At 72.2% G+C, this 107,631-nt stretch carries 109 protein-coding genes (1 of these 109 only partly in view); 57 read left to right on the top strand and 52 right to left on the bottom strand.

Translation table 11 applies throughout. The features are described 5' to 3' along the window. Positions 1-262, bottom strand: partial view of a serine hydrolase domain-containing protein gene (locus ACIBST_RS44975; RefSeq protein ID WP_397179604.1) — the 5' end (the start) only. Its footprint begins 998 nt before the window's first position; 262 of the gene's 1,260 nt are visible here — the first part of the coding sequence; it begins with the start codon at positions 260-262; its stop codon lies off the left edge, out of view. Between the two features lie 29 nt (positions 263-291). Here ACIBST_RS44975 and ACIBST_RS44980 point away from each other — a divergent pair, with 29 nt between their 5' ends. After that, positions 292-1,200: a cyclase family protein gene (locus ACIBST_RS44980; RefSeq protein WP_397179605.1), complete on the top strand. Its 909-nt coding sequence runs from the start codon at positions 292-294 to the stop codon at positions 1,198-1,200. A 4-nt stretch (positions 1,201-1,204) separates the two neighbouring features. Here the strand turns inward: ACIBST_RS44980 and ACIBST_RS44985 are convergent, their stop codons facing one another. Further along, positions 1,205-2,338 carry a cytochrome P450 gene (locus tag ACIBST_RS44985; RefSeq protein ID WP_397179606.1) on the bottom strand — a complete coding sequence of 378 codons (1,134 nt, stop codon included), beginning with the start codon at positions 2,336-2,338 and terminating at the stop codon, positions 1,205-1,207. Between the two features lie 87 nt (positions 2,339-2,425). Between ACIBST_RS44985 and ACIBST_RS44990 the strand changes: the two genes are divergently transcribed. Beyond that, entirely contained in the window at positions 2,426-3,028 is a 603-nt protein-coding gene (locus tag ACIBST_RS44990; RefSeq protein ID WP_397179607.1) for a TetR/AcrR family transcriptional regulator, read from the top strand. 38 nt (positions 3,029-3,066) lie between these two features. Here the strand turns inward: ACIBST_RS44990 and ACIBST_RS44995 are convergent, their stop codons facing one another. The 3 genes from ACIBST_RS44995 to ACIBST_RS45005 are packed head-to-tail and all read right to left on the bottom strand — an operon-like array spanning position 3,067 to position 6,834. Then, complete coding sequence (locus ACIBST_RS44995) at positions 3,067-4,554, bottom strand: AMP-binding protein (protein ID WP_397179608.1); 1,488 nt, start codon at positions 4,552-4,554, stop codon at positions 3,067-3,069. 2 nt (positions 4,555-4,556) lie between these two features. Beyond that, on the bottom strand, positions 4,557-5,624 hold the full coding sequence (locus ACIBST_RS45000; RefSeq protein ID WP_397179609.1) for an LLM class flavin-dependent oxidoreductase: 1,068 nt from the start codon (positions 5,622-5,624) through the stop codon (positions 4,557-4,559). Positions 5,625-5,670: 46 nt separating this feature from the next. Next, on the bottom strand, positions 5,671-6,834 hold the full coding sequence (locus ACIBST_RS45005; RefSeq protein ID WP_397179610.1) for an MFS transporter: 1,164 nt from the start codon (positions 6,832-6,834) through the stop codon (positions 5,671-5,673). A gap of 74 nt (positions 6,835-6,908) precedes the next feature. Between ACIBST_RS45005 and ACIBST_RS45010 the strand changes: the two genes are divergently transcribed. Next, positions 6,909-7,910, top strand: a complete 1,002-nt coding sequence (locus ACIBST_RS45010; RefSeq protein ID WP_397179611.1) for an ROK family protein — start codon at positions 6,909-6,911, stop codon at positions 7,908-7,910. 31 nt (positions 7,911-7,941) lie between these two features. Here ACIBST_RS45010 and ACIBST_RS45015 read toward each other — a convergent pair whose 3' ends face one another. Both ACIBST_RS45015 and ACIBST_RS45020 read right to left on the bottom strand, forming a co-directional pair. After that, positions 7,942-9,381 carry an ATP-binding protein gene (locus ACIBST_RS45015; protein WP_397179612.1) on the bottom strand — a complete coding sequence of 480 codons (1,440 nt, stop codon included), beginning with the start codon at positions 9,379-9,381 and terminating at the stop codon, positions 7,942-7,944. After that, positions 9,378-11,027 (bottom strand): FAD-dependent oxidoreductase, encoded by a 1,650-nt coding sequence (locus tag ACIBST_RS45020; protein WP_397179613.1) that lies wholly within the window; start codon positions 11,025-11,027, stop codon positions 9,378-9,380. Before ACIBST_RS45020 ends, ACIBST_RS45015 begins: the two co-directional genes overlap by 4 nt. Positions 11,028-11,111: 84 nt before the next feature. Between ACIBST_RS45020 and ACIBST_RS45025 the strand changes: the two genes are divergently transcribed. Continuing rightward, positions 11,112-11,684, top strand: coding sequence for a TetR/AcrR family transcriptional regulator (locus ACIBST_RS45025; RefSeq protein ID WP_397179614.1), 573 nt, complete (start codon positions 11,112-11,114; stop codon positions 11,682-11,684). Here ACIBST_RS45025 and ACIBST_RS45030 read toward each other — a convergent pair. Then, on the bottom strand, positions 11,674-12,435 hold the full coding sequence (locus ACIBST_RS45030; protein WP_397179615.1) for an SDR family oxidoreductase: 762 nt from the start codon (positions 12,433-12,435) through the stop codon (positions 11,674-11,676). The genes ACIBST_RS45025 and ACIBST_RS45030 overlap by 11 nt on opposite strands. Before the next feature lie 24 nt (positions 12,436-12,459). Beyond that, positions 12,460-13,314: an RNA polymerase sigma-70 factor gene (locus ACIBST_RS45035; RefSeq protein WP_397179704.1), complete on the bottom strand. Its 855-nt coding sequence runs from the start codon at positions 13,312-13,314 to the stop codon at positions 12,460-12,462. 115 nt (positions 13,315-13,429) lie between these two features. On the opposite strand from ACIBST_RS45035, the gene ACIBST_RS45040 reads away from it, so the two are divergent. Continuing rightward, complete coding sequence (locus ACIBST_RS45040) at positions 13,430-14,107, top strand: ThuA domain-containing protein (RefSeq protein WP_397179616.1); 678 nt, start codon at positions 13,430-13,432, stop codon at positions 14,105-14,107. A gap of 51 nt (positions 14,108-14,158) precedes the next feature. Then, positions 14,159-15,046, top strand: coding sequence for a hypothetical protein (locus ACIBST_RS45045; protein ID WP_397179617.1), 888 nt, complete (start codon positions 14,159-14,161; stop codon positions 15,044-15,046). 13 nt (positions 15,047-15,059) lie between these two features. Here the strand turns inward: ACIBST_RS45045 and ACIBST_RS45050 are convergent, their stop codons facing one another. Both ACIBST_RS45050 and ACIBST_RS45055 read right to left on the bottom strand, forming a co-directional pair. Beyond that, positions 15,060-15,689: a MerR family transcriptional regulator gene (locus ACIBST_RS45050; RefSeq protein ID WP_397179618.1), complete on the bottom strand. Its 630-nt coding sequence runs from the start codon at positions 15,687-15,689 to the stop codon at positions 15,060-15,062. Between the two features lie 15 nt (positions 15,690-15,704). Beyond that, the gene (locus ACIBST_RS45055; RefSeq protein ID WP_397179619.1) at positions 15,705-16,553 is read right to left on the bottom strand and encodes a LysR family transcriptional regulator; all 849 of its coding nucleotides are present in this window, start codon (positions 16,551-16,553) and stop codon (positions 15,705-15,707) included. A 277-nt stretch (positions 16,554-16,830) separates the two neighbouring features. On the opposite strand from ACIBST_RS45055, the gene ACIBST_RS45060 reads away from it, so the two are divergent. Next, positions 16,831-17,901, top strand: coding sequence for a thiolase C-terminal domain-containing protein (locus ACIBST_RS45060; RefSeq protein ID WP_397179620.1), 1,071 nt, complete (start codon positions 16,831-16,833; stop codon positions 17,899-17,901). Between the two features lie 3 nt (positions 17,902-17,904). Here ACIBST_RS45060 and ACIBST_RS45065 read toward each other — a convergent pair whose 3' ends face one another. After that, positions 17,905-18,855, bottom strand: coding sequence for an N-acetylglucosamine kinase (locus ACIBST_RS45065; protein WP_397179621.1), 951 nt, complete (start codon positions 18,853-18,855; stop codon positions 17,905-17,907). 79 nt (positions 18,856-18,934) lie between these two features. Between ACIBST_RS45065 and ACIBST_RS45070 the strand changes: the two genes are divergently transcribed. From ACIBST_RS45070 to ACIBST_RS45090, 5 genes are read left to right on the top strand one after another with little or no spacing between them, the layout of a single operon-like run. Then, positions 18,935-19,804: a MurR/RpiR family transcriptional regulator gene (locus ACIBST_RS45070; RefSeq protein WP_358298526.1), complete on the top strand. Its 870-nt coding sequence runs from the start codon at positions 18,935-18,937 to the stop codon at positions 19,802-19,804. Position 19,805: 1 nt separating this feature from the next. Beyond that, positions 19,806-20,540, top strand: a complete 735-nt coding sequence (locus ACIBST_RS45075) for a sugar isomerase domain-containing protein (RefSeq protein ID WP_397179622.1) — start codon at positions 19,806-19,808, stop codon at positions 20,538-20,540. 17 nt (positions 20,541-20,557) lie between these two features. Continuing rightward, complete coding sequence (ngcE, locus tag ACIBST_RS45080) at positions 20,558-21,970, top strand: N-acetylglucosamine/diacetylchitobiose ABC transporter substrate-binding protein (RefSeq protein ID WP_397179623.1); 1,413 nt, start codon at positions 20,558-20,560, stop codon at positions 21,968-21,970. Continuing rightward, on the top strand, positions 21,970-22,881 hold the full coding sequence (locus ACIBST_RS45085; RefSeq protein ID WP_397179624.1) for a carbohydrate ABC transporter permease: 912 nt from the start codon (positions 21,970-21,972) through the stop codon (positions 22,879-22,881). The genes ngcE and ACIBST_RS45085 overlap by 1 nt, the downstream gene beginning before the upstream one ends. Further along, positions 22,882-23,799, top strand: coding sequence for a carbohydrate ABC transporter permease (locus tag ACIBST_RS45090; protein WP_352363084.1), 918 nt, complete (start codon positions 22,882-22,884; stop codon positions 23,797-23,799). A 397-nt stretch (positions 23,800-24,196) separates the two neighbouring features. Here ACIBST_RS45090 and ACIBST_RS45095 read toward each other — a convergent pair whose 3' ends face one another. Further along, entirely contained in the window at positions 24,197-24,664 is a 468-nt protein-coding gene (locus tag ACIBST_RS45095) for an NUDIX domain-containing protein (protein ID WP_397179625.1), read from the bottom strand. A gap of 13 nt (positions 24,665-24,677) precedes the next feature. Then, entirely contained in the window at positions 24,678-25,433 is a 756-nt protein-coding gene (locus tag ACIBST_RS45100) for an XRE family transcriptional regulator (protein WP_397179626.1), read from the bottom strand. 423 nt (positions 25,434-25,856) lie between these two features. Between ACIBST_RS45100 and ACIBST_RS45105 the strand changes: the two genes are divergently transcribed. After that, on the top strand, positions 25,857-26,069 hold the full coding sequence (locus ACIBST_RS45105) for a hypothetical protein (RefSeq protein ID WP_397179627.1): 213 nt from the start codon (positions 25,857-25,859) through the stop codon (positions 26,067-26,069). A gap of 277 nt (positions 26,070-26,346) precedes the next feature. Here the strand turns inward: ACIBST_RS45105 and ACIBST_RS45110 are convergent, their stop codons facing one another. Continuing rightward, positions 26,347-26,553 carry a hypothetical protein gene (locus ACIBST_RS45110; protein WP_397179628.1) on the bottom strand — a complete coding sequence of 69 codons (207 nt, stop codon included), beginning with the start codon at positions 26,551-26,553 and terminating at the stop codon, positions 26,347-26,349. Positions 26,554-26,563: 10 nt separating this feature from the next. Continuing rightward, positions 26,564-26,920, bottom strand: coding sequence for a MarR family transcriptional regulator (locus tag ACIBST_RS45115; protein ID WP_397179629.1), 357 nt, complete (start codon positions 26,918-26,920; stop codon positions 26,564-26,566). Between ACIBST_RS45115 and ACIBST_RS45120 the strand changes: the two genes are divergently transcribed. The 3 genes from ACIBST_RS45120 (at position 26,889) to ACIBST_RS45130 (ending at position 28,739) form a co-directional block, all read left to right on the top strand. After that, positions 26,889-27,113 (top strand): alpha/beta fold hydrolase, encoded by a 225-nt coding sequence (locus ACIBST_RS45120; protein ID WP_397179630.1) that lies wholly within the window; start codon positions 26,889-26,891, stop codon positions 27,111-27,113. The two genes, ACIBST_RS45115 and ACIBST_RS45120, sit on opposite strands and share 32 nt — an antisense overlap. Before the next feature lie 107 nt (positions 27,114-27,220). Further along, entirely contained in the window at positions 27,221-28,135 is a 915-nt protein-coding gene (locus ACIBST_RS45125; protein WP_397179631.1) for an ABC transporter permease, read from the top strand. Positions 28,136-28,187: 52 nt separating this feature from the next. Continuing rightward, positions 28,188-28,739: a GNAT family N-acetyltransferase gene (locus ACIBST_RS45130; protein ID WP_397179632.1), complete on the top strand. Its 552-nt coding sequence runs from the start codon at positions 28,188-28,190 to the stop codon at positions 28,737-28,739. A gap of 30 nt (positions 28,740-28,769) precedes the next feature. Here the strand turns inward: ACIBST_RS45130 and metE are convergent, their stop codons facing one another. Beyond that, entirely contained in the window at positions 28,770-30,929 is a 2,160-nt protein-coding gene (gene metE / locus ACIBST_RS45135; protein WP_397179633.1) for a 5-methyltetrahydropteroyltriglutamate--homocysteine S-methyltransferase, read from the bottom strand. An 82-nt stretch (positions 30,930-31,011) separates the two neighbouring features. On the opposite strand from metE, the gene ACIBST_RS45140 reads away from it, so the two are divergent. Further along, on the top strand, positions 31,012-31,851 hold the full coding sequence (locus tag ACIBST_RS45140) for a LysR family transcriptional regulator (RefSeq protein ID WP_397179705.1): 840 nt from the start codon (positions 31,012-31,014) through the stop codon (positions 31,849-31,851). A 5-nt stretch (positions 31,852-31,856) separates the two neighbouring features. Here the strand turns inward: ACIBST_RS45140 and ACIBST_RS45145 are convergent, their stop codons facing one another. Both ACIBST_RS45145 and ACIBST_RS45150 read right to left on the bottom strand, forming a co-directional pair. Next, complete coding sequence (locus tag ACIBST_RS45145) at positions 31,857-32,537, bottom strand: DNA alkylation repair protein (RefSeq protein ID WP_397179634.1); 681 nt, start codon at positions 32,535-32,537, stop codon at positions 31,857-31,859. After that, on the bottom strand, positions 32,534-33,205 hold the full coding sequence (locus tag ACIBST_RS45150) for a TetR/AcrR family transcriptional regulator (RefSeq protein ID WP_397179635.1): 672 nt from the start codon (positions 33,203-33,205) through the stop codon (positions 32,534-32,536). The genes ACIBST_RS45145 and ACIBST_RS45150 overlap by 4 nt, the downstream gene beginning before the upstream one ends. A 98-nt stretch (positions 33,206-33,303) precedes the next feature. Here ACIBST_RS45150 and ACIBST_RS45155 point away from each other — a divergent pair, with 98 nt between their 5' ends. The 3 genes from ACIBST_RS45155 to ACIBST_RS45165 all read left to right on the top strand — a co-directional run bounded on the left by ACIBST_RS45155 (position 33,304) and on the right by ACIBST_RS45165 (position 36,730). Beyond that, positions 33,304-34,458 (top strand): acetyl-CoA C-acetyltransferase, encoded by a 1,155-nt coding sequence (locus tag ACIBST_RS45155; RefSeq protein WP_397179636.1) that lies wholly within the window; start codon positions 33,304-33,306, stop codon positions 34,456-34,458. Positions 34,459-34,581: 123 nt separating this feature from the next. Continuing rightward, positions 34,582-36,060, top strand: a complete 1,479-nt coding sequence (locus ACIBST_RS45160) for a glycoside hydrolase family 3 protein (RefSeq protein ID WP_397179637.1) — start codon at positions 34,582-34,584, stop codon at positions 36,058-36,060. A gap of 4 nt (positions 36,061-36,064) precedes the next feature. Continuing rightward, a complete protein-coding gene (locus ACIBST_RS45165; RefSeq protein ID WP_397179638.1) occupies positions 36,065-36,730 on the top strand; it encodes a pentapeptide repeat-containing protein in 666 nt (221 codons plus the stop codon). Positions 36,731-36,833: 103 nt separating this feature from the next. On the opposite strand, the gene ACIBST_RS45170 is transcribed toward ACIBST_RS45165, so the two are convergent. Genes ACIBST_RS45170 through ACIBST_RS45185 form a run of 4 tightly spaced genes read right to left on the bottom strand, consistent with a single transcriptional unit; the run spans position 36,834 to position 40,075 of the window. Continuing rightward, complete coding sequence (locus ACIBST_RS45170) at positions 36,834-37,856, bottom strand: NAD(P)H-dependent flavin oxidoreductase (RefSeq protein ID WP_397179639.1); 1,023 nt, start codon at positions 37,854-37,856, stop codon at positions 36,834-36,836. Next, on the bottom strand, positions 37,853-38,587 hold the full coding sequence (locus ACIBST_RS45175) for a CoA-transferase subunit beta (RefSeq protein WP_397179640.1): 735 nt from the start codon (positions 38,585-38,587) through the stop codon (positions 37,853-37,855). Before ACIBST_RS45175 ends, ACIBST_RS45170 begins: the two co-directional genes overlap by 4 nt. Beyond that, positions 38,574-39,350 carry a CoA transferase subunit A gene (locus tag ACIBST_RS45180; protein ID WP_397179641.1) on the bottom strand — a complete coding sequence of 259 codons (777 nt, stop codon included), beginning with the start codon at positions 39,348-39,350 and terminating at the stop codon, positions 38,574-38,576. Before ACIBST_RS45180 ends, ACIBST_RS45175 begins: the two co-directional genes overlap by 14 nt. Then, entirely contained in the window at positions 39,347-40,075 is a 729-nt protein-coding gene (locus ACIBST_RS45185; protein ID WP_397179642.1) for an enoyl-CoA hydratase family protein, read from the bottom strand. The genes ACIBST_RS45180 and ACIBST_RS45185 overlap by 4 nt, the downstream gene beginning before the upstream one ends. Positions 40,076-40,121: 46 nt before the next feature. Between ACIBST_RS45185 and ACIBST_RS45190 the strand changes: the two genes are divergently transcribed. Together ACIBST_RS45190 and ACIBST_RS45195 are read left to right on the top strand one after the other, a co-directional pair. Continuing rightward, positions 40,122-40,850 (top strand): SDR family oxidoreductase, encoded by a 729-nt coding sequence (locus tag ACIBST_RS45190; protein WP_397179643.1) that lies wholly within the window; start codon positions 40,122-40,124, stop codon positions 40,848-40,850. Positions 40,851-40,859: 9 nt separating this feature from the next. Further along, entirely contained in the window at positions 40,860-41,789 is a 930-nt protein-coding gene (locus ACIBST_RS45195; protein WP_397179644.1) for an SDR family oxidoreductase, read from the top strand. A gap of 10 nt (positions 41,790-41,799) precedes the next feature. Here ACIBST_RS45195 and ACIBST_RS45200 read toward each other — a convergent pair whose 3' ends face one another. From ACIBST_RS45200 to ACIBST_RS45210, 3 genes are read right to left on the bottom strand one after another with little or no spacing between them, the layout of a single operon-like run. Continuing rightward, positions 41,800-42,870 carry a hypothetical protein gene (locus ACIBST_RS45200; RefSeq protein ID WP_397179645.1) on the bottom strand — a complete coding sequence of 357 codons (1,071 nt, stop codon included), beginning with the start codon at positions 42,868-42,870 and terminating at the stop codon, positions 41,800-41,802. Next, positions 42,867-43,355, bottom strand: a complete 489-nt coding sequence (locus ACIBST_RS45205; protein ID WP_397179646.1) for a SigE family RNA polymerase sigma factor — start codon at positions 43,353-43,355, stop codon at positions 42,867-42,869. The genes ACIBST_RS45200 and ACIBST_RS45205 overlap by 4 nt, the downstream gene beginning before the upstream one ends. A 45-nt stretch (positions 43,356-43,400) precedes the next feature. After that, complete coding sequence (locus tag ACIBST_RS45210) at positions 43,401-44,054, bottom strand: NIPSNAP family protein (RefSeq protein WP_397179647.1); 654 nt, start codon at positions 44,052-44,054, stop codon at positions 43,401-43,403. 215 nt (positions 44,055-44,269) lie between these two features. Between ACIBST_RS45210 and ACIBST_RS45215 the strand changes: the two genes are divergently transcribed. The 3 genes from ACIBST_RS45215 to ACIBST_RS45225 all read left to right on the top strand — a co-directional run bounded on the left by ACIBST_RS45215 (position 44,270) and on the right by ACIBST_RS45225 (position 45,723). After that, positions 44,270-44,527, top strand: a complete 258-nt coding sequence (locus tag ACIBST_RS45215; protein ID WP_358298478.1) for a hypothetical protein — start codon at positions 44,270-44,272, stop codon at positions 44,525-44,527. Positions 44,528-44,559: 32 nt separating this feature from the next. Further along, complete coding sequence (locus ACIBST_RS45220) at positions 44,560-44,817, top strand: hypothetical protein (protein WP_358298476.1); 258 nt, start codon at positions 44,560-44,562, stop codon at positions 44,815-44,817. Positions 44,818-44,907: 90 nt separating this feature from the next. Next, complete coding sequence (locus ACIBST_RS45225) at positions 44,908-45,723, top strand: RimK family alpha-L-glutamate ligase (RefSeq protein ID WP_397179648.1); 816 nt, start codon at positions 44,908-44,910, stop codon at positions 45,721-45,723. On the opposite strand, the gene ACIBST_RS45230 is transcribed toward ACIBST_RS45225, so the two are convergent. The 6 genes from ACIBST_RS45230 to ACIBST_RS45255 all read right to left on the bottom strand — a co-directional run bounded on the left by ACIBST_RS45230 (position 45,724) and on the right by ACIBST_RS45255 (position 51,605). Beyond that, positions 45,724-46,470, bottom strand: coding sequence for an SDR family oxidoreductase (locus ACIBST_RS45230; RefSeq protein ID WP_397179649.1), 747 nt, complete (start codon positions 46,468-46,470; stop codon positions 45,724-45,726). Positions 46,471-46,504: 34 nt separating this feature from the next. Then, entirely contained in the window at positions 46,505-47,710 is a 1,206-nt protein-coding gene (locus ACIBST_RS45235) for a hypothetical protein (protein WP_397179650.1), read from the bottom strand. Between the two features lie 28 nt (positions 47,711-47,738). Continuing rightward, positions 47,739-49,034: a DUF2252 domain-containing protein gene (locus ACIBST_RS45240; RefSeq protein ID WP_397179651.1), complete on the bottom strand. Its 1,296-nt coding sequence runs from the start codon at positions 49,032-49,034 to the stop codon at positions 47,739-47,741. 63 nt (positions 49,035-49,097) lie between these two features. Further along, positions 49,098-49,871, bottom strand: a complete 774-nt coding sequence (locus tag ACIBST_RS45245; RefSeq protein ID WP_397179652.1) for an SDR family oxidoreductase — start codon at positions 49,869-49,871, stop codon at positions 49,098-49,100. Between the two features lie 11 nt (positions 49,872-49,882). Further along, on the bottom strand, positions 49,883-51,004 hold the full coding sequence (locus tag ACIBST_RS45250; protein WP_397179653.1) for an acyl-CoA dehydrogenase family protein: 1,122 nt from the start codon (positions 51,002-51,004) through the stop codon (positions 49,883-49,885). Then, the gene (locus tag ACIBST_RS45255) at positions 50,991-51,605 is read right to left on the bottom strand and encodes a flavin reductase family protein (RefSeq protein WP_397179654.1); all 615 of its coding nucleotides are present in this window, start codon (positions 51,603-51,605) and stop codon (positions 50,991-50,993) included. Before ACIBST_RS45255 ends, ACIBST_RS45250 begins: the two co-directional genes overlap by 14 nt. 221 nt (positions 51,606-51,826) lie before the next feature. Here ACIBST_RS45255 and ACIBST_RS45260 point away from each other — a divergent pair, with 221 nt between their 5' ends. The 5 genes from ACIBST_RS45260 to ACIBST_RS45280 all read left to right on the top strand — a co-directional run bounded on the left by ACIBST_RS45260 (position 51,827) and on the right by ACIBST_RS45280 (position 56,675). Beyond that, entirely contained in the window at positions 51,827-52,987 is a 1,161-nt protein-coding gene (locus ACIBST_RS45260; RefSeq protein ID WP_397179706.1) for a thiolase C-terminal domain-containing protein, read from the top strand. Between the two features lie 3 nt (positions 52,988-52,990). Beyond that, entirely contained in the window at positions 52,991-53,434 is a 444-nt protein-coding gene (locus tag ACIBST_RS45265; RefSeq protein WP_397179655.1) for a Zn-ribbon domain-containing OB-fold protein, read from the top strand. Positions 53,435-54,283: 849 nt separating this feature from the next. Further along, positions 54,284-55,024 (top strand): GntR family transcriptional regulator, encoded by a 741-nt coding sequence (locus ACIBST_RS45270; protein ID WP_352363150.1) that lies wholly within the window; start codon positions 54,284-54,286, stop codon positions 55,022-55,024. A 265-nt stretch (positions 55,025-55,289) separates the two neighbouring features. Beyond that, complete coding sequence (locus ACIBST_RS45275) at positions 55,290-55,826, top strand: GNAT family N-acetyltransferase (protein ID WP_397179656.1); 537 nt, start codon at positions 55,290-55,292, stop codon at positions 55,824-55,826. Positions 55,827-55,994: 168 nt separating this feature from the next. Then, positions 55,995-56,675: a copper homeostasis protein CutC gene (locus ACIBST_RS45280; protein ID WP_397179657.1), complete on the top strand. Its 681-nt coding sequence runs from the start codon at positions 55,995-55,997 to the stop codon at positions 56,673-56,675. A 27-nt stretch (positions 56,676-56,702) separates the two neighbouring features. Here the strand turns inward: ACIBST_RS45280 and ACIBST_RS45285 are convergent, their stop codons facing one another. The 5 genes from ACIBST_RS45285 to ACIBST_RS45305 form a co-directional block, all read right to left on the bottom strand. Beyond that, positions 56,703-57,815, bottom strand: coding sequence for a DUF6986 family protein (locus ACIBST_RS45285; protein ID WP_397179658.1), 1,113 nt, complete (start codon positions 57,813-57,815; stop codon positions 56,703-56,705). 8 nt (positions 57,816-57,823) lie between these two features. Further along, positions 57,824-59,146, bottom strand: coding sequence for an FAD-dependent oxidoreductase (locus tag ACIBST_RS45290; RefSeq protein WP_397179659.1), 1,323 nt, complete (start codon positions 59,144-59,146; stop codon positions 57,824-57,826). A gap of 173 nt (positions 59,147-59,319) precedes the next feature. Next, the gene (locus ACIBST_RS45295) at positions 59,320-60,837 is read right to left on the bottom strand and encodes an AMP-binding protein (protein WP_397179660.1); all 1,518 of its coding nucleotides are present in this window, start codon (positions 60,835-60,837) and stop codon (positions 59,320-59,322) included. Between the two features lie 16 nt (positions 60,838-60,853). Then, positions 60,854-61,921, bottom strand: coding sequence for a hypothetical protein (locus ACIBST_RS45300; RefSeq protein ID WP_397179661.1), 1,068 nt, complete (start codon positions 61,919-61,921; stop codon positions 60,854-60,856). Further along, the gene (locus tag ACIBST_RS45305; RefSeq protein WP_397179662.1) at positions 61,918-62,985 is read right to left on the bottom strand and encodes an LLM class flavin-dependent oxidoreductase; all 1,068 of its coding nucleotides are present in this window, start codon (positions 62,983-62,985) and stop codon (positions 61,918-61,920) included. The genes ACIBST_RS45300 and ACIBST_RS45305 overlap by 4 nt, the downstream gene beginning before the upstream one ends. A gap of 101 nt (positions 62,986-63,086) precedes the next feature. Here ACIBST_RS45305 and ACIBST_RS45310 point away from each other — a divergent pair, with 101 nt between their 5' ends. Continuing rightward, positions 63,087-63,560 (top strand): hypothetical protein, encoded by a 474-nt coding sequence (locus ACIBST_RS45310; RefSeq protein WP_397179663.1) that lies wholly within the window; start codon positions 63,087-63,089, stop codon positions 63,558-63,560. A gap of 6 nt (positions 63,561-63,566) precedes the next feature. Here the strand turns inward: ACIBST_RS45310 and ACIBST_RS45315 are convergent, their stop codons facing one another. Continuing rightward, entirely contained in the window at positions 63,567-64,559 is a 993-nt protein-coding gene (locus ACIBST_RS45315; protein ID WP_397179664.1) for an acyl-CoA dehydrogenase family protein, read from the bottom strand. Between the two features lie 133 nt (positions 64,560-64,692). Here ACIBST_RS45315 and ACIBST_RS45320 point away from each other — a divergent pair, with 133 nt between their 5' ends. Together ACIBST_RS45320 and ACIBST_RS45325 are read left to right on the top strand one after the other, a co-directional pair. Then, complete coding sequence (locus ACIBST_RS45320) at positions 64,693-65,364, top strand: hypothetical protein (protein ID WP_397179665.1); 672 nt, start codon at positions 64,693-64,695, stop codon at positions 65,362-65,364. A 130-nt stretch (positions 65,365-65,494) separates the two neighbouring features. Further along, positions 65,495-67,237 (top strand): proline--tRNA ligase, encoded by a 1,743-nt coding sequence (locus ACIBST_RS45325; RefSeq protein WP_397179666.1) that lies wholly within the window; start codon positions 65,495-65,497, stop codon positions 67,235-67,237. A 173-nt stretch (positions 67,238-67,410) separates the two neighbouring features. Here the strand turns inward: ACIBST_RS45325 and ACIBST_RS45330 are convergent, their stop codons facing one another. Then, positions 67,411-67,917, bottom strand: coding sequence for a ferritin-like domain-containing protein (locus tag ACIBST_RS45330; protein ID WP_397179667.1), 507 nt, complete (start codon positions 67,915-67,917; stop codon positions 67,411-67,413). Between the two features lie 11 nt (positions 67,918-67,928). Beyond that, on the bottom strand, positions 67,929-68,444 hold the full coding sequence (locus ACIBST_RS45335; RefSeq protein WP_397179668.1) for a hypothetical protein: 516 nt from the start codon (positions 68,442-68,444) through the stop codon (positions 67,929-67,931). Between the two features lie 284 nt (positions 68,445-68,728). Here ACIBST_RS45335 and rimP point away from each other — a divergent pair, with 284 nt between their 5' ends. The 8 genes from rimP (at position 68,729) to truB (ending at position 76,722) form a co-directional block, all read left to right on the top strand. Then, positions 68,729-69,223 (top strand): ribosome maturation factor RimP, encoded by a 495-nt coding sequence (gene rimP, locus ACIBST_RS45340; protein WP_397179669.1) that lies wholly within the window; start codon positions 68,729-68,731, stop codon positions 69,221-69,223. 12 nt (positions 69,224-69,235) lie between these two features. Then, positions 69,236-70,240, top strand: coding sequence for a transcription termination factor NusA (gene nusA / locus ACIBST_RS45345; RefSeq protein WP_397179670.1), 1,005 nt, complete (start codon positions 69,236-69,238; stop codon positions 70,238-70,240). Beyond that, complete coding sequence (locus tag ACIBST_RS45350; RefSeq protein ID WP_352365338.1) at positions 70,224-70,523, top strand: YlxR family protein; 300 nt, start codon at positions 70,224-70,226, stop codon at positions 70,521-70,523. Before nusA ends, ACIBST_RS45350 begins: the two co-directional genes overlap by 17 nt. A 125-nt stretch (positions 70,524-70,648) precedes the next feature. Then, positions 70,649-73,777, top strand: a complete 3,129-nt coding sequence (gene infB, locus ACIBST_RS45355) for a translation initiation factor IF-2 (RefSeq protein ID WP_397179671.1) — start codon at positions 70,649-70,651, stop codon at positions 73,775-73,777. Positions 73,778-74,057: 280 nt separating this feature from the next. After that, positions 74,058-74,354 carry a DUF503 domain-containing protein gene (locus tag ACIBST_RS45360; RefSeq protein ID WP_352320823.1) on the top strand — a complete coding sequence of 99 codons (297 nt, stop codon included), beginning with the start codon at positions 74,058-74,060 and terminating at the stop codon, positions 74,352-74,354. A 39-nt stretch (positions 74,355-74,393) separates the two neighbouring features. Further along, on the top strand, positions 74,394-74,834 hold the full coding sequence (gene rbfA, locus ACIBST_RS45365; protein ID WP_397179672.1) for a 30S ribosome-binding factor RbfA: 441 nt from the start codon (positions 74,394-74,396) through the stop codon (positions 74,832-74,834). After that, a complete protein-coding gene (locus ACIBST_RS45370) occupies positions 74,831-75,868 on the top strand; it encodes a bifunctional oligoribonuclease/PAP phosphatase NrnA (RefSeq protein ID WP_397179673.1) in 1,038 nt (345 codons plus the stop codon). Before rbfA ends, ACIBST_RS45370 begins: the two co-directional genes overlap by 4 nt. Continuing rightward, positions 75,850-76,722 (top strand): tRNA pseudouridine(55) synthase TruB, encoded by an 873-nt coding sequence (truB, locus tag ACIBST_RS45375; RefSeq protein WP_397179674.1) that lies wholly within the window; start codon positions 75,850-75,852, stop codon positions 76,720-76,722. Before ACIBST_RS45370 ends, truB begins: the two co-directional genes overlap by 19 nt. A gap of 17 nt (positions 76,723-76,739) precedes the next feature. Here the strand turns inward: truB and ACIBST_RS45380 are convergent, their stop codons facing one another. Then, on the bottom strand, positions 76,740-77,759 hold the full coding sequence (locus ACIBST_RS45380; protein WP_397179675.1) for a TRM11 family SAM-dependent methyltransferase: 1,020 nt from the start codon (positions 77,757-77,759) through the stop codon (positions 76,740-76,742). Positions 77,760-77,861: 102 nt separating this feature from the next. Here ACIBST_RS45380 and ACIBST_RS45385 point away from each other — a divergent pair, with 102 nt between their 5' ends. From ACIBST_RS45385 to ACIBST_RS45420, 8 genes are all read left to right on the top strand, one after another. Next, on the top strand, positions 77,862-78,788 hold the full coding sequence (locus tag ACIBST_RS45385) for a bifunctional riboflavin kinase/FAD synthetase (RefSeq protein WP_397179676.1): 927 nt from the start codon (positions 77,862-77,864) through the stop codon (positions 78,786-78,788). A gap of 190 nt (positions 78,789-78,978) precedes the next feature. After that, positions 78,979-79,248 carry a 30S ribosomal protein S15 gene (gene rpsO, locus ACIBST_RS45390; RefSeq protein ID WP_090945762.1) on the top strand — a complete coding sequence of 90 codons (270 nt, stop codon included), beginning with the start codon at positions 78,979-78,981 and terminating at the stop codon, positions 79,246-79,248. A gap of 395 nt (positions 79,249-79,643) precedes the next feature. Next, positions 79,644-81,983 carry a polyribonucleotide nucleotidyltransferase gene (locus tag ACIBST_RS45395; RefSeq protein WP_397179677.1) on the top strand — a complete coding sequence of 780 codons (2,340 nt, stop codon included), beginning with the start codon at positions 79,644-79,646 and terminating at the stop codon, positions 81,981-81,983. Between the two features lie 46 nt (positions 81,984-82,029). Beyond that, a complete protein-coding gene (locus tag ACIBST_RS45400; RefSeq protein WP_397179678.1) occupies positions 82,030-83,337 on the top strand; it encodes a M16 family metallopeptidase in 1,308 nt (435 codons plus the stop codon). 117 nt (positions 83,338-83,454) lie between these two features. After that, positions 83,455-84,192 (top strand): 4-hydroxy-tetrahydrodipicolinate reductase, encoded by a 738-nt coding sequence (dapB, locus tag ACIBST_RS45405; protein WP_397179679.1) that lies wholly within the window; start codon positions 83,455-83,457, stop codon positions 84,190-84,192. Positions 84,193-84,338: 146 nt separating this feature from the next. After that, on the top strand, positions 84,339-84,812 hold the full coding sequence (locus tag ACIBST_RS45410; RefSeq protein WP_397179680.1) for a GNAT family N-acetyltransferase: 474 nt from the start codon (positions 84,339-84,341) through the stop codon (positions 84,810-84,812). Between the two features lie 9 nt (positions 84,813-84,821). Next, entirely contained in the window at positions 84,822-85,484 is a 663-nt protein-coding gene (locus ACIBST_RS45415) for a TenA family protein (RefSeq protein WP_387682064.1), read from the top strand. Further along, the gene (locus ACIBST_RS45420; protein WP_397179681.1) at positions 85,475-87,010 is read left to right on the top strand and encodes a PucR family transcriptional regulator; all 1,536 of its coding nucleotides are present in this window, start codon (positions 85,475-85,477) and stop codon (positions 87,008-87,010) included. Before ACIBST_RS45415 ends, ACIBST_RS45420 begins: the two co-directional genes overlap by 10 nt. On the opposite strand, the gene ACIBST_RS45425 is transcribed toward ACIBST_RS45420, so the two are convergent. After that, a complete protein-coding gene (locus ACIBST_RS45425) occupies positions 86,997-87,233 on the bottom strand; it encodes a glutaredoxin domain-containing protein (protein ID WP_397179682.1) in 237 nt (78 codons plus the stop codon). The genes ACIBST_RS45420 and ACIBST_RS45425 overlap by 14 nt on opposite strands. 129 nt (positions 87,234-87,362) lie before the next feature. On the opposite strand from ACIBST_RS45425, the gene ACIBST_RS45430 reads away from it, so the two are divergent. Genes ACIBST_RS45430 through ACIBST_RS45450 form a run of 5 tightly spaced genes read left to right on the top strand, consistent with a single transcriptional unit; the run spans position 87,363 to position 94,360 of the window. Next, positions 87,363-88,985, top strand: coding sequence for an ABC transporter substrate-binding protein (locus ACIBST_RS45430; RefSeq protein ID WP_397179683.1), 1,623 nt, complete (start codon positions 87,363-87,365; stop codon positions 88,983-88,985). Further along, complete coding sequence (locus ACIBST_RS45435; RefSeq protein WP_397179684.1) at positions 88,985-90,817, top strand: prolyl oligopeptidase family serine peptidase; 1,833 nt, start codon at positions 88,985-88,987, stop codon at positions 90,815-90,817. The genes ACIBST_RS45430 and ACIBST_RS45435 overlap by 1 nt, the downstream gene beginning before the upstream one ends. Further along, positions 90,817-91,770 (top strand): ABC transporter permease, encoded by a 954-nt coding sequence (locus ACIBST_RS45440; protein ID WP_397179685.1) that lies wholly within the window; start codon positions 90,817-90,819, stop codon positions 91,768-91,770. The genes ACIBST_RS45435 and ACIBST_RS45440 overlap by 1 nt, the downstream gene beginning before the upstream one ends. After that, entirely contained in the window at positions 91,767-92,609 is an 843-nt protein-coding gene (locus tag ACIBST_RS45445; RefSeq protein ID WP_397179686.1) for an ABC transporter permease, read from the top strand. The genes ACIBST_RS45440 and ACIBST_RS45445 overlap by 4 nt, the downstream gene beginning before the upstream one ends. Before the next feature lie 2 nt (positions 92,610-92,611). Continuing rightward, positions 92,612-94,360: an ABC transporter ATP-binding protein gene (locus ACIBST_RS45450; RefSeq protein ID WP_397179707.1), complete on the top strand. Its 1,749-nt coding sequence runs from the start codon at positions 92,612-92,614 to the stop codon at positions 94,358-94,360. On the opposite strand, the gene ACIBST_RS45455 is transcribed toward ACIBST_RS45450, so the two are convergent. The 10 genes from ACIBST_RS45455 to ACIBST_RS45500 form a co-directional block, all read right to left on the bottom strand. Further along, complete coding sequence (locus ACIBST_RS45455; RefSeq protein WP_397179687.1) at positions 94,357-94,932, bottom strand: helix-turn-helix domain-containing protein; 576 nt, start codon at positions 94,930-94,932, stop codon at positions 94,357-94,359. The genes ACIBST_RS45450 and ACIBST_RS45455 overlap by 4 nt on opposite strands. 35 nt (positions 94,933-94,967) lie before the next feature. Further along, entirely contained in the window at positions 94,968-95,813 is an 846-nt protein-coding gene (locus tag ACIBST_RS45460; RefSeq protein WP_397179688.1) for an alpha/beta fold hydrolase, read from the bottom strand. 7 nt (positions 95,814-95,820) lie between these two features. Continuing rightward, the gene (locus ACIBST_RS45465) at positions 95,821-96,543 is read right to left on the bottom strand and encodes a GAF and ANTAR domain-containing protein (protein ID WP_397179689.1); all 723 of its coding nucleotides are present in this window, start codon (positions 96,541-96,543) and stop codon (positions 95,821-95,823) included. Between the two features lie 101 nt (positions 96,544-96,644). Continuing rightward, positions 96,645-97,643 carry an adenosine deaminase gene (locus tag ACIBST_RS45470; RefSeq protein ID WP_387682093.1) on the bottom strand — a complete coding sequence of 333 codons (999 nt, stop codon included), beginning with the start codon at positions 97,641-97,643 and terminating at the stop codon, positions 96,645-96,647. A gap of 2 nt (positions 97,644-97,645) precedes the next feature. Beyond that, positions 97,646-99,385, bottom strand: coding sequence for an adenine deaminase (locus ACIBST_RS45475; protein WP_397179690.1), 1,740 nt, complete (start codon positions 99,383-99,385; stop codon positions 97,646-97,648). Beyond that, on the bottom strand, positions 99,382-100,731 hold the full coding sequence (locus tag ACIBST_RS45480; protein WP_397179691.1) for a purine-cytosine permease family protein: 1,350 nt from the start codon (positions 100,729-100,731) through the stop codon (positions 99,382-99,384). The genes ACIBST_RS45475 and ACIBST_RS45480 overlap by 4 nt, the downstream gene beginning before the upstream one ends. A 187-nt stretch (positions 100,732-100,918) precedes the next feature. Continuing rightward, complete coding sequence (locus tag ACIBST_RS45485; RefSeq protein ID WP_352320764.1) at positions 100,919-101,794, bottom strand: 1,4-dihydroxy-2-naphthoate polyprenyltransferase; 876 nt, start codon at positions 101,792-101,794, stop codon at positions 100,919-100,921. Between the two features lie 12 nt (positions 101,795-101,806). Beyond that, positions 101,807-102,295: a GNAT family N-acetyltransferase gene (locus ACIBST_RS45490; protein WP_358298391.1), complete on the bottom strand. Its 489-nt coding sequence runs from the start codon at positions 102,293-102,295 to the stop codon at positions 101,807-101,809. 164 nt (positions 102,296-102,459) lie between these two features. Continuing rightward, positions 102,460-102,633 (bottom strand): CGNR zinc finger domain-containing protein, encoded by a 174-nt coding sequence (locus ACIBST_RS45495; RefSeq protein ID WP_397179692.1) that lies wholly within the window; start codon positions 102,631-102,633, stop codon positions 102,460-102,462. A 610-nt stretch (positions 102,634-103,243) separates the two neighbouring features. After that, positions 103,244-104,647 (bottom strand): PLP-dependent aminotransferase family protein, encoded by a 1,404-nt coding sequence (locus ACIBST_RS45500; RefSeq protein WP_397179693.1) that lies wholly within the window; start codon positions 104,645-104,647, stop codon positions 103,244-103,246. Positions 104,648-104,804: 157 nt separating this feature from the next. Here ACIBST_RS45500 and ACIBST_RS45505 point away from each other — a divergent pair, with 157 nt between their 5' ends. The 3 genes from ACIBST_RS45505 to ACIBST_RS45515 all read left to right on the top strand — a co-directional run bounded on the left by ACIBST_RS45505 (position 104,805) and on the right by ACIBST_RS45515 (position 107,178). Then, positions 104,805-105,650 carry a DMT family transporter gene (locus tag ACIBST_RS45505; RefSeq protein WP_397179694.1) on the top strand — a complete coding sequence of 282 codons (846 nt, stop codon included), beginning with the start codon at positions 104,805-104,807 and terminating at the stop codon, positions 105,648-105,650. Between the two features lie 97 nt (positions 105,651-105,747). Then, positions 105,748-106,770: a hypothetical protein gene (locus ACIBST_RS45510; protein WP_397179695.1), complete on the top strand. Its 1,023-nt coding sequence runs from the start codon at positions 105,748-105,750 to the stop codon at positions 106,768-106,770. A gap of 9 nt (positions 106,771-106,779) precedes the next feature. Then, positions 106,780-107,178 carry an ASCH domain-containing protein gene (locus ACIBST_RS45515; RefSeq protein WP_397179696.1) on the top strand — a complete coding sequence of 133 codons (399 nt, stop codon included), beginning with the start codon at positions 106,780-106,782 and terminating at the stop codon, positions 107,176-107,178. Positions 107,179-107,631 lie beyond the last annotated feature (453 nt).

The raw sequence follows: 107,631 nt of genomic DNA on the forward strand, positions 1-107,631 counted from the left end.
CCGGCGCCCGCACGTCCACCAGCCCCCGCTCGGCGAGCCGCAGCAGCACGGTGGCCGCCACCGCCTTCGTGCACGAGTACGCGAAGGCCGGCGTGTCGGCCTCCCAGGCGCGTCCCGTGTGCCGGTCGGCGACGCCGTCCCACAGGTCCACGACGAGCTCGCCGTCGAGGTGGACGGCCACCGCCGCGCCCAGCTCCTCGCCCTCGGCGAAGTTCCGCTCGAACGCCTCGCGCACGCGGGAGAACCGGGGATCGCAGTACATCAGACCTCCGCAGGAAAGGAAGCGCTTACTTGGTGCACGAGCCTAACAACTGGGGACGATTCGGCCCAGACGATCAGCGGGGCACCCTCAACCTGCTGACCCCCGCCGTCGTCCTGGAGGCCCTGCGCAGCGCCGTCACCGGCGAGGTGCTGAGCCTGGCCATGCCGATCAGGGGAGCCACCTCCTCGGCGGCCCCCACGACCGTCCCCCACCTGCGGGGCCGTCCGCTGCCGCAGCACTTCATGTCCGTGGACGGCGGCGACTACGCCGCGGGCGCCCGGCCGGTCGGCGACGGCCTGCGCGTGGCCGACGACGCCCTGCTGGTCAGCCACCACGGCACCACCACCCACATGGACGCGCTGTGCCACATGTGGACCGGCGACCGGCTCTACAACGGCCACCCGGCCGCCCGCGTCCGCTCCTACGGCGCGACCAGGTGCGGGATCGAGCACGTCGGCGGCGTGGTGGCCAGGGGCGTGCTGTTCGACGTGCCCCGGCGGCTCGGGCTCGACCACCTCCCGGCGGACTTCCGGATCCCGGCCGGGCTGCTCCAGGAGATCGCCACGCCGCGTCCCGGCGACGTCGCGGTGGTCCGTACGGGATGGCCGCTGGTGTGGCAGCGGTCGCGCGAGGAGTACTGGGCGGGGCAGCCGGGGCTGTCGGCGGAGGCCGGCGCCTGGCTGGCCGCCCGGGACGTGTCGGCGGTGGCCTGCGACAACGCCGCCGTGGGCGGCCTGAACGAACACCAGCTCGCCGACGAGTGCGCCGCCGACGACCTGCACCTCATCCTGCTCCACCGGCACGGCGTCCACTTGATCGAGATGCTGTGGCTGGAGGAGCTGGGCGCGGCCGGGCGGACGGAGTTCGTCTTCGTGGCCGCGCCGCTGCGCATCGAGGGGGGCACCGGCAGCCCGATCACCCCGCTCGCCGTCCTGTGAGCGGTCACCAGGTGACGGGCAGGCTCCTGACGCCGTACACCGAGGCGTCGTGCTTGACCGGCACCTCGCCCGCCGGGACGGCCAGCCGCAGGCCGGGGAAGCGCTCGAACAGCGCCCGGTAGCCGATCCGCAGCTCGATCCTGGCGAGCTGCTGGCCGAGGCACTGGTGCACGCCGTGCCCGAAGGCCAGATGGCGGCGCGCCTCCGGACGGTCCGGGAGCAGCCGGCCGGGGTCGGCGTACACGGCGGGGTCGCGGTTGATCACGGGCAGGGACAGGGCCACGGTCTCGCCCGCCCTGACCGTCACGCCCGCCACCTCCACGTCCTCCAGCGCGGCCCTGGACGGCGCGCCGAGATGCAGGATCGACAGCCAGCGCAGCAGCTCCTCGACCGCGCCCTCCTCGTACGGGCAGCCGCGCTCCAGCAGCGCGAACACGCCCAGCGCCAGCATGTTCGCCGTGGTCTCGTGGCCCGCCACGAGCAGGATCACCGCGAGCCCGGCGAGCTCGTCGTCGCCGAGCTCACCGGTCAGGTCGCCGATCAGGCCGCCGTCCGGCTCCACGCGCCTGCGGCGGACCAGATCGCGCAGGTAGGCCGTCAGCTCGGCCAGCGCCCCCGCGCCGTCCGCGCCGAAGGTGACGAGCCGGGCGCTGAGCTCCTGGAACCGGTCGTGGTCGGCGTACGGGACGCCGAGCAGCTCGCAGATGACCAGCGACGGGATCGGCAGCGCGTACGCCGTCACGAGGTCGGCCGGCGGCCCGGCGGCGGCCATGGCGTCGAGGTGGTCGGCGGCGATGCGCTCGATCCGCGGTTCGAGCAGGCGCATCCGGCGCAGCGTGAACCGGCCGGTGAGCAGGCGGCGGTAGCGGGTGTGCTCCGGCGGGTCCATGGCCGCGAAGAAGCCCGGCGGGGCGGGGACGCCGAGCCCGGCGGGACCCCCGGGCGCGGCCCGGTGCTTGAGCTCCTGCCGGGCGCTGAACCGGGGATCGCCCAGCACCGCGCGGGCGGCCTCGGCGGTGGTGGCCAGCCAGCCGAGATGGCCGTCGGCGAACTCCAGACGGCTCATCGCCGGAAGGCCCGCCAGCCCGGCCGGGGGATCGAAGGGGCATTCCGCCGGGCGTTCGATGGGAAGTCGCATAATTGTGAGAGTAGACTCTCAAATGAAAGTTGCATAGCGCCTTTGTCGGGTGGACGCGCGGGACTCCCGCCCGGAGAATGCGGTGACATGAGCGAACGACCTGCCCAGGGCCTGCGCGAGCGGAAGAAGGCCAGGACCCGCGCCCTGATCCAGAAGGAGGCGCTGCGCCTGTTCCGCGAGCAGGGCTACGCGGCGACGACCGTGGAGCAGGTCGCCGAGGCGGCGGAGGTCGCGCCCAGCACCGTCTTCCGCTATTTCCCGACGAAGGAGGATCTGGTGCTGGTCGACCAGTTCCCGCCCTTCGTCGAGGCGCTCAGGGCCGTGCCCGCCGGGGTGGGGCCCGTCCAGGCCGTCCGCGCGGCCATGCGGGCGGTCACGGACGCCCAGACGCCGCAGGAGATCGCCGACGGCATGGAACGGGAGAAGCTCATGCTCACCGTCCCCGAACTGTGGGCGGCCAGCCTGGAGAACGTCACCGGCGTGCTGCGGACGCTGCGGGAGGAGCTCGCGGCGCGCCAGGGCCGGGACGCGGACGACCCGGAGATCAGGAACGTCACGGGGGCCGTCACGGGCGTGATGGTGGCCCTGTGGTTCGAATGGGTCCGGAACCCTGCCATGGACGGCCCCGCCGAGCTGGACAAGGCGCTCGCCCACCTGGAGGCCGGGCTTCCGGTGCAGCCCGGCCTGTAGCCCGGCCTGTAGCCCGGCCTGCGGGCCGGGCGCGCGGGTCAGGCGCCCGGGTAGTTGCCGCCGCCGTACGCGGCGTCGAGGGCGTCGTAGTCGGGGGTGAAGCCCTGCTTGGGGATGGCGTCGGCGAACACCACCTCCCGCGGCCTCTTGTACGCCGCCAGCTCGCCCCTGACGTGCGCGACCAGGTCGTCCGGCGTGGCGGCGGCGTCCGGCCTCAGCACGACCACCGCCTTGACCGCCTGGTGCCAGCGCGGGTCGGGCACGCCGATCACCGCGGCGTCGGCGACGGCCGGGTGGGTCCGCAGCGCGCGCTCGACCTCGGCCGGGTAGATGTTCTCGGCGCCCGACTTGATCATGCGCAGCCGGGGGCCGATGAAGGTGATGGTGCCGTCGGGTTCGCGGCGGCCGAGGTCGCCGGTGTGATGCCAGCCGTACCGCGACTTCTCAGCATTTAAGTCGGGCCGGGCGAAATATCCGGAAAAGAGGGTCTTGCCCCTCGCGCAGATCTCGCCCGCCTCGCCCACCGGCACCTCCACGCCCTCCGGATCCAGGATGCGCACCTGGACCAGCGGCGACGGACGTCCCGCGAACCCCGCCCCGCCCTCGGCCAGCCCGAGGAAGGTGAGCATGCCGCCCACCTCCGTCTGCCCGTACCCGCCCATCTTCGAGCGGCACCAGGGCGAGTCGTCCACGGTGATCATGTCGTCCCACTCGGCGGAGTGGGCGACGAAGCGCAGCGAGGACAGGTCGTACTTGCCGCCCGCGTTCGCCGCCGCGACCGCGTCGATCATCGGCCCGAACAGGAACGCCTGCGTCACCCGCTCGGCGTCCACCAGCCGGCAGACCTCCTCGGCGTCGAAGGCGGGCGTGAACACGTTCGTGCCGCCGATCTGGAGGGTGGCCAGGCAGAACATCATCGTCCCGACGTGGAAGAGCGGCCCGTCGTTGAGGAAGGTGAACCCCGGCTCCATCTGCCGGACGACGAGCAGCGTGGCGCTGTGGGCCACCAGGGCGGCGCTGCTGAGCAGGGCGGCGCCCGGCCGGCCCCCGAAGGCGGCGGTGTAGAGGGCGAGCACCGGCTCGGCGTCGTCCACCTGCGGGAACTCGCGCAGCGAACCGCCGGCGACCATCTCCTCGTACGGCTCGCCCGCGCGCACCCACGTCGCCTCGTCCGCCAGCTCGGCGGCGGTGTCGGAGTGCTGCCAGACGACGACCCGCGGCGCCAGGTCGGCCAGGACGAAACGCAGCTCGTCCCCGGACTGCCGCCAGTTGGCCGGGCAGAGCACCGCGCCCAGGCGGGAGCAGGCCAGCAGCAGCTCCAGCACGGCGTGCGAGTTCTGGCCGAGCCACAGCACCCGGTCACCGGCGGCCACGCCGCGCCCGGCCAGGGCGTCGGCCAGCCGCGTCACGCGGGCGTCCAGCTCGGGGTAGGTGAGCCGCACGTCCCCGTCCACCACGGCGGTGACGTGAGGGCGGCTGCGGGCGTGGTCGGCCAGGACGTCGGACAGGGTGAGGCTGTGGATCATCGTCATCCTCCTGCGGGGGCGAAGGCCGGCATGACCTCGGCGGCGAAGAAGCGCATGACCCGCTTCATGTCCTCCAGCGGCATGGGCCTGGTGCTGCCGAAGTCGCACAGGAGGTTGCTGAAACCGGCGTCCCTGAGCAGCGAGATCTGCTCGATCACGCGGGCGGGGTCGCCGATGACCTCAAGCTGCTCCCAGCGGAAGTCCGGCGAGACCGAGCCGCCCTTGAGATAGCGGTCCTGGTAGTACTCGAAGCCCTGGGCGGCCTTGCCGGTCCTGGCGTCGATGGGCGCGCTGCGCTCGTTGAAGATGCGCGAGCGGTCGAAGGACGCCTCGAACCTGGCCTGGTCCTCGCGGGCCCGCTCCAGCGTGGGGGCGACATAGACGCTGCGGGCCACCACCAGGTCGGCGCCCGCCGGGTGGCCGGCCCGCGCGGCCGTCTCCCGCCAGGTCTCGGCCGCCCTGACGACCTTGCGGAACGTCGCCGCGGGGTCGGCCAGGACGGGCAGGCCGCGCTCGGCGTACATGGTGACGGTCTCGGGGGAGACCGCGGCCACGTGCAGCGGCGGGTGCGGCGACTGCAGCGGGCGCGGTACGAGCGAGACCTCGGCGCCGGTCCGGTAGAACTTCCCCTCGTGCCGGTACGACTCCCGCGTCCACAGCCCGAGGATCACCTCCAGCGCCTCGTTGAACCGGTCGCGCGCCTCGGCCAGGTCGATGCCGAAGCCCTCGAACTCGAAGCTCTGGTACCCCCGCCCGATCCCCAGGTCGAGCCGCCCGCCGGAGAGCACGTCCACCTGCGCGGCCTCCTCGGCCACGTGGACGGGGTTGTGCAGTGGCAGCACCACGATGCCGGTGCCGAGCCGGAGCCGGGAGGTGCGGGCGGCGGCGTGGGCGAGCATGGTGAACAGGTTGGGGACCACGCCGTAGTCGCGGAAGTGGTGCTCGGCCAGCCGCACCCCGTCGAAGCCCAGCTCCTCGGCCAGCTCGATGAGCTCCAGATGGTAGTCGTAGACGTCCTTGAAGCTCTGGCCGTCGAAGCGGTGGAAGAGGTGGAAGGTCGAGAACTTCATGCGGCGGCCTCTCCGTATGTAAACCAAGCGCTCGCTTGGGAGCGTATCACGCCGGCTGCCGCTCCAGGGCCACCTCCCGGGTCGCCTCGCGCGGCCGCAGCACCGGCGCGAGCAGCGTGAGCGCCACCAGGATCCCCGTGATCAGCGCGAACGCCGCCGGGTACGACACGCCGTCGGCCACCCATCCCGTCACCGCCGGCGCGGTCAGCCCCGACAGGTACGTGATCGTCGCAACCCCGGCGACCCCCTCGCCCGGCGTGGGCCCCGCGTTCCCCGCCGCCGCGAACACCAGCGGCACGATGACCGCGACCCCCAGCCCGACCAGCGCGAACCCGACGATGCCCAGCGCGGGCGTGCGGGCCAGGACCACCAGCACGCCGCCCACGACCGCGATGATCCCGCCCGTCCTGACCGCCCGCACCGGGCCGGTCAGGCGCACCACCCGGTCGCCCAGCAGCCGGGCGCCGGCCATGCAGAGCATGAAGATCGTGTAACCCGCGGCGGCCACGCCGGGCCCGGCGTCGGCGACGTTGGTGAGGTAGACCGCGGCCCAGTTGGAGCTGGCGCCCTCGGCGAACGTGCCGCAGAAGCCGACCACGCCGATGGCCGCGATGGCGCGCGAGGGCAGGGCGAACCGGCGCGGCGCGGGCCCGGCGGCGGCCCGCGGCCCGTCGGGCAGCAGCCCGCGCCCGGCGATCCCGCTCGCGACCACCAGGACGGCGGCGACGACCCCCAGGTGCAGGCGGGCGTCGACGCCGGCGTGCGCGGCCAGGGTGCCGAGGCCGCCGGCCGCCAGGCTGCCGACGGCCCACATGCCGTGGAGGCCGGAGATGACCGGCTTCTTCAGATGCCGTTCAAGGGTCACGCCGTGGGCGTTCATGACGACGTCGCACATGCCCGCCGACGCGCCGTACAGCAGGAAGATGACGAACAGCCACACGGGGGCGGGGGCGAAGGCGGGCAGGGCCAGGCCGCCGCACCACAATGCGAGCAGCGCGCGCGTGGTGGCGCGGCTGCCGAACCGGTGGGCCAGGCGACCGGCCAGCGGCATCGCCGCGAAGGCCCCGATCGAGGGGCAGAGCAGCGCGAACCCGAGCATCGCCGCGCTCAGGTGGACGTGCTCCTGGAGCCACGGGATGCGGGTGGCGAAACTGCCGGCGACGGCTCCGTGCGCGGCGAAGACGGCCGCGATGGCGCGATGAGGGCTCATGGCGAGAGAAACTATCAGGAAACCTTCCTGATGAAAAGAGCTATCAGGGAGCCTTCCTGACTATTATGGACGGCGTGAAGACCGCGACCCCGTCCATGGCCCGTGCGATCAACGACCGGCTCGCCCTCGACCTGCTGCTGGAGCACGGTCCGCTGACCGCTCCGCAGCTTCGTGAGCTGACCGGCCTGTCCCGGCCCACCGTCTCCGACCTGATCGAACGGCTCAAGGGCGGCGGCCTCATCGAGGAGGCCGGCGAGCGCGGCGAGGACCGTCGCGGCCCCAACGCCCGCCTCTACGCGCTGGTCGCCGGCCGGGCCCACGTCGCCGGGGTCGACCTGCGCCGCACGGCGATCAAGGTCACGGTGGCCGACCTCACCGGCCACGTGGTCGGTGAGGCCGTCCGCGAGATCTCCGGCGACCTGGTCGATCTCGTCGCGGCCACGGTCGCCGAGGCCGCCGGGGGCCGCGCGCTCGACAACGTGGTCATCGGCGCCCCCGGCCTGGTCAAACCCATGGACGGCGAGCTGGCGGTGGCCAATGACGTGCCCGGGTGGCGGCCCGGCCTGGTGGGCGCCGTGCGCGAGCGGCTGGGCGTGCCCGTCGTCCTGGAGAACGAGGTGAACCTGGCCGCCGTCGCCGAGCTGCGCACCGGCGCCGCCCAGGGCAGCGACGACTTCGTGCTGCTCTGGCTGGACGACGGCATCGGCGCCGCGGTCGTGCTCGGCGGCCGGGTGCGGCGCGGCGCGTCAGGCGGCGCGGGCGAGGTCGGCTTCCTCGACGTGGAGGGCACGCCGTTGTGCATCCTGCTCCAGAACACGACCCGGCCCGACGAGCTGGCGCGCCGGGTGGCCAAGGGCGCCTTCGCCTTCGTCACCCTCCTCGACCCCGGCCTGGTGGTGCTCGGCGGGGCCACCGGCCAGGAGGGCGGCGACGGGCTGGCCGAGCAGGTCGCCGTCCGGCTGGGCGAGCTGTCGCCCGCGCCCACCGAGGTCAGGGCCACCCGGGTCGGGGGCAACGCGGTGCTGGAGGGGGCCGTGCTGACCGCCCTCGACGCGGCGCGGGACAACGTCTGGTGACCCGCGCCGCGCAGTGCTCAGCGGACCCGGCTCACTGGACGGCGGCGGGCTCGCGCAGCGGCAGGCGCACCTCGAACCAGGTCTCGCCCGGCACCGAGCGCACCTTGATCTCGCCGCCGTGCCGCCCGGCCACGATGCGGTAGGAGATGTCCAGGCCGAGCCCGGTGCCCTCGCCCACGCTCTTGGTGGTGAAGAACGGCTCGAAGATCCGGTCCTTGATCGCCTCGGGCACGCCGGGGCCGGTGTCGCCGATCTCGACGATCGCCTCGTCCTCGTCGTGGGCGGTGCGGACGGTCAGCGTGCCCTCGTCGCCCATGGCGTCGAGCGCGTTGTGGATGAGGTTCGTCCACACCTGGTTGAGCTCGCCGGCGTAGCAGGGGATGAGCGGCAGCGTGCGGTCGTAGTCGGTGACCACGCTGACGCCCGGCGCGATCTTGCCGCGGAAGATGGCGATCGTGCTGTCGAGCAGGTCGTGCACGTCGATCAGCTGGAACGGCGCCCGGTCCATCTGCGAGTACTGCTTGGCCGAGCGGATCAGCGAGGTGATGCGCTCGGTGGCCTCGGTCACCTCGTTCAGCATCTGCGAGATCTCGATGGCCTCGGCCAGCCAGTGGAGGGCGGCCGGGGTGTGCTCCTCGCCCACCTTGCCGCGGATCTTCTGCAGGTACTCGGCGGTGAAACCGGCGTTGACCAGCGCGGGAGCCAGCTCCCACGCGTCCTCGACGCCGACGTCCTCCAGCGCCTCGCCGAGCGCGTCCTCGGCGTCGGAGATCTCCAGCGGGGAGCGCTGCGGCTGGTTGCCCAGGTTGCTCGTGCACGCCTCCTGGGCCTCGATCAGCGTGCGCAGCTTCTCCGGCGGGATGCCGGCCTCGGCGAGCTGGGCGAGCTGGATGCGGGACGCCTTGATCAGCGAGCGCAGCTCGCTCACCGCGCGCACGGCCGCCGCCGCCGGGTTGTTCAGCTCGTGCGTGAGCCCGGCGGTGATCGTGCCGAGCGCGGTCAGCCGCTGCCGCCGGTCGATGATCTCCCGCTGCATGCGCCCGCCCGACATCATGCCGTCGAGCAGGTGCATCGCCATCGGGAACCACTCGGCCACGATGTAGGCGAACTTCTTGGCGGGCAGCAGGAAGATCCGCGAGGGCGCGGTCGCGCGCAGCGTGTGCTGGTAGGTCTCCGGCGCCCGGTCGCCCAGGTAGGCCGAGGTAGCGCCGCCGTAGACGCCGGGCTGGGAGGCGCGCGGCATGGCGACGGTGCCGGCGCTGACCGTCTCGTTGATCATCTGCACCTCGCCCGCCAGCAGCACGGCGAAGCACTCGGCCGGCTCGCCCTGCCGGACGATGTCCTCGTCCTGGGCGTAGGAGCGCACCCGGCCGCTGGCGGCCAGCTTGCCGAGCTGCTCGTCGGTCAGCCGCTCGAACAGGAAGAGCTTGCGCAGTTCGTCGATGTCGACGGTGTCGAGGCTGTCGGTCATTGCTTCTCCAGATAACGATGCACCAGCGCGACGGCCATCGCGCCCTCACCGACGGCGGAGGCCACCCGCTTGATCGACTCGGCCCGCACGTCCCCCGCGGCGAACACGCCGGGCACGTTGGTCTCCAGGTAGTAGGGCTCACGGCGCAGCGTCCAGTTGCGCGGCCGCCTGCCGCCCTGCACCAGGTCGGGCCCGGTCAGCACGAACCCCTTGGCGTCCCGCTCGATCGTCTCGCCCAGCCACGACGTGTACGGCTCGGCCCCGATGAACACGAACAGGTACTGGGCGTCGACCGTGCGCTCCTCGCCCTTGGTCGACAGCGTGAGCCGTTCGAGGTGGTCGTCACCGGCGCCGGCGACGACCTCGGTCAGGAGGCTGACCTCGATGTTGTCGATCGCGTTGATCTGCTCGATGAGGTAGTGGGACATGGACTTCTCCAAACCATCACTCCTCACCAACAAATGGACCTTGCGCGCGAATCCCGCCAGGTAGACGGCCGCCTGCCCGGCCGAGTTGGCCGCGCCGACGATGTAGACCTCGTTGTCCTTGCACGCCGGCGCCTCGGTCAGCGCGGCGCCGTAGAAGACGCCCCGGCCGACGAACTCGTCCAGGCCGGGCGCCTCCAGCCGCCGGTAGGTGACTCCGGTGGCCAGGATGACCGCGTGGGCGGCGATCTCCCCGCCGTCCTTGAACCCGATCACCCGGGCCTGCCCGCGCGGCTCCAGATGGGTGACCTTGCGCGCGCTCAGCAGCTCGGCCCCGAACTTGAGCGCCTGCCGGCGCGCCCGGTCGGCGAGCTGCTGCCCGGACACCCCGTCGGGGAAGCCCAGGTAGTTCTCGATCCTGGAGCTCTGGCCCGCCTGGCCGCCCGAGGCGTGCGCCTCGACCAGCACCGTGTTCAGGCCCTCCGACGCGCCGTAGACCGCCGCGCCGAGGCCCGCGGGCCCGCCGCCGACCACGATCAGGTCGTAGAAGTCGGTGGCCGGCGTGGTGGACAGCCCGACCGCGGTGGCCAGCGTGGCCTGGTCGGGGGACTCCAGCGTGGTGCCGTCCTCGGTGACCACCAGCGGCAGGTGAGACCCCTCGCCCGCCGCCTTGACGAGCTGCGCGCCCTCGGGGTCCTCGGCCAGCATCCACTGGTAGGGCACGTGGTTGCGGGCCAGGAAGTCCCGCACCTGGTACGAGCGCGCCGACCAGCGGTCGCCCACCACGCGCAGCTCGGGACGCGCCGTCCGGTCGGTCCGCATCCAGGCGTCGAGCTGGCCGTCGATCACCGGGTAGAACTTCTCCTCCGGCGGGTCCCACGGCTTGAGCAGGTAGTGATCGAGATCGACCACGTTGATCGCCTGGATCGCGGCGTCGGTGTCGGCATAGGCGGTCAGCAGCACCCGGCGCGCGTACGGGTACATGTCCATGGCGGCTTCCAGGAACTGCACGCCGTTCATCTGCGGCATCCGGTAGTCGGCCAGGATCGCCGCCACCTCGTCGCCGCGCAGCCGCATCTCCTTGACCGCCTCGATGCCGTCGTGGGCCGCCTCGGCGCGGACAATCCTGTACTCATGGCCGTACCGGCGCCTGAGGTCACGCGCCACCGCCCGCGACACCCCCGGGTCGTCGTCAACCGTCACGATGACCGGCTTGTCCATTCCTCTACCTTCTCCCCAATGGTCCCTAAGGGAAGGATGTCATGCACGCGTGGGTTGGTGAGCACTCGCTCATATCATGGGCCGATGAGCACCCGTGAGCGCATCCTCGACGCCGCCGAGCAGGCCATTCGGGAGTTCGGCATCTCGGGCGCGACCACGCGGCGCATCGCCCAGGCGGCCGGCTGCTCCGAGGCGCTGCTCTACAAGCACTTCGCAGGCAAGGAGCAGATGTTCCTCGCGGTCCTGCTCGAACGGCTGCCCGCGCTCGCCCCGGCGCTGGCCCGGCTGCGGCAGAGCACGGGCGAGGGCGACCTGGCCGGCAACCTCACCCGCTTCACCCTGGCGGCGCTGGAGTTCTACACCGAGGCCGCCACCATCGCCTCCGGCATGCTGGCCGACCCCTCGCTGCTGGCCCGCTTCAAGCACATGCTGGCCGCCACCGGCACCGGCCCCCACCTGCCGATCAGGTCGCTGGCCGAGATCCTCGACGCCGAGCGGGCCGCGGGCCGCACCGACGCCGGCCTCGACCCCGGCGCGGCGGCCGCCCTGCTGATGGGCGCCTGCTTCCACCGGGCCAACCTGTCCTACTTCGTCGACCCGGCCGACAAGGACGAGGAGTGGGCGGCCGGCGTCGTCGCCGCGCTGCTCAGGCGATGACCCGGCCGGCGCCGCCGTCGACCAGCATCGAGACGCCGTTGACGTACGAGGCCCGCTCGCTGGCCAGGAACGCGATCACGTCCCCCACCTCGTCGGCCTGACCGACCCGCCCGACCGGCACGGCCCGGCCGCGCTCCTCGACCACGTCGTCGCCGCCCGACATGCCGCGCAGGCGTTCGGTGTCGATCGCCCCCGGCAGCACGTTGTTGACCAGCACGCCGTCGCCGCCGACCTCGCGGGCCAGCGTGCGCACGAGCCCGGCGACGGCCGGGCGCATGGCGTTGGACAGCGCCAGCCCGTCGATCGCCTCGCGGACGGACGAGCTGGTGACGGTGACGATCCGGCCCCACCCCCGCGACCGCATCTCCGGCAGCACCGCCTGGATCAGCCGGACGGTGCCGAGCAGGTTGCGCTGCACCGCGACGTCCCAGTCCTTGAGGCCGACCTCGTCGAAGCGGCCGGTGGGCGGGCCGCCCGCGTTGGCCACCAGGATGTCGACCGGGCCGAGCACGTCGCGCGTCTCGTCGGCCACCCGCTGAGCCGCCGCCGGGTCCTCCACGTCGGCCAGCACGGCGTGCACCACGTGGCCGAACTGCTGCAGCTCCACCACCGCGTCCGCGAGCCGTTCCGGGTTGCGCGCGCTGACGCACACGTCGCAGCCCTCGCGCGCGAGGCTCTTGGCGGCGGCCAGGCCGATGCCCGCGCTGCCGCCGGTGACCAGGGCTACCTTGCCCGAGATGCCGAGATCCATAAGCCGACTATAGTGACGGGCCGATCACTGCGGCCGCACCCGGGTCAGCTTGTCCGGGTTGAGCACGCCGTAAAGCCCCTGGATACGGCCGTCGCGCACGTCGAGGGCGATGAGCTGGTCGCTTCCGGCCACGTGCGTCCACAGGGCGGGGCGGCCGTTGGCCTCGACCAGGCGCGCCCGGCTGAAGTCGTAGCGGGCCAGCAGGCCGCCGATGAAGCCGCTGACCTTGCGCCGGCCCAGGATCGGCCGCAGGGCGGCCCGGACCTTGCCGCCGCCGTCGTTCCACAGGACGACGTCCTCGTGCAGCAGCTCGGTCAGCGCGTCGAGGTCGCCGCCGCCGGCCGCCTCCATGAACTTCGTCAGCAGCCTGGCGTGGTCCTCGTTCGTCGGCGTGAACCGGTCGCGGCCCTGCGACACCCGGACCGAGGCGCGGTGGTGCAGCTGCCGGGCGTTGGCCACCGACGAGCCGACGATCTCGGCGATCTGGTCGTACGGCAGCTCGAACGCCTCCCGCAGCACGAACACCGCCCGCTCCGGCGGCGACAGCTTCTCCATCAGGTGCAGGGTCGCGAAGGAGAGGGTGTCGCGCAGCTCCGCCGTGTCCAGCGGCCCGGCCTCGCCCGTCGCGACCGGCTCGGGCAGCCACGGCCCGGTGTACGCCTCCCGCCGCACCCGGGCCGAGCGAAGCTGGTCGAGGGCCAGCCGCGAGACCACGGTCAGCAGGAACGCGCGGGGCTCCCTGATCTGGCTCCTGTCGGTGCCCTCCCACCGCAGCCATGCCTCCTGCACGACGTCCTCGGCGTCCCACATGCTGCCGAGCAGGCGGTAGGCCAGGCCCAGCAACATGGGACGGTATTCCTCGAAGTCCACGTCCGGCATCATGCCCTGCCGCCCGGATGGGCGGCTCGGCGGGGGCTCGGCGGGGGCTCGGCGGGGGGCGCGGCGGCGGCGCCACGGGGTGGCCAAGGCGGGCCGGGCGTGATGGGCTGGGGGCGTGGCGAGAAATCTGATCCTGTCAGGAGGGCTCTTCCACGACTTCGCCGCCACGTCGGCCGCGCTCGCCGACGTGCTGGGCGAGGTGGGCGTCGAGTCCGAGATCACCGAGGACATCGCGGGCGCGCTGAGCGAGCCGCCGGAGGTGCAGCTCATCACGGTCAACGCGCTGCGCTGGCAGATGGGCCAGGACCGCTTCGCCGACCTGCGCGGCGAATGGCGCTTCGCGCTGCCCGCCCAGGCCCGCACCACGCTCCTCGACCACCTCGACCGGGGCGGCGGCCTGCTGTGCATGCACACGGCCGCGGTCTGCTTCGACGACTGGCAGGGCTGGCCGCGGGTGCTCGGCGGCTGCTGGAACTGGCCCAAGTCCCACCACCCGCCGCTGGGCTGGACCGGCGTGCGGGTGCACGGCGCCGCCCACCCCATCGTGGCGGGCCTGCGCGACTTCGACCTGGTCGACGAGGTCTACAGCGACCTCGACGTGCTGCCGGACGTGCGGCCCCTGGCCTCCGCGCACGGCCAGCCGCTGGTGTGGGCGCGTCCGGTGCGCCGCGGCCGGGTGGTCTACGACGCGCTGGGGCACGACACCAGGTCCTACGACAACGAGATCCACCGGACCCTGCTCCAGCGGGCCGCGTCGTGGCTGCTGAAACGGCCGGTGGACGACACCGGGTGACACGTCCGGTTCGGACAAGACCCGAGCTCGCGCGGCGGGCACGATGGCTCCATGAACGTCAATCTCTCGGCGGTCGCCGGCTTCCTGGCCACGCACGCGCGGGTCCTGGACCGGCGCCGCTTCCACTTGCTCATGGAGGAGACCGGCCCGGCCTCCGTGCTCGGCGCCCTCGACGCCTACCGCAACCCCGACGGCGGCTACGGCTGGGGCCTGGAGCCCGACCTGCGCTCGCCGGAGAGCCAGCCGGGCGCGGCGCTGCACGCCTTCGAGGTGTTCGAGGAGATCGGCCCCGACACCGCGCCGCAGGCCGTCGCGCTGTGCGACTGGCTGGAGTCGGTGACGATGCCCGACGGCGGGCTGCCGTTCGCGCTGCCGCTCACCCTGACCGACGGCACCGCGCCCTGGTGGGCGGGCGCGGACACGAGCACGTCGTCGTTGCAGATCACGGCCGTCTCCGCGGCGGCGGCCCACGCCGTGGCCGCCCACGACCCGGCCGTGGCCGCGCATCCGTGGCTGGAGCGGGCCACCCGCTACTGCCTCGACGCGATCCAGGCGCTGGACGAACGGCCGCACGCGTACGTGCTCTCCTTCGCCGTGCGCTTCCTGGACGCCGTCCACGGGACGCGGCCCGAGGCGGCCGGGCTGCTCAAGCGGCTGGCCGCCCACATCCCCGAGGACGGGCGGGTGCCCGTGGAGGGCGGCACCGCCGACGAGCGGCTGAACCCCCTCGACTTCGCCCCCTACCCGGGGCGGCCGGCGCGCGAGCTGTTCGCGCCCGAGGTGATCGCCGCCGACCTCGACCGGCTGGCCGGGACGCAGCAGGAGGACGGCGGCTGGGTCGTGGACTACGCGCGGATCTCGCCCGCGGGCGCGCTCGAATGGCGGGGCGCGGCCACCGTGCGGGCCGTCGAGATCCTGCGGCGCAACGGCGTGCTCTGACCGGCCCCGATCGTCACTGCCGGCGCTGCCCGACCCGGCGGGCCGACTCCGACTCCTGGGCCATGCGGCGCAGCGTGTCGAGCGCCTTGCCGTACAGGACGGTGCCCAGCACCAGGGCCTCCACGGCGGCGTCGCGCGGCCCGTCGAAGGGGATGGTGTCCATCTCGACCTCGGTCACCAGCTTCCTGGCGGCCTCGACGTACGGCGCGAGGTCGACGCGCAGGCCGAGCTGGCGCATGCGGACCATCGTCTGCGCCAGCTCGTCGCGGGTGGGGGCGTCCTCGGCGACGGTCCAGCCGAGCTCGCCGAGCAGCCGGTCGACCCCGGCCCTGGCGGTCCGCCACTCCTCGTCCTGCTCGGGCTCGACGACCGGGCCGAGCGCGTAGTGCGCGATCCCCAGCATGTGGTGGATGGGCAGCGTCTCGTCGTCGACGGCGGCGATGACCTGCTTGATGGCGGCCACGGGGAGCCGGCCCACCTCCAGCAGGGCCCGGATCAGGCGCAGCCTGCGCAGGTGGGACTCGTCGTACTCGGCGCGGGTCGCGGCGGTCTGCTCGCCCTGGTGCAGCATGCCCTCACGCAGGTAGTACTTGATCGTGGGGATGGCGACACCGGATCGGGCGCTCAGTTCTGAGATGCGCATCGATAGATAATAGCGCTATCCAGAGCGGGCGACGTGGCGGGCCGCGCTCACCACCTCGTGCACGTCGGCCTGCCGGTTCCACAGGAAGACCGCCTCCAGCGGCGGCACGTCCTCCTTGATGGGGACGAAGGTGAGCGCCTCGGGCACCGCGCTGCCCTCGTGGACGCACAGGCTGTAGCCGGCCCCCGCGCCCACCATGTCGATCACCAGGTCGTGGGTGGCGGCGGCCGGGCCCAGCCGGGGATGCAGCCGATGCCGGACGAACCCCTCCAGGAACCGCCGGGCCCCGGCGACCGCGTCCGACTCGGGCATGATCAGCGGCTCGCCGGCCAGGTCCGCCAGCGACAGCGCCTCCCGTCCGGCCAGCGGGTGGTCGCGGGGGAGCAGCGCGCGGACCGGGAAGCGGTGGACGAGCATGCGGGCCACGCCCCTCGGCAGCGAGCCGGGGGCGTAACCGAGGCCGGCCTGCAACGTGCCGTCGGCGATGGAGATCAACTGCTCGGCGGTGCTCATCGGCGCGATCCGCACCGGCACGTTCTGGAGCTGCGCGAGCAGCCGGGCGGCGACGTCGGCCAGCCCGTCGGCCACGCCCAGGCGGGCGGTGCGGCCCGTGCTCCGCGCGGCGGCCACGGCTCGTTCGTAGGCGTCGAGCGCGACCGTGGCCTGGGCCAGGAACGCCTCGCCCGCCTCGGTGAGCCGCACGCCGCTGGACGATCGGCTGAACAGCTCGACGCCTATCTCCTTCTCCAGCGCCCTGAGCTGCTCCGACAGCGTGGGCTGCGCGATGTGCAGCGCGGTCGCGGCGCGGCGGAGGCTGCCGGCGCGCGCGATCGCCATCGCGTATCTGACGTAGCGCAGATCCATCTCTCACCTCGGGGTGATGATGATGGGCTATCGGCTGATCACATCTCCGTATTACAAGACGGTGCAGCCCGCGTGAAGACGTCCAGTCACGGCTTGTGCCTTCCTGCTGCTCAGGGCCTCGCCCAACCTGGCGGCGCGGCCCTTCGGGCGGAAGTCGCCGCCGTTGCGGCCGCCCGGAAACGCCGCGTACGGCACCCCGGGCCCTCGCCCGGCCTGCCCTACCGAGCAAGCGCTTGTCTCGGCGTGTTATCGTGATCGCCGAGCTGGAGGGGGCGGGATGCAGTCCTTCGCCGGGTGCGCGGCCGTGGCCGGGATCGGGATGACCGCGCTGACCAGGCAGTCCGGGCGCACCGAGCTGGAGCTGGCCGCCGAGGCGTGCCGGGCCGCCTGCGCGGACGCCGGGATCGCGCCCGGCGAGGTCGACGGGCTGCTCAGCTACCACATGAACGACTCCGCGCCGGTCGTCCAGGTCGCCCGCGCGCTGGGGATCGAGCGGCTGCGCTGGCACAACGACATCTCCGGCGGCGGGACGCAGGCCGCGTCCGTGCTGGGGGACGCGGCCATGCTGATCCACGCCGGCGTGGCCAGGAACGTCCTGGTCTTCCGGGCGCTCAACGGGCGGTCCGGCACGCGGATGAACACCGCCTCCACCGGCCCCCTGGAACGCCACACCTACGGCCTGGCGGGGCCGATCCCGCTGTTCGCCATGGCCGCGACCCGCTACCTGCACGACACCGGGCTCACCGCCGAGCACCTGCACGCCGTGGTCGCCCAGTCCAGGAGCAACGCCGCCGCCAACCCGCGCGCCCTGCGCCGCGACCCCCTGGACCTGGCCGCCTACCTGGCCAGACCGTACGTCTGCACGCCGCTGCGCACCGTCGACTGCTGCCTGGAGACCGACGGCGCGTGCGCGCTGCTGGTGAGCGGCGTCCTGGACGGGCCGCGCATCCGGGCGGTCGTCCGCGGGGGCGGCCCCGGCTGCTCCTCCATGGACCGCTCGCCGGACGTGACGGCCGTCTTCTCCTCCCACGTCGCGCCCCTGTTGTGGGCGGCGTCCGGCATGCGGCCCTCGGACGTCCGGGCGGCGCTGCTCTACGACGCCTACTCCTGGCTGGTGCCCCGGCAACTGGAGGACTTCGGGCTGGTGGCGCGGGCGGACCTGGGGGCGTACCTGCTGGAGCGGCGGCACGCGTGGGTGAACCCGCACGGCGGCCTGCTGTCGGAAGGGTACGTGCACGGGCTCAACAACGTGGCCCAGGCGGTGCGGGAACTGCGCGCCGGGCGCGAGACCGCCCTGGTGACCGGGTTCGGCGGCAGCTACGGCAGCGCCGCCCTGCTCACCCGGTGAACGTCAGGGAGCGAGCGTGAACGCCGCGTGCGAGCCGCGGCCGTCGTCGCCGGGCAGCACGCCGCGGGCCGCCAGCCAGGCCGCCGCGCCCGCCGCGTCGCGCGCCGTCGCCACCCGCTCGCCGGACAGCCGCGCCAGCACGGCCCGGCGCACCGGCCCCTCGCTGGTCAGCACGCTGCCCGCGAGCACGACGTCGCCCGAGACGTGCACCCTGCGCAAGGTGGCCACCAGCCGGTCGGCGGCCTCCTCGGCGACCTTGAGCGCCATCGGGTCACCGGCCTCGGCCGCCCGGCTGACCAGCGCGGACAGCGCGGCCAGCCGCATGTGGTCGGCCTGCGCGAGCCGGACGAGCCGGTCGGCGACCGCCCGCGGCGACCCCGGACGCTCCTCGCCCAGGAAATGCCCGACGACGAGCGCGACCAGGCTGCCCGGCTCGCCCGCCGCGCCCCGGTCGAGGGCGGAGACCACGGCCTTGGCGGCGGCGCGGCCGATCCAGAAGCCCGAGCCCTCGTCGCCCAGCAGCCAGCCGAGCCCGTCGGCGATCGTGTCGATGCGGTGGCCGGCGACCCTGGCCGCGACCGCGCCCGTGCCCGACAGCAGCAGCGAGCCGTCGGGCTCGGCGGTGCCGGCGGCGTAGGCCACCGCGACGTCCCCCTCGATCAGGGGGCCCGCCTCGATGCCGTGGCCGGCCCACACCCGGGCCAGCTCGGGGACCAGCGTGTCCACCTGGCCGGCGACCCCGGCCAGCGAGGCCACGACCAGGCCGCCGTCGTGCGACCCCAGCGCCTGACCGAGCGCCGTGCCGATCGCCGCCACCGCCTTGTCCAGACCGTGTGCCGAGGGGTTGCCGGCGCCCGCCCGCGCGTAGCCGACGCGGGTGCCGTCGAGGGTGTGGACGGAGACGCGCGTCGAGGTGGCTCCCGCGTCGACACCGACCACCAGCGATTTGGTCACGGTCGAATTCTGGGGGTTGACGTGACCGGGAAGCAAGAATAATTTTCGCCAGAAGACCGAGTATTCGGAAGGAATATTCGTGACTTCAGGAGCCCTCGGGCGCGTCGAAACGGAACTGCCCGGTCTGCCGGAGGCGTTGCGCCGGGTCGGCGAGGTGATCCTCGGCGACCCCGCCGAGGCCGCGCGGTCGACCATCATCGCGCTGGCCGAGCGGGCGGGCAGCTCGCCCGCCACCGTGACCAGGTTCTGCCGGGCGTTCGGCTTCTCCGGCTACGCCGAGCTGCGGGTCGCCCTCGCCACCGAGACCGGCAGGGCCGCGCAGGCCGGCTGGGGCGCGGGCGTCGGGCACGAGATCGGCCCCGACGACCCGCTCGACTCGGCCATCGAGGTGATGGCCGCCGCCGACGCCAGGCTCATCCAGGACACCGCCGCCCAACTCGACCTCGCGATGGTCGCCCAGGTCGCCGACGCCGTCGTCAGGGCCCGCCGGGTGCTGCTGATCGGCGTCTCCACCAGCGGGAACGTCGCCACCATGCTCGAAGGCAGGCTGCGCAGGATCGGCATCCCGTGCTGGAGCGCCGGCGACGCGCACGTGGCGCTGTCGGAGGCGGCGCTGCTCGGCGCGGACGACGTCGCCATCGGCATCAGCCACCGTGGCCGCACCCGCGAGGTCATGGAGGCGCTGGCCGAGGCGGGCAGCCACGGCGCGACCACGGTCGCCGTCACCTCCTTCGCCCGCTCGCCGCTGGCCGAGCTGGCCGGCCTGGTGCTGACGACGGCCAGCAGGGAGACCACGTTCCGGCTGGGCGGGCTGGCGGCCGTGCACTCGCAGATCTTCGTGCTCGACGCCGTCTACGTGGCGGTCGCGCAGCGCACGTACGAGCGCACCAACGAGGCGTTCGAGCTGACGATCAGCGCGGTGGAGAGCCACCGCGTGGAGAGAGGCTGACATGCGGTACGCGTCCACGGCCCTCGCCCTCGCCGGGCAGGTCGCCGAGAGCCAGGCGGAGCCGGTGCGCCGGGCCGCCGCCCTCATCGTCGCCGCGCTGCGCGCCGGCGGGGTGGTCAACGCGTTCGGGTCGGGGCACTCCGAGGCCATCGCCATGGAGATCGCCGGACGGGCCGGCGGCCTGGTGCCCAGCAACCGCCTCTCCCCGCGCGACCTCGTCCTGTACGGCGGCCGGCCGCCGAGCGTGCTCACCCCGGAGCTGGAACGCGACCCGGCCGTCGCCCACGAGATCTACGACCTGGCCCCCGTCGAGCCGCAGGACGCGTTCGTCCTGGTCTCCAGCTCCGGCGTGAACGGCACGGTCGTGGAGCTGGCCACGCTGGTCAAGGAGCGCGGCCACCCGCTCGTCGCGATCACCTCGGTCGCGCACAGCACGCGCATGACCTCGCGCCATCCCTCGGGCGGCAAGCTCATGGACCTGGCCGACGTCGTGCTCGACAACGGCTCCCCGTACGGGGACGCCGTCCTCGACCTGCCGGACGGCGGCACGTACGGCGCGGTCTCCACGATCACCTCGGCGCTGCTCGCGCAGATGGTGGTCACCGAGGCGGTGGAGGAGCTCGTCGCCCTGGGCGAGCGGCCCCCCGTCTACCTGTCGGTCAACGTGACCGGCGGCGACGAGCACAACAAGGCCCTGGAGAGCCGGTACGCAGGGCGAATACGACGAGGATCATGAACAGCTAGGAGCCATCAATGCCTGACACCCCCCATATCAGCCGTCGTCAACTCCTGCGTGGCGCGGCCCTCGTCCCCGTCGCGGGGGCGCTGGCCGCCTGCGCCACCCCGGCCGCCAAGCCCACGGCCACCGCCTCGTCCGCGCCGGTGGCGACCAGCGCGGCCAACCCGTTCGGCGTCGCGGACGGCAAGCCGCTGGAGGTGTGGATCTTCGACGGCGGCTTCGGCCAGGACTACGCCAAGACCATCCACGAGCCGCTGTTCAAGGCGAAATATCCGAAGAGCGAGGTCAAGCACAACGCCACCAAGGAGATCACCAAGGTCCTCCAGCCGCGGTTCGCCGGCGGCAACCCGCCGGAGGTGATCGACAACTCCGGCGCCAACTTCATGGACTTCGGCGCCCTGTCCCAGGACGGCCAGCTCCAGGACCTCACCGCCCTGCTCGACGCGCCGAGCTGGGACGACCCCGCCGTCAAGGTCAGGGACACCATCGACCAGTCGGTCATCGACATCGGCACCTACGACGGCAAGTTCAGCGTGCTGGGTTACGTGAACTACATCCACGGCATCTGGTACTCACAGAAGGTGTTCAGGGACAACGGCTGGGAGATCCCCAAGACCTGGGACGAGTTCACCAAGCTCTGCGAGACGATCAAGAAGTCCGGCAAGATGGCGCCCTTCACGTACGCGGGCAAGTTCCCCCAGTACCTGTACGAGCCGCTGCTGACCATGGCCGCCAAGATCGGCGGCAACGAGGTGCTGGTCAACATCGACAACCTGGAGGACGGCGCCTGGACCACCGAGGCCATGAAGACCGCCGCCACGGCCTGGGCCGAGGTGGGCGCCAAGTACCTCATGGAGGGCACGACCGGCCTCGACCACGTGCAGACCCAGACGGCCCAGAACAAGTACAAGGTGGCCATGCTGCCGTCCGGGTCGTGGCTGGAGAACGAGCAGAAGAGCACCACCCCGCCCGACTTCGAGTACGGCATGTTCCCGATCCCCGACGTCACCGGCTCCGACAAGATGCCGTACGGCACCCTGCACACCCAGCCCGGCGAGAACTTCATGGTCTCGGCCAGGAGCGCCAACCCGCAGGCGGGCATCGAGTACCTGCGCGGCATGTTGTCGAAGAAGGCGGCCGGCGACTTCAGCGAGATGGTCAAGACGGTGACCGCCGTCAAGGGCGCGACCGAGGGCCGGACGATCTCGCCCGGCGTCACCAGCGCCTCCAAGGCCGTCGCCGACGCCGGCGCCAACACCCTCTACTACCGCTGGAACACCTGGTACGGCCAGCTCAAGGACGAGGGCATCGCCGCCACCGGCGAGCTGATGTCCGGCGGCCTGACGCCGGAGAAGTACCTGGAGCGCATGCAGAAGAAGGCCGACGAGATCAAGAACGACTCCTCGATCAAGAAGTACCAGCGCTGATGTTGTTCAACAGGTATCGCCGCGGGCTGTTCATCACCGCGTTCCTGGCAGCCCCGGTGATCCTTTATCTCGTCTACGTCATCTCGCCGCTGCTCCAGGCGTTCCGCATCGCGATGACCGACTGGCGCGGCGTGACGGCCACCCCGAACTTCATCGGGCTGGACAACTTCGTCCGCCTGTTCAAGGACGGCGTCTTCTGGAAGGCCGTCACCCACAACGCCATGCTGCTCGTGCTGCTGCCGCTGCTCACGATCGTCATCGCGCTGTTCTTCGCCTTCCTGCTCAACGTGGGCGGGCGCAAGGGCTCCTCGGGCATCGCGGGCTCGAAGTTCTACCGGGTGGTGTTCTTCTTCCCGCAGGTCCTGGCCGTGGCCGTGGTGGGCGTGCTGTTCCAGCAGGTGTTCCGTCCCGACGGCAGCGGCATGCTGAACGGGCCGCTGATCGCGCTCGGCGCCAAGCCGGTCGGCTTCCTGTCCGACCCCGGCCTGGCCTTCTGGTCGGTGCTCGGCGTGCTGGTCTGGCAGGCGGTCGGCTTCTACGTCGTGCTGTTCTCGGCCGGGCTGGCCTCCATCCCGCGCGACATGTTCGAGGCGGCGCAGATCGACGGCGCGGGCCGGTTCAGCCTGTTCTTCCGCATCACGCTGCCGCTGCTGTGGGACACGATCCAGGTGGCCTGGGTCTACCTCGGCATCCTGGCGCTCGACGCGTTCGCGATCGTGTGGGTGATGACCGACCAGCACGGCGGCCCCGACTGGTCGACCACCGTCATGGCCGCCGAGATCTACCGCAACGCCTTCCAGTACTTCCGCTTCGGCTACGCCTCGGCCCTCGGCGTCATGATGTTCTTCTTCACCGTCGGCTTCGCCATCCTCTCGCTGCGCCTGTCACGCCGCGAACGAATCGAGTACTAGATGACAACGACGACCACGTGGACGGTGGCGAACTCCCGCAAACTGGCCCGGCAGGAGCGCCGGCGGCGGCTCGGGCCGATGGCCGTGCTCTCCCACGTCGCGCTCCTGGTGTGGACGGTGCTCGTCGTGGTGCCGATCCTGTGGACCTTCCTGGCCTCGGTGAAGAGCGAGGACGAGATCTTCGGCGAGGCGTGGGGGCTGCCGGCCAAGCTCAACTGGGACAACTTCGCCCGCGCCTGGGAACAGGCGCACATCGGGCAGTACATGCTCAACAGCGTCATCGTCGTCACCTTCAGCGTCGCCGGGACGATGCTGCTCGGCTCGATGGCCGCGTACGTGCTGGCTCGCTACCCCTTCCGCGCCAACCGGCCGATCTACTTCCTGTTCGTGTCCGGGCTGGCCTTCCCGGTGTACCTGAAGCTGACGCCGCTGTTCTTCGTCGTGCAGAACATGGGGGCGGTGCCGCTGGTGGGGCCGTACATCGGGTTGAACACGCATGCGGGGCTGGTGCTGGTCTACATCGCGTACTCGATGCCGTTCACGGTGTTCTTCCTGACCGCGTTCTTCCGTACGCTGCCCACGGCGGTGGGGGAGGCGGCCATGGTGGACGGCGCCTCGCACACCCGGGTGTTCTTCCAGATCATGTTGCCGATGGCGCGGCCGGGCATCATCAGCATCACGATCTTCAACGTGCTGGGGCAGTGGAACCAGTACCAGCTTCCGCTGGTGTTGCTCCAGGACCGGGACAAATGGGTGCTCACGCAGGGGATCGCCGACATCTCGACGTCCGCCGGGTACGACCAGGACTGGTCGGCGCTGTTCGCCGCCCTGACGCTGGCGATCCTGCCGATGCTGGTCGTCTACACGGTGTTCCAACGCCAGATCCAGTCCGGCCTGACCTCGGGAGCCCTCAAGTAGGGGGCTTCGCCTCTGGGCTCAGAGGTCTTCGTCGGGGGCGCTTCGCGCTCGGAGACTCAGGCGACTCTTCTTGAGGCGCCTGGCGGCGAAACCCCGCGCCTGGCGGCGCCCGGACCCGTCCTCATAACCGGTTACCGGCTTGGCCGGGGGCTTCGCCTTTGGCTCGATGGTCTTCGCCGGGGGCGCTTCGCGCTCGGAGACTCAGGCGGTTTTTCCTGGGGCGCCTGGCGGCGCAACCCCCGCGCCTGGCGGCGCCATGGTGCGGCCAGGCCGCGACCGGCTGCCGGGTCGCCCGGCTGGGCCCTACCGGAGGCCCAGCGCAACCGGCATGGCGCGGCCTTGGGCGGCGCGGACTTCGTTCCGCTCCCACGAGAGCCCGGTGACAGCGGGATCCTGATCAATCGACGTGCGGATGCCTCTGCCCCAGGTAGTCGTTGAGCTGTCGCCACTGGGTCGGATGGATGTCGAGCGTGTGCAGCTCGCCCGGCTCGACCCAGCGCACGTCGCTCGCCTCGTCGTTGGCCTCCGGACGGCCGCCGACCGGGCGGGCGATCAGCATCACCTCGTACTCCTGGCGGACCTCGCCGTCGGTGTAGGCCACGATGTGGGCCGGGTCGGAGTAGACGCCGAGGAGGCCGGTGGGCTCGACGCGGACGCCCGTCTCCTCTTCCGTCTCCCGTACCGCGCACTGCGAAGGCGTCTCGCCGATCTCCATCTTGCCCATCGGCAGCGCCCACTGGCCAGTGTCGCGCCGGCGCTGCATGAGGATGCGTCCGGCGTCGTCCACGGTCACCGTTCCGCAGGCCGGCACCAGGCTGTTCGCCTTCGGGGCGTCAGGGTCGTTCCAGTACTCGATTCGTCCCATGGGGCACGCCTCCTCAGACTTCCGCGCCGGACCACGGAACGGCTCCGGCCCAGACTCGCTCGAACGATGACATGTAGTGCTCGGCCATCGTCCCCCCGTCGAGACGATGGAAGTGGAAGGTCGGGTTGGCGGAGGCTGGTTCGCCGTACGCGTGCGGGTTGACCAGGATGTCGTCGTCGTAGCGGAACAGCGAGGCGTACAGAGTGGTCGCGTGCAGCCGGATCTCACAGCCATCCAGGTCCGGCAGCGTCCGGTAGTAGGTCAAGGATGAGCGGATCTTGGCCGCTAGCGTGCCGCTCAGCCCTTCCTCGCGATCTCGCGTCTCCACCGACTGCGCGTCGGGATCGCCGAAGCACAATCTGATCGCGACACCGCGCTGTGCGAGCTCGGTGAGCAATCGGGCGATCTTGGGTTGCGTCTGGGCGTAGAAGGTTCCTGAGAAGACGAGAACGTCCACCTGCTGCTGAGCATCGGTGAGAAGCCGTAGCCAGAGCTCACGAGGCACGCTGGCACGGTCGGGAAAGACCTCCACGAGCTCTGACCGGTTCGCCCTGCCCCGGCGAGCCCCGCTGCCTTCCAGCACATCGGGCCACAGATACGTCTCGTCGGCGGTCAGCAGTTTCGCCGCCGCCCACCTGTGCCGACGATGCGGAACACGGCCGGTGTTGATCCAGCGTTCGACTGTCTTGGGTTCGACGCCGCAGGTCTCGGCCAGGTCCTCCAGGGCCACACCATGACGGAGCATCGCTGTGCGTAGGCGCTCGTTCACGAATCCAGTGGACGCGACCGGCCGGGGACGTTTCAAGGCCGTCCAGGGACGTTTCCCGGTGCCTCGACACGTCCTGGCGATGGGCTGCGGCGAGGTTGGAAGGTCCCGTGCTCCTGGCTTCACTTGGCGTACCGGGACCGAAGTCACTGGAGGCAGGTGGATGAACCCACAACCCGCACGATCGCGCCCGCGGGTCATGCTGTCGCTGGACGCGGCGGAGCAACTGCAGCGGAAGTCGAGGCATCTGCACGTGCCCGGTGACGTACATGACGGCTACGGGATGGCGCTCGTCTCCGTTCCGGGCGGTCTCGTCGTCTGGTGTCGCCACGAGGGGTTCTGGTGGCGTACGGGCTGGGGGCCGGACCGCAAGCGTGCCCTCCACGCCTGGCACCCACTTCCGGCCCCGGGAAGGGCGGCGCGGCCATGAGCCTGACCGTGCAGCAGGTTCTTGGCAGGTTTCCCGGGTGGCGGATCATGGACGTGACGGGCGGCTGGGTCGCGTTCCGCGTCCCCCTCGTGTCCGCTGACAGCGGGCTCTCCAACGTCCGCTGCGGAGCGACCCTGGCGGAACTGGCCGAGAACCTCCAGGCCGAGAGCAGGCTGCACAAGTCGCGCTCACCTACGACGAGCAACTGATCGGACGGAGGGTGACCGGGCACGCCGTCCCTGTCCCGCCGCCCCGAAGCAGTCGTTCTTCAGCGGTAACGGTGCTGCTGGCGGCGGTTCTCAGAGTCTTTCCGGCAGGAGGAGCAGCGAATGGGTGTGGTGCGGGCGCACCACCGTGAAGTGTCGGCGATCGAGCGTGGCCACCTCTGGAGTGTTGAGCCGTTCGGCGATCGCTATGACGGAGGCGTCGACCGCGCCCAGAGGCAGGTTCGACCAGCGGCGACCAACGGGCCTGTGTCAAGGACGATCACAAGGGAGGATTGTCCTCCGCCCGCAGGATCTCCTCGGCGCGTTCCGCGAAATCCGGCTCCGCCTCGAGCATTCCGATGAACGGCAAGTCCCGCACCGCCTGCTGCTCGTCGAGCTGATCCCGGACCAGACGGAGCAGAGGCGCGACCTCATCCTCGGGCAGCCGGTCCACCAGGTGATGAAGTTCGTCGCGCATCGCGCTCATGCCATCCAGGCTACGAGACGTGAGCGCCCTGAGCCTGGGACACCACTGTCCTGGCAGGGGAAGGCCGTCCCGTCGAGCTCTGGGTGACGGCCTGGTGGACGTCGTTGAGGAAGCGTTCGATCGTGGCCTGTTCCGTGGTGTCGTACCCCTCCATGAGCTGGACGATCTCCTGGATGAGCGGGCCGAAGAAGCTCCAGCCGAGCGTGACGGCGCTCTCGTCGACCTTCAGCAGCACACGGCGCCGGTCCCGGGTGTCGCGTTCCCGGCGGACGTGGCCGAGCCTTTCCAGACGGTCCACCACCGCCGTGGTGCCCGCGGAGTTGAGGCCGAGGTGCGTGGGCCCAGGCTCGCTGCGGGCGCTCACCACGCCGGCGCTCGTGCTCGTCGCCGGGCGCGGCAAGGCGCACTCGCCGCACCGCGTCGCGTCGGCCGCCGCCCGCCTGCTGCCGGGCGCGCGGACCGCGGTGCTGCCGCGCCTGTCCCATCACGCGATGCCGTGGCACGAGCCCGCCGACCTCAACGCCCGCGTCGCCGGCTTCCTCGACGGACGAGCCACCTGACCGGCTGAGCCGCGCCCTTCCGGAGGCGCGCGGGCACGCCCATCTCGCCGTTCCGGAACCTAGACTCCTGGGCATTCCGCGACGCAGCAGGCCGTGAGGAGACTCCCATGCCATCCGCGCCCGAACAGGAATCACTCGCCGCCCTCGCCACCCGTCACGGGCTGCGGCGATCCATGGCCCGCCCGGACATGCACGTCTACCTGCGCCGATTATGGGAACGCCGGCACTTCGTCCTGGTGTACGCGACCTCGCGCACCGCCTCGAAATACTCCGCCTCCGCGCTCGGGCAACTGTGGCAGGTGCTGACGCCGCTGCTGAACGCCGGCATCTACTGGGTCATGTTCGGCCTCGTCCTGGGCGGACACGACCACATCGACAACTATGCGGCGTTCCTCGTCACGGGGATGTTCGTCTTCACCTACAGCCAGCGGTCGGCCTCGGCGGGGGCGAAGTCCGTCTCGGGGAACCTCTCGCTCATCCGCGCCCTGCACTTCCCGCGCGCCGCGCTGCCCCTGGCCTACACCCTTCAGGAACTGCGGCAGGCGGCCGTCTCCATGGGCGTGCTGCTCGTCCTCGTGGTGGTCATGGGGGAGTTCCCCACCTGGTTCTGGCTGCTGGTCCCGGTCGCCCTGCTCCTGCAGACGATGTTCAACATCGGGCTGAGCCTGGTCCTGGCGCGGTTGGGGGCCTCGCTGCGCGACGTGAACCAGCTCCTGCCGTTCGTCCTGCGGACCTGGCTGTACGCCTCCGGGGTCTTCTTCTCCATCCAGTACAAGATCGTGGGATATCCGGACCCGGTCACCGGCAAGCCGGTCGGCGGCGTCGGGCTGCCGCAGTGGGTGGCCGACGTCATGTATCTCAACCCCGCCGCCTCCACCATCGAGTTCATGCGCGACATCCTGATCCACGCGGCCGGCCCTCGCCCGCTCGTCTGGCTGAGCTGCTTGTTCTGGGCGGTCGCCGGGCTGACCCTCGGGCTCTGGTATTTCTGGCGGGCCGAGGACAGGTACGGGCGCGGGTGAGGGCCGGAAAAGGGCTCGCGCGCGGGGGGCGTGCTCTGGTTTGCTCCCCTTCATGACGTCTGCGTGGGTCGGCGAGCGCGTGCGCCTGAGGGCCATCGAACCGGAGGACTGGGCGGCGTTCCTCGCCTTCGAGGAGGACACCGACGCGGCCAGGAACGGCTGGCGGGTTCATCCGCCCCGCTCGGCCGCCGAGGCGCAGAAGTGGGCCAAGGAACTGGCCGAGCAGGAGTCCGACATGGACGAGCTGCGCCTGGTGATCGCCGACGCCGGCGACAACCGGCCGGTCGGCATGATCAACACGCACGAGGTCGAGCGGGTGCACGGCACGTTCTGCTACGGCATCTCCATCGGCACGCCCCACCACCGCAAGGGCTACGCCGGCGAGGCGATCGTCCTGCTGCTGCGCTACATGTTCGCCGAGCGCCGCTTCCAGAAGGCCGAGGCGTGGGTCTACAGCTCCAACGACCCGTCGCTGGCCCTGCACCGGCGGCTCGGCTTCGTCGAGGAGGGCCGCCGGCGCAGGAGCCGCTTCGCCGCCGGACGCTACGACGACGGGATCCTGTTCGGGATGACGGTCGAGGAGTTCGCCGAGCTCCACGGCTGACGCTCGGCCGGTCGAGGGGCTCACCGGGCTCTACGGCGCAAGCTCGGCCCGCAGCCGCCGGGTGGCCTCGACGACGTGCGCCAGCGAGGCCTCCACCTGCTCGTACGTCCGCGTCTTCAGCCCGCAGTCGGGGTTGACCCAGACCCGCTCGGCCGGCAGCGCCGCCAGCGTCCTGCGCAGCAGGCCCTCGACCTCGTCCGCGCCGGGCACGCGCGGGGAGTGGATGTCGTACACGCCTGGGCCGAGGCCGCGGCCGAACGCGCGCACCGCGCCCAGGATGCGCGCCCCCGAGCGGGCCGACTCGATCGTGGTGACGTCGGCGTCCAAGCCGTCGATGGCGGCCAGGATCTGGTCGGCGTCCGAATAGCACAGGTGGGTGTGGATCTGGGTCCGGTCGGCCGCGCCCGAGGTGGCCCGCCGGTACGCCGCCACCGCCCACTCCAGGTAGTCGGCCTGCGCGGCCCGCCGCAGCGGCAGCAGCTCGCGCAGGGCGGGCTCGTCCACCTGGATGATCGACACCCCGGCCGCCTCCAGGTCGCGCACCTCCTCGCGCACCGCGTCGGCCACCTGGAACACCACGTCCCGCAGCGGCAGGTCGTCGCGGACGAACGACCAGGCCACGATCGTCACCGGCCCGGTGAGCATGCCCTTGACCGGCTTGGCGGTGAGCGACTGCGCGTAGGAGGCCCAGCGCACGGTGATGGGCCCGGGACGGCCGACGTCGCCGTGCAGGATCGGCGGCCGGGTGCAGCGCGACCCGTACGACTGGACCCAGCCGTTCCTGGTGACCGCGAACCCGTCCAGGTGCTCGGCGAAGTACTGCACCATGTCGTTGCGCTCGGGCTCGCCGTGCACGAGCACGTCCAGGCCGAGGCGTTCCTGCACCCTGACGACGCGCTCGATCTCGGCCTCGACCCGCCGCTCGTAGTCCTCCTCCGGCAGCGTGCCGGCCACCACGGCCGCCCGCGCCGCGCGCAGCTCGCCGGTCTGGGGGAACGAGCCGATGGTGGTGATCGGCAGCACGGGCAGGCCCAGGTGGGCGGCCTGGGCGGCGGCCCGGACCGCGTACGGCGCCCGCTCCTCCGGCGCGGCCGGCGCGGTCAGCGGCGCCGAGGGCCCGGCCGGGACCGGCCCCCCGAAGTCCGGCCCTCCGGCGACGGCGAGGGCCAGCGCCACCACCTCGGCCACCTTCTGCTCGGCGAACGCCAGCCGTTCCCGCAGCGCCGGATCGAGGTCGGGCTCGGCGTCCACGTCGTAGGGCACGTGCAGCAGCGAGCAGGACGTGCTCACCGTCACCCGGTCCGCGCGCACGCCGCCGAGTGCGGCCAGGGCGCGTTCCGGCGAGGTGCGCCACACGTCGCGGCCCGAGACCACGCCCGCGACCACGGTCTTGCCCGGCAGGTCGGGCACGGCGCCGCCGCGCACCAGGTCCACGCCGATCGCCTCGACGGGCGTGCCGGCCAGCACCGGCAGCGCGGGCCCGAGGTCGCCGAAGTAGGTGGCCACGAACAGCCCCGGGCGGACGGCCGCCGACCCCAGCCGGTCGTAGGCGAGCCGCACGGCCGCCAGCTCCTCGGGCGTGCGGTCGCCGGTCAGCGCCGGCTCGTCGAGCTGCACCCACTCGACGCCCTCGGCGGCCAGCGCCGCGAGCAGCTCCTCGTAGCAGCCGAGCACGTCCTCCAGCCGCTCGGGCGCCCCGGCCAGCAGCAGGAACGTCACCGGCCCGACCACGACGGGCCGCGTCTCGTGGCCGAGCGCGCGGGCCTCGCGCACCTCGGCCAGCGGCTTGGCGGCGTCCAGCTTGAAGACGGTCTCCGGGCCGATCTCCGGCACGATGTAGTGGTAGTTGGTGTCGAACCACTTCGTCATCCGCAGCGGCGCCAGCCCCTCGGTGCCCCTGGCCATCGCGAAGTAGGGGTCCTCGGCCGCGCGGTAGCGCTCGGGCACCGCGCCCAGCAGCACCGCCGTGTCCAGCACGTGGTCGTACAGGGAGAAGGTGTTGGACGGCAGCCCTTCCAGGCCCAGCTCGGCCAGCCGCCGCCAGGTCCGCTCCCGGATCTGCGCGCCCGTCCGCTCCAGCTCCGCGCGGCCGGACCGCCCGTCCCAGTACGACTCCAGGGCCCGCTTCAGCTCCCGTCGCGGCCCGATCCTCGGGTACCCGAGCACCGTGGACGTGGGGAATGGCGACATCTCAGCTCCTCGATCACGTCGGTCAGATGCCGGAATCGTGTCCGGCGGGACCGAGGTGGTGCATCATCGATAAGTGCTGCTTATGCTCAAGGAGATCCACTGCTTCCTCCTGGTCGCCGAGCGGCTCGGCTTCTCGGCCGCCGCCGCCGACCTGGGCATGTCGCAGCCCGCCGTGAGCCAGGCCATCACCCGGCTCGAACGCGCCGCCGGGGTGAGGCTCTTCGAGCGCAACGCCCGCGAGGTGCGGCTGACGGCCGAGGGCAAGGGCCTGCTGCCGTACGCCCGGCAGGTGCTCGAATCGGCCCAGGCGTTCACCGCGGAAGCCGCCAGACTGGCCCGGCCGACGATTCACCTGGCTTATCCACCCCTGGTGGGCGCGCTCGCCGCGCGCATCGCCAGACGGCTGGCCGGGCGCGCCCCGGCGATCGGCGTGGAGCTCGTCGTGGCCGGACGGGGCGCCGCGGCCCAGGCGCTGGGCAGCGGGGAGGTCTCGGCCGCGATCCTGTCCACACCGGCCCCCGCGCAGTTCGTCACGGCGGCCCGATTCCACGTGACCGTGGACCATCTGGCCGTCCCGCTCGGGCACCGGCTGGCCGGGTACGGCAGGGTCACGCCCGACGACCTGGGCGGGCAGGTGCTGCTGACGCCGGGGAGCCGGCCGTGGGCGGGGCTGCCGGGGCGTGCGCGGATGGTGGCCGACGACGACTTCGCCGCCGCGCTCGACCTGGTGGCCGCCGGGGCGGGGCTGCTGCCGATCCCGCAGCTCCTGGTCAGGTCCGTGCGGCGGAACGACGTGCGGTTCGTGCCGCTGGAGGCGGGGGAGCTGCGCATCACCTACGCGCTGGCCTGGGCGCGGGAGCGGGTGACGCCGGAGCTGATGGCGCTGGTGCAGGCGGTGCAGGACGCGCTCTGGACCAGGTGAGGCGGTCAACTCAAAGGCAGGTTCTTCAGGGCCTCGCGGCGGCTCAGGCCGGAGATGCCCTTGGCGCGGACGTATCGGATGACTTCGTCGGGGTTGGTCTTGGCGTACTCGCGTAAGGACCAGCCGATGGCCTTGCGGGCGAAGAAGTCGGTGTCGGACAGGCTGGGCTCGATGCAGGCGTATAACAGGGCCGTGTCGGTGCGGGACTTGAAGCGGTTCTGGCACAGGATCGCCGTGCGGCGCTTCCACAGGTCGGCGTCGGCCGCCCACTCCAGCATGAGCGGGCGCATGGTGTCGGGGAAGGCCGCCAGCAGGTCGCCGACGCGGTGGGTGGCCAGCTCGTCGACCAGGTCCCACCAGGCGCCGGTGACGATCATCTCCTCGTACATCGGCACGGTGTAGAGGGTCTGGAAGTCGCGGTAGTAGTGGTGGCCGGTCAGCTCGACGGCGGCGTAACGCTCCTCGCGGTACTCGGCCTCCCGCCACAGCGAGAGCACCGCGCGCCGCCACTCGGGCGCGGAGTCGATGCGGTGGCGGGCGAACACCCGCCGCAGCGCCGCCCGCCTCGGCGTGGCCTGCACGCCGAGGAAGGGCATCTCCGACTTCATGTACGCGCGCATCGGCTCGGCCTTGTCCGGCTCGGCGATCTCCTCAAGGGCCAGCCGCACCGCCTTGCCGAGGCTCATCCCTGACGCTGGGTCGTGCGCTCGCCGGTGGCGAGCCCGTCGAACAGCACCGTGATGTAGTGCTCGGCCAGCGCGGTGGTGTTGAGCCTGCCGCCGGGACGGAACCACCGCACGGCCACCCAGATGGTGTCGCGGATCATCCGGTAGGTCAGCTTGGGGTCGACGTCGGCCCTGAACAGCCCGGCCGCCTGACCGGCCTTGATCTGGGCCACCCAGATCTGCTCGACCTCGTCCTCGGCCTTGACCAGGTAGTTGAAGCGCTCGAACTGGCGCAGGTAGTTCCAGTCGTTCTGCATGACGGTGATCGCGGCGCGGTGGGGCTCCAGGGTGCCGAAGCCGATGCGGACCATCTCCGACAGGACCGTGCGGGCGTCGGCGTTGCTGTCGACGGCGGCGCGGTAGCGGGCGATGAGGTCGTCGAGGAAGGTGGACAGCACCTCGTCGACGATCGTCTCCTTGGAGTCGAAGTGGTGGTAGAGGCTGCCCGACAGGATGCCCGCCTCGTCGGCGATCTCGCGTACGGTCGTGGCCTGGAAGCCCTTGCGCGCGAAGAGCTCCGCGGCGAGTTTGACGAGGTGGTCGCGCCGCTCTGAGGCCGCCCCAGTGGAGGAGGCGCGCTGGCGCTTCGCCGGTGACGTGGTGGTGCCGGAGTTCTTTCGCGTGGTCACGTTTCCCATTATGAGCCCTCAGACAATCGCTTGTTCACACGCCAGGCCCAGCTCGTAGGGCATTATCGCACTTACCAAGCGCTTGTTAGGATGAGGGGATGAATGAGGCTTACATCGTCGCCGCCGTCCGTACCCCCGTCGGGCGCAGGAACGGCGGGCTGGCCGCGGCCCACCCGGCCGACCTCGGCGCGCACGTCCTGCGCGAGCTGATGGACCGCGCGGACGCCGATCCCGCCGCCGTCGAGGACGTGATCTTCGGCTGCGTGGACACGATCGGGCCGCAGGCCGGGGACGTCGCGCGTACCTGCTGGCTGGCCGCCGGGCTGCCCGAGCACGTGCCGGGCGTCACCGTCGACCGCCAGTGCGGCTCCTCCCAGCAGGCCCTGCACTTCGCCGCCCAGGCCGTGCTGTCGGGCACCAGCGACCTGGTGGTGGCGGGCGGCGTGCAGAACATGAGCATGATCCCGATCTCCTCGGCCATGCTGGCGGGCCGGCCGCTCGGGCACGAGACGCCGTTCGCCGGGTCGAAAGGCTGGGCCGCCCGCTACGGCGCGGCGGAGGTCTCCCAGTTCGCCGGCGCCGAGCAGATGGCGGTGGACTGGGACCTGTCGCGCGAGGACATGGAGCGCTTCGCCCACGAGTCCCACCGCCGCGCGCTGCGGGCCGTGGACGAGGGGCGTTTCCGGCGCGAGATCGTCCCTTACGAGGCCGTCGCCGACGACGAGGCGCCCCGCAGGGACACCACGCCGGAGAAGATGGCCGCGCTCCGGCCGCTGGCCGAAGGGGGGCGGCTCACGGCGGCGCTGGCGTCCCAGATCTCCGACGGCGCGGCGGCGCTGCTGGTCGCCTCGCCCCGGGCCGTACGCGACCACGGGCTGACCCCGCGCGCCCGCGTGCACCACCTCTCGGCGCGCGGCGCGGACCCGATCATGATGCTCTCCGCGCCCATCCCCGCCACGGCCCACGCCCTGGGCCGGACCGGCCTGGCCATCGACGACTTCGACGCGATCGAGATCAACGAGGCGTTCGCCTCAGTCGTGCTGGCCTGGCTCAAGGAGACCGGCGCCGACCCCGCCCGGGTGAACCCCAACGGCGGCGCCATCGCGCTCGGCCACCCGCTCGGCGCGACCGGCGCGGTCCTGACCGTGAAACTGCTGCACGAACTCGAACGCACCGGCGGCCGGTACGGCCTGCAGACCATGTGCGAAGGCGGGGGACAGGCGAACGTCACCGTCATCGAACGCCTCGGTTGAAAGGCCGCGCGCGCAACTGAAGTGAGCATTTGCGGCAATGGTTGAACAAGACACGGAAGGCACCGGGCTGACATCAGAAAATGCCTCTAGCAAATAGGAAACTTTCCTATTAGATTTCGGGTCATGCCCCTCAGCGGTGACCTTCTTCGCCTCGCCGACGCCGTTCTCCTCCCTGGTTTCGCGGGACGGACGCCTCCGGACTGGATCCGCCGCCGACTCGGCGAGGGACTGGCCGGCGTGGTGCTGTTCTCCCGCAACATCGCCGACCCCGCGCAGGTCGCCCGGCTCACCGCCGCGCTGCGCGCGGAGAACCCCGCGGTGCTCGTCGGCACCGACGAGGAGTCCGGCGAGGTCACCCGGCTGGAGGTGAGCACCGGCAGCAGCCGTCCCGGCGGGTACGCGCTCGGCGTCGTGGACGACGTCGGCCTCACTGAGGCCCTGGCCAGGGACATGGGCGGCGAACTGGCGGCCGCGGGCATCACGATCGACTTCGCCCCGTCCGCCGACGTCAACTCCAACCCCGACAACCCGGTCATCGGCCTGCGCGCCTTCGGTGCCGACCCCGCGCTCGTCGCCCGGCACACCAGGGCGTTCGTCCGCGGCCTGCAGTCGGCCGGGGTGGCCGCCTGCGCCAAGCACTTCCCCGGCCACGGGGACACCACCGTCGACTCCCACCACGGCGTGCCCGTGGTGGCCGACGCCGGCATCGAGGAGGCGCTCTTCCCCTTCCGGGAGGCGATCAAGGAGGGGGTCAGGTCGATCATGACCGGCCACCTGCTGGTGCCCTCCTACGACGCCGAACTGCCCGCCACGCTCAGCCCCAAGGTCCTCACCGGCCTGCTGCGCGAGGAGCTGGGCTTCCAGGGAATGATCATCACGGACGGCATAGAGATGGCCGCGGTGTCGGGGGCGTACGGGATCGGGGGCGCCTCCGCCCGCGCCATAGCCGCGGGGGCCGACGCGATCTGCGTGGGCGGCGAGCGGGCCGACGAGGCCACCGCCGTCGAGGTCCGCGACGCCATCGCCGCCGCCGTGACCGAAGGACTGCTGCCCGAGGAGCGACTGGCCGACGCCGCCCGCAGGGTCCGCGAGCTGGCCGCCTGGACCACCTCCTCGGGCAGCCCCGTACCGGAGGACGGCTACCTCGGGCTCTCCGCCGCCCGCCGGGCCGTCCGCGTCACCCGCAGGTCCACGGCCCCCGTGCTGCCGCTCACCGGGGCGGCGCACGTGGTCGAGCTGACGCCCGAGATGAACCTGGCCATCGACAAGGGCACCCCGTGGGGCGTCGGCGAGCCGCTCGGACGGCTGCTGCCCGGCACCGCCGTCACCCGCCTGGCGGCCGCGGACACCACCGGGGCCAGGCTGGAGCGGCTGATCGGCGAGGCGGCGCAGCGCCCGCTGGTGATCGTGGTCCGCGACGCCCACCGCTACGCCTGGCAGGGCGAGGCGCTGCGGCACCTGCTCAGCGCCCGGCCGGACGCCGTCGTCGTGGAGATGGGCCTGCCCGCCCGCTCCGACCTCGGCGCCGTGCACATCGCCACGTACGGGTCGGCGCGGGTCTGCGGCCAGGCGGCGGCGGAGGTGCTCACCGGTACGCTGTGACACCGTGATCCTCGACGGCGAAGACCTCTCCCACAGCCGCCCCGCCCTCCACGGCGACGGGCCGCACGTCTTCCGCGGCTGCGACCTGACCGAGGCCGCCCTGTCCGGAGCCGCGCTGGCCGGCGCCCGCTTCGAGTCCTGCGTGCTCGACGGCGCCGACCTGCGCAAGGCCGACCTCGACGGCGCGGTCTTCGCCGGCGGCGGCGGCATGCGCCCGAGGTTCAACGACGCCGACCTGATCGACGCCACGTTCACCGACGTCGACCTGTCCTCGGCCCAGTTCGGCGGCGCCCTGCTCACCGACGCCTCCTTCCAGGGCTGCCGCATGATCGGCGCGGCGCTCACGGCCTCGCGCGGCACCGGCTTCAAGGTCGCGCGGTGCAACCTGACGCTGGCCAACCTCGGCGGCTGCTCGCTGCGCGGCGAGTTCATCGAGGGCGTGCGCTTCGACGACGCCGACCTGTCGGGCTGCGACTTCACCGAGGCCACCTTCAGCGACTGCCGGCTCATCGGCACGCGGCTGCTCAACACCACGTTCGCCAAGGCCGACCTGCGCGGCGCCGACCTCGGGCAGCCCGACGACGCCAAGCTGCGCGCCTTCGCCGGCGCGATCATCAACCAGACCCAGGCCAACGCCATCCTGCTCGCCCGGGGCATCACCGTCCTGTGAGCCGGGCTCCGCGCGTGGTCAGGCTCCGCGTGGGGTCAGGCTCCGCGTGGGGTCAGGCTCCGCGTGGGGTCAGGCTCCGCGTGGGGTCAGGCTCCGCGTGGGGTCAGGCCAGGCGTTTGCGTGCCTCCTCGGCCTCGGCCATCACCCGCCCGATCAGCTCGGCGCACGACGGCAGGTCCTCGATCACGCCCACCACCTGGCCCGAGGCCATCACCCCGAGGTCGGCCCGGCCGTCCACCATCGCCGCGCGCAGCAGCACCGGCGTGTTGGCCGCCTGAAGCACCTGCGCCCAGGTCAGGTCCCGGCCGCGGCGCATCCGCCGTCCTTCGCGGACCAGCGCGCCCCACGACAGGCCGGACAGCCGCCGGAACCGGGCGCCGTTCAGCACCGCGCGCAGCAGCCGCGACCGTTCCAGCGAGGCCACGAACGGGGTGTTGAGCACGCGGTGCGGCACGCCGTCCACCCTGGTCGTCACGACGGTCTCGCGGGCGGCCAGGTAGACGTCCTTGACCGCGCCGGGCACGGGGGACTCGCGGGTCAGCAGGAACCGGGTGCCCATGGCGATCCCGCACGCGCCGTAGGCCAGCGCGGCGACCAGGCCCCGGCCGTCGAAGAAGCCGCCCGCCGCGATCACCGGGATGTCGACCGCGTCCACGACCTGCGGCAGCAGCAGCGTGGTGGCCAGCGGGCCGGTGTGCCCGCCGCCCTCGCCGCCCTGCACGATCACCGCGTCCACGCCCCACGCGGCCACCTTCTCGGCGTGCCGGCGCGCCCCCACCGACGGGATGGTGACGACCCCCGCGTCCTTGAGCCGGGCGATCAGCTCCCGCCGGGGCGCCTGGGCGAACGACGCCACCCGCACGCCCTCCCTGATCATCACCTCGACCCGCTCGGCCGCGTCGTCGGCGTCGGAGCGGATGTTCACCCCGAAGGGGGCCTCCGTCCGCTCCTTGACCCGCCTGATCGCCGCCGTCATCTCGGGCACCGACATGGTGGCGGCGCCGATCACGCCCAGCCCGCCCGCCGCCGAGACGGCCGCGGCCAGCCGGGCGCCCGCGACGTACCCCATGCCGGTCTGGACGACGGGATGACGGCAGCCGGTGAGCTCGGTCAGCGCCGTCCTCACCCGGCCACCTCGCGGTCGCGCGCCCGGCCGGGATCCAGCCGGTCCAGGACGGCCAGCTCGGCCGCGTCCGGCTCCCGCGTCGTGGGCACCTCCGGCGGGACGACCAGGTCGAACCCGGTGGCGGCCAGCACGTCGGCCACGCTCACCCCCGGATGCGTGGAGGCCAGGCGCATCGAGCCGTCGGGCGTGCCGAAGTCGAGCACCGCCAGGTCCGTCACCACCCGCCGCAGCTCGTACGCCCCCCGGTCGGTGCCCAGCCCGCTCACCATGTCCACCTCGGGCACGAACACCCGCCGCGAGTGCCGCGGGATCCAGTAGCTCGTCGGGTCGCACCGCGTGTTCCCCGGCGCGCCGCGCACCCCGAGGAGCTGGGCCTTGGGACGGGCCCAGTCGCCGATGCAGGAGATGTTGCTGTTCCCGTGCCGGTCGATCTGGCTCGCGCCGAGCATCACGTGCCGGCGGCCGTTCAGCACCAGCCACAGGTGCTCCCGGAACGGCAGCCACCCCTCCACCACCCCGGGCGCCGCCCCCAGCGCCGGCACGTCGCCGGTGAGCAGGCAGACGCCGTCGGAGGTGAGCAGGTCCGGCTCGAACGTCAGCCGGGCCAGCCGCGCGGCCAGCACGGTGATCGCGCCGCCGATCCCGGCCGCCAGGATCTCCCCGTCGCCCCGAAACGCCTCCGCGCAGGCCAGCACGCACACGTCAGCCCTGCTCACCTCAGTTCCCCGCATCGGTGCCGCCCTCCACGTAACGCCGCTGCCGCTCCTCGTCGCGCCCGTAGTCCGGCTCGCAGGAGGTGAACCCGGCCCCGCCCGGGGCCTCGACCACGCCGGTCACCATCGAGCGGCTGATCAGCAACGACTGCACCGGCCCCTCCTTCAGCAGGTCGGCGGTGTCCACCAGCCGCTCGCAGGAGACGTAGCAGCGTCCGGCCGCCTTGGCGTACAGGTCGTCGAAGTACGGGTCGGGGCCCAGGTACTGGGCGTTCCCGCGGGCGTCGGCCCGGTTCAGGTGCACCAGCGCCACGTCCATGGTCAGGGCGGGCACCGCGACCAGCTCCTCCCCGTCCCCGTACGGTGAGCGCACGGTCCGCAGCTCCGGGTTGACCCGCAGCACGCCGGACCCCAGCCCCGCCCGCGTCGGCAGGAACGGCAGCCGGTGCGCCGCCGCCAGCAGCCCGAACATGAACATGCCCTCGTCGTACTCGGTGAACTCGACCGCGCCCGCCTGCCTGGCCGCCCGGAAGTGCGGTTCGAGGGGGATGGAGTCGAGCGTGACGAACGGCGCAACGACCCTGCGCACCTTGCCCGCCGCGCACAACATGCCGACGTCGGGGCCGCCGTAGGAGACGACCGTCAGATCCCGGACGGACGTGCGCAGCAGGCCGCCCACCAGGGCCATGGGCTTGCGCCGCGAGCCCCAGCCGCCGATCCCGACCGTCATCCCGCTCTCCACCGAGGCCGCGACCTCCTCGACGGACATCACCTTGCTCATCGGAACCGCTCCCTGTGCTCGTCGCCCATGCCCATGAGGTTCAGCTCGAAGGTGAAGCCCTGCTCGAAGCGGTAGCTGCGGCGCACGTCCACCGGGTCGATGCCGTTCAGCGACTCCTTGGCGCGGCGGATGACGTACGGGTCCTTGGCCGCGATCTGCCCGGCCACCTCCATCGCCGCCTCGCGCAGCTTGTCGCGCGGCACCACCTCAAGGACCGACCCGAACGCGTGCAGCTCGGCCGCCGTGACGTTCCGGCACGTGTAGACCATGGCCCGCATGAGGTGCTGGGGCACCAGCCGGGCCAGGTGCGTGGCCGCCCCGAGCGCTCCGCGGTCCACCTCGGGCAGCCCGAAGTAGGCGTCCTCGCTGGCCAGCACCACGTCCGCGTTGCCGGCCAGGCCGACGCCGCCGCCCAGGCAGTGCCCGTGTACGGCGGCGAGCACCGGCACCTCGCACTCGTAGACGGCCGCGAACGCCTCGAAGCACTGCCGGTTCGCCCCGACGAGCGCCGTGTGCCCGGGGTCGGCCCGGATCTCCTTGATGTCCACGCCGGCGTTGAACCCGCGGCCCTCGGCCCGCAGCACCACCACCCTGGTCGCCGGGTCGCGCCCGGCCGCGCGCACCGCCGCCGCCAGGTCGGCCCAGCCCTGGACGGTCAACGCGTTCACCGGCGGCACGTCCACCACGACCTCGGCGACCGGCCCGTCCCGCAGTGTGATCCCCATCGCGCTCCCTGGTCGCACCTAACGCTTGCTTGGTACGGTAGCACCCGTGACGGTCACTTACGACTACACGGGCAGGTCCGTGCTGGTGACGGGCGGCACCCAGGGCATCGGCGCGGGCATCGCCGGGGCCTTCCGCGCGGCCGGCGCCGACGTGACGGTCTGCGCCAGGAAGGACCCCGGCCCCCTGGACGGCCTGCGCTTCGTCCAGGCCGACGTGCGCGTCCCGGCCGACGTCGAACGGCTGGTCGCCGGGTTCGACCGGCTGGACGTGGTGGTCAACAACGCCGGCGGCTCGCCGCCCGCCCCCGTGTCGGGCACCTCGCCGCGCCTGCACGCCCGCGTCATCGAGCTCAACCTGACCGCACCGCTGCTGGTCTCCCAGCGGGCCCACCCGCTGCTGGCCGCCGCCCGCGGGGCGATCGTGATGATCGGCAGCGTCAGCGGCGCCCGTCCCTCGCCCGGCACCGCCGCGTACGGCGCCGCCAAGGCGGGCCTGCACCACCTGGCCCGCTGCCTGGCCGCCGAATGGGCTCCCGAGGTCAGGGTCAACTCGGTCGTGGTCGGCCTGGCCGACACCACGGCGGCCGAGCGGTACACCGGCCAGGGGCGGGCGGACGCCGCCATCCCCGCCGGCCGTCCCGCCACGCCCGCCGACGTGGCCGCGGCGTGCCTGTGGCTGGCCGCCCCCGGCTACGTCACGGGCGCCGAGGTGCGGGTGGACGGCGGCGGCGAGATCCCCGCCTGGCAACACCTGGCTTCTGACGATATTTCCTGATATCTGTGCATGATCCCCTTGGGAGGTCTTGTGGGCATTTGCGCTGGCCGTGTGGTGATCGTGACAGGCGCCGGACGCGGCATCGGCAGGCAGCACGCCCTGGAGTTCGCCCGGCAGGGCGCCCGCGTCGTGGTCAACGACCTCGGCACCGCCCGCGACGGCGGCGGCGCGTCCGCCGGCCCGGCCCACGAGGTCGTCGCCGAGATCGAGGCCCTCGGCGGCCGGGCGGTGGCCAACTGCGACGACGTGTCCGACTGGGCCGGCGCCGCCCGGCTGGTCAAGACCGCCGTCAGCGCGTACGGCCGGCTGGACGTCCTGGTCAACAACGCCGGCTTCCTGCGCGACCGCATGCTGGTCTCGATGACCGAGCAGGACTGGGACGACGTCGTCCGCGTGCACCTCAAAGGCCACTTCCTGCCGCTGCGGCACGCGGCGGCGTACTGGCGGGAACGGTCGAAGGCGGGCGAGGAGGTGTCCGGCAGGGTGGTCAACACCTCCTCGGGCGCGGGCCTGCTGGGCAGCGTCGGCCAGGCCGGCTACTCGGCGGCCAAGGCCGGTATCGCCGCGCTCACCCAGGTCGCCGCGGCCGAGCTGGCCCGCTACGGCGTCACCGTCAACGCCATCGCGCCGGCCGCCCGCACCCGGATGACCGAGGAGGTGTTCGCGGCGACCATGGCCAGGCCGCGGGACGGGTTCGACCCCATGGACCCGGCGAACGTCGCCCCGCTCGTGGTCTGGCTCGGCTCGGCCGCCTCCGCGCACGTGACGGGCCGGGTCTTCGAGGTCGAGGGCGGCACGATCGCCCTGGCCACCGGCTGGCGGCACGGCCCCGCCGCGGACCGGGGGGCCCGCTGGTCGCCGGAGGAGGTCGGCGCGGCCGTCGCCACGCTCCTGGAGGCCGCGCCCGCCCCCGAGCCCGTCTACGGCGCGGCCCCCTGATCCCCGCCGGCTAGCGGACCACCCCGGGCACGGACGTCTGGCCGTCCCCCCGCAGCGCGAACAGCTCGGTGGCGCGCCCCGAGGTCACGTCCACCGCGTAGACCACGGCGACGGCGCGGGGGTCGTCGTCCGGATAGGCCAGCAACGTCACCTCCCGGGGGGACGTCCAGCCGCCCAGCTTGGCCGGCCGCAGCCCCTCGCCCAGCCCGGACGGCCTGACCCGGCGCTCCGCGCCTCCCGTGACGTCGAAGACGACGATCGTGCCGTCGCGCCGCACCATGGGCTCCCGGTTCCGGTCGAGGGTCGTGCCGATGCGGGCGATCGTGCGACCGTCCGGGGCCAGGGCGCTGAAGTCGTAGGTGTGCTCCGGGACCGTCACCGGGTCGCGGCCGAGCACCCACAACGACGTGGTGTCCCCCTTGGCCCTGGCCAGCACGACCGGGCCCGTCCCGTCCGCCACGCTCACCGGCCACGAGCCCTTCGGCAGGGAGGTCGACGTGCCGCCCGCCACGTCCACGAGCCGGGGCGCGCCCGTCGCGGCCACCACGAACCGCAGGCCGCCGGGGGAGAGCCGCAGCGCGTACTCGCCGGCGAAGTCCTGGCCGTCCTGCTTCAGCGGCGACGTCCACACCTGGCCCCCGGCCAGGTCCCGGACGACGATCGCGTGCTCGCGGGGGCTGTAGTAGGCGATCCGGCGCCCGTCGGCCGTCGCCTCGACCGGCCCGTTCCGCGGCCCGTCGGTCAGCTCGTACGTGGCGCCGTCCCGGGTCACCAGCCGCCACATGCACGCCGGTCCGCCGGTGCGGCACGTCGGCCGGTAGAACTGCTCGACCGGCGCGACCCCCTTGGCGGGCAGCGGAAGGGCGGTGGCGGCCGGCGGGGTGAGCACGATCGGCGGCGCCGGACGCGCCTGCTGCAGCAGCACGGCGCCGCCGCCCCCGATCACGCAGACCGCCGCCGCGACGCTCACGGCCAGGCGGGTCGCGCGCCTGCGCCGGGCGCCCCGGACGGCCCGCGCCCCCAGGTCGACGACCGGCGCGTGCTCGGCCAGCGCGTGCAGGTCCTCGCGCAGCGTCTTCATCGGTACACCTCCGCGGGGGTGAGGGCGCGCAGCTTGGACAGCGCGTAGTGCGTCTGGCTCTTGACCGTGCCGAGCGAGACGCCCATGAGCCGGGCGGTCTCGTGCTCGGTGCGGTCCTCGTAGAAGCGCAGCACGATCACCGCGCGCTGTTTCGGGGTGAGCCGGGCCAGCGCCTGGAGCAGGGTCAGGCGGCGCGCGGTCGCCTCGTCGTGCGCGTGCCCGCCGGTCTCCGGCAGCTCGGCGGCGGGCAGTTCGGGCCGTCTGCGCCGGCGCCAGGAGATGGTCTGGTTCACCAGCGCCCGGCGCGCGTACGCCTCGGGGTTGCCGTCCTCGGCGAGCTTGCCCCAATGCGAGGCGACACGGGTGAGGACCGTCTGCAACAGGTCCTCGGCGAGATGGGGGTCTCCGGTGAGCAGGTACGCGGTCCGCATCAGCGACTGCTGACGGGTGCGTACGAACTCGTGGAACCCCTCGTAGCGGTCCATGTAGGAAATCAACTCCGCCGAGGGCCCGAAAGTTGGAAGAAGTCGTCAGCGCATCGACGACCGGGCGGTGGGACGCAGGCGCAGCCGCACCGGCGGGGCGGTCAGGCGGGCCTCCAGCATGGACAGGTCCGCCTGGCGCTCGTCCTCGGGCCGGGCGAACCGGGTGAACCACACGAACACGTTCTCCCCGGTCCGGACCGGCAGGCGGGGAAAGGTGTTCTCGGCGTGCTCGCTCTCCAGGCAGCCGACCGGCGGCGTCCCGGCCGCGGCCAGCGCGGGCGCGACCTGACCGGCGAAGAATTCGGCGAAGCCCGCCTCGACGTGGCAGATCGTCGCGACGTACAGGGCGGCGGGCGGCTCGGCGGCGCCCGCGGGCGGCCGTTCCCAGGAGGGCAGCTCCTGACCGGACGGGCGCAGCAGCAGCACGTCGTCGGAGTCGATCATCGTGGCGTTGGCGGCGTCGCGGTGCGCCCGCCAGACGGGGCCGTCGTAGAAGCCCTCCAGCGCCGCCCGGCGCGCCCGCATGTCGGGGAAGGCGCGCAGCCAGGTGAAGGTGTCGGGCGCGTCGGGATCGCGGAAGGTGCCCAGGACGCGCATGCCGACCGCCTCCTGCGGCTCGACGAACTCGCGCTCGAACAGCGTGATCAGGGTGTCGCGCCGCCCGGGGTGAAGGGTGTACCGCCGTAGTTCGCAGATCATGGCCGGACGCTAGGGCCGGGTCACTGCCATCTCATGTCAGGGTCGGCGGCGAACAATGTTCTGATCACTCTGTGCTACCGAATGGCAACGCAGAGTTATATAGTCGCATTGACCTTGATCCCAATGGGTCACAGAAGGTCAAAAAGAGGGCGGCGGCTGCCCAGGGCCCTGGCGTCCGCCGCCTCGCAGGGGTCCATACCGGTGAAGGAGCAGAAGTGATCAAAAGGCTGTGCGCCGCAGGTGCCGTGCTGGCCGCGGCCGCCGGCGTCGCCATATCGGCCGTTCCCGCCCACGCTGACACCTGGTCCGACAACTGGAGCAGCAACAGCGACTCGTCGCAGTCGGGCAACAACTTCGGCGACGTCTCCGCGGCCAACCGCGGTGGCTGGGACTCGACCAACGTCAACAACATCAACGGCGTCGCGACGACCGCCACCGACGGCGGCATCGCGGTGACCTACATCTTCTACTGACCTCCGTACAGCCCCGAGGAAGGGACATCGACATGATGAAGAAGCTCTGCGTGACCACCGGCGCCGTCGCCGCGGCCGCCGCCCTGACGCTCCTGTCCGCCCCGGCCCACGCCGACGTCACCGCGGGCAACTCCAGCTCCAACCACGACACCTCCCAGTCGGGCAACAACTTCGGCAACGTCGTGAACGTCAACGTGAGCGGCACCGACGCCACCAGCGTCAACAACGTCAACGGCAACGCCACGACCGCCGACGACGCCGGCCACGCCGGCACCAGCGTCGACTCCTAACCGGACCCGGGGGCGTCCTCCGGCGCGGAGAGGGCGTCCCCGTGCGGGCCGGGTCGAGACGGCCCGGCCCGCCCCCACTACCATCCCTGGATGACGAACTGTGCATATGTCACCTTTGATGACCCAACCGGCCAGGACGACGAGCGCGACCTCGCGCTCTCCTGCTGGCACGCCAACGGCATCGAGGGCCGCGCCGAACGCTGGGACGACCCCGCGGCCGACTGGAGCGCCTACGACGCCGTCGTGGTGCGATCGGCCTGGGACTACATTGATCGCCGCGCGGAGTTCCTGGCCTGGGCCCGCCGCGTCGAGTCCGTCACCAAGCTGCTCAACCCGGCCGTCGTCCTGGAGGGCAACACCGACAAGACGTACCTGAGAGACCTGGGCGTGCCGACCGTGCCGACCCATTGGTCCGCCCACGACCTGCCCGACTGGCCCGAGTACGTCGTCAAGCCCGCGATCTCCGCCGGAGCCCGCGACACGACCAGGACCACCGACCGTGACAAGGCGGCGGAGCTGGCCGCCGCCCTTGAGGCCGCAGGACGGCAGCCGATGGTCCAGCCCTACCTCGACATGGTGGAGTCGGAGGGCGAGACCTCCCTGCTCTACTTCAACGGCCGCCTCAGCCACGCCGTCCGCCGCCATCCGATGCTGGCGGCGGGGGCGACCCTCGACCACAACGCGCGGGCCGAGCTCCGCACCCCGGCCCCGGACCAGGTCGACCTGGCCGAGAAGGTGCTCGCAGCCATTCCCCACGCCCTTCTCTACGCCAGGATCGACCTGGTCCGGCTGTCCGACGGCACGCCGGTGGTCATCGAGCTGGAGCTGACCGAGCCGTACCTGTTCCTGCGGTACGCGCCGGACGCCCCGGCGAACTTCGCCAGGGCTCTGGGGGAGCTGGTCTGATCAGCAGGAGATCCCGCCGTCCACCGGGATGACCGTGCCCGTCAGGTACGACCCGGCCCGCGAGGACAGGAAGATGGCCGCGCCCGCCATGTCGTCGGGCCGGCCGATCCGCCCCAGGGGCACGTTCGAGGCGATGGCGGCGCGGGTGGAGGGGTCGTCCAGGGCGAAGGCCATCATCTTGGAGTCGAACGGGCCGGGGGCGATGGCGTTGACCGTGATGTGCTCCTTGGCCAGCTGCCTGGCCAGGTGGCGGGTCAGCATGTGCACGGCCGCCTTGGTGGAGGAGTAGGCGTAGCTCTCCAGGGCGGGCACCCGGATGCCGTCGATCGAGCCCACGTTGATCACCCGGGCCGGGTCGTCCGCGCCGGCCGCCTCGCGCAGGTTCGGCAGGAACTTCTGGGTCAGGTAGAAGACGCCCTTGACGTTGATGTCCCAGAGCTTGTCGAAGGCGTGCTCCGGATACTCCTCCAGAGGCGCGCCCCAGGTGGCGCCGGCGTTGTTGACCAGCACGTGCAGCGGGCCGCCCACCGCCGTGACCAGCGTGTCCACCCCCTCGGGCGTGGACAGGTCGGCCTGGACGGCCGTGCAGCCCAGCTCGGCGGCGGTCTTGTCGACCTCCGCCGCCTTGCGTGCCGATATGACGACGGTCGCGCCGGCCGCCACGAACCCGGCGGCGATCATGCGGCCGATGCCGCGCGAACCGCCGGTGACGACGACCGTCTTGCCTTCCACCGAGAACAGACTCATGTTCCGGAAGCATGCCATACCGACTGGTCGGTTACTAGCTGCCCTCGTCCTTCACCCACAGTCGCAGCAGCCCCCGGAAGTGCTCGGTGAACCGCTCGCGCTCGACCGCCGGGTACGTGGCCGCGACCGTGTCGACCAGCAGCCGGTCGAACTCCGGCCCGGCCACCCAGTCCAGCACGATCTCGTCGATGTGCCCCAGGTGCGTACGGCAGAACTCCTCGTACCGGTCCACCTCGAAGTACCGGTCGGCCAGCTTGCGGTACTGGGCCAGCCGTTCGCCGTAGTCGCCGGTGACCTCGAAGTAGTCGTGCGTCTCCAGGTCGATGCGCGGCCGGCGGCGGGTGGCCACGCAGAACACGCTCCACTTCACCAGCGCCTTGATCGCCCAGGGGAAGTAGTAGTGCAGGCTGGTCAGGGCCACGTCGGGGCAGGCGTTGGCGTAGTCGATCGGGTGCACGTCGGCGCCCTTGACGAGGGTTTCGCAGGAGTTGAACTCCCAGCGGAAGAACGCGTTCACCAGCCGCCCGACGGTGACGACCTCCTCGCCCACGGACGGCGAGAGGAACTCGTGGTCCACGGCGTACCGGGCGTGCATCGGCTCGTCGGGGCGGAAGCGCATGACCATGGTCTCGGCGCCGATCGACAGCGACCTGGCGAAGGCGTCGTACCCCTCGACGGACTGCTGGAGGTGCATCAGCATCTCGCCGCTCTGGTCGTAGGCGCGGTGCAGCTCGTCGCGGTCGCGGACGCGGGAGACGCCCCGCCAGGCGCCGCCGTCGTAGGGCTTCATGAACAGCGGATAGCCGATGCGCTCGGCCACCGCGTCGAGGTCGAAGGACCGGTTGTAGCGCTCGGCGGTGTAGGCGTAGCGCGAGTTGTCCAGCGGGTTCTTGTACGGCACCAGCACCGTCTCCGGCACCTTGAGCCCGAGCCGCATCATCGCGCAGTAGGCCGCGTGCTTCTCCATCGACTGGAACGTGAACGGGCTGTTCAGCAGATAGACGTCGTCCATCATGGCGATCTTCTTCAGCCACTCGCGGGGGTGGTAGTACCAGTACGCCAGCCGGTCGATCACCAGCTCGTGGCGTGGCTTGGCGCGCAGGTCGAACGGCTCGATCGTGATGCGCTCGACGTCGAACTCGCCCACCCCCTTGATCGGCCCCAACCGGCGTAACACAGTCTCGAACGCCGCCGGCCAGTCCTCCTCGGTCCCCAGCAGCAGCCCAATGAGATGACGCACGATGCTCCTCCGCGGCCGCCGCGAGGGCTCACAGGCCGGGCAGGCGACCGTTCCTGAACAGGTCGACGAACCGTTGATGGTCTTCACGAGCCTGTGCCCCATATCGGTGGGCGAAATCCACCAACATGCCGATGAATCCGGATTGATCGCCATTGATGACCGCGACGATCGCCTCCTCCGTCGAGAAGTCCACCAGGTCGTGGCTGGACTCGTCGTCGGCCACCGAGTGCATGCGGGCCACCGCCCGCCCCAGGTCGCGCATGATGGAACGCAGCTCGTCGGGCTCGTTGACGTCGTCCCAGTCGAGGTCGGCCGAGTACGGCGACACCTCGGCCACGAGCTGGCCCACCCCGTCGAGCGAGGCGTACCCGAGCCAGGGGTCGGCGTAGGCCTGCAACGCCCGCTGCGACTCGGCCGTGCGATGGCCCTGGTGCAGGAAGTAGGAGGCCGCCTTCTCGTTGTCGACGTACCGGGCCACGGCCGGGGCCTGGGCCTGCTTCATGTAGAGGATGACGTCGTTCTCCAGCGCCTGCGAACGCCCCTCCAGCAGCAGGTTGTACGACGGCAGCCCCGCCGACCCGATGCCCACGCCCTTGCGCAGCGCCACGTCCTTGACGACGTGCTCGACGGGGTTGGACGGCGTGGGCAGCGTCCCCAGATAGCCCTCGAAGGCCGCCAGCACCCTCTCCCGGGTCGCGGCGTCGACCTCCTCCCGGCCGTCCATGAGGGCGAAGCGCCGGTCGTAGTCGTCGATCACGGTCTCCACGTCCAGCATCGCCACCCGCGTGCTGAGCCGCGCCGTCTGCAGCACCCGGTGCAGCACGCCGCCGGTGGTCTCCAGGGTGAGCGAGCCGATGGCGTCGTCGCCGCCGGCCGCGATGCCGTGCAGCTCGGCCAGGTACGACCGGGCGAACTCGGTGACGAGCGCGCTGATCGTCTCGTCCGACAGCGCCTTGGCGTAGCCGATCAGGGCCACGCTGGCGGCGAAGCGCTTGAGATCCCAGACGTAGGGGCCGACGTAGGCCTCGTCGAAGTCGTTGACGTTGAAGACCAGCACCCCGGAGGCGTTCATGTACGTGCCGAAGTTCTCGGCGTGCAGGTCGCCGTGGATCCAGACCCGGCCCGTGGGCTCGTCGAGGTAGGAGTCGTCGGCGAAGTCGCCGGTCAGGTCGGCGTAGAACAGCCCGGCGCTGCCCCGGTAGAAGGCGAAGGGGGAGGCCGCCATCTTGCGGAACTTGCGCCGGAAGGCGGCCGGGTCCCGTTTGATCGACTCGCCGAACTCGCTGATCAGGAGGTCGAGCAGGAAGGAGGAGCGTGTGCCCATGACACGGACGGTAGCCCGCCCGATGCCCGCCGCCTACCCCGAAATCTCCCTGACAGGGCCAGGTCAGGGATGTTGCGAGGACACCGAGACGGTCTCGCCCGTCATGTACGAGGAGTAGTCGCTGGCCAGGAAGACGATCACGTTGGCCACCTCCCACGGCTCGGCCGACCGCCCGAACGCCTCCTTGGCGGCCAGCTCCGCCAGCAGCTCCTCGCTGGTCACCTTCGCCAGGAAGGGGTGCACGGCCAGTGACGGCGCCACCGCGTTGACCCGTACGCCGTGCTCGGCGACCTCCAGCGCGACGCACCTCGTCAGCGCCATCACCCCGGCCTTGGCCGCCGCGTAGTGCGCCTGCCCGCGCTGCGCCCGCCATCCGATCACCGAGGCGTTGTTCACGATCACCCCGGAGCCCTGGCCGATCATCTGCCGGACCGCGGCCCTGGTGCAGCGCATGGTGCCGTTGAGGGTGACGTCGAGGACCGCGTGCCACTGCTCGTCGGTCATCTCGGCCAGCGGGGCCGTACCGCCGAGGCCGGCGTTGTTGATCACGACGTCGAGCCGGCCGTGCGCCTCCACCACCGCGTCGAACAGCGCCAGCACCTGCGGCTCCGACGTCACGTCGCACGGGACCGCCAGGGGCTTGACCCCGGTCAGCTCGGTCAGCGCCTCGGCGGCGGCGGACAGGCGGCGCTCGTGCCGGTCGGACAGGACGATCGTCGCCCCCTCCTCGGCGCAGCGCCTGGCGGTGGCGTAGCCGATGCCCGCGCCCGCGGCGGCGGTCACCAGCGTGACCTTGCCGTCGAGCAGACCGTGCGACTTCGGATAGGGCGGTGCCATCCGTGCTCCAATCAGCGGGGGAGTCCGAGAGTGCGCTCGGCGATGATGTTCCGCTGGATCTCACTCGACCCGGCATAGATCGTGTCCGCCCGGCTGAACAAATACAAGCGCTGCAGGTCGTTCAGCCCGCCCGCCGCCACGAGCCCGGCCTTCCCCTGCACCTCCTGCGCCAGCTCGCCCAGCCGGCGATGCCACTCCGACCAGTAGAGCTTGGCGATCGACACCTCCGGGCCCGGGTCCGGGCCCAGCATCCGCAGGGCGTTCAGCCGCATGATCTCCAGCTCCAGCCACGACCGGACGAGCCGGTCGCGCAGCACCGGGTCCTTCGCCGCCCCGGTCCGCCGGGCGGTCGCGATCACCTCGGCCAGCTCCCGCCGGAACCCGATCTGCTGCCCCAGCGTGGACGCGCCGCGCTCGTGGCCCAGCGTGGCCATGGCCACCCGCCAGCCGTCGCCGGGCGCTCCGAGCAGGTTCCCCGCCGCCGTGCGCGCGCCGTCGAAGAACACCTCGTTGAACTCGGAGGTGCCGGTGAGCTGCCTGATCGGACGTACGGTGACCCCCGGCCCGCCCATCGGCACCAGCAGGTACGACAGCCCGCGATGCCGCTGTGAGCCCTCCTCGGTCCGGCACAGGACGAAGCACCAGTCGGCGACGTGGGCCAGCGACGTCCACACCTTCTGCCCGGTGATCACCCACTCGTCGCCTTCGAGCCGCGCCCTGGTCTGGACGTTCGCCAGGTCGGACCCGGCCTCGGGCTCGGAGTAGCCCTGGCACCACAGCTCCTCGCCCCGCTGGATCGGCGGGAGGAAGCGGTCTTTCTGCTCGTCGGTGCCGAACTCCAGGATGGTCGGGCCGATCAGCCCCTCGCCGATCAGGCCGACCCGGGCGGGGGCGCCGGCCCTGGCGTACTCCTCGTAGAAGGCGACCTGGTCGTCGAGGGAGGCGGCCCGGCCGCCGTACCGCTCGGGCCAGCTCAGGCAGGTCCAGCCCGCCTGGCCGAGCCGGCGTTCCCAGGCCAGGCGCAGCTCGTGCCCCTCGTGCTCCCTGCCGGGGCCGCCGAGCCCGCGGACGTGCGCGAACTCGCCGGACAGGCTCTCCTCCAGCCAGGCGCGGGCCTGCTCACGCAGGCTCAACAAAGCCCCCGTAGCCGCCCTGGAAGAAGACCAGGGGGCCGCCGTCGGCGTGCGTGTCGAGCTGCAGCACCCGGGCCACCACGATCATGTGGTCGCCGGCCGGGTGCTCGGCCTCGATCACGCAGTCGAGCCAGGCCAGCGCGCCTTCGAGCACCGGGTTGCCGCCGGGGGAGCCGGTCCAGGCCAGACCGGCGAACTTGTCGCCGCCCTTGGCCGCCATCTGCGCGCAGACCGGCTGCTGGTGCTCGGCCAGCACGTTCACCGTGACGACCTTCGCGCCGCGCACCCGGGGCCAGCTCGTGCTGGTGTGGGCCACGCAGAAGGCCACCAGCGGCGGGTCGAGCGAGACGGAGGTGAAGGAGTTGGCCGCCAGGCCGCACGGCTGGTCGTTCGCCGGGTCGAGGGCGGTGATCGCCACCACGCCGGTCGCGAACCTGCCGAGGACCTGACGGAACCGGCGGCTGTCGATGTGGCCGTTCCCGTTGTGCTGTGCTGGGCCGGGCGGCATGGCGGCTCCGTTGCGAGTCCTGCTGCGCTGGTGGGGCGCCGGAAGGCCGCGACAGCCGTCCGGCGCGATGAGCCGGGCAGCGTGTGTGCTCATGGGGTCCGCCTCCTCGTCACCGACTGCGCCCATCATACATACCAAGCGCTTGCTTGGACACTAGGCTCGTTCCCGAGACCCTGTCAACCCGCCCGGCGTCCGCCCGGCGCCTGGCCGGCGCCCGCTCGGGCTCCGGTCGGCGCTCGCCCTCCGGCGGTGGGGGCGCCCGCGGTTGACATGGTCAAAAAGGTGGGCATAGCGTGATCGGTGTGCCCAAGCGCTTGCTTGATTTCCGGGATGTGACCGCCATAGCGGGCATCGGCTACACCCCCTTCACCAAGAACTCGGGCGTCAGCACCCTCACCCTGGCCTGCCGCGCCATCCTGGCCGCCCTCGACGACGCCGGCCTGCCCCCGGACGCCGTGGACGGCCTGGCCACCCACCGCGTCGGCGACTCGGCCCCGCCCTCCCTGGTGGCCCCCGCCCTCGGCCTGCCCGACCTCGCCTGGCACCTCGACCAGTTCGGCGGCGGCAGCGTCTCGCACGCCGTCGTCGGCCAGGCCGCCCTGGCCGTGGCCACCGGTATGGCCGAGACCGTCGTCTGCTACCGCGCGATCAACGCCCGTTCCGAGTTCCGCATGGGCGGCACCGGACGTGGCGTGCCGGTCAGCCCCGAGGTCCAGTACCAGGCCCCGTACGGCTTCTTCGCCCCGCCGCAGCAGTACGCCATGTACGCCCGCGCCCACATGCTCCGGTACGGCACCAGGCCCGAGCACTTCGGCCGCCTCGCGGTCACCCAGCGCGCCAACGCGGTCAAGAACCCGCGGGCCCTCATGCGCACCCCCATCACGCTGGAGGACTACCTGGCCAGCAGGTGGATCGCCGAGCCGTTCCGCCTCCTGGACTGCTGCCTGGAGACCGACGGCGCCTGTGCCCTCGTCGTCACCACCGCCGAACGCGCCCGCGACCTGCGCCGCCATCCCGTCCTGATCTCGGCGGCGGCCTGGGGCGGCGGCACGTCCCACCTGTCGGGCACGGGCCCGGCCGATCCCACGGTGACCGCGGCCGCCGCCCTGGCCCCGCGCCTGTACGCGCAGGCCGGCCTCGGCCCCCGCGACGTGGACGTGGCCGAGATCTACGACTGCTTCACGTACTCGGTGATCGTGCAGCTGGAGGACTACGGCTTCTGCGCCAAGGGCGAGGGCGGCCCGTACGTGGAGTCGGGCGCCACGGCCCCGGACGGCGAGCTGCCGGTGAACACGCACGGCGGTTTCCTGTCGGAGGGGTACGTACACGGCGTCAACCACGTCGCCGAGGCGGTCGCCCAGCTCCGGGGCGAGGCCGGCGACCGTCAGGTGCCCGGCGCCGAGGTGGCGCTCTCGACCGCCCAGCCCGGCTACATCCTGCCCGCCACCTCCGCGCTGATCCTCAGGAGGTCGTGACCCATGACCCACGGTCCCCGTCCCGAGCCCGACCGCGACTCCGCCGAGTGGTGGGAGCGCCTGGCGCGGGAGGGGTTCGCGGTGCAGCGCTGCGACGGCTGCGGCACCGCGCGCTTCCCGGCGCGGGCCTTCTGCCCGTCCTGCCGGGGCGAGGCGTGGCGGTGGCTCCCGGTGCCGGCCGAGGGCGTGGTCGAGAGCTGGATCGTCAACCGGCGGGCCTTCCTGCCGGGGTCGGAGGAGCCGTACGTCGTGGTGATGGTCCGGCTGGAGGCCGTGCCCGGCTGCCTGGTGCACGGCAACTGGCGCGGCGCCGCCCCCGAGCCGCTGCCCGGCCAGCGCGTACGAGGGGTGCGCACGCGCGTCGACGACCGGCTGACCCTGCTCGACTGGGAGCCCCTGGACGGGGACGCGGATGCCCATTCGCCCGAGCGCACATCCTCCCGCTGATCGGTCCAGATCCGGACTTTCGTTTCGTACCGGAAATTCCCACCAGTCCCACCATTGCGAAGGTGCCTACAGGTTGGCCCCCGAGGGTTGATGATGAAGCTGAGGCGTCAACCATGGAGGCGACCCGGACGTGGCGGCGTACGTGTGCGGTAGCGACTCGGCGACAGACGTGACACCGAGGTCACGACCGCTGACCCCTGCCGCCCGCCCGGGCCTGGATCGGACGGCGCGCAGCCCTCCGGGCACGGGGGCGGTACGGCGGCGCAAGAGGGTCCCTCGGAGGAAGGCGCGTCCTGGCGGGCGTGGGGGACCCGCCAGGACGCGCTTCCTGCCCCGTGCGCGGCGACGCCAGGACTCCGGCGAGGGATGGAGTCCTAGGCCGCGAGTTCGCGCACGGAGTCGGTGGGGGTGTGCGAAGGCACGTGCCGCCGGCGACGAACGGTGCTGCGTCGAGCCGTACCGACAGGGTCATCGATGGGGTGCGTGACGGGGGCGCCACCCTCCTCGTTCCAGACAAAGGATCCGTCTATGCACCGCACGGTCGATTCGGTCGACACCGAGAGCACGGACATCGCCATTTCCAAGCTCTGGTGCTTGTGGGAGAACCCGTCGCGCCGCAACGCGTAACGCAGTGAACGAGTTGCTTCGCGGGGGTCCTGCCAGGGCAGGAACGGCGTGTCCGAGTGAACCGGCAACACTTTGGCCTCCACCCCCTCACCGGCCTTTAGATGGATTTGTACCAACGAATGGATGATGGGCCGGTCGAGGGGCTTCGGTCAAGGGGTTGTGGCCTGCTAGAACCAGATCGTCTAAATTGTTGGAACAAAAGGGGTGAAAGTGGCAAGGTCGGTGCTGTATCAGCAGGTGGCGGCGGAATTGCGTCGAGCCATCTACTCGGGTGTCCTCGGCCCCGGGGCGCAGCTGCCGACCGAGGCACAGCTCATGGAAGACCACGGGGTGAGCAGGAACACCGTCAGGCTGGCTCTCGGGGAGCTCGTCAACGAGGGGCTGGTCACGCGCACGCCGAGGCGCGGCACGGTGGTCCGCGACCGCAGGCCGCTGCTCATCTACCCGCAGCGCGAGCTGGAGCCGCAGCCCACCGGAGAACTGAAGGAGGCCTTCGCCTACGCCGTTGCGCAGGAAGGCCGGGCGCCGAGCCAGTACATTGAAGTGCTGACGGTTTCTCCCGTCGAGGAGATCGCCAGCAGGCTGGAACTGGCCGACGGAGAGCTGGCGGTCGTGCGTCGCCGCCTGCGGTTCGTCGACGGCCAGCCGTACAACACCAACGACTCCTACTTCCCCCGTGATCTGGTCGCCGACTCCGAGATCGCCAGGCCCGGAGACATCGCGCGCGGGGCGAACAGGGTTCTGGAAGAACTCGGGCACGCGCAGATACGCGTCGTCGACGACATCTGGGCCCGCATGCCCAACCAGGAGGAGGCCGAGCGCCTCCAACTCGAACTCGGCACGCCGGTCATGGTCTACGTCCGAGTCGGATACGACGGGGCGGACATGCCGGTGCGTGTCGCTGTGTCGGTGCTGCCCGCCGACAAACATCTGATCAGATACGAGCTCGATCGTCGCCGCTGACGGGCTCGGTTGAAGGGGTGATCCCGCCGGCCGGGCGCAGCGAGAAAGCCGCCTCGCTGGCCTAGGGGAGTCGTGCATACTCCCCTAAATCGCCATTTATCCATATATATCGGGTTGAGGACCCATATCGCCCCTGCGCGACATTGCGTCATCACGCTGTGTGTCGGCATGGGCACCCAACGCATCGAAGGGCTGTATTATGCACACAAACACCCTCCTTCACCCGCTCGCACTCCGGCGCGCGGAGCCCGCGGACCTCCCCGGCGTGCTCAGGCTTCTCGCGGACACCGCCGAGTGGCTGCACACCCAGGGAGTGCGGCAGTGGCCGCGGCAGGGATTCGGCCCCGAGCGGATCGAGCCGCTCATCGAGGAGCGGGTCCTGTACCTGCTCGACGACGAGCTGCGCTATCTCGACCCCGACGTCCAGGCCCCGCCGGTGGCGACCATCGCCCTCGACGGCAACGCCGACCCCGAGTTCTGGACCCCGGCCGACGCCCCGGGGGCCGCGCTCTACGTCCACAAGCTGGCCGTGGCCAGGCCGTGGTCCGGCAGCGGGCTCGGCGACGCGCTCCTCGACTGGGCCGGCTCCGCGGCCCGTTCGGCCGGGCTGCCCTGGCTCCGGCTCGACTGCGCCAAGGCCAACCCGCGGCTGCAGGAGTACTACCGCATGCGCGGCTTCCGGCACGTCCGCACGGTGGACCTGCCGCACCGCTCGTCCGGGGCCCTGTTCCAGCGGCCGTCGCGCGACCTGACGACGACGGCCTTCCGTGACCTGACGGTCGCGGAGCTGATCAGCGCCTAGCGAACCCCTCTGGCCGGATTCGGTCCGGAAGAGGGCCGGGTCCGGCCGGTGGTCGCGCGGCGCCGAGCCGCCGGCCGGTCGAGCGGGGCCAAGATCATACCGCAGCGGCCCCAATGGGCACGTGCGTTTCCGGCGCAAGTGGACAGAGCGCCATATAACCTCTTTGCCATGACCGGATCCCTCCTTGAGGTGATCGCGCTCAATGTGCGCGACGCCGTGGCCGCCGAGCAGGGCGGCGCCGACCGCCTGGAGGTCGTCGCCGACATGGCGGCCGACGGGCTCACCCCTGCACCGGAGACGGTCGCCGCGATAGCCGCGGAGTGCCCCCTTCCGCAGATGGTGATGCTCCGCTGCGAGGCCAACTTCACCGCCGACCCCGACGTCCTGGACCGGCTGCGCCGCGACGCCAAGGCGCTCGCGCAGGCCGGCGCCGCCGGGTTCGTGTTCGGCTTCCTGGACGGCGCGGGCGCGGTCGATCTGGCGGCCACCGAGGCGCTCATCCACGCCGTCTCGCCGCTCCCGTGGACCTTCCACCGCGCGGTCGACCACGCCGCCGACGTGCAGGCGTCCTGGCGGGCCGTGCGGCTGCTGCCCAACCTGGCCACCGTGCTCACCTCCGGCTCCCCCCAGGGCGTCGGCGCGGGGCTGGCCACGCTCAGGTCCAGGGCCGAGGCCGGCGACGGGTCGATCATCCTGGCCGGCGGCGGGCTGAAGCCGGCTCACGTGCCCGACCTGCTGGACTACGGCGTCCGCGCCTTCCACGTGGGCTCGGCCGTACGGGCGAGCTGGACGGACCCCGTCGAGTGGCGGCTGGTCCGGCAGTGGCGCTCCCTGGTCGAGCGCGACTGACCTGCCAGGGACCCCGGGCCGCGCGGCTCAGGGGTACAGGGCCGCGTCGGCGCGGCGGAGGGCGGCGGCCAGCGTCCTGACGGTGGCCGGCTCGTCCATGACGCCGCCCCCGGCCGCCCGCCCCTCCTCCCAGGCCCGTACGCGCTCCCGGTAGGAGTCGTAGTGGGCCAGGTGGAAGGCGTAGACGGTGGCGAACCTGCTGACGAGCTGCGCCGGATGCATGTCCCAGCCCTGGTGGAAGCCGTGGGCCAGGGAGTGGCCGACCAGCCGGGCATGCCTGCCCCACAGGGCGTGGACGTCGTCCGCCCGGTCGGAGGCGGGCCCGGCGGCCAGCGAGCCGTCGGACAGCTCGACGCCCGTGCCCGCGAACGCCGTCTGCATCACGTGCCTGGCATGGTCGCAGGCCGGATGGTCGAGGCGCTGCTCGTGCGGCGGCAGGCCGATGGCGGCGGTGTAGTCGAAGACGCCGAAGTGCGCCGCGGCCAGCCGCCCGCCGAGCGTCCCGGGCAGCTCGGCCCGCAGGAACGGCAGCGTCTGGGGAGCCTCCACCTGCATCTCGAAGCGCAGCCCGGACAGGCCGAGGCGCGCCTCCAGCCGTTCCAGCACGCCCGCGAACTGCCCGAGGTACGCCTCCATCAGCACCTTCGGGAACGTCACCGTGAACCCCGCCGGCAGCTCGCCCGCCCGCTCCAGCACCCCGGTCAGCAAGCCGCCGAGCGTGCGCACCGACCGGCCCGGGTCGCCGTCGGCGAACGACTTCACCCGCAGCCCCCACCGCCGCGGCAGGGTCCCGGCGGCGTGCAGCTCGGCCACGGCCCGCGCGGCCCGCTCGGCGTGCGCGTCCTCCTCCTCGTGCGGGCGCACGCCGTAGCCGTCCTCGAAGTCGATCCGCAGGTCCTCGACCGGCTCGCGGGCCAGCTTGCCGAGCACCCGGTCGCGCACGCCGGGCGCGAACGCCTCCAGATGCGCCTCGGCCAGCCGGAGCGCCCGCTCTCCCCACTCGGCGACGGTCGAGGCGGAGAACCGGTCGGCGGGCACGTAGACGGTGTGGACCGGCTGCCAGCCCGGCTCGGCCATGGGGTAGCGCGCCCGCTGCGCCGCGTGGACCTCGGCGAAGCCGGGCACGGGCTCGTCGTGCACGTACGGGCTCATTCCGGGTGGGCGCAGGCGCGGAGCATGGTGTCGACGCCGACCAGCTTGACGCGTTCGCCCCGGCCGAGCGATCGGGCCAGCTCGCCCTCGGCCCGTTCGATGGCCAGCCAGTCGTCGTAGGTCACCGGCCGCACGCCCCGCTCGGCCAGCAGCGACTCGACCGACGGCCGCGACGCCCGCGCGCCGCCCTCCGGGGACTCGCCCTCCAGGTCGGCCAGCAGCGTGCGGACCGTCTCGGCGGCGTCGGACTTGTTGGTGCCGATGACGCCGGTCGGCCCGCGTTTGAGCCAGCCCGCCACGTACTCGCGCGGACGCACCCGGCCCGCCTCGTTGGGCACGGTCATGGTCCGCTCGGAGAACGGCACGCCGGGCAGCGGGACGCTCTGGTAGCCGACCGAGCGCAGCACCATGCCGACGGGCAGCGTCTCGTACTCGCCGGTGCCGACGACGCGGCCCTCCTCCGACAGGCGGGTGCGTTCGAGCCGGAGCCCCTCGACCCGGTCGGCGCCCAGGATCTCCACCGGCCGCAGCCAGAAGCGCACGTCGAGGCGGCGCGGCCGGCCCACGGGCTCGCGGCCGGCCCACGACTGCAGGACCTTGATGTTGCCCTGGACCTGGCGCGGGAAGTCGGCGCCGAGGACGGCCGCCTCGTCGGGGCGCACGCAGACGTCGGCGTTGGCCAGCTCGCCGAGCTCGCGCAGCTCCTTCAGGGTGAACTTGGCGTGCTCGGGCCCCCGCCTGCCGACCATGTGGATCGCCTTGACCTGGCTCTGGCTCAGCCGGTCGAGGACGTCGTGGGGCACGTCGGTGTGCCGCAGCTCGTCGGCGGTCTTGGCCAGCACGCGGACGACGTCGACGGCCACGTTGCCGACCCCGATCACCGCGACCTCGGAGGTGTCCAGCGTGAAGCGGCCGGGATCGACGTCGGGATGGCCGCAGTACCAGTTGACGAAGTCGGTGGCCGCCACGCTGCCCGGCAGGTCCTCGCCGGGGATGCCGAGCCGCCGGTCGACCATCGCGCCCGTGCAGTAGACGACCGCGTCGTAGACGCGAAGCAGGTCCGCGACCGAGACGTGGTCGCCCAGCGTGACGCCGCCGAGGAAGCGCACCTGGGGCAGTTCGAGGACCCTGCGCAGGTAGTTCGCGATCGACTTGATCGAGGTGTGGTCGGGCGCCACGCCGTACCTGACCAGCCCGTACGGCGTGGGCAGCCGTTCCAGGACGTCGACCAGCACAGGCTCGGCCGCCTGCTTGACCAGCGCCTCGGCCGTGTAGATCCCGGCCGGGCCCGACCCGATGACCGCCACGTGCAACGCCACGCTGCCTCCTCATGCCGGTGAAGGTGCGACGCGGAGGACGCGTCCCTAGAGGTGCAACCGGCCCGTGTGCTCGATGTATCCCCGGTCGCCCGCAGGTGAACCCGTCTCCCGTGAATACCCGTCCAACCGGATTCTCGCTCACGGGGCTCCTCATGGCAGCCCCTGAAACGCCGCTATCCGGCGACGGCCCGCGAGCGCAGGAGGAGCTTGTCGACCTTGCCGTTGACATTGACGGGCAGCGCGTCCACCACTTCGACGCGCTTGGGCACCTTGTAGTTGGACATGTTGGCCTTCGCCCAGTCCAGCAGCGCGCCGGCGGTGACGCGGACGTCCGGCCGGGGCACCACGTACGCCACGCCGGCCTCGCCGGAGACCGGGTCGGGCACGCCGACCACGGCGGCCTGGGCCAGCGAGCCCTCGCGCAGCAGGAGCGCCTCGACCTCGGCGGGCGAGACGTTGAACCCGTTGACGATGTAGAGCTCCTTCTTCCTGTCCACGATGGCGAGGTTGCCCGCCTCGTCCAGCACGCCGACGTCGCCGGTGTGCAGCCAGCCGTCGGCGTCGATCACCTCGGCCGTCCTGCCGGGCTCGTCCCAGTAGCCGCGCATGACGCCGTAGCCGCGTTGCAGGATCTCGCCGCGCCGGCCGGGCGCGACCTCCTTGCCGTCGTCGTCCACGATCTTGACCTCGATGCCGGGGACGGCCCTGCCGGTGGTGTTCGCGATCACGTCGATGGGGTCGCCGGCCCGCGTCATGGACACGACCGTGCCCTCCATCAGCCCGTACGCGTTGATCATCCGTTCCAGGCCGACCCGCTCGGCCAGCCGGGTGATCAGCGTGGCGGGCACGGAGGCGGCCCCGCAGATGGCCACCCGCAGGGAGGAGACGTCCCAGTCGGCGCGGTCCAGCTCGTCCAGGATCCGGGCGAACAGGGTGGGCGGCCCGGCCAGGATCGTCACCTTCTCGGCGGAGATCAGCGACATCAGGGCGTCCGGCGAGAACACCGGGATCGGCAACATCGTGGCCCGCCGCAGCACGCACGCGACGAGCCCGGCGTTCAGCCCGAACCCGTGGTTGAACGGCGCGATCACCGGATAGCGGTCGTGCTCGTCCAGCGTGACGATCTCCGCCCAGTCCCAGTAGCCGCGCAGGACCTGGGCGTGGTCGAGCATCACGCCCTTGGGCGTGCCCGTGGTGCCGGAGGTGGACATGATCTCGCACAGGTCGCCGGGCCCGACCGCGAGCGCGCGTTCCTCGACAGCGCGTCCGCTCACGCCGCCCGGCTCAAGGTCGCCGGCCGGGCGCACGGCCACCCGGGCGTCCATGGGCGGCAGCAGGCCGGCGAGCGGCGGATCGCCGACGATGACGACCTTCACCCCGGTCCGGCCGATCAGCCTGGCCGCCTCGATGCCCTTGTACCGCGCCGACAACGGCACGAGGACGGCCCCCGCGTCCCAGACGCCGAACGCGTGCCGCACCCATGACGCCGAGTTCGGGCCCCAGATGGCCACCCGGTCGCCGGGTTCCACGCCGAGGGCGATCAGCCCCCGGGCGACCTCGGCGGCTCCCGCCCTGAGCTGCGACAGCGTGACGCGCGTGCCGCCCTCGACGACCGCGACGGCGTCCGGGTGGCGGGCGGCCTGGTCGCGCAGCATGCGGGGGAGCGTCCCCCAGTCGGGCATCGATGCCATCGGCTACTCCGTCGCGCTAGCTGACGAGGGCCCTGTCCCGGCCGAGATGGTGGCCGCGCCGGTCGTCCACCGTGCCGGGCACGGGGGTCTCCAGGACGTCCTGGGCGATCCGCACGTCGATCGAGATCGGGGTCAGGGCGCGCACGGCCTGCTCGATCCTCGACCGCCACATGGGGTTCCTGACCAGGCTCTCCCGGCCGAACGAGACGGTCAGGGCGGCGGCGTCCAGGGTGCCCTGGCGCTCGACCGACAGCTCCCAGCCGGTCACCCCGTCGATCTTCGACAGCGCCTTCTCGACCCGCGGCAACGCCAGCCACACGCCCCTGACCAGAACGTGGTCGCCGACGGTGTGCGCGGGGGCGGGCAGCCCGGAGCCGCCGGCCCTGGCCACCAGGCCGGTCCTGAGCACGGCGTCGCCCAGCGTGGAGTGCCCGGACGGCGTGAGGACCAGCTCGGCCAGCGGGTCCTGCCCGCCGGCCAGGTCGTCCTTGGTCAGCGAGGCCAGGCCCAGCACGCCGTCGGCGAGCGGGGTGAGCGGCGCGTCCTCGGCGGTCCGGTACGCCAGCGCGCCCCCGCTGAACGGGCTGGCCAGCACCTCCGTGACCGCGCAGCCGAACTCGCCGGCCAGATGTCCCATCGTCCGCCTGGAGGCGATCTCGCCGGTCAGGACGATGTGGTCGAGCCCGAGGTCGAGCGGGTCGAGGAGGAACTCCAGGTGCAGGCGGGCCAGCAGGTCCATCGCGCCCGTCGGGGTGCTGACCAGCGTGGTCGCGCCGAGCGCGGTCAGCGCGTGGTGCAGGCGCAGGCGGCCGCGCGGCCCGACGGCGGCGGCGGCCCGCGCCACCTGCGCGGCGGCGGCGGCCCACAGCGCGCCCGCGGGCTCGGCGAGCGCCACCACGACCCGGTCGCGCCCGCCGACCCCGGCCGCGCGCAGCGCCGCCGCGGTGAGCCCGGTCGCGGCGGCGGCGTCGTCCGGGCCGAGCGGGAACACGCTGGACAGGTCGGGCGCCACGAGCAGCAGCCCCTCGGCGGAGCGGGCGGCCGAGGCGAGGTCGTCGCGGGTCAGCCAGCGGGCGGCGGTCAACGGGCCACCTCGTTCATGAACAGCGTCATCGACTCGCACACCCGCTCGTGGGCCAGCCCGCCGACCTGCGCCTGGATGATCAGGTCCGTGGCGCCGGCCTCGGCGATCCTGGCCAGGGCCTTGCGCGAGCCCTCGACGTCGTCCACCACGACCATGAGGTGCTCGCGCAGGGTGGCCATCGCCTCCTCCGGCGGCATCCCGGCGGCGAGCTGGCCCAGCACGCGGTGGGTGGCGTGCCGGGCGTCGTAGTAGTCGGGCGGGGTGACCAGGTTGACCTGGCGGCGGATGTACCACAGGACGGCGTCGGCGGCCGTGGCGGTGGCCTCGTCCCGGGTGGGGGCGGCGAACCAGGGGATCATCAGCGCCACGCGCCGGGAGGCGGGGTCGAATCCGCTCTCGGCCAGGCACTCCCGATATCTCGCGATGTCGGCGGCGACGTCGTCGATGCCCTTGAGCATCGTCATGCCCAGCAGGTTGTAGCCGTGCCGGGCGGCGGCCAGGTAGCCCTCCAGCGAGGTGGAGGCCACCCACACGGGCGGGTGCGGCTCCTGGACCGGACGGGGGTAGACGGCCACGTCGGGGATCTCGAAGAACTCGTTCGACCTGCTGATCGGCTCGCCGTCGGCGCGCCAGATGGCGAGCGTGGCCTCCAGCGAGTCCTCCCAGATCTGCCGCGACTTCTCGAACGGCCGCTGGAAGGCCTGGTACTCCAGGGGGGAGGCGCCGCGTCCGGTGCCGAACTCGACCCGGCCGCCGCTCAGCACGTCGAGGGTGGCGACCCGCTCGGCGGTGCGGATGGGCGACTGGAACGGCAGCAGCACCACGCCGAGCCCGAGGTGGATGCGCTCGGTGCGCTGGGAGATGGCCGCCAGGACCAGGTCGGGGGCGGAGGAGTGGGAGAAGCCCCTGGTGAAGTGGTGCTCGACGAACCAGGCCGTGTCGAACCCCAGCCGATCGCCGAGGACGACCTGCTCGATCACGTTCTGGAACGCCTGTCGTTCGACCCCGCGGGTGCGGCCGCGGACCTCCAGTTCGTACCCCAGGCTGATCCGTAGGGACGTCATCGCGCCTCCGGCGAAAGTAGTGAACCAAGCGCTCGCTTGGTAGAGCGTATCAGGGCCGAAGACTTGCGGGAAGGGCGCGCCGCCGATCAGAGTGGTTGCTCGTGAGGCGAAAGCACGCGCTGCGGCGGTCGAAGGACGGCACGTTCCACGACCATGGCGACGACGATCCCTCGCTGCCCGACGCGCGCGCCTACGAGGCTTTCGGCCGGGTCATGGCCGCCCTCGCGACCGAGGCCGACGTCATCGAGTCGTGCCGCGACCTGACGTGGTGGCGCGGCGCCGACCGGAGCTGGCACATCGAGTGGCGCGACGGGCCGTACGCCTCGGAGGTGGCCGCGCTGCTCGCCGCCCAGGCCGGCGACGCCGGTGGCGCGCCGCTCACGGCCGCCGGCCCCGCGGGCGCGGGCTCGGCGGTGCTGGAGGTGATGGGGGTGCGCTTCGAGCTGCGCGCGATCGACCCCATGGGCCGGGCGCGGGTGCGCGCGCGGCCGGGGTTGTGGCGTCTGGCCGAGGCGCTCGACACCACCCGCCGCACCAACACCCGTCATCCGTGGGAGGAGCTGCTCGGCGGCTGAGCCGCCTCACGCCTGGCCGAAGACGTGCGCGGCCAGGCGGGCGCGGTGCGTTCGCGGCGGGCACAGGAGCTGGGCGTCGGACGTGGCACGCTTCAGATACCGGTGCGCCGGATGCTCCCAGGTCACCCCGATCCCGCCGTGCACCTGGATGTTCTCGCCCGCCGCCGTCAGGTACGCCTCCGCGCAGTACGACCCCGCGACGGCCGCGAAGACCTCCGTCTCCGTCTCCGTCTCCGTCTCCGACGCCGCCGCCGCCGCCTCCGCCGCCGCCCGTGCCGCCGAGCGGGCGGACTCCACGAGCAGCAGCACGTCGGCCAGCTTGTGCTTGATCGCCTGGAACGAGCCGATCGGCCGGCCGAACTGCCGCCGCGAGCGCGCGTACTCGGTGGCCATCTCCAGGCAGCGCGCCGCGCCGCCGGTCTGCTCGGCCGCCAGGGCCGCGATCCCGAGGTCGCGTACGCGGGCCCACGACGTCCCCGGGCCCAGCCGTCGTACGGGGGCGCGGTCGAAGGTCAGGGAGACGAGGGGCCGGGTCTCGTCCATGGTCGGGTACGCCGTCCGCCGCGTCGGCGCGGCCTCCACCAGGTGTCCGCCGGCGTAGGCGAGCACGATCTCGCCGTCCAGCGCGTACGGGGCCGAGCCCGAGAGCCGGTCGCCGGCCAGCGTCAGGTCGCCGTCGCCCGGCAGCAGGACGGTCGCGGTCGCCGTCCCCGAGGCCAGCTCCGGCAGCAGCCGGGCCCGCGCCTCCTCGTCGCCGTCGGCCATGAGCGCCCCGACGGCCAGCACGGCCGACTGCAGGAACGGGTGGGGTGACAGCGCGCGTCCCAGCTCCTCGGCCACGGCCGCCGCCTCGGCCGGGCCGCAGCCCGCGCCGCCGTACTCCTCGGGCACGAGCAGCCCCGCCGCGCCCACGTCCCGCGCGAACGCCTGCCACGTCGCGTCCGGCCGGTCGGCGAGGTAGGCGCGGACGACGGCGCCGAGCTCATCGGAGAGGGTCACCCGAGCATAGTAAACCAAGCGATTGCTTGTCTTAGATTCGGATGACCGAAATTTGCCTTTTTTGGATGGATACATAATCTGGATGCGGTCATCCCTAGACATTTCCGGGGGAGGGATTGACCAGGGAATGAAGATGAACCACACCGCGATCGAGTACGCCGACTTCGCCGAATGCGACCGGCGCCTGCGCCGCATGGAACGCCATGTGCTGGCGGCCTTCCTGGCAGGACTGGCCGTCGGTCTCGTCGGCATGTTCACCGCCGGCAAGGGCCCGGAATGGTTCGGCCAGCTCTACGACCCCTACGCCTACCTGACCCTCGCGCTGGTCGTGGGCGCCACCGCGTCGGGGTTCGGCTGGGCGCTGCTGACCACGTTCCTGGCGGCGGTGTCCACCCTGGTCGCGGCCATGGGCGCGGGCGCGCTGCGCGGTGTGGACGGCTTCGACATCATCGGCGGCGGCGTCGCCGGGCTGAACTGGACGGTCGGCCTGCTCGTCGGCCTCGGCCTGCTCGCCTACGTCACCCGCAGGCGGGACCGCTGGGGCGACCTGGCCGCGGGCGCGATCGGCGCCCTGCTGATCGCCGACGTCGTCGACCGCGCGACCCCCGGCTTCATCGACAGCGAGCAGTCCTTCTGGCCCGGTCCCGCCACGGTGGTCGCGCTGCTGGCCGTGGCCCTGGTCGTGGTGCTGCGCAGGAACCGGCGGGCACGCGTGCGCGCCCTGGCGGTCTCGGCCGTCTTCGCCGGTCTGTTCACCGTGTGCCTGGGCGTCTTCGTGGGCGGCTGGCTGCCCCTGTCGGCCTGAGCGGGCGTACCGGCCGCGAACCCGGCGATCCGGGCCGATCAGGACCCGCGCCCGATTAACGCCGCGCGGCGCGGCTCCCCGAGTCGATAGCCTGTAATCCTTCAGATCCAGGCCCGAGCAAGGAGTAGCCGTGTTGCTGCGCATGTCGTCGTTGTTTCTTCGCACCCTGCGGGACGACCCGGCAGACGCGGAAGTGCCGAGCCACAAGCTCCTCGTCCGCGCCGGCTACGTCCGCCGCGTGGCCCCCGGCATCTACTCGTGGCTGCCCCTCGGCAAGCTGGTGCTGGAGAACGTCACCAGGATCGTCCGCGAGGAGATGAACCGGATGGGCGGCCAGGAGGTGCTCTTCCCCGCCCTGCTGCCCCGCGAGTACTACGAGGCCACCGGCCGCTGGACCGAATACGGCGACACCCTGTTCCGGCTCCAGGACCGCAAGGGCGCCGACTACCTCCTCGGCCCCACGCACGAGGAGCTCTTCACCGACATGGTCAAGGGCGAGTACTCCTCGTACAAGGACTACCCGGTCACGCTCTACCAGATCCAGACCAAATACCGCGACGAAGCCAGGCCCAGGGCCGGCATCCTGCGCGGCCGCGAGTTCCTCATGAAGGACTCCTACTCCTTCGACCTCGACGACGACGGCCTCAAGCGCTCCTACGAGCAGCACCGCGAGACCTACATCCGCACGTTCGAGCGGCTCGGCATCGAGTACAAGATCGTGTTCGCCACCTCGGGCGCGATGGGCGGCTCGGCCTCCGAGGAGTTCCTGGCGCCGACCCCCACCGGCGAGGACACGTTCGTGGCCTGCCACTCCTGCGGCTACGCGGCCAACGCCGAGGCCGTCACCACCACCGCGCCGCCCGCCCGCGACCTCGACGACGCCGCGCCGATGCGGGTCCTCGACACGCCCGACACCCCGACCATCGAGTCCCTGGTGTCCTACGTCAACGAGCGCCACGGCCTGTCCGTCACCGCCGCCGACACGCTGAAGAACGTCGTCGTCAAGGTCACCACCCCCGGCTCCGACAAGGTCGAGACGCTGATCATCGGCGTGCCCGGCGACCGCGAGGTCGACTTCAAGCGCCTGGAGGCCGCGCTCGCGCCCGGCGAGCCCGCCATCTTCGAGGCCGCCGACTTCGCCGCCCACCCCGGCCTCGTCCGCGGCTACATCGGCCCGCAGATCCTGCGCGAGCTCGGCATCCGCTACCTCGTCGACCCGCGCGTCGTCACCGGCAGCTCCTGGGTCACCGGCGCCAACGAGCCCGGCAAGCACGCCGCCGACGTGGTCGCCGGGCGCGACTTCGTCCCCGACGGCACGATCGAGGCCGCCGAGGTGCGCGCCGGCGACCCCTGCCCCCGCTGCGGCTCCCCGCTGTCCATCGACCGCGGCATCGAGATCGGCCACATCTTCCAGCTCGGCCGCAAGTACGCCGACGCCGCCGGCCTCGACGCCCTGGGCCCCGACGGCAAGCCCGTCCGCATCACCATGGGCTCCTACGGCATCGGCGTCTCGCGGGCCGTGGCCGTCATCGCCGAGCAGGCCCACGACCAGCTCGGCCTGGTGTGGCCGCGCGAGGTCGCGCCCGCCGACGTGCACATCGTCGGCACCGGCAAGGAGAACCAGGTCGAGGCCGCCCTTGAGCTGGCCGGCGAGCTGGAGGCGCAGGGGCTGCGGGTGCTCGTCGACGACCGCGCCCAGGTCTCGCCGGGCGTCAAGTTCAAGGACGCCGAGCTGCTGGGGGTGCCCACGATCGTGGTGATCGGGCGGGGGCTGTCGCAGGGCGTCATCGAGCTGCGCGACCGGGTGACCGGCGTCAAGGAGGAGATCCCCCTCGCCGAGGCCGCCACCCGCATCCTCGCCGCCTGCCGCTGACCCGCGACCTGCGGGCCGGGCGACTTCCCGCCCGCCCGCGGTCCGGTCTCGCTGTCCCGGCTCCCGCGATGGGGCTGCTGTCCGGCTCCCGGGGCTCCGGGCCGCTGTTCCACCTCCCTGCGATGGGGCCGGGCCGCTGGTCGGTGCCCCATAGGGGGCGGTTCGTGGTGTTGTCAGCCGCCGGAGCGGGACGGGGCCGGTGTGGGGGGCGGGGTGCTGCCCGGCATGCCGGGGAAGGCCGCGGGCGGCGCCGGCTGGAAGGCGTAGGCGCGGGTCGCCGACTCCTGCATGGCCAGGGCGGCGTACTTGCGCAGCGCCGGGTCCGCGGCGGCGGCCAGCTCCAGATAGGCGGCCGTGATGCCGCTCTCCAGCTGCACGGCCAGCCGGGCGGCCTGCGCGGCGCCCGTGGGCACGTACGGCAGCGCGTAGGAGGGCTCCGACTCGTTCGGCCGGCCCCCGCGACCGATGATCAGATTGCGGAGCTGGTCGCGGCGGGCCCGGTGGGCCTCGTACGCGGCGCCGGTCAGGTCCCGCAGGGAGCCGGTCGTACGCGCCCCCAGGAGCCCGTAGGCGAACACGGCGGCGTGCTCGGCGGCCAGGGCCTTGCGCAGCTTCCCGACGTCGTCCCCGTCCATCAGGGCGCTTTGCCGCGCGGCGCTGTCCATCACGAACCCGTTCATCCCGATCCCGTTCACGACGACTTGGGCAGCGACACGGCGTGGACCGCCTCGCACGCCCCGATGCTGGCGAGGAGCTGGGCCACGCCGGGGGACAGGCCGGCGAGCTGACGAGGCCGTTGCGCCGCGGCCCGGCGCTCCACGTCCCGCAGCCGCGACAGCGTGGGCTTGGGCGGCTTCGACGGCGTGGCGCTCGGCGACGCGCCCGGCGAGGCAGGCGCGGAGCCGGCCGGCGAGGAGGCGGACGGCGAGGCGGGCGGCGGGCCCGCGGGCAGGTATTTGCGCAGCTCCGCCAGGTGCGCCTGGTGCCGGGCGCGGAAGGGCTCCAGGGACTCGGCGCCGCCCGCGATCAGCGCCGAGTAGAGGGCGACCGTGCGCTCCTTGTCGGCGACCACCTGCCGCAGCAGAACGGTCTCGGGCGAGTCGGGCGCCGGGGTCGCGGGCCCGGCGGGACCCGAGGCGCTGCAGGCCGTCAGGGCGGCCGCTCCGCCCGCCAGCACGGCTCGCCTGGAGAGGTGACGCGGGCGCACGGGCTTGGACCTCCGGTGACTACGGACCCGGTGACGAGGGACCCCAGTGACCGGGGCGCCGACGGCGACGGCTCCAGGTGACTGCGGACGCAGATAGCATCGTACGGGCTGGTGCCCGGGAACGCCGTCAGGCGACGCTCCGCCACTCGACCACGACGAGTGGCGCTCTCTCCGTGCCTCCGTACAGATAGGGTGTCAACTGTCGTCGCTGGCTGCGCAGCCAGACGGCGGAGAGCCAGTGGCGAGGTCCGCCCGGCTGAGACATGACAATAGGGGAGGTCGATATGGGCAGCGCATCACCCCGCGACCACCTGATGAAGCTCCTGGAGCCCGTGGTCGGCGCGGAGGGCCTCGATCTGGAGGACGTCACGGTCACCCAGGCGGGCAAGAGGCGGTTGCTGCGCGTGATCGTCGATCGCGACGGCGGCGTGAGCCTCGACGACATCGCCGACGTGAGCCAGGCCGTCTCCACGGCGCTCGACGAGGACGACGTGATGGGGCAGGCCGCCTACACCCTTGAGGTCTCCTCTCCGGGCGTGGACCGCCCGCTCACCGAGCCGCGCCACTGGCGCCGAGCCGCCAAGCGGCTGGTGAAGGCCGAGATGAGAGACGGCACCGTGGTGGAGGGCCGCGTTACGGCGGCGGACGAGAGCGGCGTCGACCTCGACGTCGCCGGCTCCGCGCGCCGGCTCGATTACCAGGACCTGACCCGAGGCCGGGTGCAGGTGGAGTTCCGCCGGATCGACGACACCGACGACGTCGACGGCGACGAAGGCTAAGGGGGAAGCCTCGTGGACATCGACATGAGCGTCCTGCGCAGCCTGGAGCGGGAGAAGGACATCTCCTTCGACCTGGTCGTCAAGGCGATCGAGGACGCGCTGCTGATCGCCTACTTCCGCACCGAGGGCTCGGCGCCCAAGGCGCGCGCCGAGCTCGACCGCGGCAGCGGCCACGTCACGATCTGGGCGGCCGAGCTCGACGACGAGGGCGACGTCGTCAGGGAGTTCGACGACACTCCGGGTAACTTCAGCCGGATCGCCGCGACCACCGCCAAGCAGGTCATCCTGCAGCAGCTCCGCGACGCCGAGGACGAGATCAACTTCGGCGAGTTCGCCAGCCGCGAGGGCGAGCTGGTCTCGGGCGTGATCCAGCAGGGCAAGGACCCGCGCGTGGTGCTGGTCGACCTCGGCAAGATCGAGGCCGTGCTGCCGCACGCCGAGCAGGTCCCGGGCGAGGACTACGTGCACGGCGAGCGCATCCGCGCCTACGTGGTGCAGGTGAAGAAGGGCCACAAGGGGCCGTCGGTGACGCTGTCGCGCACCCACCCCGGCCTGGTCAAGAAGCTGTTCGCGCTGGAGGTGCCGGAGATCGCCGACGGCACCGTGGAGATCGCCGCGGTGGCCCGCGAGGCCGGCCACCGCACGAAGATCGCGGTCCGGTCGCGCAAGCCGGGCGTCAACGCCAAGGGCGCCTGCATCGGTCCGATGGGCTCGCGCGTCCGCAACGTGATGACCGAGCTGCACGGCGAGAAGATCGACATCATCGACTGGTCCGAGGATCCGGGCGAGTTCGTCGGGAATGCGCTGTCGCCGGCCCGTGTTTCCCATGTCGAGGTTCTCGATCTCGAAGGACGGGTCGCACGGGTGACGGTCCCCGACTACCAGCTTTCGCTGGCCATCGGCAAGGAAGGGCAGAACGCCCGGCTTGCCGCAAGGCTCACCGGATGGCGTATTGACATCCGGCCTGACACACAAGCCGAGGATGCCGCCGGTTCCGTAGATGCGTCAACACGGTAAGCTGGAATATGGTGGCCACGCGGCCCCACAGCGCACCTGTGTGGGCTGCAGGGTTCGCACGGCTAAGTCCGAGCTGCTCCGCCTGGTGCGGATCGAGGACCATCTGGTCCCTGATCTGCGAGGACGGCTTTCTGGCCGCGGTGCATCGCTGCATCCGTCCTTGAGCTGTCTGGAGCTTGCCGAGCGTCGCCGAGCGTTCCCGCGCGCGTTCCGCGTGCCGGGGCCGCTTGACGTCTCGCGAGTGCGGGCACACCTGGAGGAGGAATCACGAAATGTCATGTAGGACGCCGAGTTGATGGGCGGAGTCAGATTGCTATGAGCGCCTGATGAGCACGCGGCGATGAAGACGTCAAGTTAACGACGGTCCGGACGGCACAGCCAGCCTCCCGGGCCGAGTAAGGGAGTGCAGTGGCGAAGGTCCGGGTATACGAGCTCGCTAAGGAGTTCGGCGTAGAGAGCAAGGTCGTCATGGCCAAGCTCCAAGAGATGGGGGAGTTCGTCCGATCGGCGTCCTCGACCATCGAGGCGCCGGTGGTCCGCAGGCTCACCGAAGCTCTGGGCGCATCGAAGGGTGGGCCCTCCAGGGGCGGCGGTTCGTCGTCCAACAGGCCGCAGCCGCCCAAGGCTGCGCCCCGTCCGGCAGAACACCAGGCCGGCAACGGCGCCGCGGAGGCGCCGACCCCTATTTCTCCGCGTCCGGGTCCGGCTCCGAGGCCAGGACCGCGTCCCGGCCCCGCGGGTCCCGCGGGCGGCGCGCAGCCGCGTCCGCCGGTGCCGATGCCCCACCAGCCGCAGCAGCAGCCCGAGGCGGCGCGCGGCGAGACCTCTGGGGCTCCGCAGGCCCGCTTCGAGAGCGCGGCCGGTTCCGGCGCGCCCGCGCGTCCGACTCCGGGGCCGCGTCCGGGTCCCGCCGCCCGTCCGGGTCCGGGTCCCAAGCCCGGTCCGGCGCCCCGTCCCGGGCAGCCTTCCGGCGGCGGTGGCGGCGGCCAGCAGCAGGCTCCGCGTCCGGGTGCGCCCGCAGGCGGCGGCCCGCGTCCCGGTCCCGGTCCCAAGCCGGGTCCGCGTGGCCCGCGTCCGGGTAACAACCCGTTCTCGTCCAACGCCAGCGGCATGGGCCAGTCGCGTCCGCCGCGTCCCGGCGGCAACCGCGACGGCGGTGGCCCCGGCCAGCGCGAGCGTCGTGAGGGTCCGCCGCGTGACGGCGCGATGCCGCGTCCGCCGCGTCCCGGTGGCGGCGGCGAGGCCGGTCCGCGTCCCGCGGGTCCGCGTCCCGGTCCGCCCGGTGCGGCCGGTCCGCGTCCGGGTCCCGGCGCCGGTGGTCCGCGTCCCGGTGGGCCGCGTCCCAACCCGATGATGATGCCGCAGGGTCGTCCTGCCGGTCCGGGCGGTGGCCCGCGTCCCGGTGGCGGCGGCGGTGGCGGTCGTCCCGGCGGCGGTGGCGGCGGTGGCCGTCCCGGCGGTGGCGGCGGTCGTCCCGGTGGCGGCGGCGGCTTCGCCGGTCGTCCCGGTGGCGGCGGCGCCGGTCCCCGTACCGGCACCGGTGGTCCCGGTGGCGGCGGCGGTGGCTTCGGCGGTCGTCCCGGTGGCGGCGGCCGTGGTCGCGGCGGTGGCACGGCGGGCGCGTTCGGGCGTCCCGGCGGCCGTCCCGCGCGTGGTCGTAAGAGCAAGCGTCAGAGGCGCCAGGAGTTCGACAACATGTCGGCGCCGGCGATCGGCGGTGTGCAGGTCGCTCGCGGCAACGGCGCGACGATCCGCCTGCCGCGCGGCGCGTCGCTGTCCGACTTCGCCGACCGCATCGGCGCGAACCCCGCCTCGCTCGTGCAGATCATGCTGCACCTCGGCGAGATGGTGACCGCGACCCAGTCGGTCAACGAGGAGACGTTGCAGCTCCTCGGCGCGGAGCTCGACTACAACATCCAGGTCGTCAGCCCGGAGGAGGAGGACCGCGAGCTTCTCGAGGCCTTCGACATCGAGTTCGGCGAGGACGAGGGCGACGAGGGCGACCTCGCCGCGCGTCCGCCGGTCGTGACCGTCATGGGTCACGTCGACCACGGTAAGACCAAGCTGCTCGACGCCATCCGCAAGACCAACGTGGTGGCGCGCGAGGCCGGTGGCATCACCCAGCACATCGGTGCCTACCAGGTCGCCACGACGCATGAGGGCGAAGACCGGAAGGTCACCTTCATCGACACCCCGGGTCACGAGGCGTTCACCGCCATGCGTGCCCGAGGCGCCAAGTCCACCGACATCGCGGTGCTGGTGGTCGCGGCCGACGACGGTGTGAAGCCGCAGACGATCGAGGCGCTCAACCACGCCCAGGCGGCCGACGTGCCGGTCGTGGTCGCGGTGAACAAGGTCGACAAGGAGGGTGCCGACCCCAACAAGGTCCGCGCCCAGCTCACCGAGTACGGCCTGGTCGCCGAGGAGTACGGCGGCTCGACCCTGTTCGTCGACATCTCGGCGAAGAACGGCACGGGCATCGACAACCTCCTCGAGGCGATCCTGCTCACCGCCGACGCCGAGCTCGACCTGCGGGCCAACCCGACGATGGACGCCCAGGGCATCGCGATCGAGGCGCACCTCGACAAGGGCCGCGGCCCCGTCGCGACCGTCCTGGTCCAGCGCGGCACGCTGCGCGTGGGCGACTCGATCGTGTGTGGCGAGGCCTTCGGCCGCGTCCGCGCGATGCTCGACGACAACGGCGACCCGGTCGAGGAGGCCACGCCGTCCCGTCCGGTCCTGGTCATGGGTCTGACGGCCGTGCCGAGCGCCGGTGACAACTTCATCGTCGTCACCGACGACCGGATGGCCCGCCAGATCGCCCAGCAGCGCGCGGCGCGCAAGCGCAGCGCCGACATGGCGAAGTCGAGCCGTCGCCGCACCCTCGAAGAGCTGTTCAGCGACCTTGAGAAGGGTCGCGTCGACGAGCTCAAGCTCATCATCAAGGGTGACGTGTCCGGTTCGGTGGAGGCCCTGGAAGACGCCCTGCTCAAGATCGACGTCGGCGACGAGGTCAGGCTCCGTGTCCTGCACCGCGCGGTCGGCGCCATCACCGAGTACGACGTCAACCTGGCCGTCGCCGACGACAACGCGGTCATCATCGGCTTCAACGTCCGCCCCGAGCCTCGGGCGCGCGACCTGGCCGAGCGCGAGGGCGTCGACATCCGCTACTACTCGGTCATCTACCAGGCGATCGAGGAGATCGAGGCGGCGCTCAAGGGCATGCTCAAGCCCGAGTTCGAAGAGGTCCAGATGGGCACCGCAGAAGTCCGCGAGGTCTTCAAGGTGCCGAAGATCGGCAACGTCGCCGGTTCGCTGGTCCGCTCCGGCACGATCGTCCGCAACAGCAAGGCCAGGGTGATCCGCGATGGCGTCGTCATCGCCGACAACCTGACCGTCTCCTCCCTGCGTCGCTTCAAGGATGACGCGACCGAGGTCCGCGAGGGCTTCGAGTGCGGCATCGGTGTCGGTTACAACGACATCCGGATCGACGACACGATCGAGACGTTCGAGATGCGGGAGAAGCCGCGGGTCTGACCCGCGGCCGGGGGGGGGGGGGGGGGGGGGGGGGGGGGGGGGGGGGGGGGGGCGGGGGCCGGCCCCCCCCCCCCCCCGCGCCGCCCCCCCCCCCACCCCCCCCCCCCGCCCCCCCCCCGGGGGGGGGGGGGGGGGCGGGGGGCGCCCGGGGGCCCCCCCCCCGCCCCCCCCCCCCGCCCCCCCCCCCCCCCCCCCCGCCTCTCGCACGCCCGGGCCCCCTTCCCACCGCAGCGGGCCGGGCGTGCTTCCACCCCACCAGGCCAAGCGGTGGTTTCACACGATGTATGTGGGTGCTCTGACCCTGGACATCCTGCTCGGCGACGTGCGTTCGCTGAAGCAGAAGCGCTCTGTCGTCCGGCCTCTGATCGCCGAGCTGCAGCGACGTTACCCGTCCATCGCGGTGGCCGAGACCGGTCATCTTGACCTGCATCGCAGGTGCGAGGTGGGCGTCGCGGTGATCTCCGCCTCCGCGGGTAACTGCAAAGAGGTGATGGACGCCTGCGAGCGGATGGTGGCCTTCCGCCCTGAGATCGAGTTGCTGTCAGCCAGGCAGCGGCTCTACAACGACGAAGATTGAACGACAGCACGGCCAGGTCGTGCGTGAGGGGGAGCGAACATGGTGGATGCCGCACGAGCGCGCAAGCTCGCCGACCGCATCCAGCAGATCGTCGCCGAGATGCTGGAGCGCCGGATCAAGGACCCGCGCCTGGGCTTCGTCACCGTGACCGACACGCGCATCACGGCTGACCTGCGTGAGGCGACGGTGTTCTACACGGTGTTCGGCTCCGACGCCGAGCGGTCCGACAGCGCGGCCGCCCTGGAAAGTGCCAAGGGCATCATCCGCGCCGAGGTGGGCCGCCAGACCGGCGTGCGCTTCACCCCGACGCTGACGTTCCGGCACGACCCGCTGCCCGACAGCGCCCGTCAGCTCGACGACCTGATCAACGCCGCCAGGGCGCGGGACGCCGAGGTGGCGCGCCGGGCCGCGGGCGCGGCCTACGCCGGCGAGGCCGATCCCTACAAGAAGCCCGATGAGGGTGAGGACGACCAGGCGTGACGTCGCACGTGCGCGCCCGAGCCGAGCAGCCCTCCCAGGAGGCCACGGACATCCCCGAGGCCGCCTGGGAGCGCGCGGTCCAGCTCATCGGCCAGGTCGACGAGGTCGCCCTGGCCTGTCACGTGTCACCCGACGGCGACGCGCTCGGCTCGATGCTGGCCGTCGGTTACGTGCTGCGCTCGATCGGCAAGCGGGTCGTGGCCTCCTTCGGCGACCAGTACTTCGCGGTCCCGCGGATCCTGCGGTTCCTGCCGGGGCAGGAGATGTTGTGCCCGCCGGCCGACTATCCCGAGGCCCCGGCTTTGATGATCACCTTCGACTCCTCCACGTTCGAGCGGCTGGGCCTGCTCAGCCCCAACGCGGCCAGGGCGGAGGAGGTCATCGTGATCGACCATCACCCGTCCAACGCCGGGTTCGGCACGCACAGCCTCATCGACCCGCGGGCGGCGGCCACGGCCATGCTGGCCGAGCAGCTCATCTACCGGCTCGGCGGCAGCCTCGACCGGGACATCGCCACCTGCCTGTACACCGGGCTGGTGACCGACACGGGCTCCTTCCGCTACGCCTCCACCACGCCGGCCGTGCACCGGATGGCGTCCCGGCTGGTGGCCACCGGCCTGCACACCGACGAGATCGCCCGCGAGCTGTGGGACCGCTCGCCGTTCGGCTACCTCAAGGTGCTGGCCAGGGCGCTCGACCGGGTGCAGCTGGAGGGCTCGATGGTCTGGACGTACGTGCCGCGGGTCGACCGGGCCGCGTACGGGCTGCCGTACTCGGAGATCGAGGGCATGATCGACATCGTCCGCCGTACCGACGAGGCCGAGGTCGCGGTCGTGCTCAAGGAGGACGACCACGGCGACTGGCAGGTGTCGACCAGGTCCAAGGGCGCGGTCGACGTGGCGGCCGTGTGCGCCGCGCTGGGCGGCGGCGGGCATCACAACGCGGCCGGGTTCACCTCCTACGACAGCGTGGAGGAGACCATGGCCAAGTTCAGACGAGAGCTGGGGAAGGCTGGATGGCCGAGAGCGGTCTGATCATCGTCGACAAGCCGGGCGAGTGGACCTCGCACGACGTGGTGGCCAAGATGCGGCGCATCGCGGGCACCCGTCGCGTCGGGCACGCCGGCACGCTCGACCCGATGGCCACGGGCGTGCTGGTGATCGGGGTGGAGAAGGCGACCCGGCTGCTCGGGCACCTGGCGCTGACCGAGAAGGTCTACGAGGCCACGATCCGGCTGGGCGTGTCCACCAACACCGACGACGCCGAGGGCGAGACCGTGGCCACGGCGTCGGCGGCTGAGGTGGGGGCGGCCGAGGTGCACAAGGGCGTCGAGGCGCTCACCGGGGCCATCATGCAGGTTCCGCCGCAGGTCAGCGCCATCAAGGTCAACGGGCAGCGGGCGTACAAGATGGCCCGTGCGGGCGAGGAGGTCGCGCTCGCGGCCCGGCCCGTGACCGTGTACGGCTTCGACGTGCTCGACATCAGGGCCTCAGGCGACGTCGTGGACGTCGACGCGGTCGTCACCTGCTCCAGCGGCACCTACATCCGGGCGCTGGCCCGCGACCTGGGTGCCGCGCTCGGCGTCGGCGGCCACCTGACGAGCCTGCGCCGGACCCGGGTCGGCCCCTATGACCTGTCGCTGGCCCGCAGCATCGACCAGCTCGCCGAGCAGTGCGTGGTGCTGCCCATCGGCGAGGCGGTGTCGGCGGCGTTCCCGCGCCGGGACGTGACCGCCGAGGAGGCGCGCGTGATCGGCCACGGCGGCCGGCTGCCCGCGGCCGGGCTCGGCGCCGGGCCGATCGGCGTGTTCGGGCCGGAGGGTGAACTGCTGGCGCTGGTGGAGGAGCACGGCCGGATCGCCAAGCCCCTGGCCGTGTTCGCAGGCTGAGCCGCGGCCTTCTTCCGTCAGGCGGGTTTGCGGGCGACCAGGATGTCGCGGACGATCGCCTGGTCGACCCAGTGCTCGAAGTCGGGGTAGTCCATGACCTCCAGGCCCGCGCCGGTGAGGATCGCGGCCAGCTCGGCGCTCTTGCCGCCGTAGGTGTTCCAGGAGATGCCCATCGCGCCGCCGGGACGCAGCAGCTCGGCCCAGACCGGCACGGCCTGCCTCAGCAGCTCCAGCGGGCTGCGGGACAGGCCGCCGCCGCCCTTGCTGCCGTGCTGGACGCCGTAGGGGGCGTCGGTCACGACGACGTCGAACGTGCGGGGCTTGAAGAACTCGCGGCTCTTGAGCGTGTCGGCGTTGACCACGGCGAGCTGCTGCACGTCGCCGGCCTTGACGGCCTCCTTCGACAGCCCGAACGTGACGTTGAGCCGCCGCCCCACCAGTGCCCGCGCCCGCCGCACCGGCACGGTCTCGGCGGTGTGCTTGAGCCGCTTGTTGCGCAGCCAGGTCTTGATGAACGTCGTGTACGCCTCGAAGTCCTTGCCGTCGACGTCGAGGCCGTAGGCGTCGTAGCCGTACATGAGGGCCTGGTTGAGGGTGGTGCCGCGGCCGCACATCGGGTCGAACACCGACAACCTGCCGGACATGGGCCGGTCGCAGGCGAGCACGGTGACGTTGAGCAGCAGCTTGGTGAAGTGCTCGTTGGTCTTGCCGGCGTATTTCTGGATGGTCAGCAGGTCGCTGCTCAGCCGGTCGAGGGGGCGCATGGCCAGCGGGCGCAGCAGCTCGCCCTCGACGCCGAAGACCGCGTAGACGGAGGACAGGTTGGACAGCAGCGCGACGTCGGGCTCGGAGAGCGGCTCGGCGGTCTCGAACGTGATGTACGGGACGCCGCCGATGGTGGTCTCCGCGCTGTCCAGCACGGTGTTCTCGATGGCGTGGTCGCTGAAGACGGCCAGCTCGCCCCTGGTCAGGCGTGGGGAGCTCTCGCCGTAGACCCGGTTGAAGGCGGGCAGGATCAGGAGCGCGTATCGAGGCATGATGGCTCATCCTACTTGCGGGAATACCGCGCTCCGCCCCTCGATTGGAGGTGAGCGGGAGGTGCATGGCAGGCTTGTGTCGGATTGATCTGCCACGAACGAATGGGGCCTAGCGTGCGGGGTTCGAGAGGGTCTGTGGTGACCATCGGCGTGTACGACGGGGTCCATCGCGGGCATCGCAGAGTGATCGAGCGGACGGTCGAGCTGGCCCGCGAGCGGGGGACGCGCAGCGTGGCGGTGACGTTCGAGCCGCATCCCGACGAGGTGGTGCGGCCGGGCACCCGGCGGGCGCGGCTGACCACGCTCAAGCGCCGCGCCGAGCTGCTGGCCGGGCTGGGCATCGACGACGTCGAGGTGATGGAGTTCACCCTCGACCTGTCCAGGACGAGCCCTGACGACTTCGCCCAGAGCGTGCTGAGCGAGCGCCTCGGGGCGGCGGTGGTCGTGGTCGGGGCGGACTTCACGTTCGGGCACCACGCCGTCGGCGACGCCGGGACGCTGCGCACGCTGGGCGACAAGTACGACTTCGAGGTCGAGGTGGTGCCCCTGCTCGACGGCGTCTCCTCGACCTCCGCGCGCGAGCTGATCGTCGCCGGTGACGTCGAGGGGGCCGCGGCCGAGCTGGGCCGTCCCCATCGGGTGGAGGGCGTGGTGGTGCGCGGCTACCAGCGCGGGCGGCAGCTCGGCTTCCCGACCGCCAACGTCGAGACCCCGCAGCAGACGGCCATCCCGGCCGATGGGGTCTACGCCGGATGGCTGGAGTGCGTCCCGGTGGCCAACCTGCCCGCGCCGTACGAGGGCGAGCGGTGGCCGGCGGCGATCTCGGTGGGCACGAACCCGACGTTCGAGGGCGTGCCGCGTACCGTGGAGGCGTACGCGCTCGACCGCGACGACCTGGAGCTCTACGGGGTGCACGTGGCGGTGGAGTTCGCCGCCCGGCTGAGGGGCAACACCCGGTTCGAGTCGATCGAGGCGCTGATCGACCAGATCCACGCCGACGTCGACGCCGCCCGCCGCATCACGTCGTGACACCGGTCGCGGCGGGCGCGGAACGTTCGCGGGCGCGAAACACTTGACTCCGATGGTAACCTTGCATGTCGGCTCTGTAACGGTGGCGCTGCTGCGCTGCCCATGACGGCCTTCACGCGGCGACTGTAGGCACGCACGGTCGTTCGCACTGTCATCTCATTCGCGCGTGTCCGTAGATCGAAGGAGAGCCGTGTCCCTCGACACCGCTGCCAAGAAGACCATCATCAGTGAGTACGCGACGGCCGAAGGCGACACCGGTTCGCCCGAGGTGCAGATCGCGCTGCTCAGCAAGCGCATCAGCGAGCTCACCGAGCACCTGAAGACGCACAAGCACGACCACCACAGCCGTCGTGGCCTGCTTCTGCTCGTCGGTCGCCGGCGTCGTCTGCTGAAGTACCTGCAGAAGGTCGACATCCAGCGTTACCGTTCGCTCATCGAGCGACTCGGTCTGCGCCGATAACATGAAAGGGAGCGGCGTCGGACGCCGCTCCCTTCTCATATGGCTCCGCCCATGTGGGTAGGAGCACACACGACCGGCGCGTCGTGGCGGCGAACCGCCGCGCCGTCGGCGTACAACTGAATATCCGAGACACACAGCCCCCGCGTCCGATTCAGCACCATGCGACCCGCGACGCCTGCGGGCCGGTCCTCGGTAGTGGCTTCCGGTAAGAATGACCGGGCGCTTCGATCGAAGACCGGCGCTGCACCTTCTATGGGGGACACGCTGACGGATCGCCGCCACCGTGCCACCGGGCACGACGGATGGGCGGCGCCCTGACGAGCGGGTCCCTTCATAGGCACGAGGGTGCCGGTGAGAAAAGAGGGCGCGGGTGACCGACCACAAGGAGGTCCCCCGTGGAGGGTGTCCACACCGCTGAAGCCGTCATTGACAACGGCTCTTTCGGCACGCGCACGGTCCGGTTCGAGACCGGCCGGCTCGCGCGCCAGGCGGCGGGTTCCGCCGTCGCCTATCTCGACAACGACACGATGGTGCTCTCAGCCACCACCGCGTCCAAGGCTCCCAAGGAGAACTTCGACTTCTTCCCGCTCACGGTCGACGTCGAGGAGCGCATGTACGCCGCGGGCCGCATCCCCGGCTCGTTCTTCCGCCGTGAGGGCCGTCCGTCCGAGGACGCGATCCTGACCTGCCGCCTGATCGACCGGCCGCTGCGCCCGTCGTTCGTCAAGGGCCTGCGCAACGAGATCCAGGTCGTCGCCACGGTCATGGCGCTCAACCCCGAGCACCTGTACGACGTGGTCGCCATCAACGCCGCCTCGCTGTCCACGCAGCTCGCCGGGCTGCCGTTCTCCGGCCCGATCGGCGGCGTGCGGGTCGCGCTGATCGAGGGCCAGTGGGTGGCCTTCCCGACGCACCCCGAGCTGGAGCGGGCCACGTTCGACATGGTCGTGGCGGGCCGCCTGCTCGACGACGGCGACGTCGCGATCATGATGGTCGAGGCCGAGTCCACCAAGGACACGCTCAAGCTGGTCGCCGACGGCGCGGTCGCGCCGACCGAGGAGACCGTCGCGCAGGGCCTTGAGGCCGCCAAGCCGTTCATCAAGGTGCTGTGCGAGGCGCAGTCCCGCATCGCGCAGGTCGCCGCCAAGGAGACCGCCGAGTACCCGGTCTTCCTCGACTACCAGGACGACGTCTACAACGCGGTCGAGGCCGCGATCAAGACCGAGCTGGCCGCCGCGCTGACCATCGCCGGCAAGCAGGAGCGCGAGACCGAGCTCGACAAGGTCAAGGCGCTGGCCGCCGAGCGGCTGCTGCCCGAGTTCGAGGGGCGCGAGAAGGAGATCTCCGCCGCCTTCCGCTCGGTGATGAAGAAGCTCATGCGCGAGCGGGTCGTCAAGGAGGGCGTCCGCATCGACGGCCGCGGCACCAAGGACATCCGCGCCCTGTCGGCCGAGGTCCACGTGGTGCCCCGGGTGCACGGCTCGGCCCTGTTCGAGCGCGGCGAGACCCAGATCCTGGGCATCACCACGCTGAACATGCTGCGCATGGAGCAGAACATCGACACGCTCAACCCCGAGCGGACCAAGCGCTACATGCACAACTACAACTTCCCGCCGTACTCCACCGGTGAGACGGGCCGCGTGGGCTCGCCCAAGCGCCGCGAGATCGGTCACGGCGCGCTGGCCGAGCGGGCGCTCATCCCGGTGCTGCCCTCGCGCGAGGAGTTCCCGTACGCCATCCGCCAGGTCTCCGAGGCCCTCGGCTCCAACGGCTCCACCTCGATGGGCTCGGTCTGCGCGTCCACGATGGCGCTGCTGGACGCCGGCGTGCCGCTCAGGGAGATGGTCGCCGGCATCGCGATGGGCCTGATCAGCGAGGGCGGCAGCTACGTCACGCTGACCGACATCCTCGGCGCCGAGGACGCCATGGGCGACATGGACTTCAAGGTCGCCGGCACCAAGGACGTCATCACCGCCCTGCAGCTCGACACCAAGCTCGACGGCATCCCCGCCTCCGTGCTGGCCGCCGCGCTGAAGCAGGCCAAGGGCGCCCGCCTGGCGATCCTCGACGTGATGCAGGAGGCGATCGACTCCCCGGCGGAGATGAACCCGACCGCGCCGCGCATCATCACGATCAAGGTCCCGGTCGACAAGATCGGCGAGGTCATCGGCCCGAAGGGCAAGATGATCAACCAGATCCAGGACGACACGGGCGCCGAGATCACCATCGAGGACGACGGCACGATCTACATCGGCGCCACCGACGGGCCCTCCGCCGAGGCGGCCCGTTCGGCGATCAACGGCATCGCGAACCCGCACATGCCCGAGGTCGGCGAGCGTTACCTGGGCACGGTCGTCAAGATCGCGGCCTTCGGCGCGTTCATCTCGCTCATGCCCGGCAAGGACGGCCTGCTGCACGTCTCCCAGATCCGCAAGCTGCACGGCGGCAAGCGCATCGAGAACGTCGAGGACGTCATGGGCGTCGGCGAGAAGATCCAGGTCGAGATCGCCGAGATCGACGGCCGGGGCAAGCTCTCCCTCGTGCCCGTCGAGGTCATCGAGAAGGAGGCCGCCGAGAAGGAGGCCAAGGCCGCGGCCGGCGCCGAGGACGGCGAGGCTCCCGCGCCCGAGGCCGACTCCGCCGCCGCCGCCGAGGACAAGCCGGAGCGGCCGCGCCGCACCCGGACCCGCGTGCGCACCAGCCGCCCCAACGAGGGCGACGACCGCAACTCGTGACCGGGCAACCACAGTTCTCGGCACCCCCGAAGCAGGAGGCCTCGTGATGACCACCACGCTGCACCCCGGCAAGGACGGAGCCGGGGTCGTCAGGCGCACCGTCCTGCCGGGCGGGCTCCGTGTGGTGACCGAGACCATGCCGACCGTGCGTAGCGTCGCGGTCGGCATGTGGGTCGGCATCGGCTCGCGTGACGAGGCCCCCGAGCACATGGGGGCCACCCACTTCCTGGAACACCTGCTGTTCAAGGGCACGCCCACGCGGGACGCGATGGAGATCTCGGCCTCCATCGAGGGCATCGGCGGCGAGATCAACGCCTTCACCGCCAAGGAGTACACCTGCTACTACGCGCGGGTCCTCGACGAGGACCTGCCCGTGGCGGTCGACGTGCTCGCCGACGTGGTGACCGGCTCGCTGATCACCGAGGAGGACGTCGAGTCCGAGCGCGGGGTGATCCTGGAAGAGATCGCCATGCACGACGACGACCCGTCCGACGTGGTGCACGAGCAGTTCGCCGCCGCGCTCTACGGCGACTCGCCGATCGGCCGGCCCATCCTGGGCACGGTCGAGTCGATCAACGCCCTGGGCCGCGAGCGCATCGCCGAGTACTACCACCGGTACTACCGGCCGCGTACGACGGTGGTGTCGGTGGCGGGGAACGTGCGGCACGAGGAGGTCGTCGAGCTGGTCGCCCGCGCGTACGAGCGGGCGGGCGCGCTGGAGGGCCCCTACGAGTTCGCCCCGCCGCGCACCAGCGGGCCGGGCGCCGAGACCCGTTCCGGGGTCAGGGTGCTGGACCGGCCGACCGAGCAGGCCAACCTGGTGCTCGGCACGACCGGCATGTCCCGCACCGACGACCGCAGGTTCGCGCTCGGCGTGCTCAACGCCGCGCTGGGCGGCGGCATGTCCTCCCGGCTCTTCCAGGAGATCAGGGAGAAGCGCGGGCTGGCCTACTCCGCCTACAGCTACACCTCGGCCTACGCCGACACCGGGCAGTTCGGCATCTACGTGGGCTGCCTGCCCTCGAAGATCGACGACGTGCTCAAGATCTGCCGGGACGAGGTCTCCCGGGTGGTGGCCGAAGGGATCACCGCCGACGAGATCATGCGCGGCAAGGGGCAGATGCGTGGCGGGCTCGTGCTCGGGCTGGAGGACACCGGGTCGCGCATGTCGCGGATCGGGAAGAACGAGCTGGTCTACGACGAGCTGATGTCGGTCGACGAGGTGCTGGCGCGGATCGAGGCGGTCACCCCTGACGAGATCGCGGAGGTCGCCCGTGACGTCCTGAACCGGCCGCTCACGCTGGCCGTCATCGGGCCGTACGGGGACAAGGACTTCTCGGAGGCCATCGCCTGACGCCGGGTCCGCCCCGGCCGGGGTCGTTTCGAAGGGGGAGAGCGGGATTCCGCTCTCCCCCTTCCCGCTTCCGGGGGGTGCTTGGGAGGGGGTGGCGGGCGTAATAGGGTTGGGGGCGTGATCAGGGTTGGTGTGCTGGGCGCGCGTGGTCGCGTGGGCGTCGAGGTGTGCAAGGCGGTCGAGGCGGCGGACGACCTGGAGCTGGTCGCCGCGCTCGACAAGGACGATCCCGTCGAGGGGCTCGAAGGCGCCGAGGTGGTGGTCGACTTCACCCATCCCGACGTGGTCATGGGCAACCTGGAATGGGCCATCGCCCACGGCGTGCACCCGGTGGTGGGCACCACGGGCTTCGACGCCGGCCGGCTGGAGACCGTGCGCGGGTGGCTGGAGCGTTCGCCGGGCGTCAACTGCCTGATCGCCCCCAACTTCGGCATCGCGGCCGTGCTCATGATGCACTTCGCGCAGCAGGCGGCCCGCCACTTCGAGTCCGTCGAGATCATCGAGCTGCACCACCCGAACAAGGCCGACGCCCCTTCGGGCACCGCCCGGCGTACCGCCGAGCTGGTGGCCGAGGCGCGCGGCAAGGCCGGGCTCGGCGGGATGCCCGACGCCACCAGCACCGCCCTCGACGGCGCCCGCGGCGCCGACGTCGGCGGGGTGCGCGTGCACGCGGTGCGCCTGTCCGGGCTGATCGCCCACCAGGAGGTGCTGCTCGGCGGCGACGGCGAGATCCTCACCATCCGGCACGACACGATGAGCAGGTCGGCGTTCACGCCGGGCGTGCTGCTGGGCGTGCGCCGGGTGCGCGAGCTGCCCGGCCTCACCGTGGGCCTGGAGCCCCTGCTCGACCTGTGACCGCTGCACGACGTGCCCATGACCGCATGTGACTGGGGTCATGGGCACGTCGTGAGGAGAGGGTCCCGGCTCCGCACAGCCGGGCCTACGATCATCAACACTAATACCAGCGGCGTGGTCCGCCCGAAACATGAGACCGTGTCGTCATGGTGCGATGGGCCGACCCCGGCGAGCTGGCTGGGCTGATCTCCGTGGAACTGGCCGCCGACAAGCTGTTCGAGCAGGCCGGCATAGTCTTCCCGCCGGGCACGACCATGGTCGAGGACGTGACGGACGCGACCTCGGTGCTGGTCGAGGGCGACCCGCCGGCCGGGTTCGCGATCGTCGGCCGGGTCGACGGCAACCTGCACCTCGACCAGCTCGCGGTGCACCCCGACCACATGCGGCAGGGCATCGGCGGGCGGCTGGTGGAGGCGGTGGCCGACCACGCGCGGGCGGTCGGGGCGCCGGCGGTCACGCTGACGACGTTCCGCGACGTGCCCTGGAACGCCCCCTGGTACGAGCGGCACGGCTTCGCGGTGCTGCCCGAGGCCGAGTGGGGGCCGGAGCTGCGCGCGCTGGTGGAACACGAGCGCGAGCTGGGCATCGAGGTGGCGCCGCGGGTCGTGATGCGCCGATAGCCTGGGCGGGTGAGCCGGTTTCGTGATGAGTTGTGGCAGGTCGTCGGCGGTGTGTACGACCAGATCCTGGCCCACCCGTTCCTGTCGGGGCTGACCGACGGATCCCTGCCGCGGGAGGCGTTCCGGCACTACGTGGTGCAGGAGGCGCACTTCCTGCCCGACTACGCCAGGGCGCTGGCGGCGTGCGCGGCGCGGTCGCCGGAGCCGTCCGGCGTGCAGCGTTTCGCCCGCGACGCCGCCATGACCGTCGAGGTGGAGCACAGCCTGGTGGTGGAGCTGCTGGCCGCGTTCGGGCTGGACGAGGCCGACGCGCGCAGGACGCCCGCCGGGCCCACGACGGTCGGGTACACGTCGTACCTGGTGCGCACGTGCTCGCTGGGCACCTTCCCGGAGGCGCTGGGCGCGATCGTGCCCTGCTACTGGATCTACGCCAGGGTCGGCGAGACCCTGCTCGGCCGTTCCTCGCCCGACCCGCTGTACGCCTGGTGGATCGACACCTACGGCGGCGAGGGCTACCAGGAGACCGTGGCCGGGGTGCTCGACCTGCTCGACGGGCTGGCGCCGGCCGGCGAGGAGCGGCTGCGGCTGCTCGACCGCGCGCTCACCACGGCCCGCTACGAGTGGATGTTCTGGGACGCGGCCTGGCGCCGGGAAGGCTGGCCATGCGGCTGAGGGACCTCCTCCAGGCCGGCCAGCTCGCCCTGAAGGTGCTGACCGGGCACGACCTGCTCGACCGGCGGGTCCGCGGCGTCGCCACGACCGACCTGCCCGACCCGGCCATGTTCGTCAAGGCGGGCGAGCTGGTGCTCACCGAGCTGACCTGGCACACCGGCCCGGCCTCCTCGCGCGACTTCGTCGCCAGGCTCGGGGACGTGGCGGCGCTGGTGGCCGGCACCGCGCTCAAGGTGCCGCCGGCCGACCTGATCGACGCCTGCGCCGAGGCCGGGCTGCCGCTGCTCACCCTGCCGGTGGACGTGCCGTTCAGCCAGGTCACCGAGCACGTGCTGCGGGCCCTGATCGCCGAGCTGGGCACGCCGCCGCGGCCCGCGTACGCCGCCCGCAGGCGGCTGGCCAGCACCCTGGTCGACGGCGGCAGCCTCACCAAGCTGGTCACGGCGGTGGCGGGCGAACTGGACGTGCCCTGCTGGGTGCTCTCGCCCACGGGCCGGGTGGTCGTCGGCTCCCAGCCGCTGGAGGCCGCGGCCCGGCTGCGGCTGGCGCACACGTTCCTGACCGCGCGTTTCCTGCCGGGGATGGCGACGCAGGAGGACGGCACGGCGCTGTCGGTGTTCCCGGTCAGCAAGGGGGCGCCGCACCGCATCGCCAACTGGTTCCTGGCGTACGCGGGGGAGCAGGTGCAGGGCGAGAACGAGGACCTGATCGTCGAGCTGGCCGCGCTGGTGGCGCTGGAGCGCTCGCGGCTGGAGGCGGCCCAGCGCATCGAGCGGCGGGTGCTCGACCAGCTCCTGACGCTGCTGGAGTCGGGCGACGCGGCGCTGCCCGGCGTGGTCTCGCGGCTGCACACGCTGCACGTGGAGACCGAGCACGGCCTGCTGGCCGTCGCCCTGTCGGCGCGGCTCGACGGCGGCGGCGACGAGGTCGCCGTGCCCGTCCTGGACGAGCTGCTGCGGCCGCTGGCGCCCGGCATCGTCACCGCCACCGGCCCCGCCGAGGCGGTCGCGCTCGTCCCGCTGGCGGGCAACACGGCCGACGAGCTGACGGCCCACGTGCTCAGGGGCGCGCGGACGCTGGAGGCGGGGCTCGGCCAGGGCCGCATCACGCTCGGGGTGAGCAGCGTGACGACCGGCCCGGCGGCGCTGAGCAGCCTGATCGAGGAGGCCAGGCACGCGCTCACGCTGGCCGGGCTGAGCGGCGACCGGGTCAGCGTGATCACCGGCGACGACGTCAGCTCCCACCGCACGCTGCTGGCCGCCATCCCGGGGGAGTTGCGGCGGGCGTTCCGGTCGCGGCTGCTGGGGCGGCTGGAGTCGTACGACGCGGCCAACCAGACGGACCTGCTGGAGACGTTGCAGGCGTACCTGGAGGAGTCGGGCTCGTGGGCGGCCACGGCCGAGCGCCTGCACGTGCACGTCAACACGCTGCGCTACCGGCTGCGCCGGATCGAGGAGCTGACCGGCAGGTCGCTCAACTCCTGGGACGAGCGGGTCGACTTCATGCTGGCGCTCAGGATGCGCTGAGCCGCGCCCGCACCTCCTCCACGCCGGGGTTGACCAGGGCGGAGCCGTCGGGGAAGACGACCGTGGGGATGAGCCAGGAGCCGCCGTTGAGCTCGGCGATGTGGTCGACGACGCCGGGGGTCTCGTCCACGTCGATCTCGGTGTACGGGATGCCGGCGCGGGAGAGCTGCGCCTTCAGCCGGTGGCAGTGACCGCACCAGGGAGCGCTGTACACGGTGATCATGTATTCCCGATTCGTTAGGTGGGTTTGACTGGTGGCGCAGGCGCCGAATACTCTCATGTGCCAACTGGAGTTTACCGGTAGACACTGCAGCTAGGCGGGTTGACCGGTCGTGTGAAAGTAGGGTCCCCCGTGACCGATCTGCCTGTCTCCCGGCGTTCTGTCCTACGGTCCGCCGCCTTCGCGGGGGCGCTCGCCGTGCTGCCCGGCCTGCTGTCGGCGTGCGGGCCGGCCGAGCAGGAGGCGGGGACGGCCGCCAAGAAGAGCCTCGACGTCCTGCGCGTCGCGCTGCCCTCCTCCATCGGGTCGCTGGACGCGGCCAAGGAGGCGGGCATCATGAACTACGTCGTCGCCCTCCTCGTGCAGGAGTCCCTGGTCGGCGTCGGCCCGGACGGCAGCCTCCAGCCGTCCCTGGCCGAGTCCTGGGCCAGGAAGGACGCCACCACCTACGTCTACAAGCTGCGTCCCGGCGTGACCTTCTCCGACGGCAGCCCGCTCACCGCCGCCGACGTGGTCGCCAGCCTGAACCTGCACGCCAAGAAGGGCTCGACCACCGCCTTCGCCTATGCCTACGCCAACGTGGACACGATCGAGGCCACCGGCGACGCCGAGGTGACGATCACGCTCAAGAGCCCCGACGCGGCGTTCGCGTGGGTGCCCACGCCCGGCACGCTGCTGGTGACCAGCGCGAAGTTCATCGAGGCCACCGGCGAGCGCATCGGCACGCCGGAGGGCAAGCTGCTGGGGACGGGGCCGTACAAGGTGGCCGAGTTCGCCCCCGACTCGCACGTCACGCTGGAGCGCAACGACGCCTACCGGGGCGGCAGGCCGGCCTTCCGGCAGATCAGGATCGACTTCATCCCCGAGGAGTCCACGCGGCTGCTGGCCATGCGCGGCGACAACGTGGACGTCGCGCTCAACGTGCCCGCCGAGCAGATCGACCAGTGGAAGGCGGTGCCCGGCGCGCAGGTGCTGACCGCCGCCGACCGTTCGCTGGTCACGCTGGCCTTCAACACGGCCAAGAAGCCCTGGGACGACGTGCACGTGCGCAGGGCCGTCGCCCACGCCGTGGACCGGGACGGCATCGTCAAAAGCGTGCTGCGCGGCCACGGCAAGGTCGCCACCGCCATCCCCGACCCGGCCCAGTGGGGCGGCGTGCTGGACGAGGCCGGGGTCGCCGCCCTGTACGCGTCCATCCCCCAGTACGGCTTCGACCTGGCCCAGGCCAAGGCCGAGCTGGCGAAGTCGGCCACGCCGCAGGGGTTCGCCGACACGCTCACCTACCCGAGCAGCGGCCCGCAGCTCGGGCGGGCGGCGCTCACCCTGGCCGAGAACCTCAAGACCATCGGCATCACGCTGGAGGTCAAGGAGGTGCCGCTCGAACAGTGGATCGCCGACCTCGGCAAGCACGGCTCCGGCGTCTACCTCGGCTGGTACTTCGCCACCACCGGCGACCCCGCCGAGTACGTCCAGCAGCTCCTGCACGGCGGCGCCACCGGCCAGAACGGCACCAACATCGCCGAGTACGACAACGCCGAGGTGACCGGCCTGCTGGACAAGGCCAAGGCGGGCACCGACGACGCCGCCCGGGGCAAGCTGCTCGGCCAGGCGCTGGTCAGGGCGGCGGCGGACGTGCCGTACCAGCCGCTGTGGTGGGGCGAGGCGGCCACCGCGTTCGGCAGGGCGGTCGCCGCAGAGGGCTTCGGGCCCTACTTCTTCGTCGGCCCGTGGGCGACGAAGGTGGCCGCACGCTGATGACCGACCCCATTCAGGTGCACCAGGCGCTGGCCGGGATGCGCTATCCCGAGTCGGTGTCGCTGCATCCCGGCGGCGACCGCGTCGCCTGCGTGATCGACGGCGTCGCGCACGTCGTCGGGCTCGACGGCGCCATGGAGGCCGCGGGCGAGTGCCACGGCCCGGTCCGCTGGCTGCCCGACGGGCGGCTGCTGCGCACGCCGTCGCCGTCCGAGCTGGCCGTCGACGGCTGGCGGGCCCGCGTGGACGGCGAGATCGAGGACCTGATCCCCGGCGAGGACGGCACCGTCCTGGTCCGGCTGGCCGACCCCGGCAGCGAGCGCGACGGCAGCCACCTGGGCCTGCGCGTAGACGACCCGTCCGACCCGTTCGTCCTGACGCCGGGCGGACGGCTGCGCCGCCTGGCCTGGTTCGAGATCGGCGACGACCGTCCCCGCGAGCTCGCGCTGCCCGGCCTGACCGTGTGGGACGCCGACTGGCGCGGCCGCCGCGCCCTGGCCGTGACCTCGGAGGACGAGACGCCCGCCGGGTACTACCGCCCCCGGCTCGACCTGGTCGAAGACGGCGAGGTGCGCACGTTGCACCGCACGTCCTGGCAGCTCGCCCGGCCCCGGCTGGCCCCGGGCGGACGGGCCGCCGTGGTGGTCGAGGGGCTGTCGATCGTCTCGGGCCGCGTCCTGCGGGCCGACCTGGTCACGGGGGAGGTCGCCTACCTGGGCGACCTGGACGACGTCACCGACCTCGGCTGGCTGGACGACGACACCCTGTGGTTCACCGGCTGGTCGGGCACCGGCGTGCACGGCGGGGTGCTCAGCGCCGCCGACGGCCGCGTGCTGAGCCGCTGGACGGCCCGGGGCACGCTGGGCGGCCGCGACGGCCAGCCCTCGCTGTCCGTGGACCGCACCGGCACGGTGGCCGCGGCCTGCTGGGAGAGCCCCGAGCAGCCTCCCGAGGTCGCCGTGGCCGTCCTGCGGGAGGGCGGCTGGCGTCCGGTCACCGCGCTCAACGCCGGGCTGGCCGGGCTGGCGGCACACCAGGAGGAGATCACCTGGACGGGCCGCGACGGCCTGCCGGTCAGCGGCCTGCTGCTCACCACCCCCGGCGCCGGAGAGGGCCCCAGGCCGCTGGTCGTCATGGTGCACGGCGGGCCCACCTGGTTGTGGTCCAGCTCGTTCGCGCCCGCCGAGTCCAACCAGCTCGCCCTGCCGCTGGCGCACGCCGGCGCCGCCGTCCTGCTGCCGAACCCCAGAGGCAGCAGCGGCCGCGGCCAGGACTACGCCCGCGCGGTCATCGGCCAGGTCGGCGCGGCGGACCTGGACGACGTGCTGGCCGGCGTGGACCACCTGGTCGCCGCGGGTGTCGCCGACCCCGGCCGGACCGCGGTCATGGGCCTGAGCTACGGCGGCTACCTGACCGCCTGGGCCGTCACCCGCACGAACCGCTTCCGTGCCGCCGTCGTCATGTCCGGCGTGAGCGACTGGCTGAGCTTCTCCACCGCCAGCAACCTCGCGGGCGGCTTCGACCCGCTCTACCACGACGGCGCCGACCCGGCCACCGGCGAGGGACGCGAACGCCTGGCCGCCCGCTCACCCGTGCACCACGCCGCCCAGGCCGCCAGGGCCGGCACCCCGACCCTGATCCTGCACGGCGAACGCGACCGCACCACCCCTCCCGGCCAGGCGGAACAGCTCTATCGTGCCTGGTCGGCGGCGGGCCTGAGCACTCAGCTCGTCCTCTACCCTCGGGAGGGTCACGAGCTGGTCGAGCCCGCCCACCGCAGGGACGCGGCGGAGCGCGTGATCGGCTGGCTGACCGGGGGCGGGGTGTTGTGATGGGCTGGGCCGGGTTCCTGCTGCGCAGGTCCGCGGGCACCGCGGCCGTCGTGCTGCTGCTGTCGGCCGGCGTGTTCGGCCTGCTCTACCTGGCCCCGGGCGACATCCAGCAGACCCTGCTCGGCACCCGCCCGGCCACCGCCGACACGATCGCCGCCCTGCGCGGCCGCTACCACCTCGACGACCCCGTCGCCGTCCAGTACCTGCGCTGGCTCGGCGGCGTGCTCGGCGGCGACCTCGGCACCTCCATCAGGACCGGCCAGCCGGTCGCCGCGATGCTCGGCGAACGCCTGCCGCGCACGCTCGTCCTGACCGGCTACGGCACGCTCCTGGCCGCGCTGGCGGGCCTGCCGCTCGGCGTGCTGGGCGCGCTGCGCAAGGGCCGGGCGAGCGACCGGCTGGTGGTGACCGCCGGGGTGGTGGGGCTGAGCGCGCCGCCGTTCGCGGTCGGCCTGCTGCTGCTCGTGGTGTTCGCGCTCGGGCTCGGCTGGTTCCCCGTCTACGGCACGGGGGAGGGGCTCGCGAGCGAGTTGTGGCACCTGACGCTGCCCGCCGTCGCGCTGGCGGCCGGGGCGGCCGGGATGCTGCTGCGCTTCAGCAGGGCCGCGCTCGTCCGCGAGCTCGACCAGGACTACGTGGTCTTCGCCCGCGCCCGCGGCCTGAGCGCGCCCGTCGTGCTCGGCTACGCCATGCGCAACTCGCTGGTGCCCGTCCTGACCGCGGCCGGGCTCGTCGTCACCGGCATGCTGGCCGGGACCGTGCTGGTGGAGGTCACGTTCGCGCTGCCGGGGCTCGGGTCGCTGCTGGTCGACTCGGTCACCTTCAAGGACGTGCCGGTGGTGCAGGCGCTCGCGCTGCTGCTCACCCTCCTGATCGCCGCCGTCAACCTGCTGGTGGACGTCGCCTACTCGGTGGCCGACCCGCGCGTGCGGCTCGGCGGGGGCGCGTCGTGACCGCGGCGGTCCGTACGCGCGGGCGTGCCGTGATCCGCCGGTTCCCGATCGCCGTGCCGCTGGCGCTGGCCGTGCTCGTGGTCGTCGTGGCCGCCGCCGCGTTCGCGCCCTGGCTGGTCCCCGGCGCCACCGCGCAGGACCTGATGACCGGCATCTCCATGCCCGGCCCCGGCCACCCGCTGGGCACCGACGACCTGGGCCGCGACGTGCTGAGCCTGCTCGTCGCGGGGGCCCGCACCGCCGTGCCGGGGGCGTTCGCCGTGGCCGCCGGGTCCATGCTGATCGGCAACCTGCTCGGCCTGGCCGCCGGGTACTTCGGCGGCTGGACCGACACCCTGGTCATGCGCTGGGCCGACCTGATGTTCTCGCTGCCCGCGCTGCTGGTCGCGATCGTCGTGGCGGGCGTGCTCGGCGGCGGTTACGGCCTGGCCGTCGCCGTGCTGGTGGTGCTGTTCGCGCCCACCGACACGCGCGTGGTGCGCGGCGCCGTCCTGGAGCAGCGGCACCGGCCCTACGTCGAGGCGGCCCTGCTCAAGAACCTGTCGTCCTGGCGGATCATGACCCGGCACATCTGGCCCAACATCGTCCCGGTCAGCCTGGCCTCTGCCTTCCTGAACTTCGCCTTCGCCCTGGTCTCGCTGTCGTCGTTGTCGTTCCTCGGCCTGGGCGTGCCGGCCGGATCGCCCGACTGGGGCCGCACGCTGGCCGACAACCGCACCCAGCTGCTGGCCAACCCGTGGGCGGTCATCGCGCCCGGCCTGGCCGTGATCGTCACCGCCGCCGCGCTCAACCTGGTGGGCGACTGGCTGCACGAACGTTTCGAGCGGAGGGCCCGGTGACCATGCTGCGGGTGGCCGACCTGACCGTACGGCAGCCGGACACCGGCCGTACGCTGCTGTCGCAGGTGTCCTTCGAGGTCGCCGCCGGCGAGTCGGTGGCGATCGTGGGCGAGTCCGGCTCGGGCAAGTCGCTGACCGTCCGCGCGCTGCTCGGGCTGCTGCCCGCCGGGCTGGAGTCCACCGGCCTGGTCGAGATCGACGGACGGCGGGTCGACGACGACCCCAGGGCCAGGCGGCGCCAGCGCGGCGGCACGGTCTCGCTGCTCATGCAGGACCCGTTCACGCTGCTCAACCCCCTGCGCAGGGCCGGCAGGCAGATCGCCGACGGCCTGCCGGACGGCGCCGACGCCAAGACCGAGGTGCCGCGGCTGCTGGCCGAGGTGGGCCTGCCGGGCGAGGTGGCGGGCCGCTACCCGTTCCAGCTCTCCGGCGGCATGCGCCAGCGGGTGGGCCTGGCCTGCGCGCTGGCCGCCGCGCCGCGGATCCTGCTGGCCGACGAGCCGACCACCGCCCTCGACGCCACCACGCAGCGCGAGGTCCTCGCCCTCATCCGCCGCATCCAGCGCGAACGCGACATGACGTTCCTGCTCATCACCCACGACCTGCGGCTGGCGTTCTCGATGTGCGACCGGGTCGTGGTCATGTACGCGGGCCGGGTCATGGAGGTCGGGCGCGCCGCCGAGCTGCGCAAGGAGCAGCGGCATCCGTACACGCGGGCGCTGCTGGCCGCCGAGCCGCCCGCCGACCGGCGGCTGCCGGTCATCCCGTCCGTGCCGGGCTCGGTGCCGGCCCACGACGCGGTGGCCGGGCGCTGCGGGTTCGCCGACCGGTGCGCGCACGCGGGGGAGGAGTGCCGCGCGGGCGTCCCCGCCCTGGTGCCGGTGCCGGGCGCGCAGGTCCGCCTGTCGGCCTGCCTACGGGCCGCCGCGCTGCCCGCGGCGCCGCCGCCCCCGCCGGGCGTGCCGTCGCCGCCGCGGACCTCCGCCGCGCCGCTGCTGGCGGTGACGGGCCTGCGGAAGACGTACGCGGGCGGGTCGCGGCCGGCCCTGGCCGGGGTGGACCTGACCGTGGCGCCGGGCGAGGTCGTGGCCGTCGTCGGCGAGTCGGGGTCGGGCAAGACCACGCTGGCCCGCTGCGTCACCGGCCTGGAACGCCCCGACGCGGGCGTCGTCACCCTCGACGGGCTCGACTGCTCCGACCCCGCCCGCATGTCCCGCCAGGCGGTGCGCCAGGCCCGCCGGACGGCGCAGATGATCTTCCAGGACCCGTACTCGACGCTCAACCCGGCGCGTACCGTCGGCGCGACGCTCAAGGAGGCGCTCGCCGCCGACGGACGCCCCACGGACGTCGCCGCGCTGCTGCGCCTGGTCGGCCTCGACCCCGCACTCGCCCGCAAGCGCCCGGCCGGCCTGTCGGGCGGCGAGCGGCAGCGCGTGGCCATCGCGCGGGCCGTGGCCGGCGAGCCCCGCCTGCTGGTCTGCGACGAGCCCGTCTCCGCCCTCGACGTCTCCGTGCAGGCGCAGGTGCTCACCCTGCTCGCCGGGCTCAAGGAACGCCTGGGCATGGGCCTGCTGTTCATCACCCACGACCTGGCCGTCGTCCGCCAGCTCGCCGACCGCCTGTACGTGCTGCGGGCCGGCGAATGCGTCGAGACCGGCGACGTGGACCGCGTGCTGGACGCCCCCGCCCACCCCTACACCCGCGAGCTGCTGGCCAGCGTGCCCGACGGAAGCAGCCGCTGGCCCGGCTAGTCGTAGGAGATCAGCGTGAGCATCCGGCAGCCGCGCTCGCCGGTGGAGTAGACGTGGTCGACCTCGGCCCCGAACCGCACCGCGTCGCCCTCGCCCAGCCGCACCGACCACGTGTCGCCCTCGACCGTCACCTCGCCGGACACCACGTAGGCGTGCTCCACGGACCCCTCGCCGTGGGCGCTCCTGGCGCTGCGCGTCAGCGGCGGCAGCTCGCCCTCGGCCAGCTCGAACCGGCGCCGGTCGGCCGCGGCGAACAGGCCGCGCACGGTCGTGTCGCCCACCGCCACCGGCCGGCCCTCGCTCCTGCGCAGCACCTCGGGCTCGGCGAGCCGGGTACGGGTCAGCTCGGCGAAGGTGAGCTCCAGCGCCCCAGCCAGCCGGGTCAGCACCTCGATCGTCGGATTGGCCACGCCGCGCTCGATCTGCGAGATCAGCGCCTTGCTCACCCCGGTCAGCTCGGCCAGCTCGCGGACGCTGAACCCCCGGGCCAGCCGCGTGCGCCGCAGGTTGCCCGCCAGCGCGCCGCGCACCCCGGCGGCCTGCCCGTTGGTGACCGCGAGTTCCTGCCGCACGTGGTGAGTCCTTCCTGTCCCGGCGTCCACCCCCATCATGCCCTGCGCGTCAGGCCGCGTCGTCCGGCGAGCTCGTCCAGGAAGCCGGAGACCGCGGCGACGAACGCGCCCGGGTCGTCCACCCACGGGAAGTGCCCGGCGCCGGGCAGCGTCACCAGCGTGGCGTCGCGGAACAGGGCGGCGAAGGGCCGCGCGTAGAGGCGACAGGGGTGGACGTCCAGGTCGCCGGTCAGCAGCAGCGCGGGCGCGTCGAGCGCGGCCAGCCCGGTCCTGACCTCCTCGGGCGTCGCCGGGGACGGCGCGTAGAAGCCGTCCGCCGCGGCCTCGCCGCACTCCTCCTCGGCACGGGCGGAATGGGCCGCGGCGCGCTCGGTCCAGGGGCCGTAGAAGAACCGGTGGCGCTCCAGGCCCTCGTCCGCCAGGAACTCCGCCAGGGCGGCGGCGTACCACGGCTCGTGCGCGCGCAGCTCCAGACCGGCCTGCCAGTCCTCCTCCGTCGGGACGAGGCCGACGGCGACCGGCGAGGGCGCGACCAGGCACAGCGACCTCAGGCGGGCCGGATGCAGCCCGGCGTACCGGACGGCCACGTTCGCGCCCGCCGAGTGCGCCAGCAGGTCCATGCGGTCCAGCCCCAGGTGCTCACGCAGCGCCTCGACGTCCTCGGCCAGCCGGTCCCACCGGTACGTCCCGGGGTCGGCCGGGATGGCGGAGTCGCCGGTGCCCCGGCCGTCCAGCCGGATCAGCCGCCGGGGCAGGCCGCCGAGGTCGCCCAGGTAGACGGAGGCGCGTCCCGGGCCGCCGGGCACGCACACCAGCGGCTCGCCCGTCCCGTACGCGTGGTAGGCCAGCTCGGTCCCGTCGTGGGCGAGAAAGGAGGGCATGGGGCGATTATGCCGGGTACCCCTGGTCGTCGGACGGCGGATCCTCGAACCGCGGACGCTGCGGCGGGCCGCCGCTCACCGACCGGACGATCGTCGCCGCGACGTGGTGCACCTTGAGATTGCGGTCCTGGGAGACGTTGCGCAGCAGCTCGAACGCCCGGTCCGCGGTGCAGTGACGCTGCGCCATGACGATCCCGATCGCCTGGTCGATGACCGGACGGGTGCCGAGCGCCTCCTTCAGCTGCGCCGACACCTCCCGCGTACGGGCCGCGCCGATCGCCACGTCGAACAGCACGCCGATCGTCGCGGCGCTCACCTGCGCGGCGACGTGCGTCGGCGCGGCGAAGCCGCCCGCACCCGCCGAGTAGAGGTTGAGCGTGCCCAGCAGCCGTCCCTGGGAGGTCAGCGGCTCGGCATGCAGGCTGAGGATGCCGTGCGGCTGCGGGCAGAAGGAGCCCCAGCGGGCGTCGCCGGCCGCCAGACCGGCCGCCGTGACCGCGCGCCCCGCCTCGATCGCGTCGAAGCTCGGCCCCCGCCCGGCCGCCGACTGCATGCCGTCGAGCATCCCGGCGCGGGCGTGCGCGCACGCCGCCGAACGGATGCTGCGTTCGGTGCACAACGTCACGCTGACCAGCGGAGAGTCGGGCATCGCACGGGCGGCGATGACGACGCTCCGCGCCAGTGCCCGTTCGAACTCGTCGATTCCGGCCGGAACAGCGGTCCTGTTCAACAAATCCCTCGCGCTCGGCTGCGGCTCACGCCTGCGACCAGACAGCCTGCCCCTCCAGCGGGGTTCTAAGCGGGCCCCGCCGGAGGTTTTCCCGGGACCCCTCAGGCGAGGTAGGCGTCGACCTCGGCCAGGTAGGCGTCCTTCAGGTGGCGCGGCAGCCAGGTGATCTCGAACGCGTTGCGCTCCAGCCGGGCCAGCTCCTCCCGGGTGAGCTGCAGCTCCTCCTGCAGCGCCACCAGGTTCTCGCCCACGTACCCGTTGAAGTACGCCGGGTCGTCGGAGTTGATCGTCACCCGCACGCCGAGCTCCATGAGCTTGCGGATGCCCTCGGCCTTCATGGAGTCGGTGACATACCCGTTGGAGATCGGGCAGCAGGTCAGGCCGATGCCGCGGGCCAGCACCAGGTCCACCAGCCGCTGGTCCTCCAGGATGTTGACGCCGTGGTCGATCCGGTCGACGCCGATGTCCTCGATCGCCTGCCGGATGTGCTCGATCGAGTTGTCCTGGTCGACGTCGCAGTGCATGGTCAGCAGGTAGCCCTCCTGGCGGGCCCGCTCGTACACGGCGGCGAACTTGGCCGGCGGGTTGCCCTTCTCGTCGGAGTCCAGGCCGATGCCGACGATCCACTCCTTGTACGGCAGCGACTCCAGCAGCGTCGCCATCGCGTACTCGGCCTGGAAGTCGCGCAGGAAGCACATGATGAGCTGGGCCCGCACGCCGAGCTGCCGGTCGGCGTCGATCAGCGCCCGCCGCAGCCCGCGGATCACCACGTCGAACGGCACCCCGCGCGAGGTGTGCGCCTGCGGGTCGAAGAAGATCTCGGCGTAGCGCACGTTCTGCTCGGCGGCCTTGCGCAGGTAGGCCATGGCCAGGTCGTAGAAGTCGGGCTCGGTGCGCAGCACCTGCATGCCCTCGTAGTAGACCGTGAGGAAGGAGGGGAGGTCGTCGAAGGAGTAGGCGGCCCGCATCTCCTCGACCGACGTGTAGGGCAGCGCGATGCCGTTGCGCCGGGCCAGGTCGAACTTGAGCTCCGGCTCCAGCGTGCCCTCGATGTGCAGGTGCAGCTCGCACTTGGGGAGACCGGCGATGAAGTCCTTCATGATCAAACCTCCGTGAGGATGGGGTCGACGACCTCGAGTCGTACGCAGTCGACCAGCCCGAGGTCGGTGACGGCGTAGTCGGGGATCGCGGTGATCGACAGGAAGAACAGGTACATCAGCGGCGCCGGCAGCGTGCAGCCCAGCTCGCGGGCCAGGTCGTCGAGCCGCTCCTCCAGCACCGCCATCTCGGCGGCCGGCAGGTCGGAGACGATGCCGCCGACCGGCAGCGGCAGCAGCGCCCGCACCTCGCCGTCCACCACCACGGCCTGGCCGCCGCCCTGCTCGGCGACGGTGTTGACGGCCAGCGCCATGTCCTCGCGGGAGGCGCCGACGCAGATGATGTTGTTGTCGTCGGGGGCCGCGCTGGTGGCGATCGCGCCGGCCCGCAGGCCCATGCCGCTGACCATGGCGACCGGCTTGTTGCCGGTCTTGCCGTAGCGCTCGACGACCGTGACGAGCAGCGCGTCCTGCTCCACGGACGGCTCCACGACGCCGCCGGTCACCGGCAGGGTCACGTCGCGCCTCCTGCGGACGAAGACCTGCTCGGTGAAGCCGAGGGTCAGCACGGTCGCCTGCTCGCCCTCGGCACGCAGCACCAGGTCGTCCGCGGTGACCGGGGCGATCGGGAACGGCCGGACCGGGCCGCGCTCGGGGGCGGGCGTCGGCGTGACCATCCGGCCGTCGCGGGCGGCGGGCACGCCGTTCGCGATCACCTCGCGGACCCGGAAGTCGGTCAGCGAGTCGACGATCAGCACGTCCGCGAACCGGCCGGGGGACAGGCTGCCCACCAGGTGGTCGATGCGGTACATCTCCGCGCAGTTCACCGTGGCCATCTGGATCGCCGTCACCGGGTCGACCCCCGCCGCGACCGCCATCCGGACGAGCTTGTCCATGTGGCCGCCCGCCAGCACGTCGGCGGCGTGCACGTCGTCGGTGCAGAACGCCAGCCTGCGGGACCCGGCCAGGGCCACGGCCTTGATGTTCTCGTCGAGGAAGTGGGCGACGGAGGACTCGCGGATGATGCCGTACATGCCGCGGCGCAGCTTCTCCAGCATCTCCTCGTGCGAGTAGGACTCGTGGTCGAGCCGCACCCCGGCCGCCGCCAGACCGCTGATCCGGCGCGGGTCGGACAGCGGCGCGCAGCCGAACACCGGCAGCCGCCGCTCCCGAGCCAGGTCGAGGGCCTCCATGACGGCAGGATCGGAGTGTTCCACCATCTCCTGAACGGTCTCCCAGATCCCCACACATTCCGGCCATTCGTGGGCGATCCTGTGCTCAGCCGGACCGAACGGATGCCCGACGGTCGACTCCGGCACGGTGTAGGGCGCCTTGGCGGGTGCACCCCACCAGATTCGCATGCCGGTCGCCGCCGACTCGTCCAGGAAACGCCGGACGCCCGGCAGGCCCTCGGCCACGAGGATCTGGTCCAGCCCCGACACCACGCTCGTCGTGCCGAACGGCACCACCAGGTCGGCGAAGCTGGTGACCGACAGCTTGCTGCACTCGATGTGCAGGTGGCCGTCGATCAGGCCGGGGACCAGGTAGCCGCCGCGGGCGTCGATCACCTCGGTGTCCGGGCCGCGCTCCAGCGCCGGCTCGACGGCGGCGATCCGGCCGCCCACGATGCCGATCTCGGCCGGGTAGAGCTCGCCGGTCAGCACGTTGACGAGCGTGCCGTTCGCGATGATCGTGTCCGCGGGCCGCCGCCCGTACGCCACGTCCAGCAGGTCGCGGTCCATCATGCCTCCACAGTCCGTACGGCGGGCCGCGGGACGAGCAGCGCATAGGCCGCGCCCGCCACCAGGAAGCCCGCGAAGATGCTGAAGTCGCTGCCGCCCGTCGCCTGCGACAGCGGCCCGACGAAGACGGCCGAGTTGATCCACAGGGCCGCCGCCACCATGCCCAGGACCTGCGCGATGATCGCCGGCCACCGGACCTGGCCGGGCGCCTGCTCGTCGAACAGCGCCTCGGCGTCGTAGCGTCCCCTCCTGCGCAGCCAGTCGGTGATGTACACCCCGGCCCAGGGCGCCAGCCAGATGATCAGCAGCGCGAGGAAGTTGTTGAGCATGGTGTTGAAGCTGTTCGAGGTGACCGCCACGAACGTGATGATCACGCAGAGCACGAGGTCGCCGACGACCGCCACCCAGCGCTTGACCTTGATCCCGGCCGCCTGCAGGTTCAGCCCCGAGGAGTACAGGTCGGTGGTGTTGACCGCGAACAACGACACGATCGCCAGCAGCAGGTACGGCACCACGAACCACTGCGGCAGCGCGCCCGGCAGCCCCGAGATCGGGTCGGTGTTGTCCTTGACCACGGTCGCCACGGCCGCCCCGAGCGTCATCAGCAGCACGTACGGGACGAACCCGCCCAGGGCCGCGTACCCGAAGACCGCCTTCCTGGAGGAGTTCGCCGGCAGGTAGCGGGAGTAGTCGCCGCCCAGCGGCCCCCACGACAGCCCGCCCGCCGACATGATCATCGCGATCGCCATCGTGAACGTGGCGAAGTCCGCCGACCCGCCGCCGCCCCCGAGCTCCACCTTGGGCGCGATCAGGATCGCCATCAGGCCGAACAGCACCACGAACACCCAGGTGAAGTACTTCTGCGCCTTCATCACCGCGGCGTGCCCGATCAGCGGCAGCACGAGCTGGATCGCCGCCGCCACCAGGATGACCACGACCTTGAGCCCGAGCCCCTGGTCGCTCACCCCCGCCTGCTCCAGCAGCGACAGCGCCGCGAACGTGATGAGCACCATGCCGCCGGCCTCGAAGCCCACCATGTTGAGCCAGCCGAAGAAGCTGAGCACGCGGGCGCCCTTGGGGCCGTAGGCGGCCCTGGAGACCGCCATGGTGGAGGTGCCGGTGGCCGGGCCCTGCAGGCTGGTCAGGCCGACCAGCGGGAACGACAGCAGGTTGCCGATGACGATCGCGATGACCGCCTGCGTGAAGCTGAGCTGGAACGCCGCCACGATCGTGATGCCGTAGACGAGGGTGAAGATGCCCATCGTCGTCCCGGACCAGAGGAAAAGCAGGTCACGCGGGCGGCCGTACCGTTCGCCGGCCGAGACCAGTTCGATCCCGCGTTGTTCCATGGCCCCTCCTGAGGGTCGCTGGGTGTGTGCGCACACAGTGAACCGTAGGGGGGTGACCTGGTTATTTATCCGGACATACGAGCGTGCTGGGAGCCAGTTGTGCCCTGGCTACAAAGTGATCGCCAAGCCGGCCGCCGTACTGGCTCTCTACAGCGTGATCGCCGCGCCGGCGGCCGTGACCGGGTGTCTACAGCGTGATGGCCAAGCCGACCGCGAACAGCAGGCCGTACGCCATCTGCAGTTTGCCCGTCTGCTGCAGGACCGCGATCAGCGCCGGCCCGACGGCCTTGCCCAGCACGGTCCTGATCGGCGTGACCGCGAGCGGCGCGGCCAGCGCCGCGAGCGCCGCCCACGGCGTGACCGCGATCATCGCCAGCGCCACCACGAACGGCACCACCTGGCACAACACGTACAACGCCCGGGTGCGCTCGGCGCCGAGCACCACCGCCAGCGTGCGCTTGCCCGACGTGCCGTCGGTCTGGACGTCGCGCAGGTTGTTGACCACCAGCATCGAGCACGACAGCAACCCCACCGGGATCGAGGCCAGGAACGCCGTCCAGCTCAGCTGCTCGGTCTGCACGTACGCGGTGCCCATCACCGGGACCACGCCGAAGAACACGAAGACCGCCAGCTCGCCCAGGCCGCGGTAGCCGTAGGGCCGCTTGCCTCCGGTGTAGAACCAGGCCGCCGCGATGCACGCGACCCCCACCAGCAGGATCCACCACGCCCGCGTCACGACCACCAGCACCAGCCCGAGCACCGCCGCGACCGCGAAGCAGCCCAGCGCCGCCGTCAGGACCTGCCGGGGCGTGGCCGCCCGCGAGCCCACGAGCCGCATCGGGCCGACGCGCTGGTCGTCGGTGCCGCGGATGCCGTCGCTGTAGTCGTTGGCGTAGTTGACGCCGATCTGCAGGGACAGCGCCACGAGCAGCGCCAGGACCGCGCGCCACCAGACGAATCCGCCGTCGCCGATCGCCACGCCCGTGCCGACCATGACGGGGACTACGGCGTTGGGAAGCGTGCGCGGGCGCGCGCCCGCGATCCACTGACCGGGGGTTGCCATGCTGTCGAACCTCTAGCTGATATCCGTGGTGAGCCTGACCATGCGGATCGGACGGCCCATGTCGAGGACGCGTTCGGCCATGTCCTCGCCCCAGCCGGCCGACTCCAGGAAACCGAGCACCGCGTAGTTGTCGGCGAACACCCAGGTGACGATCTGGCGGAAGCCGTCCTCACGCAGGTAGTCGACGGTGGCGTTGAGCAGGCGGCTGCCGTGGCCGCGGCGCACGAAGTCGGGATCGACCAGCAGCGTCAGCATCTCGGCGACCCTGCTGGGATCCAGGTCGGGATCCTCGGCGGGGGCGTGCGAGGCCAGCCCCACCACCCGCTCGCCGCCGCGCGGGGTCGTCAGCGCCGCGCTGCCGCCCGCACCCAGCGCGGGGAAACCCTCGGTGTCGAGGATGGTCTCCACCGCGACCAGCACCCGGCACGAGGGGCCGGGCGGGGCGACGATCGCCTCGTCCCACTGACGCAGCCACATCTTCTCGGCCGCCGGCCCCGTCATCTGCTCGAGTGGGCCTTCCGGGAGGAACTCCCGATATCCGTAGCGCCAGGCGCGGATCTGAGTATTCGCAACCTGGAGAACATCCTCGCGCCGGGCCGCCCGGACGCCTACGTCTGCCATCTCGGCCCGCTCCTTCGCCTGCCGTTCGTGCCACAAGGCACGAGTTACACCGTATCGGTGTTTGAGCCTTGGAGACGACGCGAACCCCGCTTCCGCGCCCGGTAAGCGCGTGTCTTGCTGTTGTCACCGCATACCCGCATCGACCACCACGACCCCGAACGATTCCCTAGCCTGTCGACAACACATCCCCTCCACCCGGGGCGACTCCCCGCTCCCACCCCCTCCAAGGGCCTTCGGCCGGGATGGCTCGCCGTTCCGACGCCGTCCGATGGCCTTCGTCTGGGATGGCTCGCCGCTTCAACGGCGTCCGATGGCCTTCGTCTGGGATGGTTCGCCGTTCCGACGCCGTCCGATGGCCTTCGTCTGGGATGGCTCGCCCCTTCAACGGCCTCCGCCCGCCTTCGTCTACCTCCGCCCGCCTCCCTTTACGTCCGCCCGCCTCGGTCGCCTCCGTATATTTCCGCCCTCCGTTACCTTCGCCCGCCTCGGTCGACCTCTGCCCGCCTCCGCCTGTCACCGTTCGCTCCCAGCGCGCGCTTCTCCGCGCTGTCGGCCCGCGTGGCGTCCGCGCGTGTCTATCAGCGCCCGCCGACTGCGGTGACGGCCGATACGGCGGCGGTCGCGGCCGTCCGCGCCGCCCATCACCGCCCGCCCCTTCCGCGCGTCCATCCGCCTACCCCGTTCGCCCCGCCGTTTCCGCGCGTCGATCCGCGCGTCGATCCGCGTGGCGATCGGCATCCGCTGACGGCGGTGGCAGCGGGGCCGATGCGGCGGCGGCGGCCGGGCGCGCCCCTGTCGCCCCTGCCGGCGCCTCTGCCGGGCAGCCGATCACCGGGCCTGTGTGTCCAGTGCCTGCCCGAGCCTTCGTACCCCCTCCACCAGCACCGTCAGGTTGGCGGCGGCCATGTGCGTCACCCTGATCCGCGGCCCCGGCGGCTCCGACGGGTAGTACATCCGCCCAGGGCTCACCAACGTCCCGTACCGCCTCGCAGTCTCGACCAGAGCGTTCTCGTCCACCTCCGCGGGCAGCCGCAACCACAGGTGCAGGCCGCCGATCGGCATCAGATGCACCTCCGCCCCGGGCACGTGGACCGCCAGCGCCGCGGCGAGCGCGTCCCGCCTGGTGGCGATCTCGGCGTGCACGGTGTGCAGATGCCTGCCCCACGCCGCCGAGCCCACGAACTCCAGCGCCGTCTCCTGCAACGGCCGCGCCACGAAGAACGACTCGACGAGCTGGCTGGCCCGCAGCCGGTGCGCGGCCGGCCCGCGTGCCACGACCGCGGCCACCCGCAGGCTGGGAGACAGGATCTTGGTCAGCGAGCCCACGTTGACGACCGTGCCGTGCGCGTCCATGGAGGCCAGCGACGGGGGAGCGGCGGGGGACAGGTAGCGGGCGTAGTCGTCCTCGATCACGAACGCCCCCGCCGCCCTGGCCACCTCCAGGACCTGCGCGCGCCGCTCCAAGGGCAACGTCGCGCCGGTGGGGTTGTGCAGGGTGGGCTGGCAGAAGAACACCCGCGCGCCGGTGACGGCGAACGCCTCGGCGAGCAGATCCGGCCGTACGCCGTCGCGGTCCATCGGCACGGCCGTCGCCCGCAGCCCGGCCGCCTTGGCCGCCGCCAGCGCCCCGGGATAGGTGGGCGTCTCGACCAGCACCGGCGTCCCGGGGGCCGCCAGTGCCCTGAACGCGTGCGTCAGCGCCGCCTGGCCGCCGCTGACGATCAGCGCGTCCGCCGCCGTCACGTCGCCCCCGGCCTGACGGGCGAACCAGCCGCGCAGCTCGTGCAGGCCGGTCAACGGCGGCGTCGCCCAGACGTCCGGACGGCGCACCGCCCGCGCGGCAGCCGCCGCGAGCTGCCTGTCCGGCCTCAGCCCCGGGTTCAGGTAGCCGCCGGTCAGCGGCACCACCTCCTCGGACGGCTGCGCCAGCAGCGCCGCCACCGGCCCGTCGTCCACCACCCGGTCGCCGAGGGCGACCGTCTGCCAGGACAGGTCCAGAGGGTCCTGACCGCGCACGACCTGCCGCGGCGCCACGAACGCCCCGCTTCCCGGACGCGACACCACCCGCCCCTCGGCGGCGAGCTGGCCGATGGCGCGCGAGACCGTCACTGGGCTGACGTTGTGCCGCCGCATGATCTCCCGGCTGGACGGCAGCCGCGCACCTGGCCCGAGCCGAGCGGCCTCTTCACGCAGTATCGCCGCAATCTGGGCGATACTGCTATCGTTGGTCATGAAAGACAAGGATAGCGCTACCGCCCAAAACCGAGTAGCACCTCCTGCCGCCCCCACAAGAACCCCCACCGGCTCTCCCGCCACCGGCGGCACCGCCACCCTCAGCGACGCCCGGACAGGAACCGGCGGAGCCACCGCCCGCGCCCGCCAAGGGACGATGCTGGCCTTCCTGGGCGTCCTGGCCTTCTCCGGCAGCTTCCCCGGCACCGTCTACGCGATGCGCGGCTTCGACCCCTGGCTCGTCGCCATCGGCCGCGCCGCCGTGGCCGGCGTCATCGCCCTGGTCTGCCTCAAGGCCGCCCGCCTGCCCCTCCTCCCGCCGCGCCGCCACTGGCCCTCCTACGCCGTGATCTCCCTGGGCGTGGTCTTCGGCTTCCCGGTGTTCAGCAGCCTCGCCCTCGACCTGGGCGCCAGCACCTCCCACGCCGCCGTCGTCATTGCCCTGCTCCCCGCCGCGACCGCCGCCTGCGCCGTCGTACGGGCCGGCGAACGCCCCCGCCCCCTGTTCTGGGCCGCCTGCGCCGCCGGCGCCGCCGCGATCATCGCCTTCACCCTCACCCGCGGCCAGGCCGGCGCCGCCTGGCCGGACCTGCTCCTGGTCGGCGCCCTCCTGTCAGCCGCGCTCGGCTACACCGAAGGCGGCCGCCTGACCAGGACGACCCCCGGCTGGCAGGTGATCAGCCACGCCCTCGTCCTCTCCCTCCCGCTGACCGCCGTGATCACCGCGGTCCTGGCCCTCACCACCCCCATCACGCCGACCGCCCCCGCCCTGGCCGGCTTCGCCTACGTGGCGCTGATCTCGATGTTCCTCGGCTTCATCCCCTGGTACGCCGGTCTGGCCAGAGGCGGCATCGCCAGAGCCGGCCAGACCCAGCTGGCGCAGCCGCTGCTGACCCTCATCTGGGCCTGGGTCCTGATGGGCGAACGTTTCGGCCCGGCGACCGTGGCCGCCGCACTCGCCGTCCTGGCCTGCGTCGCCGTCACGCAGCGCACCCGCTCGTAGGGGGAAAGCCCTGGCACGACGACGTACGCACCGGGCCGCGGCGATGCTTGCATGGCGTGACGCCGCCACGCAGGATGGCAGGGGAGGTGTCACAGCCATGGCGGACCTCACGATCCCGGAAGGCGGCTTCTGGCCCGCGCCGGAGATCCCGCAGCCCAACATCTATCCGATGGAATGGCGCGTGGAGACCGAGAAACTCGCGGCCATCTACGAGAAGTCCAAGCGCAAACTCTGGAACCCGGCCGACCTCCCATGGGACGGCCTCAACCCCGACGACTTCACCCGCGAACAGCGCCTGGGCATCATGTACTGGTTCGCCGTCCTCGCCAATTTCGACGCCTCGGGCCCGGCCGTGTTCGCCCGCGCAACCATCCAGGCTTTCGAGAAACACGAGGAAGACCCCGTCAGGAAGTGCTTCTTCTCCATCACCCGCGACGAGATGAACCACGAGGAGTGCTGCCAGCGCACCATAGCCCGGCTGTGGCCCGGCGGCCCCCTGAACTGGACCCCCGAAGACGATCTCGAAAAAGCCGCCCACAACAACATCGGCTGGCTCTACCACAACGGCGGCCGCTACTGGACCGGCTACACCAGCGCCGTCGGAAGATACTCGCTGCCGGTCCTGTTCACGAGTTTCATGATGGGCGAGATGGCCGCGTCCACGCTGTTCAGAGGCATGGCCACGGGCACCCGGCATCCGGTCTTCGGCGAGATGTTCCAACGCATCGGCCTCGACGAGTCCCGCCACCTGCAAATCTGCATGACCATTCTGGAAAACGAATGGCCGGGCCTCACCGACGAGACCCGCAGCCTCATCACCCGCCAGCTGCGGGCCGGTTTCGTGTTCCTCTCCATGATTCTCTGGGAGCCGCCGGAAGGTTTCTGGGAACTCCCGCCGTACTTCCTCGACAACCACCGCGTCCTGATGAACCACGCCAGGGAAGCGGGCCTGGGCGTGCTCTCGTACGAGGAACAGAAGGAGAACTGGCGCGTGGCCATGGCGAAGGTCCGCGCGATCGTCGAACGATGGGGCATCGCCTTCCCCGCCATTCCCGAACTGGACCTGGAAGGCGTCGAGGTGAACGTCATCGACCCGGAGGAGATCATCCCCGTCTTCTAGGATGCGCGCATGTGGCCCCGCATCGACGGACGCAGAGTCCTCGCCCTAGGCACGCCCGGCAAGGTGCGTACCCTGCTGACCGACCTCACCCTCTCAGGCGCGAAGACCGCCACCGCCGGTCTCCTGCCCCTCGACTACGAGGCGGAGGGCGAAGAGGTCGAACACGTCGGCGAACACCTGATCCTCGTGAACGACGCCGGCGAGAAGGCCGCCACCATCGAGATCACCTCAGTGGCGCTGGTGCCGTTCGCCGAGGTGCCGTGGGAGTTCGCCGAAGCGGAAGGCGAAGGATTCACCTCGATCCAGCACTGGCGCGAAGTCCACCAACGCTACTGGTCATCCCTGGGCCACGAGGTGAACGACACCTCCACAATCGTCTGCCTCCACTACCGCCTACTCCCCACATAACCCCCGGGCCCAGAACAACCAGCCCCCGTAACGAGCCAACCCCCGCGCAACCACCCCAGCCGCACTACCCCCAAGCCCTCGCCACCCCCTGGGGGAGAGCAGCCATCAACCACCGCTACTCACCCTGCGACCACGCCCTTGGGGCAAGCATCCACTCCCGGCTAACCATTCATTCACTCCGGGCCGAGCATCCACTCCCGGCCAGGTATCCGCCCCTCAGGTACGCATTCGCGGGCCGCCTGAAGAGGAACCCTGCCGAAAAGGCGAGCCAACCCGCCCACCGTCACTCCCGCACCGACACCCTCAGCGAACCGCCCCATCCAGCTCCCGCAAACTTCCGCCTCCGTCGTCCCCTGTGCCGTCGTCCCCTGTGCCGTCGTCCCCTGTGCCGTCGTCCCCTGTGCCGTCGTCCCCTGTGCCGTCGTCCCCTGTGCCGTCGTCCCCTGTGCCGTC

This window comes from Nonomuraea sp. NPDC049684 (assembly GCF_044465345.1).
Taxonomy (GTDB): Bacteria; Actinomycetota; Actinomycetes; order Streptosporangiales; family Streptosporangiaceae; genus Nonomuraea.

What these genes read in the sequence shown, in the direction of transcription:
- ACIBST_RS44985 (WP_397179606.1), bottom strand. Translation starts at nt 2,338, where the DNA reads ATGCGACTTCCCATCGAACGCCCGGCGGAATGCCCCTTCGATCCCCCG.
- ACIBST_RS44990 (WP_397179607.1), top strand. Translation starts at nt 2,426, where the DNA reads ATGAGCGAACGACCTGCCCAGGGCCTGCGCGAGCGGAAGAAGGCCAGG.
- ACIBST_RS44995 (WP_397179608.1), bottom strand. Translation starts at nt 4,554, where the DNA reads ATGATCCACAGCCTCACCCTGTCCGACGTCCTGGCCGACCACGCCCGC.
- ACIBST_RS45000 (WP_397179609.1), bottom strand. Translation starts at nt 5,624, where the DNA reads ATGAAGTTCTCGACCTTCCACCTCTTCCACCGCTTCGACGGCCAGAGC.
- ACIBST_RS45005 (WP_397179610.1), bottom strand. Translation starts at nt 6,834, where the DNA reads ATGAGCCCTCATCGCGCCATCGCGGCCGTCTTCGCCGCGCACGGAGCC.
- ACIBST_RS45015 (WP_397179612.1), bottom strand. Translation starts at nt 9,381, where the DNA reads ATGACCGACAGCCTCGACACCGTCGACATCGACGAACTGCGCAAGCTC.
- ACIBST_RS45020 (WP_397179613.1), bottom strand. Translation starts at nt 11,027, where the DNA reads ATGGACAAGCCGGTCATCGTGACGGTTGACGACGACCCGGGGGTGTCG.
- ACIBST_RS45025 (WP_397179614.1), top strand. Translation starts at nt 11,112, where the DNA reads ATGAGCACCCGTGAGCGCATCCTCGACGCCGCCGAGCAGGCCATTCGG.
- ACIBST_RS45030 (WP_397179615.1), bottom strand. Translation starts at nt 12,435, where the DNA reads ATGGATCTCGGCATCTCGGGCAAGGTAGCCCTGGTCACCGGCGGCAGC.
- ACIBST_RS45035 (WP_397179704.1), bottom strand. Translation starts at nt 13,314, where the DNA reads ATGCCGGACGTGGACTTCGAGGAATACCGTCCCATGTTGCTGGGCCTG.
- ACIBST_RS45045 (WP_397179617.1), top strand. Translation starts at nt 14,159, where the DNA reads ATGAACGTCAATCTCTCGGCGGTCGCCGGCTTCCTGGCCACGCACGCG.
- ACIBST_RS45050 (WP_397179618.1), bottom strand. Translation starts at nt 15,689, where the DNA reads ATGCGCATCTCAGAACTGAGCGCCCGATCCGGTGTCGCCATCCCCACG.
- ACIBST_RS45055 (WP_397179619.1), bottom strand. Translation starts at nt 16,553, where the DNA reads ATGGATCTGCGCTACGTCAGATACGCGATGGCGATCGCGCGCGCCGGC.
- ACIBST_RS45060 (WP_397179620.1), top strand. Translation starts at nt 16,831, where the DNA reads ATGCAGTCCTTCGCCGGGTGCGCGGCCGTGGCCGGGATCGGGATGACC.
- ACIBST_RS45075 (WP_397179622.1), top strand. Translation starts at nt 19,806, where the DNA reads ATGCGGTACGCGTCCACGGCCCTCGCCCTCGCCGGGCAGGTCGCCGAG.
- ngcE (WP_397179623.1), top strand. Translation starts at nt 20,558, where the DNA reads ATGCCTGACACCCCCCATATCAGCCGTCGTCAACTCCTGCGTGGCGCG.
- ACIBST_RS45085 (WP_397179624.1), top strand. Translation starts at nt 21,970, where the DNA reads ATGTTGTTCAACAGGTATCGCCGCGGGCTGTTCATCACCGCGTTCCTG.
- ACIBST_RS45090 (WP_352363084.1), top strand. Translation starts at nt 22,882, where the DNA reads ATGACAACGACGACCACGTGGACGGTGGCGAACTCCCGCAAACTGGCC.
- ACIBST_RS45095 (WP_397179625.1), bottom strand. Translation starts at nt 24,664, where the DNA reads ATGGGACGAATCGAGTACTGGAACGACCCTGACGCCCCGAAGGCGAAC.
- ACIBST_RS45105 (WP_397179627.1), top strand. Translation starts at nt 25,857, where the DNA reads ATGAGCCTGACCGTGCAGCAGGTTCTTGGCAGGTTTCCCGGGTGGCGG.
- ACIBST_RS45110 (WP_397179628.1), bottom strand. Translation starts at nt 26,553, where the DNA reads ATGAGCGCGATGCGCGACGAACTTCATCACCTGGTGGACCGGCTGCCC.
- ACIBST_RS45125 (WP_397179631.1), top strand. Translation starts at nt 27,221, where the DNA reads ATGCCATCCGCGCCCGAACAGGAATCACTCGCCGCCCTCGCCACCCGT.
- ACIBST_RS45130 (WP_397179632.1), top strand. Translation starts at nt 28,188, where the DNA reads ATGACGTCTGCGTGGGTCGGCGAGCGCGTGCGCCTGAGGGCCATCGAA.
- metE (WP_397179633.1), bottom strand. Translation starts at nt 30,929, where the DNA reads ATGTCGCCATTCCCCACGTCCACGGTGCTCGGGTACCCGAGGATCGGG.
- ACIBST_RS45140 (WP_397179705.1), top strand. Translation starts at nt 31,012, where the DNA reads ATGCTCAAGGAGATCCACTGCTTCCTCCTGGTCGCCGAGCGGCTCGGC.
- ACIBST_RS45145 (WP_397179634.1), bottom strand. Translation starts at nt 32,537, where the DNA reads ATGAGCCTCGGCAAGGCGGTGCGGCTGGCCCTTGAGGAGATCGCCGAG.
- ACIBST_RS45155 (WP_397179636.1), top strand. Translation starts at nt 33,304, where the DNA reads ATGAATGAGGCTTACATCGTCGCCGCCGTCCGTACCCCCGTCGGGCGC.
- ACIBST_RS45160 (WP_397179637.1), top strand. Translation starts at nt 34,582, where the DNA reads ATGCCCCTCAGCGGTGACCTTCTTCGCCTCGCCGACGCCGTTCTCCTC.
- ACIBST_RS45175 (WP_397179640.1), bottom strand. Translation starts at nt 38,587, where the DNA reads ATGCGGGGAACTGAGGTGAGCAGGGCTGACGTGTGCGTGCTGGCCTGC.
- ACIBST_RS45180 (WP_397179641.1), bottom strand. Translation starts at nt 39,350, where the DNA reads ATGAGCAAGGTGATGTCCGTCGAGGAGGTCGCGGCCTCGGTGGAGAGC.
- ACIBST_RS45185 (WP_397179642.1), bottom strand. Translation starts at nt 40,075, where the DNA reads ATGGGGATCACACTGCGGGACGGGCCGGTCGCCGAGGTCGTGGTGGAC.
- ACIBST_RS45195 (WP_397179644.1), top strand. Translation starts at nt 40,860, where the DNA reads ATGATCCCCTTGGGAGGTCTTGTGGGCATTTGCGCTGGCCGTGTGGTG.
- ACIBST_RS45200 (WP_397179645.1), bottom strand. Translation starts at nt 42,870, where the DNA reads ATGAAGACGCTGCGCGAGGACCTGCACGCGCTGGCCGAGCACGCGCCG.
- ACIBST_RS45205 (WP_397179646.1), bottom strand. Translation starts at nt 43,355, where the DNA reads ATGGACCGCTACGAGGGGTTCCACGAGTTCGTACGCACCCGTCAGCAG.
- ACIBST_RS45210 (WP_397179647.1), bottom strand. Translation starts at nt 44,054, where the DNA reads ATGATCTGCGAACTACGGCGGTACACCCTTCACCCCGGGCGGCGCGAC.
- ACIBST_RS45220 (WP_358298476.1), top strand. Translation starts at nt 44,560, where the DNA reads ATGATGAAGAAGCTCTGCGTGACCACCGGCGCCGTCGCCGCGGCCGCC.
- ACIBST_RS45225 (WP_397179648.1), top strand. Translation starts at nt 44,908, where the DNA reads ATGACGAACTGTGCATATGTCACCTTTGATGACCCAACCGGCCAGGAC.
- ACIBST_RS45230 (WP_397179649.1), bottom strand. Translation starts at nt 46,470, where the DNA reads ATGAGTCTGTTCTCGGTGGAAGGCAAGACGGTCGTCGTCACCGGCGGT.
- ACIBST_RS45240 (WP_397179651.1), bottom strand. Translation starts at nt 49,034, where the DNA reads ATGGGCACACGCTCCTCCTTCCTGCTCGACCTCCTGATCAGCGAGTTC.
- ACIBST_RS45245 (WP_397179652.1), bottom strand. Translation starts at nt 49,871, where the DNA reads ATGGCACCGCCCTATCCGAAGTCGCACGGTCTGCTCGACGGCAAGGTC.
- ACIBST_RS45255 (WP_397179654.1), bottom strand. Translation starts at nt 51,605, where the DNA reads ATGAGCACACACGCTGCCCGGCTCATCGCGCCGGACGGCTGTCGCGGC.
- ACIBST_RS45265 (WP_397179655.1), top strand. Translation starts at nt 52,991, where the DNA reads ATGACCCACGGTCCCCGTCCCGAGCCCGACCGCGACTCCGCCGAGTGG.
- ACIBST_RS45280 (WP_397179657.1), top strand. Translation starts at nt 55,995, where the DNA reads ATGACCGGATCCCTCCTTGAGGTGATCGCGCTCAATGTGCGCGACGCC.
- ACIBST_RS45295 (WP_397179660.1), bottom strand. Translation starts at nt 60,837, where the DNA reads ATGGCATCGATGCCCGACTGGGGGACGCTCCCCCGCATGCTGCGCGAC.
- ACIBST_RS45305 (WP_397179662.1), bottom strand. Translation starts at nt 62,985, where the DNA reads ATGACGTCCCTACGGATCAGCCTGGGGTACGAACTGGAGGTCCGCGGC.
- ACIBST_RS45320 (WP_397179665.1), top strand. Translation starts at nt 64,693, where the DNA reads ATGAACCACACCGCGATCGAGTACGCCGACTTCGCCGAATGCGACCGG.
- ACIBST_RS45330 (WP_397179667.1), bottom strand. Translation starts at nt 67,917, where the DNA reads ATGAACGGGTTCGTGATGGACAGCGCCGCGCGGCAAAGCGCCCTGATG.
- rimP (WP_397179669.1), top strand. Translation starts at nt 68,729, where the DNA reads ATGGGCAGCGCATCACCCCGCGACCACCTGATGAAGCTCCTGGAGCCC.
- ACIBST_RS45350 (WP_352365338.1), top strand. Translation starts at nt 70,224, where the DNA reads ATGCGTCAACACGGTAAGCTGGAATATGGTGGCCACGCGGCCCCACAG.
- ACIBST_RS45360 (WP_352320823.1), top strand. Translation starts at nt 74,058, where the DNA reads ATGTATGTGGGTGCTCTGACCCTGGACATCCTGCTCGGCGACGTGCGT.
- rbfA (WP_397179672.1), top strand. Translation starts at nt 74,394, where the DNA reads ATGGTGGATGCCGCACGAGCGCGCAAGCTCGCCGACCGCATCCAGCAG.
- truB (WP_397179674.1), top strand. Translation starts at nt 75,850, where the DNA reads ATGGCCGAGAGCGGTCTGATCATCGTCGACAAGCCGGGCGAGTGGACC.
- ACIBST_RS45380 (WP_397179675.1), bottom strand. Translation starts at nt 77,759, where the DNA reads ATGCCTCGATACGCGCTCCTGATCCTGCCCGCCTTCAACCGGGTCTAC.
- ACIBST_RS45385 (WP_397179676.1), top strand. Translation starts at nt 77,862, where the DNA reads ATGGGGCCTAGCGTGCGGGGTTCGAGAGGGTCTGTGGTGACCATCGGC.
- ACIBST_RS45400 (WP_397179678.1), top strand. Translation starts at nt 82,030, where the DNA reads ATGACCACCACGCTGCACCCCGGCAAGGACGGAGCCGGGGTCGTCAGG.
- ACIBST_RS45410 (WP_397179680.1), top strand. Translation starts at nt 84,339, where the DNA reads ATGGTGCGATGGGCCGACCCCGGCGAGCTGGCTGGGCTGATCTCCGTG.
- ACIBST_RS45420 (WP_397179681.1), top strand. Translation starts at nt 85,475, where the DNA reads ATGCGGCTGAGGGACCTCCTCCAGGCCGGCCAGCTCGCCCTGAAGGTG.
- ACIBST_RS45425 (WP_397179682.1), bottom strand. Translation starts at nt 87,233, where the DNA reads ATGATCACCGTGTACAGCGCTCCCTGGTGCGGTCACTGCCACCGGCTG.
- ACIBST_RS45435 (WP_397179684.1), top strand. Translation starts at nt 88,985, where the DNA reads ATGACCGACCCCATTCAGGTGCACCAGGCGCTGGCCGGGATGCGCTAT.
- ACIBST_RS45440 (WP_397179685.1), top strand. Translation starts at nt 90,817, where the DNA reads ATGGGCTGGGCCGGGTTCCTGCTGCGCAGGTCCGCGGGCACCGCGGCC.
- ACIBST_RS45450 (WP_397179707.1), top strand. Translation starts at nt 92,612, where the DNA reads ATGCTGCGGGTGGCCGACCTGACCGTACGGCAGCCGGACACCGGCCGT.
- ACIBST_RS45460 (WP_397179688.1), bottom strand. Translation starts at nt 95,813, where the DNA reads ATGCCCTCCTTTCTCGCCCACGACGGGACCGAGCTGGCCTACCACGCG.
- ACIBST_RS45470 (WP_387682093.1), bottom strand. Translation starts at nt 97,643, where the DNA reads ATGAAGGACTTCATCGCCGGTCTCCCCAAGTGCGAGCTGCACCTGCAC.
- ACIBST_RS45475 (WP_397179690.1), bottom strand. Translation starts at nt 99,385, where the DNA reads ATGATGGACCGCGACCTGCTGGACGTGGCGTACGGGCGGCGGCCCGCG.
- ACIBST_RS45480 (WP_397179691.1), bottom strand. Translation starts at nt 100,731, where the DNA reads ATGGAACAACGCGGGATCGAACTGGTCTCGGCCGGCGAACGGTACGGC.
- ACIBST_RS45485 (WP_352320764.1), bottom strand. Translation starts at nt 101,794, where the DNA reads ATGGCAACCCCCGGTCAGTGGATCGCGGGCGCGCGCCCGCGCACGCTT.
- ACIBST_RS45490 (WP_358298391.1), bottom strand. Translation starts at nt 102,295, where the DNA reads ATGACGGGGCCGGCGGCCGAGAAGATGTGGCTGCGTCAGTGGGACGAG.
- ACIBST_RS45500 (WP_397179693.1), bottom strand. Translation starts at nt 104,647, where the DNA reads ATGACCAACGATAGCAGTATCGCCCAGATTGCGGCGATACTGCGTGAA.
- ACIBST_RS45505 (WP_397179694.1), top strand. Translation starts at nt 104,805, where the DNA reads ATGCTGGCCTTCCTGGGCGTCCTGGCCTTCTCCGGCAGCTTCCCCGGC.
- ACIBST_RS45510 (WP_397179695.1), top strand. Translation starts at nt 105,748, where the DNA reads ATGGCGGACCTCACGATCCCGGAAGGCGGCTTCTGGCCCGCGCCGGAG.
- ACIBST_RS45515 (WP_397179696.1), top strand. Translation starts at nt 106,780, where the DNA reads ATGTGGCCCCGCATCGACGGACGCAGAGTCCTCGCCCTAGGCACGCCC.